This is a genomic window from Ruficoccus sp. ZRK36 (assembly GCF_019603315.1).
Lineage (GTDB): Bacteria > Verrucomicrobiota > Verrucomicrobiia > Opitutales > Cerasicoccaceae > Ruficoccus.
On record NZ_CP080649.1, the window covers coordinates 1,188,264 to 1,300,396 of the forward strand.

The window sequence follows — 112,133 nt, forward strand, 5'->3', positions numbered from 1 at the left end:
GGCGTGCCAGGGCAAGTTTGGCGTCGATCGAGTCGAGCTTGCTCTGGGCAATCACGAGCTGCTGCTCGAGTTTCTTGCCATTCTGCTGAGCCTGTACGAGCTGGGCCTTGAGCGAATCCACTTTGCTCTGGAAGGGTACCGGGTCGAGGCGGAAGATGACGTCGCCTTTTTTGACGTGCTGGTTGGGCTCGACGGGGACTTCCTTGACGACCCCTTCGACGCTCGGGATGAGGTCCACCATGCGGTGGAAGACGCGGAGCTCGGTGGAGGCGGGCTGGGAAAGATTCAGCAGGAGAATCTCTGTACAGATGAGAACGACCGGGATGGTGACGGAGACGACCAGTGTAATGGCGTTCCACGGTATCCACTTCAGCTTTTTAACCAGCAGGTAGAGTAAGCCTACATAGAGGGCGAGAAAGATCAGTTCCATGGCTTAGGCTTTTTTCGGTTGGTTCGGGCTGGAAGTGTCTCCGGAGGCTTTGGCCTGCAGATTGGCGAGGGCCGAGCGGGCTTCCTCGTACTCCTCCGCCACACGTCGCATGGACTCTAGGCGGAGGTTGAGGGCCTCGATTTCTTTGCGCCAGGCCAGGGGGATCTCGTCTTTTACCACAGCCTCGTCCTGCGGCTTGTCTTCGACAGTCGTTTCGGAAAGCTCGGTCATCGTCTCGGTGACGTGCCCTTCGGGGGCGTCGAGACGGATTTCATTCTGACTGATCTTCAGGCGCGGGGATTTCAGATAAGTCCATACCCAGGCGATAGGCCAGAGCATCCCGCCGAAGAGCAGCGACATGTAAACGAGTATCTTGATCGCCTCCTTTTGGGGGTGGTTTTTCTTGTGGGCGATCTTCTCGGGGAGGATATGCACCATCCAGAAAAGCGCGATGAACATGATCGGAGTCAGGACAAGAATGATCAGCGCGGCGATGTTCGCGATGTGCTCCAGGGATGTCATGGTTGAGTCATTTCCACAGGCGCAGTAGAGCCCCTGATGAGTCGAGAGAGTGCGGGATTATGAGAGTATGATGCAGGGTGATGCTGCTATGGCACACCTAAGGACAGGCAGGGATTTAACAAGCCAAAACCTGCAAGTGTTGTGCCAAACCCCCTCTTGATAAGCGATCTGGCGGGGATTTACCCTACATGTCGCAGTGACCCTTGTAGGGTGGATTTGTTGTTGTTCTCTGTGTCTCTCAGTAAAGCTTTTTAAAAATAAATCACAGCCGGAAGGCGCTACCTGCGCGCAGCCGGGCAGGGGAGCTTTCCGCCGGGAAAGCAGAGGAGCTGTATCCGTTTAGACAACTGTGTTTGTGGCTGGGATGTTGTTTGATTGTCGGGTTGAAGGGTACCCTATGGATACTGTGAGCTTCGCTGGGCACGGGCCATTGATTGATCAGGGAGTCTCGGCTCTTCCCTTGGCAGCCTGTGTCGTCTTGTGGTGACGAAACGGTCGCAGAGCTTTTAACATCGTATGCTTATGACGCCTACCCCCGGAAAGAACATTGTGCTTATCGTTACGGATGAGCAGAACCTGGCTGAATGTGCCGCCTATGGGGCAACGCCCTGCAAGACGCCTCACCTGGACCAACTGGCCGCCGAGAGTGTGTTGTTTGAAAATGCTTACACAAGCTGTCCCCTGTGCAGCCCGGCTCGAGGAACGGTTGTCACAGGTTTATATCCTCATGCACATGGCGTCACTTGTAATACGGAGGATACGGGTTGCTGCGTCCAGGAGTTGAACGATTCCCCGGATCTGCTCCCGCGTGTCCTCTCGGGGGGCGGCTACTCCTGCGGCTTCACCGGTAAGTGGCACCTGGGGACCACGAAGGGGAATCTTTATAACAACGGGCGTAACCCAGCGCTGCCGACTGACTTCGGCTACGAGGGCTACGATTATCCGGGGCATGGTGGGATTGGCATCGGCTACGATCAATTCAAGGAACACCTGAAGCAGCATGGGCTGCAGTACGAGGTCGATAGGCAGACGGATATGCAGCCGTTGATCTACGGGGCTTCAAATATTCCCGAGGCGCTCGATGTGCCTGCTTTTATCACCGATCAGGCGATAGAGATGGTCGATACCTTTTCCCGGCGTGATCAGCCCTTCTTTCTGCATGTCAACCATTGGGGCCCGCACCATCCGTTTTTCGTGCCAGAGGAGGCCCTCGAGTCTTATGAGGATACCGAAATTCCTCCATGGCCAAATTACGAGTGGGACCCGTACCTGCATAGCGGCCCCCACCAGTTAAGAGTGCTCCCGGACCAGAGGAATAAGTCCTGGGATGATTGGGCGAGGCTGCTCCGGTACAAGTATGCGTTTACGTCCTCCATCGACCGGCAGGTGGGCCGCCTCATGCGGCACCTGAGAGAGCAAGAGCTCCTGGATAACACGGTCGTCATTTTTACGAGCGACCATGGTGATCACAGTGGCTCACATGGTGGCTTGATCGACAAGGGTTTTACGCACTTCGAAGAGGCTCTGCATATCCCTCTGATGATACGGATGCCCGATGGGCAGGGTAAGCGCTGTCAGGACCTGGTCTCTCTGGCCGACATCTATGCGACTGTGATTGATGCTGCGGGCATGAGTAGCCCGGCCTCACATGGTCAGTCCTTGGTGAATCCCGCTCTACCGCCGAGAGAGCATGTCGTGACGGAGTTTCATGGACTCAATAGCATGACGCTGTCGATGCGTACGATTCGGGCAGCAGACCTAAAGTATGGCTGGAATTGTGTGGGCGAGGATGAGCTCTATGACCTTTCCGCTGATCCCCACGAGATGCGTAATTTGATCGGTGATCCTGCCTACGCGGCACGCCTGCGGGAAATGCGCCAGAGGCTTTACGACTGGATGGAAGAGACCCGTGACCCCGTACGGGAGCAGTACGCGCGCTATAACGTGTAGCGCCGAGCGCCTGCCGTGCGATCTATCCGTTAACGCAAGCCCGCCGAGGGCCGCGTATCCGCTACCCTCTATTCTGCTTGTTTGCTCAGGATTTCCAGGCCGAGTGCTTTTTGGTTGGCGTGGGTTTGGGTGGACGGTCTTTTCGTGATAGCTCCACTGGGGTCGCCCTTCAGGCCAGCACCCCCTTTACGCAGCTCAACCACAGACGCGACTGCTTGGGCATTTGCTTCCCAGGATGGCTCCATCGTGTCCGAGCCCGGGATGAACTCGCCGAAGGGCGTGCCGACAGCTTCCAGATGCGTGGTGAGGAGTGCCTTCATCTCGTCGAGCTTGGCCGCATACTCCGGGTCTGTGGCCAGGTTATGCGTTTCATGCGGGTCATCCTTCAGGTTATAGAGCTGATCGTGGTCGAAATAATTCGGATACCGGCAAATCATTGCCAGGCTGAGGCCACTGTTCGTCGTATAACCGATTCTGTAAACGGATGAAAGCGGATCATCGGGATCTGCCAGTGCGGCTTTCCAGGTCGGCATTCTGACGGCGATGTATTTCCAGCCATCTTTGACCACGGAGCGTGCCATACCGATCTCGGAGTATACGCCTTCCGGGTGGATTTCAGCCGTGGGGTTGTTGAAAGTTTCAACCAGGCTCTTGCCGTCTGTCCGGTAAGAGTCCGATACCGTCGCCTCCGCCATCTCAAGCAGGGTAGGTGCGATGTCCGCGCTCGAAACATCTGAAAGCACCACCGACGGCTTGATCGACTTGGGGTAGTAGATGAACATTGAGGCGCGCGTACCGCCTTCATAGAGCGTGGATTTTGCCGAGACTCCGTTGTCAGCGACGTAGACGAAAATCGTGTTATCCAGGAGCCCGTCCTGCTCAAGTTTGTCGATCATCACCCTGACGCTCGCATCGATCCAGGCCAGACCCTCATACTTTCTGCTCTTGATCACTTCCTCATCGTACTTGGAGCCGATGCGTTGCTGGATGGTCGAGAATGGCTCAAGCCCTTCGGCCTGAGGGACGGTATCGACGATTCCCTCTCCCGTGAAGTTCGCGTGCGCTGCGGAGTTTGCCCAGTCGGTTGGTCCGTGGACGAGGGTTGTTGCGTAGTAGAGGAAAAACGGCTCTTTATCATCCTTGTTTTCGTCGATGAACTCCAGAGCGGCATCCAGGGTCCAGGCCGGGTTGTGGGCCTTGGTGTTACCGTAGTAGACATGCTTCGCCCAGTCGAAGCCAATCCCCTCCACCACATAGCGTCTGAGGATTTTCTCCGTTCGATACATGGCCTCAGACTGCGCCGGGGTGATGTCGAGTGTTCTCGGCTCGTTGGGAATCTTGATCGCGGGCTTTTCGTTGTCAGGAGTCTCCGCGTATATCTCAGCGTAGCGCTGCCGGTCGGAGCAGTGGAGTTTGCCAACAAAACCTGTACGGTAGCCGCTCTTCGATAGGAGGGCGGCGAGGTTCTGCCCGTCGTCTTCGACGCCGAGGTTGAACTCGGGTGAGCCCTGACTGTTATTCTCCAAGACCTTTTTGTATTGGCTGCTGTAGGATGAGCCAGGGTAGCGTCCCGTCAGCATCGTGTATCTCGATGGCGTGCAGACTGAGGTCGTCAGGTAGGCGTTCTGAAAGGTTGCACCACTGCGGGACAGGCGGTCAATGGTCGGGGCGACGTCGGCCGGAATCGTCTCAAATGCGGCGGTCGGCATCAGGTCGAAATCGTGATCATCCGAAACGAAGAAAATAATATTGGGGCGGTCAGTGGCCTGCAGGCTGAGAGTAGCGAGGCAACATCCGATAAGGCAGAACTTGGAAAATAACGTCATGGCTAAGGCAGAATTGATTGCGCTCCATTGTCTTGAGATCGCTCCGGGAGCGAAAGCCATTTCCTATTCACACAGAACAGTTGCTGGATTTCTGGGGTGTCGGTGACTTCGCGGTACTCTCGATCACAGATGTTTTACGGATATGCGTGGGCTTCTGCTGGGGCGCAGGCGTTTCAGTCATTTTGCCTGACACAAAAAAGCCGCAGCACTCGGCTGCGGCTCAGAAAGGTATTCAGGGATTACCCAATGATCGGGTCAGGCCTTGAGCCGGCGGCGCAGGATCACAACACCGAGGACTGCCAGCCCGCCAAGCGCGGCATAGGTCGAAGGCTCGGGGATCGCGCCCGTCACACTTGCCCAGCTGTCTCCGAAGACCACGTCGTCAAACAACACATAGGTGTCATTGTCATCTGTCCCGATAAAGTGAGTGCGGGCTTTTAAGCCAATAATCTCGCTACTCCCCATGCCTGTGCCGAGGAAAGTCTCCTCAACCATGGTACCGCTACCCTCAGTCGTTGACGCGTTTAGCCATGTGGTCGCAGTCGTGTAGCGGCCGAGCGTTTCATCCCAGCCGCCGTAGCGGATGACGAGGAAGTACGTGGTGTAATAGTTCAGGATGCCGCTACTAGCTGCCCGGTTGGCGTCACCGACGCGCGCAATCGTGGTCGGGCCGTTCACGCCACCGAGTGTGAGGTTCGTGGTCGCAGTGCCATCCGAGTCGCTGGCACCCCAGCTGAAAAATGCCGACTCAGAAGCTGTACCAATAATGGGGCTTTGGCTCGTCGATGTGCCATTGTTGACCTGAAAGATCATGCTGGCGTAGTAGTCCTGGCCACCTGTCTGAGCTTCGGAGAAAACATTACGGCTCAGAGCGGTGTACCCGGCTGTTGTCACCTCCAGTGCGTTGCCGCCACCGCGGCTGATGCCGCCTGCGCTATAACTGATGCCAGAGTCGGTCACGTTTGCCGTGACCGTGCTGCCCCAGGCATTATTCCATCCGGAGCCACCGTTTTGGCCACCGATGGCGCTGTCAGCCGCATAGCTGTCAAAGGTGTCCCACGCCAGCTGGGCTTGGCAGGTGCCCATCAGGGCAAGAGCGCCGACGGAAAAGGCAAAAATAGAGCGAATACTTAAACGTTGGGGCAATCTCATAGTCGGGGTAGGGCTAATATTTGCAACTTTAGCCGGTCGTGCGTCGATTTGACCGGCACATGGGGTATATATGCTAGACGACGTTAACCTAATGATACTGCCTTTTTAAGACAAGCAGAATTCGCGTTATTGAGACGCTGGCATCTGGCTGGAGAGCCTACGGCTGCAACCACAGCCTCCGAGCGGACGTGCTGTGGGTATTGGGTTCAGGTCACGAGGCCGTGTCTGGCTCTCGTCCATGCCCTAAGCGGACGCTCCGAAGAGACTCATCGCCAGTGAGCGTCTGCCTTTGAGGGCGTCCGCATCTATGTGCTCCCGCGTCGATAGCGAGAGAGCTCGTGGGTAGGGTCTCCCTGTCCCCGGGAGGTTCTATGCCTCTATATTGAACGTGGTGTCGTCCAGATGAAGGTTCTTAACGTGCTGGAAGACCGGGTAGGGCGGCTCTTGCTGGCCGGTGACGGTGAAGCTGCAGTGGTTAAAAGAGATGTCCTGGATGATTGCATCCTCGCGCCCAACCACGATGGGAAAGAGCTCGCTGGTGGCAGATATGTTGGAAAAGTGGATATCCTGGATGGCGTCCACGAGGTTCTCCGGGTGGATGATGATCTGGACGGGGTTTTCAAAAATGCGGTCCAGGACCACGTTGCTAAAATTAATGTTACGGACGCGCGTTCGGTTCAGGCTGAAGTCGGTCGGGCTGGAGTGGTCGGGGAGCTCGATCGTCAGGCCCTGGCGAGAGTCGGTGATGACGAGATCCGAGAAGGTACAGTTCTGGACGGTGCCGTCGTTACGCCAGGCGATGCGGATCGCGTTGTGGATGGAGCTGAGGACACAGCCTTTCACGATGATGCGCTCGCAGACGCGAGGCTGCTTGAGGGTATTTGTGTTGGCCCGCACGATGATGCTGTCGTCGCCGGAGTGGATGACGCAGTTGCTCAGGGTGATGTCACTGGAGCAGTTGATGTGGATGCCGTCCGCATTCGGGTATTGAGGATTACAATACATTTTCACGGAGTCGGCGGACACGTACTGGCAGTTGTTAATCCAGCACCCCCAGCCGCCGGCCATCTCTTTCATGGTAAAGTCACACATGCGCACGTTGGTGCTGCTCATGACAAATATCATGCGTGCCGGCAGAATGTCGGTATTGCGAATGTAGCGTTTTTTGCCGTCGGGGTCCGTGATCTCGTCACAAAATGCGCTCCCTCTACAGTCGATCAGGCCCATGCCGGTGATCGAGACATTGCTGGCCCCACCGATGTAGATGAGGCAACGATTGGTCGCCCGCGGGGCTTTTTTCTCGTCGAGCTCCTCGCTGACAAAGTCCGGGTAGTCTTCCCCCTTTGTGCTGGCGGCCAGGACGCCGTTGGGCTCGAGGTGGAGCTCGATGTTCGAGTAGAGGTGAATCGTCCCGGTGACGTAGGTTCCGTCTGCCACACAGACCCGGCCACCGCCATGATCACGACAGGCATCGATAGCCTTCTGGATGGCTGCTGTATTGAGGGTTTCGCCGTCGCCGATGGCGCCGTATTCTGTGATGGGGAAATCTTTCATCGTGTGCGTATGGGGGTTGGTTCCTGAATTAGAGGCAGGAAATAAATGGGTTAGGTTTCTGTTTCTATGATCTATGAGCATCTTATTCTCATCAATAGGAAGGGCGTATTGTTCTTGTTTAAAAAGTTATGGAAATTGTGCGTTGGGTTCGCATGATGAGCCTTTGTGGAACGCGACCGCCTGACTTCCAGCCACTGCATTTGGACGCAGCTTGATGTGCTGCTGGTGCGTTACTATGTGGATGTGCCAAGCAGGGTGGGGCGTAAGGGCACTTTTAACGCCCGCTACCTGAGCGCCTGGTATATGAAGCGCGGCAGTGTGACTGTGCGAAAGGATGGGCATGCTCTACGCGCAAGGGCCGGGCAGTGGCTGATCATGGTTCCTGGGCAGCGCTATCAGGAGTTCACCAGTCATGCTGAGCTGATCTCCATCAACCTTAGCGTAAGCTGCGGAGCGGCCATCCTGTCATGGATGGGGAACTGGGCCTGCGTGCTAAAAGAGGACTCACGGCTGCTCGCGCAGGCGGAGGCTCTGGCGTCGGCGTTGCCACCGGTGTCTCCGGGGGAGGATCACGGGTTATCCATACCGGGTGTGAAGATGCCCCTCCGGCAGGCTGCCGATTGTCAGGCTCGTGTATTGGATTTTTTCAACAGCCTTCTCTTCGTGGCCAGCGAGTGGGGAGTTGGCGTAGACATCCAGTTTGGAGAGGATGAGCGTGTCCAACGGAGCCTCGCATATATGGCAAGCCGTCCGATGGGGAATAAGTTTTCGCGTGAAGAGGTGGCCGAGGATTGCGGGTTGAGTGCCAGCCGTCTGGATCGTCACTGGCGCAGGGAGATGGGCATCACGATCAGGCAGTATTGGGACAACCGCCGGATGAACTATGCCTGCCAGTGCCTGCGCGAGAAAACGAAATCCATCAAGGAAGTCTCAGCGGATCTGGGTTTTTCTCATGCGACCCAGTTCTCGATTTGGTTTTCCAGCCACCAGGGGGTCTCACCCCGCGCCTACCGTCGCTCGATCGTGTAGCCTGAAGCTCTCGTTTTCCACCCAGTTGCCTTCGAGCAGGAGGCTCGCGGGTTTGGCGGGGATGCCCATCTCACCGCGTCGGATCATGGAGACGACCTGGTCCACGGCGGAGGCCGCGATCTGCTCGGCGTCTTCGTCGATACCGGACCAGCCCTCGTTGCGATCGAGCAGGCTGACGACGGCTATCTTGCACGCGATTTGTGTATCGACTTTCATGGCCTTGAGAAACTCCGGCAGGCGGTAGGGGACGGTCAACAGCCCGTCGGGCTTCACCTTGTGAAACCACTTCGAGAAGCTGCTTTGGGAAAAGCTGTCGCCGTCAAAGACGGGCAAGGGAGTCAGCTCCGGGGCTTGAGCCAGGCAGGTCAGATAGCCGGCCAGATAATTATGATCAACGCGGCTGTCATGGAACTGGGGTACGGCAAAGCCGACGCGTTTGCAGCCGATGTCGATCAGCTTCTGCATGCAGAGCCGGGCGGCATGAAACTGGTGGGTGTTGACGACATGGAAGCGCGGGGATTTGAGCGTGTAGCCGAAGCTCACGCATGAAAAACCGCTGAAGTCGAAGTCGTCGATACGCTCGATCCCTCGTGGCTGCGGGCACAGCAGGATGCCCTTGATGCCCCGTGCGAGCATGATCTGCCGTAGCCGTGCTCCGGAGATCTTACTGCGGTTAAAGTCAAAAACCTGAAGCTGATAGCCGTACTCTTCCGCCTTCTTGATCGCGCCAGCCAGATACGATGGGTAGGGCTTGGGCTTGGGGTTTTCCTCGGTCAGGTTTCGGTTAATCAGAAAGGCCAGGGTGCCCCGGAAGACGCCGTCGCGTCCATGGTGCTTATAGTGGGCTAGCTGGGAGAGAAAGGGATCGGGCTGGTAGCCCATTTCCTGGGCGATCTTCTGGATGCGCTCTCGTGTCTTTGCGGCCAGAGCAGGGCTATTACTCATGGCCAGTGATACCGTAGAGGGGTGCACGTTGGCCGCCTTGGCTATGTCTTTTTGGGTATATTTACGGCCAACACTCATCAGCTACCTTGGTTTGTTGATCGGGGGATATTCAGGACGGCAACAAGCCATGAAAGGTGCGGCAATCATGGATGTATTCATGCGCATGAATTTCGTACCAATTGCCGTATCCACCTACAATGATAAAAACGAGGTATTGAACACCTCAACATACTCCCCCGTCCGGGCCGCGACTGACCGGCAAGCCCCCGTATTTGCATTTATCCCGAGCGAAGCCGAAGACTTTTACCCGCCACAGTTACGGGGAAAAGCTATGGCTAACTTTCAGCATGGGATCTGGACGAACCCCGAGGAGGCGCCGGATGGCCTGCTTGAGTCCGCGCAGGTACTCGTCGGGGCCTGGCGCCTGCGCGACATCCCGCTTGAGTTCCTGAAGAGCCGCGGGGGTAACCTGGAGTACCTCTGCCTGCTGGTGGGCTCTCCCAAGCGAGCGATCACCCGCAAGCACCTTGAGGAGGGGCTGTTGGTCTCGAACTGGGGAAATATCTGCAGCCCGGTTGTTGCAGAGGGGGCGCTGGCATTGATCCTTTCGCGCCTTCGTGATACCCACTGGCACCACGACGAGCTGGTGAAGCATGGCGTGTGGAACAACATGTCTCCGAGGTCGGTCACGTTGATTGGCAAGCGCGTTGCGATTCACGGCTTTGGTAATCTGGCCCGCGCCCTGATTGAGCTGATCAAGCCGTTTAAGGTTCAGCTCTCAGTCCATGCTCCCGGCGTTCCTGTGGAGCTGATCGAGGCCGTGGGGGCTCGCCCGGTGGACTCACTGGTGAGCCTTGCTGAGGATTGTGATGTCTTTGTCGAGATGGAGGCCCTGCGCCCCGATAACTATAAATGCATCAACCGCCAAGTGCTGTCGCATCTCCCGAAGGGGGCACTGTTTGTCAACGTGGGGCGCGGTGCACTGGTGGATGAAGAGGACCTGGTCGAGGTTGCCCGTGAGCGCGAGTTAAAGGTCGCTCTGGATGTATACCAGCAGGAGCCGTTGGAGCATGGTGCGCCCGTGCTGAGTATTCCGGATGGACTTTTTATGCCGCACACCTCCGGGCCGACAAAAGATTCGCGGCATATCTGCGGAGCACTAGGCTTACAGAATCTCAGCCGCTACTACAGTGGGCAAAAGCCTCTGTATGTAGTCGGTCCCGAGGATTTCGACCGTATGACCTAAGGCCTGTTCAGATAAACGCTCAAGGCGGCTGAAATGCTTTTACTGCCCATTTTACCTCGTCAGATTTTATACCCCATGCGCTTTCTATTATCCATCCCCCTGTTTGCTCTGTGCTGCTGTTTCACGTCCTGTGAAAAACCATCTCCTGAGCCGCACGCATCCGCTTCTGTTGTGGCATCCGCAGATACCGTATCTCAGTCTGCTGAGACTCTTTTGCCTCCCGCTGTCCTCGAAAAGGCGCTGACCTATTCGGCTCCCTATTGGGAGTTTCGCCCCAACAAGCGCTCGCATCACCTCAATCACACCTTTGGTTTTTACACGCTCTGCCTGGAGGCCTATCTGGAGCAGAAGCAGGGGAGTACCCCTGAGCCGTGGCTGGTCGAGGCGGTGACTTCGCGGTTGCGCTCCGTGCTCGCCGGTGGATCCGAGCCTGAGTGCCAGGGCGGGCTGGGAGGTTGGTCGCATGGCGCCTTTGCCTGGTCGCTGGGGTATATCCGTAACACACCTGCCGTGTGGGATGCTCTCAGTGCTGAGGAGCAGGGTAAGGCGAACCTGTTGATGCAGGCGCTGGCTGTCGCCGCTTCTTTCACGCTGGATGATGACAATGACTACCGTACGCTGCTGGACGGGTGCAGGAACTACGGCAAGAGGTGGAACCCCAACCACGTTGAGGGCTATGTGGCCGCGGGGATGGCGGCTGCCTGGTACTTCGGAGTGGATGATCTTAACGACCGTCTGGTGAATTTCGACTTCGACACCTTCGTAGAGCAGCTACGTGAAGCCGGTTTTACAAATATCGTTGGCAGCTGGACACATACTCCCGCTACCCGCCAGGCCCTCATGCATGGCGGAGTCTATAAAGGCGAGGATGCCGCGGCGAAGTATGGAAAAGGGGCCGGTGTGCACGGCAATACGTTTACCTATCTTGGGCTGAGCTTGGATCAGGATTGGGAGATCTATAAGAAGCTGGCCTCGCGCATGTACTCCCATACGGCGCGCACCGAGATCCCGGTGACTAACAAGGAAGGTCTCTACACGCATATTTTGACCAAGGGTGATGACGGCCATTTCCTGATCTCGCCCTATGATGGGCGCTACGGTATGTGCTACGAGTTCGAGACAACGAATGCGGTGAAGAACGACTCGCCGTTTCGGAGCTCACTCTCCTACGTGTACGAAGGCTGGATGAATAACATGGCGACGGCGGCAGCCGTTCGGGCCCGTGGTCATTGGAACCCCGAGGGTAAAGAGGGCAGGGAGCTGATGGGTGCCATCTATGTGGGGAGCGAGGACTTTCTCTATAAGGCCAAGTATGGATACTGGGGCTTTGCCAATGGTGAGGCAAAAATCGTCACCTTGGCCGACCTGACCGATAAACCCCGCGGTTGGCCCTTTGTGCTAGCTTGGTGGGAGTCGATGATTAAGCCGGTGGTGACTCCTGCAGGGAGTGCGTTGGAGGAGTAATGCCGAGCTTCGGCCTGTGCCGTAGGTCTTCATTATCCTTCGTATTATGATGCTATTGGGATGTTTTTTATCTTTTGTGTAGACGGGCGAGTCAGGTTGGTGGATGGTTTTATATTCGTTTGTTGTTTCTGCTTTTAAAGCTGACGCTGACCCCTCTTCACAACGGATTTCATCTGCATGAAATTTGGTGCCCTTGCAGTGTCGCTCCCCGAATGTAGGTTGTGCTCATGACATTCTACTACCCCGTGTCTACCTCATCTCGTCGTACTTCTGCCCCTCCGAAATATCGATGGCTCCCCGCAGGAGGGTTTTCGCTGGTAGAGCTATTATCCGTCATCGCGGTGTTGGCCGTATTGGTATGTCTGTTGGTTCCCGTTATATCGTCGATGCGGATCCGTGCCAGCTCGACGACTAGTGCTAGTAATTTGAGAGCTATTGGTGTGGCGATGCATATGTATATGCAGGAGCATCAGGGGTACCTGCCGGGCCCTATTATAAATGGCCAAAGACCCTTCTACGGGACGCATCCCAGCCTCGACCGCAATCTTCCTAATTTTCTTTATCCGTACATGGGCTTACCCGAGCCAAGAGAGAGAGTCATCCTGATGGAGGCTTTTACCTTCCCGGAGTATCTTACCCATGATCCAGACATGACCGGGCCTGTGTACTTTGCTACGAGTTCATTAACCTTCGGCGGGCGCAGGAAAAACCCGTGGGGCTACGCGAGCAGCGATCCTGCCAAGGTCGGGAGCCCCTCGATGCTCATGTACGAGACGGACGTCGATGCCTCCACGGCCATGCTGCTGACCGAAATCGACCAACAATCACCTTTAATCAATGGCTCGCAGGGCTGGTCTAGCGTGCTGCCTGAAAAGCCGTATCACGGCGATATCCGCAACCAACTCTATCTGGACGGCTCGGTCAGAGCTGTCGATGTCGAATAACGCAAACCCCAAGCACTCATAATATGAAAAAGATCGTACACGCATGCCTCATAACTTCTCTGCTTACAGCTTCTTCGGTGCTGTCAGCTCAGACTATTTTTTCGGATAACTTCAACTCAGGAGGCTTCAGCGGCTATGATGTGACCCCGACGGTCTCAGACGAGAATCGTGGAGTCGTAATCGTTGATGAAGAAAGTACGCCCGCCAATCCGTTCTCCGGTAATGCCGCCCGGGTCTACGACTTGTCGACAGCATCAGTCTTTCTCGAAAATGACTACACGAGTACGGCTTCCACTCAGCTCGTGCAGCTTTTCACCTTCGATGCGGCTTTGGCTGTTGGCTCCAGCACGACGGACGGCGTCTTAAGCTTCCGGCTGACGAATGAAGGGGGCAGCACAAGCAGTAAGGATAACTGTGTCTTTGATATCCAGCTGCGTCAGACTGGCGTGTTCTATGTCTACGGAGCCACGAGCAATGGGTTCAGTAACGTCATGGACACGAGCGGCGTGAACATCGCCGTGTACACCAACAGCAGTACATCATCCATCACCCTGACGGATATGGCCAGCAACGAGCTGACGCTGGGGGCCAGAGAGTTTGCCGTCTATATCGATGGTGAAAACAAGGGGATATGGGGATTCCGGACGGGCAGCACCTACGATCCCACCGAGGGTATCGGCCGTTTCGGATTCGTCAGTAGCTCAAGCGCGACAGGAAGCGACGTCATCATCGATAATATCGAGATTTCAGCCATTCCAGAGGCTTCGACCTCTGCGCTCATGATGGGGGCTGCTATCGCCATGTTCCTGATGGGCCGCAAGCGTTTCACGAAGAGCGCGCAGTAAGCGCGGTCTCAGATTCAGCGTTTAGATAGAAACAGTCAGATCTTTCTTCATATGCTCCCTACTCATCAGTTGCTTGGGGCTGTCGCCTCGGCTTGCCTTGTTGCGTGTCTTGGACAGGCCGGGGCGGCAGAAATTAGCGTGGATACGGCTGGGGCACTGCAGTCTGCAGTGTCTCAGGCGGCTCCCGGCGATGTCATTATTGTCGCACCGGGCGAATACAAGCAGACCTTGCGGCTGAAGGGGCGCGGAACCGAAGAGGCCAGAGTCACCGTGCGTGCGGAGAGTCCGGGGGAAGTGACGCTGAACGCGCCCGTACTGCTCACGGGCACATACCTCAGCCTGGAGGGGTTCGACTTCGGCGAAAAGAGTCGCCTGGAGTTCACCGAGGGGACAGGGCACCGCGTGTGGGGTTGCCGCTTCGATGCTCTTCAGGCGGGGCACTGGGTGCGGTTCAACGACGAGGCCACGCACTGCGAGATCGGGTATTGCTCATTCACCAACGACAACAACGCCGGGGAAAAGAGCAATCAGCAGATCGTGCAGATCAAGCGGAGCGATGCCACCGGGCCTGATTATCATCGTATCCACCACAACTACTTCGCGAATGTCTCCCCGGGTGAAACGAACAACGGCTTTGAGACCATCCAGGTTCATCAGGGGACGGTCGGGGCGCTGGGCAGCTCACATACCGTTATCGAGAAAAACGTGTTTGAGGCCTGCAATGGCGAGGCCGAGATGATCTCCATCAAGTGCTCGGATAATGTCATCCGCGATAACCTGATCATTGCCTGTCGTGGGAGCATCGTGCTGCGTAAGGGGACGGGAAACCTCGTCGAAGGTAATGTCTTCATCGGTGATCATGGCAAGGGCACGGGCGGTGTCCGTTTTCGCGGGGATGATCAGGTCGTGATCAATAACTTTTTCTACCAGCTCGCCTACAGTGCGATAGCTTTGCACAACGGTGATGCGGGCAACTACTATGAGCCTGTGACCCGGGCGACCGTGGCCTTTAACACGATCGTGGACTGCGGGCGTGTGCTCAATATCGGCATCCGTCACCCGAAGCATGACTCCAGCATTCTGCCGACGGGGGTCGTCTTCGCTAACAACATCATCGTGGGAGTGGGCGCACAGATTTATGATCCGGATGGCGCGATGTCTACCTGGACGCTTGAGGGAAACATCGCCTATGGCATGTCCCCCGAGCTTATCACCTTGCCTGGGTTTACGGTTGTTGATCCCGAGCTTGTTTTACTGTCATCGGGCATTCTCGCCCCAGCAGAGGGCAGCCCGGCGATTGGCCAGGCGCAGGGAGACTTTCCGCAGGTGACTATCGATATCTTTGGTAATCCGCGCCCCGAAACGGGCAAGACGATTGGCGCTGTCGAGCAGGCCGTACCCGAGCTGCCCGTGTCGCGCAGCATGGTTGGCCCCAACGCTCTCCCGTAAGATATCTAAGGATCGAGGCCCCACTATGTGCGATGCCGCGGTGGCGGGAGCTTTTCTCCTGCCGTATCATCATGTGCAGTTCAGGAGTCCGTGCGTTGTGTTGGCGTTGGCTCTGGTAGTTGCAGATTCATCAGCATGAGTTTCGGGCCGATTGTCTTTTATCAGATCCCGATACTAGAGTTCGTGCATGGTGAGAGATCGTTATCGTCTGTGCGCTGTAGCAAGCGCATCTCGTCGATAGTGGGAGGCTTACAGGGCTTTGTTTTCGGGTGTGGACTTGGGTGTTTGTTTTTCAATCAACCCCCAATCCAAGAATCATGATGAAGTTACTATGTTTGATTACCCTCGTTGCATCCGCCTTTGTTTCCACTGTCAGCCTGAGAGCCCACATCCTCTATGCGGATGATTTTTCTTCGGCTGATTTGAGCGGATATAATGCCTCTCCCAGCACAGGCACCGCGGATAACGGAGCGCAACTCGTCGATGTTCAGGCGCTTCTACCGAACTCATTATCGGCGAATGCCGTCCGGCTTTATGATCTCAGTTCCAGTGCTGCGACATCCTTTACGAAAGACTATTCAGTCATCGCCTCGACGCAGTTGGTCCAGTTGTTTCAGTTCAATGTCGCGCTGTCCGATGATACGTCGAGCGCGGGCGTGTTCAGTTTCCGTGTGGCGAACCCTGGAGGGAACATAAGCTCGAAGTACAACTGCCCCTTTGATGTGCAGCTGCGGATGTCCAACGGTACGATCTATGTCTACGGGGCGACCAGTGCTGGCTATATCAACAAGCTCAATGCTGATGGCACTTTGATCTCGGTCTATACCAACAGCAGCACCGACACCGTGGTGATCGAGAACACCGTGGTGATCGAGAACACTGTGGTGGGAGGCACACTGACGCTGGAGGCGAATCACTTCGCGGTCTATGCCGGCGGAGCTCTGCTGGGGATATTTGAATACCTCACCAACTCAAGCTTCGTGCCCGCCAATGGTATCGGTCTGTTCGGGTTCACCAGTGCCAGCACCAGCAATGGCGGCGATATCATGATCGATAACATCGAGGTCATCAGCATTCCGGAGACATACGCGCTTCCCGCAGGCATCATGGAGGAGGCGCTTCACCTGGAGGCTCCGTATTGGCAGTTCCAGCCTGCACAGCGCTCTCACAAACTTGGTGAGACCCATGCGCTCTACGCCCTCTGCCTGGAGGCGTACCTGGAGCAGGAGAATGGCCGCACACCGTACCCTCGGCTGGTGGAGATCATCCACGAGCGCTTCCGCTCCGTGATGGCCGGAGGTAATGAGCCGGAGTGTCAGGGCGGGCTGGGTGGTTGGTCGCATGGCCCCTTTGCCTGGTCGCTGGCATTCGCGCGCAGGACACCGCAGGTCTGGTCTGCCTTCAGCGCCAGTGATAAGGCCAAGGCGGACCTGCTGATGGAGGCGCTGGCTGTGGCCGCTTCTTTTACCCTGGAGGATGATAACGACTACCGCGTGACGGCGGAGGGCGACCGAAATACCCGCAAGACGTGGAACCCGAACCACGTCGAGGGCTATGTGGGAGTGGCGCTGGCTGCGGCCTGGTACTTTGGCGTCGATGAGCTGAATGCCCGGCTCGTGGGCTTTGACTTTGATCCCTTCGTGCAGGATCTGAGCGCGGCAGGCTTTACAAACATCGTCGATTGCTGGACCTATACTCCGGCCACAAAGGTGGCCTTTATGCAAGGAGGGCCCTTTATCGGTGAAGATCCAACTCTGGACTATGGAACGGGGCTTGGTGTGCGCGGCAACCATTTCACCTATAACGGCTATGAGCTTGATCAGGTCTGGGCCATTTATCTCGGGCTGGCTGAGCGGATGTTTGCACATACCGCGCAGACTGAGCATGCCGTCACGGGGATCAGCGGTCTCTATACGCACATTCTGGAGACGGATGCTATGGGAGATTTCCTGATCTCTCCCTACGAGGGCCAGGACGGCATGTGTATGGAGTTTAAAAGCAGTAACGAGGTACTGAATGGAAGCAGCTTTCGCAGCTCACTCCACTATGTCTTCAGCGGCTTGATGCTCAACATGACCAACGCGGTCGGCGTCTGGGCGAGCGGTGAATGGAACGCAAACGGAAGCGATATATCCGTGCTGGAGGCAAAGATGAATGTGGGGATGAACGACTTTTTCTATAAGGCTGAGCACGGCTATCTGAGCTTTGCGATGGGCGAGTCGCACGAGGAGGATTTTTTTACTGTGCAGGAGACCTTCAGCGTCTGGAACTTCGTGTCCTGCTGGTGGGCCTGCGTGAGTGGGTGAACCGTCCGCCTCGAGGTGAACTCAGGGTGTCGTGGTTGCTTTCGTTGGGGGCTGTGGCAAACACTAGAAGTCACTAGGATTTCTGTCCATTCGGGGCAATTTCAGGCAATCTGCATCTCCCTCGAAAAAGTCGAATTTTCGGTTCAACTGCCTATTTATCAGTAAATTAGGCTTGAAATATAATGGTGCGGGCGGAGGGAGTCGAACCCTCGTCTCAAGCTTGGGAAGCTCACATAATAGCCGTTATACGACGCCCGCATTTTACGGCTCAAAACGACAACATAGTGATCGCGGCCTATCTGTAAAGGGCGATTGCGGCCCGTGTGAAAGAAATGCAATGGCATGCGGCTGGGGGTGTCGTTGATGATTTGCGTAAAAAAAATGCTAAGCGGGGCTATTAAAAACCCTTGTTTGAGACGGCTTTAAGACTGGCCAAGGCGGGGGGCGATCGGTAGGCTAGCGGCTTGATTTTAGCTCCTGCGGAGCATGGATACAGACGCTTTATGAAGGTAAAGTTTTGGGGCACACAAGGATCATTACCGGCCAGCGTGAACGAGGAAACCGTTCGCGCAAAGGTGTTTATGGCCCTACAGGCGTCCCAGGGCTACACACTGGATTCTGCTGAGGCCATCGATGCCTTCATCGATAAAGAGCTGCCCTTCAGCGTGCGGGGCACCTACGGGACGAACACCTCCTGTGTGCAGTTGGAGAATCCGGACGGCGATATGGTCATCCTGGATGCGGGCTCAGGCCTACGGGATCTGGGGCTGTCTCTGGTGCGCAGTGGCCAGGCGCGAAAGCCCACGACCTACCACTTCGTGATGAGCCACCTGCACTGGGATCACCTTCAGGGATTCCCGTTTTTTGTCCCGGCTTTTGTACCTGGGAACCGGATCGTCATTCACAGTTATCACCCGCAGGCCGAGGAGTGCTTCCGGCGGCAGATGTCGGGACAGTTTTTCCCCATCGAGTTCGATCAGCTCTCGGCGGATATCAGCTTTGAGATCCGGGAGCCGTGTACGCCCTTTGAGCTGGCAGGGTTTCAGGTGAGCAGTGTGGTCCAGAATCACCCTGGTACCTCCTATGGCTATCGTTTTGAAAAGGATGGCAAGGTCCTGGTGTACTCGACGGATTCGGAGCACAAGCACGACGCCTACGAGGAGAATTATCCCTTTGTTGATTTCATCCGCGGGGCGGATTTGCTGATTTTTGACGCGCAGTACACGATGGCCGATGCCACCTTTACGAAAGCGAACTGGGGCCACTCCAGTAATGTGATCGGGGTGGAGCTGGCTGCACGCGCTCGTGTCCGCAACCTGGTGATTTTCCACCACGAGCCGACGAGTAGCGACGCGGAGTTGGAAGAATTTCTTTTCAACACGCGCATGTACTGCAATATTTACCATCAGGAAGCGGGCAGCAAACTCGGCCACGAGCGCTACCCCGAAAAGATTCTTCTCGCCTATGACGGGCTTGAGATGGACATATAGATGGTTGGAGAGGATATTGTAGCATTGGACAGCGAGACAGAGACCGAGGCGTTACCATACGCCACTAGCATTACGAAAGCAGAGATCAACGAGCTGCCGCTCTACCGGTACGAGGGCATGATTCATCTGATCAATACCGATGAAGACGCGCGCCGTGCGGTTAAGATACTGAAGAAAGAGCCCGTGCTGGGCTTCGACACCGAGTCGCGCCCGTCCTTCCGCAAGGGGGATCACTACCTGCCCTCGCTGGTGCAGTTCGCATCGGCGACCGAGGTATACCTTTTCCAGATTGGCCAGTTCGACGGGATGGAGGCAATCAAGCCGCTGCTCAGCAGCAAGTCGATCGCCAAGGTCGGGGTAGCCCTGCACGATGATGTGAAGCGCCTGCAGGAGATCACCCCGTACAAGGACCGCAACTTTGTCGAAATCGCCACGATGACCAAGCAGCTCGAGATCACCAACACCGGGTTGCGTTCGCTAGCGGCGATATTGCTCGGCTTCCGTATCTCAAAGGGGGCGCAGGTCTCCAATTGGGCGCGGCAGAATCTCAGCCGCAGTCAGCTGACGTATGCCGCAACGGATGCGTGGGTCAGCCGCCTGCTCTATGAGAAGGCCGCCGCACTGGTCGACGATTCACAATAAGCGTTCGCTGATTCTCCGTCCTGTCAGTTAAGGGCGGTTGTCGTTCATTTTCTTGCGCACACGCTTCTCCTGCTCTTCGACTTGTTTTTGAGTCAGGTCAGACTGCCAGTCTCCGGCCTGGTCGATGTGGTTGAGCTTGTGGGCCAACTCAATCGCAAAGGGGTAATAAGCCGTCTGCGCAGCGGGTGTGTCAGCGCTGATCTGGAGCAGGTTGCGCATGACGCTCAGGGATTGCTCGCTCTCACCGATGGACTCGAGAAAGTTGCCGACCTTATAGTACAGGCCCCACTGGCTTACGGGAAGACTGTCAGGATCCAGCCATGGCTCAAGGCTACTGAGCGCCTTGGCATGGCCACCGCGCATCTCGTACTGGCGTGCGAGGGAGAGAGCCAGTGCCAGACCGGTGTGGCTGCGGTTTTGCTCAACACCGAAGATGAAAGAGTCCTCGTATTGTTTTTCGGCGCGCAGGAGCTTCATCTTGCGCAGGACGACATACTGGTCGAGTTCGTCGCCGTCTTCCATCTGCTTGATCTGGGTATCCAGGTCGACCTTGAAAGGCTGGTAGAGTGGGTCGCCGATGTAGAGGCACATCCAGCTGAGAACGGGCAGGGAGTAGTAGGCAGCCTCGCCGGCACTCATACCCTTGACCAGTCCCTCCATCAGGAGGTTGGGGCGATGGGTGAGCTGGAGGTAGGGCTCGTACACATTACCGACGGTGAGGGCGGCACCTCGCTGCACGAGGGGGGCTGTCCAGCTGCTGTCCGGGGACCGGAGCTGGCTGGCTGAGTAGCTATGGATGTGGATGGCGATGGCGCCTGGCGCGAAGCGAAACGTCGGGTCCGCAAAGGTGCCATTGATGCTCTGGGTCCACCAGCCAAAGTAAAAGGCAGCAGCGTCGGAGCGGTCTTTCCACCCCAGGAAGCTCTTCTCCTTGTTCCAGGTGACGGGATAGCCTTCGTCTTCGACGCGTCGACCAGCCATTTCGATCCAGCGGTCTCCGTCCCCATGAGGTCCGCCCAGGTCGATGTAGCCACGGCCACGCAGCCCACTGCGCTCGGCTTCCAGTGCGGAGTCGATGCAGCCCTTTACGGCCTCGAAGCTCGGCCCGTCGAGCCGCGCTACACGCACGACACTGTCGCCGACCAGTGGGGGCAGCTTGAGCTTGCCAAAGAGGGGGTTGCCGACGAATCCGACGATCGGGGGGTTGTTGGCCATGAGCAGCGCCAGCTCCGCGTCAACAGAAGCCCGATTGACTTTGAACTCTCTCTTTTCGGGGAGCTCCCGCGCGTGGGCCATACGCGATGCGTCTTCTTTGATTTTGACCGGCAGGCGGCACAGTACGAGGAAGTCGATATTGTTCGCGACAAGGGCGGCCTGCACCCGGCCCTCGGGGTCGGTCTGGTCCATGACCGTGCCGCTGAGCCAGTCCTTTTCCACGAGCTCTCGCCGAAGCGGATTGTAAATGGTCGAGATGAACTCATCCCACTTCACGTCCGTGCCAGTCGTCGTTTCAATCTCGATCAGGTTCTTCTCGGGGATCGCCCGCTGCTGCATGTAATACTGCGCGATTTGCAGCGAGACTGGATCGGCTGAATTCGCGACAACGACGACGCGCTCGGGTGAGACTTCGGCCTGCGTCTCAGAAAAAAGCCCAGCCAGGCTCAGGATAAGAAGAAAGCCGCACGAGGCTGCGCGACCGAATCGATGATGACGGCGGATCGTAGGATACCTCATGGGTATCCTATAAAGGCTACACCCGAGCGGTAAGTCCAGCCAGTTTCAGGCCGGCTGCTACCGCCAGCAGGGTCAGCACGAGGTTGAGCGCGATATTGGCGAGGGCGCCCGCTATTTCACCTTTAGAGAACAGCGCCATCGTCTGGTAGCTGAACGTCGAGAATGTGGTCAGGGCTCCACAAAATCCGGTGGTCAACAACAGTCGCAGGTGCGGATTGATGTGGTGAAAGGCTTCCAGCCCGAAAATGAAGCCGATCAGCAGGGAGCCGAAGACATTGACCACGAGCGTGGCCCACGGGTACTCAGCGGGAATCCACAGGCTGACGACTGCGCGGCTGACGGCCCCCAGTGCGCCCCCGAGGGCGATGCAGATCAGATGCATGAAGTTCACGGCGAATATTTATCCCCTTCCGCGTAAAAGGTTAAGCTTCTTTTGGTACAGCAGGATTCCTTCCACCAGCGCATCAGCCAGCTTTTCCCGCCCCGCCGTAGTCTTTAAGCGGCGAGCTTCGGCGGAGTTGGAGAGGAAGCCGCCCTCGACGAGGATACCGGGGCAGTTCAGGTCTTTTAGTACGGCGAAGCGTGCGCGCTTGAGCCCGCGGTCGTCGGCGCCGAGTTCACGGACCATGGCGCTTTGGATAAAGTAGGCGGCCAGCGTGTTCCAGGGGTCGTTTTTGTTCCCGGGGTAGCTCTTGCGGGCCGAGGCCGTGAGCTTGGAGCTGCTGGTGGACGGCAGGTAGGGTGGGGTCATGGCGTAGGTTTCTACGCCGCTGACGCTGCTGTCGCCCACCGCGTTGAAATGAATGCTAACGAACAGATCGGCATCTACGCGGTTGGCGTAGGCAGGGCGGGAGCTCAGCGAGATAAATTTGTCCGTCTCGCGGGTGAGTTCCACCTTGTAGCCATAGGATTCGAGTTTGCGCTTGAGGCGCTTGGCCACGTCGAGGGTCAGGGTCTTTTCGTTGACGCCCAGGTGTGTGTTTTGCGCGCCGGGGTCTTTGCCGCCGTGTCCGGGGTCGATCACGATGCGGTAGAGCTTGGGGACGGGCTGGAACTGCGTAGGCGTGAGCAGTGGGCGGATCGTGGTATCATAATCGCGTTTGGAGATCATGAGCTGCCCCCGGTTAGAGGCGATCGACATGCCCAGGTAGATGCGCTCCCCGTTCAGCGTCAGCCAGCGTTTGTGCAGGCTGAAGTCCAGGGTCGTCCACTTGCTTTTGAGCTGGAGGCGCTCCCCGCTCTTGAGCCAGCTCGTGCCCATGCCCAGCTTTGCGGCGATGGTATCGAGCGAGATGTAGGTGGTGCCGTTAATCGTCGCCTGAGCAGCGACCGCTTGTTGGAGCGGGCACAGCGTCAGGAGACATAGCAGCAGAAAAAGGGAAGTCGGCTTCGGCTTACTCTTCGTCGTCCTCGTCGTCGTCTTCTTCGTCGAGGTCCACATTGTACTTGAGCTTGCGTTTGTTGGCGGGCAGCGGCGACATCGTGAGGGTGATGTTGCGCCCGACGAGCTTGGCCGGAGCATCGGCAGTAGCGATGTGTGCAAGGTCTTCCACGGCACGTTTGATGACGTCAAAGCCCAGGTCCTTGTGTTCCATTTCACGACCACGGAACATCAGCGTCATCTTGAGCTTGGAGCCCTTGGCCAGAAACTTTTCACCACGCTTGAGCTTGGTAATGTAGTCATGCTCCTCGATGCGGACGCGGAACTTGACCTCCTTGAGCTTGCTCGAAGCATTCTGTGCCTTGGCCTTGGTCTCCTTCTCCTTCTTGCTCTGCTCGTACATGTACTTGCCGTAGTCGAGGATACGGCACACGGGCGGGCGCGCAGTGGGGGAGATCTCGATCAGGTCGAGGCCGTTGTTCTTGGCCAGCGCAAGGGCTTCACGCGTCTGCATGACGCCGATTTGCTTACCGTCGGGTCCGATGACACGGATTTCCGGTACGCGGATGCGCTCGTTCTTACGAGGCCCCCGGTTGCGTTGATAGCGTTTGCGGTTACCGCCTGGACGGCGCCCGCCTCCTGAGAATGGCAAGTTTCCCATTACGAAGCGATTTGCCGCACGACGGCGGCATGCCCTTCACAGCGGGGCGTGGGGTTGGTGGTGATGAGTACCTCTTTAGTCAGCATAAAATGTGTATCGGGTATTTTGATAAAGCATCTACCCGGTGATTTTCAACTCTTTTTACCAGAGTCGTTAGTAACAAAATCGTATCAGTGCGCGGGTTCGAGCGTCATCGGGCGTATCGATGGGGCCTGAAATCAGGCGTCCATCGGCACGTCGGCCTCGACATCGGCCTCGTAGTCCACGCCGTCCAGGCCAAAGCCGAAGAGCTGGAGGAAGTCCTTCTGATAGCCGGCAAAGTCGGAGATTTCTTCGAGGTTTTCGGAGGTGACGGTCGGCCAGAGCGCCTTAACGGCTTCCTGAACCTCGGGCTTCATCTCCCAGTCGTCGAGGCGAATGCGCTTGGCTTCGTCGGTTTCGGGTTGGCCGTTGTTGTACTTCTCGGCGAAGAGCCGGTACATCTGCTCGATGCAGCCCTCGTGCAGGCCCTTTTCCTTCATGATCTTGAACAGAAGCGACACGTAGAGCGGGACCACGGGGATGGCCGAGCTGGCCTGCGTGACGACGGCCTTGTTAATGGCGACCCAGGCCGGGTGCCCCTTGGCGGTCAGGGTGGCGGCGGTGTTTTCGAGGTGTTCCTTGGCCTTGCCGATGGTACCGCTGCGGTAAATGGGGTGGGTGACTTCCGGCCCGATGTAGGAGTAGGCGAGGGTGGCCGCGCCTTCGGCGAGCACACCGGCTTCGCTCAGGGCGTCCATCCACATGACCCAGTCTTCGCCGCCCATGACTTTGACGGTGTCGGCGATTTCCTGCTCGTTGGCCGGTTCGATGGTCTGCTCGGAAATGATCTTCTTGTCGGTGTCGAGGGTCTTGGCCGCAAAGGAGGAGCCGACGGGCTTGAGCACGGACTTGTACGTTTCGCCGGATACCGGGTCGGTGCGGCGGGGGGAGGCGAGGCTGTAAATGACGAGGTCCACCTGACCGAGCTTTTCGCGGATGGTGGCAATCGTCTTGTCCTTGATCTCCTGGGAGAAAGCGTCGCCGTTGATGTTACCGGCGTAGAGGCCCTTGGCCTCGGCAGCAGCGGTGAAGGCTGCGGTGTTGTACCAGCCGGCGCTGGCGGGGCGGCCGTTGGAGCTGGGGCGCTCGAAAAACACACCCAGCGTGTCGGCCCCGAATCCGAAGGCCGTGACGATGCGCGAGGAGAGCCCGTACCCGGTGGAGGAGCCTACGACGAGCACGCGCTTGGGGCCGCCTTCGAGGGCTCCCTGCTTGGCGACGTAGTCGATTTCTTCCTGCACGTGCGCGGCGCACCCGGCGGGGTGAGAGGTGATGCAAACAAATCCGCGAATTTTCGGCTTAATGACCATGGCGCGCAGTAAACCACTATTCCGCGGAATTAATCACGCCTTTTTTTTCACATCGTCGCCTAAAAAAACCGTGCCCTGACCCGCAGACGATGCGATGATTCCACCTATGGCGAGTCTGCAAGGAGCACTTTTTGACTGGGATGGCGTCGTGATCGACTCCTCCTCGGCGCATGAATTAAGCTGGGATCTCCTGGCCGAGGAAGAGAAAATGCCGCTGCCCGAGGGGCACTTCAAGCGCGGTTTCGGGCGCAAAAACACAGTTATTATCCCCGAGATCCTTGAGTGGACGACTGATGCCAGGGAGATTGCCCGCCTGGATGCCCGTAAGGAAGAACTCTACCGTGAGATCATCCGTGAGCGCGGCATTGATCCGCTGCCCGGTGTGCGCGAGCTGCTGCAGGGGCTGATGGATGCGGGTATCCCGTGCTGCGTCGGCTCCTCCACCTCTCGCGAGAATATCGAGACGATCATGGATATCGCCGACCTGCGCAAATACTTCGCGGACATCACCAGTGCCGAGGACGTCTCAGCCGGTAAGCCCGACCCGGAAGTCTTTGTCAAAGCTGCCCAGAAAATCCACCGTCTGCCCGAGGACTGTGTGGTCTTCGAGGATGCGATCCATGGTATCAAGGCTGGACTGGCCGGGGGGATGAAGGTTGTTGCCGTCGCTACGACGCACCGGCTGGAGGATCTCGGTATGGCGGATCTGGCCGTGTACCGCTTGACGGATGTGGATGTCCCCCGCCTGCAGTCTCTATTTTAGAAGTGCTGATTTAAAAGAAGAGATCACCGATGGCGTGGAGAGCGTGGGGCCTTTAAACAGGTTTTTTACTGTTGCCAACGGAGTGCCCAACACCGTTAGTATGCCTGCGTAGATTCGCGCTTAAATCTATGTATGCTCGCCTTCTGCTCTCCCTTGCTTTGAGCCTGCCATGTGTGGTGGGAGCGGCACAACAGGAGATCGATCCGGCGACTGCGCAGCAGCTCCTGCAAAAGCTGGAGGCGATGGAGAAGCGCATCTCTCAGCTCGAGACTGAGGTCTCTGATCTGCGCGAAGAAAACCAGCGGCTTCAGACCACTGCGGATACCGCTGCTCCTCCCGCCCTTGCGGAGGCTTCGAAAGCCGCTCCCGCCAAAGCCGCTCAAACTGAGGCGGCACCTGCTGTTGTCCAGAAGAGCGCCACGGACGCATCCGTAGCGGCTTCTAAGGGCACGCCTGCCGCGGTGCAGGTCCAGGCTCCACCTGCGGCCCAGTTGTCGATCGAAAAACTTCCCTCCAATGTGCCCCAGGGCTTTATCCCGGTCTGGGGGACGGATGCGTATGTGAAGTTCTCGCTCACCATGCAGGCGGACGTCATCGGCGATACGAATAATGCCAACAGCCCCGGCGAATTTATAACCTCGGCGCTGCCGGTTTTCGGGCAGAACGACTACGGTGGCGGCCCGAATGCTACGATTAGCTTCAGGCAGTCCACGCTGGCATTTCAGGGGATTCTGGAGACCGGCCACGGCCCTCTCAATGTGCAGTACGCGAACAACTTTTTCGCAAACGCCAGCACATCCCAGTATGGCTACTACTTGCTGCGTTTCTACGGTGAGTGGGAGGGCCTGCGCATCGGCTACGGGTACAGTGCCATGACGGACGAGAATGCCATCCCGGCCACGCTCGACTACGAGGGGCCAAATTCACTGATCATCACGTATAACGCCCAGATTCGCTATACCCGCGCTTTGCTCGATCTGGGGGATGCCGAGCTGGTCGGGCTTGCCTCGCTGGAGGCGGCCAGCCCGAGCGTGACCAACGCCAACTCCACCGACCAGCGCGCTCCGGATATCATTGCCGGTGCAGCACTGCGCGGGGATAACTGGCATGTGCAGGCCACCGGTGTGTTGAGCAGTTTCTCCTCGCAGACCGCGGTGGGTACCTCGGATGCTCTGGGCTGGGGGTTGTCGTTGTCCGGTGCCTGGAACTTTACCGAGGACGACGAGTTGATGGCCTGGGCCAGTGGCGGCAGTGGTTATGCCAACTACTTGCAGGATGTTTCCGGGCTCGGGCTCGACGCCTATGTGGATGCCTCGGGCCAGCTGCAGACCATCGGGGCCTGGGGCTTTGGCGTGGGCTATGAGCACAGCTGGACTGATGCGGTCAGCTCGACCTTTACCATCGGTTACATCAATATCGATGACGAGAACACGGGGGGCGTCATCAATCCCTTTGTCATGCACGAGACCTACTACGCCTCTGGTAATGTGGTCTGGCAGATATTTCCGGAGCTCACCGTCGGTGCCGAGTTGATGTACGGGCGCAAGCGCGCCATCAACGGCAGCGATGGGGATGATTTCCGTTTGCAGATAACGACTCGTTACAGCTTCAACCCCTAACGAAGGCCCACAATGGGATTAGCCAAACACGCCGGCAAGGTCGGTGTCGTGCCCGCGACGCTGATGGTGGCTGGTAATATCATGGGCTCGGGTGTTTTTATGCTCCCGGCCAATCTCGCCGCTACCGGCGGCATCGCCATCTATGGGTGGCTGGTCACGATCACGGGGGCCGTGTGCCTGGCCCTGGTCTATGCGAAGATGTCCGCTATCGACGACAGCCCTGGTGGTTCCTACGCCTACGCGCGCCGTAGCTTTGGCCCCTTTGTCGGCTATCAGACGAACCTGCTCTACTGGCTCGGGAGCTGGATCGGTAACGTCGCGCTGGCGGTGGTCGGTGTGGGGTATCTGAGCTACTTCATCCCCGCGCTGAATGCGCCGTGGGTGCTGGCCATAGCTTGCCTGGCGATGATCTGGCTCTTCACCTTTATCAATATCCTCGGTCCTCGCCTGACCGCACACGTGCAGTCGGTGGCGACGATTCTCGCACTTGTCGCGATTGTGGGGGTGGCCATCCTCGGCTGGTTCAAGTTCAGCGGCGAAACCTATATGGCGGCCTGGAACGTGAGCGGCAAAGGCGACTTTGCGGCGATTCAGGGGGTGCTGAACGTTACGCTCTGGTCCTTCATCGGGGTGGAAACAGCCGCAGTCGCAGCCGGGGTGGTGGACAACCCGAAGAAGAACGTCCCCATCGCCACCATTGGCGGGGTCGTGTTGGCGGCGATTACCTATGTGCTTTCGTGTACCGCGATCATGGGCGCTATTCCGAATGAGCAGCTGGTCAAGTCGGCCGCGCCCTTCGCGGACTGCGCGAAACTGGTCTTCGGCGAAATCGGCGGAGCGGCGGTCAGCATCTGTGCGGCAGTCGGCTGCCTGGGGTCGCTCGGGGGCTGGATTCTGGCGACGGCGCAGACGGCCAAGGCTGCCGCTGACGATGGCCTGTTCCCGAAGATTTTTGGTCACCAGAATAAGCATGGCGTCCCCGTGAAGGGGTTGCTCATCGTCGCTGTGCTCATGACAGCCACGCAGCTGCTGACGGTTTCGCCCTCGGCCAGCAAGGAGTTTGGGGTCATCTCGTCCATCGCGGTTTTGATGACGGTGGTGGCTTACCTCTATGTGGCTTCGGCCCTCATTCGTTTTATCGGCAGTGAGCGCCGCAAGTGGCTGACCGGTACGATTATTTTTATCACGCTGGCCTACTGCTCATGGGCCATGATCGGCTCCAATGCCAAGCAGGTCGCCTGGCTCGCCGTGTGCATCATGATCTCCGCCGCCTGCTACAGCTTCAATCGCCTGCGTCGTGACGACGAGCCCCCGCACGAGCACGAGGGCAAGCCCGAGCACGCCTTGCCACCGGCTGCGGAGCCGCGCAGATAATCCTCCTCATCCTCTTAAAATATCCGATTTATAGTCTTATGATCGAACGCCGCTCAGATATTTTCCGTCCGCGAGTCCTGCTCGTCAGTCACCACCTCGAACGCGACAGCGCCGTGGGCCGAGCCGGTCGCATGCTCGTCGGCGAGCTTGAGGCCAATGGGGTCAAGGTGCTCCAGGCTCCCGGCCCGGATGACGCCTATGCGCTCTTTGGCTCGGACGCCGCCGTGCACGCCGTCCTGGTGGACTGGCTGCTGGGCGAGAACGCCCAGGACCCCCATGCCGAGGCGGAGGACTTTATCGAGTATGTGCGCCAGTGTAATGAACGGGTACCGCTCTTTCTGCTGACGTCACGCGAAACCACGACCGTCCTGCACGAGCACTTGCTGCGTCAGGTTTCGGAGCTGATCTGGCTCATGGAGGATAGTGCGCCGTTTATCGGAGGGCGTATTCTCGCCGCCGTGCGCAAGTACTCCCGTAACGTACTCGGGCCGGTAGCGCAGGCCTTGATCGACTTTGACCTCGTGCACGAGTATTCGTGGCACACGCCGGGGCATACGGGTGGCGTCGCCTTTCAGAAGCATCCGGCCGGGCGTATGTTCTACGACTATTTCGGGGAGTCGGTCTTCCGCTCCGACCTCTCGATCAGCGTGGGGGAGCTGGGCTCACTGCTTGACCACAGTGGCCCCATTGGTGAGGGCGAGAGATTCGCGGCCCGTGTCTTCGGGGCGGATCGCAGCTACACGGTGACCAACGGCACCTCCACCTCCAACCGTGTGATCTGGACGGCCTGCGTCGGCCGTGGCCAGTCGGTGCTGGTGGACCGTAATTGCCACAAATCCAATGAGCAGGGCCTGACCCTGACCGGGGCCGTGCCTACGTATCTCATGCCGACCCGCAACCGCTACGGCATCATCGGGCCTATCCCGCCCGCAGGGCTGTTCCCGGAGGGTGCGGAGGGAGCCGTTCACGCGGTTATCACCAACTCCACCTACGACGGCCTCACCTATAACGTGGATCGCGTGCTGGAGATCATCGGCGACAAGCTCGACCGCATCCACTTCGACGAGGCCTGGTATGGATACGCGCGTTTCCACCCGCTGTATGAGGGGCGCTTTACCATGCGCGGCGAGCCCGTTGACCAGCCCGAGGGTGGCCCGACGCTTTTCGCCACGCACTCCACGCACAAGCTGTTGGCGGCGTTCTCGCAGGCTTCCTTTATCCACATGCGTGAGGGCCGCAAAAATATTTCGCACGCGCGCTTCAATGAGTCGTTCATGATGCACGCCTCGACCTCGCCATTCTACCCGATCATCGCCTCCAACGACGTGAGTGCCTCGATGATGGACGGACGCGGCGGCACCATGCTGGTGGACCAGTCCATCCGTGAGGCCATCGCCTTCCGTCAGAGCGTGATGGGCCTGTGGCGTACCTACACGGAGCGTGACGACTGGTTCTTCCGCACCTGGAATCCGGATACGGTCAAGGAAGAGGGTGCCGAGGTGCCCTTCGACGAGGCTTCGCCTGACCTGCTCGCGACCGATCCGTCCTGCTGGGTGCTGCATCCCGGTGATGACTGGCACGGCTTCGATCTGGAGGAGGACTACTGCATGCTCGACCCGATCAAGGTCTCTGTGCTCACTCCCGGCCTCAATGACGACGGCACGCTCGACCCGAAGGGCTTCCCGGCCTCCCTCCTCACAGCCTACCTCGACGGACGCGGCATCGTGGTGGAGAAAACGACAGACTTCTCCGTGCTGTTCCTGTTCTCCCTCGGTATCACTAACGCCAAGTGGAGTACGCTCGTGCACGCCATGATCGCCTTTAAGGACGATCTCGATACCAACACGCCGCTGGCCGACTGCATCCCCCACGTGGCCGAGTTATATCCCGGTCTCGGGCTGAGGGATCTGGCCGAGAAAATGATGCAAACCCTGGCCGGGACCGGTCAGCTCAAGGCGCAGGACGAGGCCTTTTCGCAGTTGCCGGACCGCCGGATGATTCCCGCCGATGCCTATCAAAATCTGGTGGCGGGCGAGGTGGAGCGTATCCCGTTGGAGAAGGCCGCCGGGCGTGTCGCCGCGACCGGGATAGTGCCGTACCCGCCGGGCATTCCGCTGGTCATGCCGGGCGAGGAAATGGGCACTGCGGACGAGCCGTTCATGCGCTATCTGCTGGCCTTGCAGGAGTGGGACCGCGCCCTGCCGGGTTTTGGCCACGACACTCACGGCATCGAGGCCGAGGATGGCACCTACTACATGCTTGCCCTGAAGGAATAGGTGAAAAAGCACCGGTAATACCCGACCCTTGTCACCGTGAATACTTGGACTCGATCCCTCTGCATGGCAGCTATTCTGCTAACAACGAGGCCTGCATCATGAGTTCTGAACACCCGCATATGTCCAAATCCGGGCGCACCACGCTGCACCGCGACCCCTCGCACGGCAGCCACGATCGCGCTGTCATTCACCGCGTCATCGACCGCGCGCCGTACTGCCACATCTCCTTTGTCGAGGACGGCGAACCGCGCCTGATCCCTTCGCTGCATGCGCGCGACGGAGAGCGGCTCTTTTTCCACGGCTCACGCGCCAGCCGCCTGATGAAGGTGCTCGGCTCCGGGCAGACGGTCTGCTGCGCCTTTACGCTGCTGCACGGCTTTGTGTTGGCTCGCTCGGCCTTCGCGCACAACATGACCTACGCCTGCGCCATCGGGTTTGGTGAGGGACGCCTGCTGGAGGGAGAGGAGCACCTCGCCGCGCTCAAGGCCATCTCCGACCGGATGTTTCCGGGCCGCTGGGAGAGCCTGCGTCCCGTGACCGAGCAGGAGCTCAAGGCTACCGCCGTGGCCGAGGTTGTCCTGCGCGATGCCTCTGCGAAGTTTAACCAGGAGCTGCCTCCCACCCGCGACATTGACCAACCCTACACGCCGTGGACAGGTCTCTTTCCGATCCAGACGGTCCCTGCCGCGCCCATCCCGATGGCGGACGACGCCGGTAAGGAGCCCGCGCCCACGCCGGAGCAGGTCGCGCCCTTCCTTTGGAGTTGCGGCGAGGGGGACCTGGAGTCATTCTTTGGCCCATTCCGGGGGGAGCAGGGGGACGATAACTAAGCCCCGGCAGCTTCGTCCGACTCTCTCACTTATCGAGGACAAATCCGCCGCATGGTACCGAGTTCACCGAATCGCAAGATGGGGCTTTTTGCCGCGACGATGCTCGTCACGGTCAACATGGTCGGGACGGGTATTTTCCTGCTGCCGGTCAGTATGGCTTCGGTCGGGACGGCGTCGATTCTCGGGTGGATTGTGGCCTCGCTCGGAGCCGGATCGATCGGGCTGATGTTCGCGTTTCTGGGGGCGACGGACCCTGAGCCGGGTGGCCCCTATGCCTACGCGCGTAACACCTTCGGGCCGTACCTGGGCTTCCAGACCAACTACGTGTACTGGACGGCCAACCTCGTGGGCAATGTCGCTGTGGCCACGACCGTGATCGGCTACTGCACGGCTTTTGCTCCCGCGTTGAAGGCCCCCGCCTTGACTCTCGTCGGTGCGCTGATCGTTGTCTGGCTGGCGACGGTTTTCAACATCATGGGGCCACGTGTGGTCGGGCTGCTGACCGGCTGGTCCACCGTGGTGGCGATGGTGCCGCTGGTGCTGGTGGCGGTCTTCGGATGGATCTGGTTCGACGGAAAAGTCTTTATGGACGCCTGGCTGCCCAAGGGGGAGACGACGATTGGAGCGATTTCTACCAGTGCGACCTATGCTCTGTGGGCCTTTATGGGCGTGGAGAGTGCCTCGGTCTCGGCCGGGGTGATCGACAACCCGAAGCGAAATATCCCGCTCGCCACGCTGTTGGGGCTCATCATTGCCACGGTGCTGTACGTGAGCACCTGCACGGTGTTGATGGGGATCATCCCTGCGCCCGAGCTGGCCAAGTCTGACGACCCCTTCTCGGAGGCGGCGCTGCGCTCGGTCGGGCAGATCGGGGCATGGATCATCGCCGGGGCCGCCATCCTGAAGGCGGGTGGCTCGCTCATCGGCTGGACGCTCACGATCAGCCAGTCCGCCCGTGCGGCGGCAGCGGATGGGATGTTCCCGCGGCTGTACGCGCGCACGAACCGCATGGGTGTGCCAGTCTTCAACCTCGTCATTTCCGCCATCCTTATGTCGGTGATCCTCGTGGCTACGGCTTCGCCTTCGCTGACCGAGCAGTTTAATATCATCATCGACGTGGCGATCATCCTGAACCTGCTGCCGTATCTCTACTGTGCGGTGGCGTTTTTGTTCTCGGTACAGCGCCGGAAGATCACAGGACGCAAGCGTGTCGGCGCCATTACGGTGACTGTGCTGGCTATCGGCTACTGTCTGTGGGCCTTGATTGGCTCGGAGGTGCGGTTGGCCCGCGACGCCATGATCCTGCTTTTTCTGAGCATCCCGTTCTTCCTGATCTTTTACCGCGAGGCAACGGCCCCCACCCCTGCGGTGGAGGAAGTGCCCAACAAGGACGAATAGGCAGGCGTTTCCTCAGGCCGCCGGTTCCGGCGTGCTAAGAGGCTCGGTGGGCAGGTAGGGCGGCCGGGGTAGCGCCGGGGAGGTTCTGAGCCAGGCGAGGATGCCGAAGGTCAGCGCCATCATGCACAGGCCAAGTGTGAAGCCCCACCACACGCCGATGACTCCGTACCCGAGCGGATAAGCTAAAACCCATCCGCTGGGGATTGAGATGAACCAGCAGGCGATGAACGACAGCCAGGCCGGGCGACGGACCTCGCCCAGCCCCCGGAGGGCGCCGACCGAGATGATCTGCATCGCGTCGCTGAACTGGAAAAGCGCAGCCACGATGAGAAGCGAGGCAGCGAGTGCGAGGGCATCGGGGTCCTCAATAAACAAGCCAGCAATGGCGTGGTTAAGGAGCAGAAAGGCGGTCGCACTGAAGCATGTGAACAGGCCACCCATGGTCCAGCCACCGGCCAGAATGGGTCGCAAGCTCTGGAAGCGACCGGCCCCGTAGGACTCACCGATGCGCACCGTGATGGCCTGCGAGAGCCCAACAGGGACCATGTAGATCGTGGCCGCGCAGGTGATGGCGACCTGGTGTGCTGCCAGCGCATTGGCCCCCAGTGTACCGATGATCAATGTCGCCATGACAAAGGCGCTGACCTCGGCCAGTAGCTGCAGGCTGGTAGGCCACCCCAGGGACCAGAGCTTGCGGAGCTCGCGCCAGTCAGGCCGCTGTACCCAGCGTTCGGGTGTCCAGCTGCGCAGGCCTTCGTCTTGGCGGTACCATAGGGCGAGCCCGAGCAGTGTGAGGGCGCGCGCCAGCAGCGTGGCCACACCTGCACCTTCCAGCCCCCAGGCCGGGAAGCCCCAGTGCCCGTAGATGAGCAGCCAGTTAAAGAGCACGTTTGCCGCCACGCCACCCAGCAGGATGAACAAGGGTATCCAGGGGCGGTTCATGGCATCGGCGTGGTTTTTAAAAGCCATCGTGCCCATCGCCGGGATGAACGAAACCGCCACCAGCATGAAGTAGCCCGGTGCAGCCGCAGCCACTTCCGGAGGTTGTTGGAAAAACGGTAGCAGGGGGACGACGCAAGCGGCGCCCGCAACAGTGACTAAGCCGATGGCGGCTGCCAGCACGAGACCGTGCCGCAGGGCTGAGCGTGCCTGGGCAGGCTTGTTCGCACCTCGTGCCTGTGAGACCTGGATGGAAACAGCGACCGTGAGCCCGATGCAGAACATCAGCGGCAGGTACAGCAGGGAGTTGGCAAAGGTGGCGGCGGCCAGCGGTGTGACGCCGAGTCGGCCGATCATGATGGTGTCGGCCAGCGCGGTCAGCATGTAGCTGAGCTGCCCGGCGATCAGTGGCAGGGCCAGCAGGAGCGTGGGACGGGATTCCTGGAAGAGGCGTGAGCGGAAATTCATGGTGGGAAAAGTCAAAAGTAAGGAAGGCGAAATCCGCCGGCTTTTCCTGACATGAAAACGAAAAAACCCGCGGACGTGTCGCGGGCTTGGGTAGAGTGAAAACGATGAGGCGTACCTACCTGAGTCCCGCGGCTGTGGCTACTGCTGCCGAGATATGTTTTACGCGGGTCATCATTTTCAGAAAATAGGTTAAGGCATTACGCTGCCCGAATCTCTCCGACTGTCAATGCCGATTCGCATCAAAAGTCCGGGCGTAACGACATTGTCACTAGGTAGATGTTCAGCTGTTCGGCAGCTCGTCGCCGGTCGCACGGTAGGCCCAGTGCTCATCTCCGACGAAGGACACATCGAGAGCGAGGTAGGGGAACTCCTTGCGGAGCGTCTTGTCGAGCCGGGCGCGCAGGGCATCGAATTCACGGACATCACCGTGATTGATGATGAAGTAGATGTGCGCGGTTATCAGGCGACCATGCTGCTGGACCCGGACTTCACGCTGAGGCCACTTGTCTGTGGGGGCGGCCTCGGCGATGAGGGCGTTTATCTGCTCCACCAGCTCGTCCGCCGGTGCGCGGGCTACGATTTGCGCCCAGTTATCGCGGATGATGCGTGCGGGCACCGGCAGCACGACCAGTGATAGGAAAGCCACCACCAGCGGGTCGACGTAGTTCAGGTACTGTGTGTGCCCACTGAAGGTCAGCAGCCAGCTGAGCCCAAAGGCGAAGGCGACGGCTGCGCTCAGGACGGCGTCGATGACCCAGTTTTTCGCATCTGTTTCCACCAGGGTGGAGCGGGTCTTGCGAGCGACTCGCCGGAAATATACGGCCATCCCAATACAGCCGGCGGTAGCCCCCAGGGCATAGAAAAACGCTAACTCCGTATGGACAGACGTGCCGCCGCTGAGCAGGGTGGTGACCGCGCTGAACAGCGCGTAGACCGCTACGATAACCAGCAGCAGGCCTTTGAAAAGGTTGACCAGTGGCTCGTACACGACGTACCCGAAGGGATACTTGTCGCTGTCCGGCTGCATGACCAGGTCGGCTACGTGCCAGGTGACCACGGCGAACAGCAGCGTGACCAGTGAGTAGATCCCATCCAGCAGGATGGCCTCAGAGCGGGTGGTGAGGGCAAAGCCGAAGGCGCTGACGGCGAACAGGACGTCCGCAGCGATGTTGAGCCGGAGGGCTCGTTTTTCAGTTTGAAACATGGGGGTAGTCGGCGGTTTCGGGCCGTGTTTTATGCGTATTTAGAGCCTTTCTGAGTGCCTTGGCGAACGCATATTCGCGCTCTGCCTCGCCTTTCTTTGGGTAGGTCAGGTGCCGCCCCGACGTTGGCGGAACAGGGTGGGGGAAACGCCCACGTGTTGCTTGAACTGTTTGGAAAAGGCAAAGGCGTCGCTGTAGCCGAGCCGGTCGGCAATTTCCTTGATGCTAAGGGCCGTCGCCTCCAGCAGGGCGCAGGCTTGCTCGATACGTACCTGCACGCGGTATTCGCCGGGACTGATGCCGTACGCCTGGCGAAAGAGCCCCCGCAGCCGCGAATAGCTGAGGCCCGTTCCGGCCAGGACCGTTTCCAGCCCCTCGTGTTCACAGGCTCGCTGGCGGATGCGTTCGCGGGCGGTGCGGAGAAGTTCGCGCCGGGGCAGGTCGGCCTGAGAGTCTTCCCGCACGCGTGAGAGCGTCCACTGCATGAGTGCCGCGATGTCGAACTCCACTTGGGCATTTTCGCTCGGTGTATCGGTGCTGCGTAGTCGCTGTAGAAAGCTGGCCGTCATCTCGGGCAGGTAGGGGACCGGCCCGAGGGTGAAGCAGGACTGCCCGGTGGGGATCAGATCCATGGAGCGGAAGAGCTCGTGCCAGTGGCTGCGCACAGAGACGAAGCACTCGTGCCACGCGCTGTCGGGATCGACCTCAGTGGTATGCCGCCGGTCGGGACGCCGGAAAAAAACATCCCCCGCTCTCAGCGTTAGTCGGTGGCCGTGGCTGTCGCTGTATGTCCCGCTGCCGTTAAGCAGATAGATCATGGCAAAGCGGTCCGAGTACTGGTCTGTGACATCCTCAGTCCAGCCGCTTTTGCTCATGAATCCGCAGCTGAATGTATGCTCAAAGGGCTTCCCGAGGGATGTTCGGTAGATCGTATCGTTTAAAAACCAGCGGTTGAACGATTCCATGGGCAGTCAAATATGACATGAATGTAGGCATATCGACCATTTGTGCAAGCCGCCGCTTGCTGTATAATCCCCGGCATGCCTCACAGTTTTGTTGACCGCCAATTTGGTAAAACCTACGAGCAGCCCGAGCTGACCGAGATCAACCGCGTGCCCATGGGCGCCCCTCATCCTGCGTTCCCGCAGGCGGACCAGGCTCTGCGCCTGCCACGGGAAGAGTCGCCGTGGTGGAGCCCGCTTGACGGCTCCTGGCGCTTTCTGTTCCGCAAGTCCCCGGAAGACCTGCCCGAAGGTGTCGAGGGTGATGACACGACGGGTGAGGACTGGGCAGACATTCCGGTGCCCAGCTGCTGGGCCATGCATGGCTATGGTTTCCCGCACTATACGAATGTAAAGATGCCTTTCCCGGATGAGCCGCCCTTTGCTCCGGAGTATAACCCGACGGGTGTGTATAGCCGCACCTTTACCGTAGACTCATCCTGGCAGGGCCGCCGCATCGTGCTGCACTTCGGTGGGGCCGAAAGTGTGCTGCAGGTATACCTGAACGGCGAGTTCGTCGGCTTGGGTAAGGACTCGCGCCTGGCCTCGGAGTTCGACATCACCGAGCAGGTCAAGTTCGGAGAGGAAAACCGTCTCACGGCTGTGGTGATTCAATACAGTGACGCCAGCTTTGTTGAAGACCAGGACCACTGGCGCTTCGGCGGACTGCATCGTGAAGTCTTTCTCTACAGCACGGCTTCGGTTTACCTGGACGACTTTTTCGCGCGTACGGACTTCGACCCGACCACCGGTAAGGGGACCCTCGACCTGTCCGCCCGTGTTGAGCTGGGCCGCAAGCTCGAAGAGGGCTGGGCTATTTCCTGGCAACTGTTTGACCAGGACCTGAGCCCGGTCATGGCCGAGCCGACTGTGTTGCCGGTCCAGACCACACCCTCCTCCGATCAGCGCGACCAGCTCGCTCCGTGGCCCTGCCCCGGTGCGACGGATAGCCGCGAGTTTGAGGGTGTGAGCCCATGGTCAGCCGAGTTGCCTGTGCGCTACCGGCTGGTGCTGAGCTTGATTAACCCGGACGGAGAAACACTGGAGAGCATTGCGATCTGGACGGGGTTCCGCCGCATCGAGATCAAGGACCGCGAGTTCCTCGTGAATGGCAAGGCCGTGCTCTTCAAGGGCGTCAACCGTCACGAACACTCCGAGACCGGGGGCAAGGTCATCGACCTGGACCTGATGCGCAAGGACCTGGAGGTAATGAAGGCCTTTAACATCAACGCGGTGCGCACCTCGCACTATCCGGACGATCCACGCTTCTACGACCTGTGCGACGAGTACGGCTTCTACGTCATCGACGAGGCCAACGTCGAGACGCACGATTTTCACAATCGCATCTGTGACGACCCGCGCTATCTGGCCGCCTTTGTCTCGCGCGGTAAGCGCATGGTCCAGCGCGACAAGAACCACCCGTGCATCATTCAGTGGTCGCTCGGTAATGAGTCCGGTCACGGCGCTAACCACGACGCCATGGCGGGCTGGATTCGCCATCTGGACCCGTCGCGCCCGCTCCACTACGAGGGCGGTATCTCGCGTAACCAGAGCCACGCGGACTGGGACGACGGGCACGCGGTCACGGATGTTGTCTGCCCGATGTATCCGCAAATCCATGACATGATCGAGTGGGTGGAGACCAATGACGACCCGCGCCCGCTCATCTGCTGCGAGTACACCCACGCCATGGGTAACAGCAACGGCTGCTTGCGTGAATACTTTGAGGCCTTTGAAAAGTACCACGGCCTGCAGGGCGGGTACATCTGGGAGTGGCTCGACCACGGGCTGCGTGAAACGGCCGAGGACGGCACGCCCTACTGGACCTATGGTGGCGACTACGGTGACGAGCCCAATGCCGCTAACTTCATCGCCGACGGCGTTGTCTGGCCGGACCGCACTGCTCATCCCGGACTTTATGAGTTTAAGAAGCTGGCTCAGCCCTTCGCGGTCAAGCTGGTCTCTACCTCGCCACTCTCTATCGCGGTCCGCTCGAAGCAGGACTTCCGCACGCTCGATTATCTGGAGGCGGTCTGGACGTTGAAGGCCGATGGCGAAGAGCTGGCCACCGGTACGCTTTCGCTTGATGGCATTGAGCCGGGGGCAGAAAAGGTGTTCTCGCTGTCAGAGGCTGATGGGCACGCTGCCGGTTTCTCAGGTGAACTGCTCGCCGTGCATCTGTCCTTCCGCCTGAAGGAAGCCGAGGGCCTGCTGGCTGCCGGCCACGAAATCGGCTGGGAGCACCTGATGCTCGCAGAGGCTGCACTGCCTACGCTGGATATTCTGGAGTCTGCTCCGGCTGAATTGTCGGAGGCTGATGGTATGCGTTGGCTTGAAGGTGCCGGGCTGCGTGCCGGTTTCTGTGAAAAGGACGGCCAGCTCACACACCTCGGTCTGCCGGGAGGCGATAACCTGCTGGCTGCTCCGCTCGGTTTCACCTGGTGGCGTGCGGCCACGGATAACGACGGCATCAAGCTCTGGGAAGACCAGGCGAACAAGCCGCTGGGCCGCTGGAAAAAAGCCGGACTGCACGAGACCACTATGAACCTGACAGGTCAGAGCGTTGACGGCGATGGCGTGCGCGTGCAGTGGACACTCTCCACACCGGCGCATGAGCAGGCGGGTACCTTTGCCCAGGTCTTCCGCATGACGAAAAACGGGCTGCTGGTGGAGAACGCCTTGCAGGCGAGCACGGACCTTCCCGATTTGCCGCGCATCGGTACGCAGTTTGCGCTCGTTCCCGGCTTTGAGAATGTGTGCTACACGGGTCTCGGTCCGATCGAGAATTACCGTGACCGCTGCGCCGGGGCGTGGCTGGATCGCTTCGAGGCGAAGGTGGACGACTTCTACGTGCCGTACGTCATGCCGCAGGAAAATGGCAGCCGCTCGGGTGTGCGCAGCTTTGCCCTGTGTCATGAGAAAACGGATACGGTGGTGCGGGTCAGTGCCGTGGGTGATACGCTGGAGTGCAAGGCCAGCCACTTCACCGATGCGGATTTGTTTGCGGGTAAGCATACCTGCGACCTCAAGGCGCGGCCGGAAACGTGGGTCACCCTCGACCACCTGCAGCGCGGGCTCGGTACGATGAGCTGCGGGCCCGATACGCTGGAGGTCTACCGCATCCAGCCAGGTAGCTGGCGCTGGTCCTTCCTCCTCCAAACGCTCGGCGTTTGATCCGATTGATGGGGCTTTGCCCCATGAAAGCTGGTCCAGCCGGACCTCACTGCGTTTGCTATCCCACAGGTTGCAAACGCGGTGAGGAGCTGTATCGCTACGCGGCGACAAAGGCCGCTACCGAGGCAATACTCAGTTCGTTAAAATATTCCCGATCCCGTTTTGATGCTTTGCTCAGCGATTACCGGAATGAGCCACGCTCATTCCGGTAATCGCTGACACGATGCGCAGCATCGAAAGTGCAGCCCGCGGCTGCCGCGGGTGCGGGGCGCGTAGCCCTGCGAAACTCTTTCCCCATTAGGCCCTGCTGACGGCTTCGCCGAGGGAGCGCAGGGCGTCTGGGAGTGGATCCATCTCAGCGTGCCAGAGCTTTTCCCACTCCAGGCTGACCGGGCCGCTGAAGCCATCGGCTTCGAGGCGGTCGAGTAGTGCGCGCAGAGGGAACTCGCCCTGTCCGGGCTTGACGTACGTGTACGGGAGCTTGGCGGAGGGCTCGGGCAGGCTGTCCTTGACGTGGATGTGTGTGGTCCACGGGCGCAGGGTGTCCCAGCTCTCGAGCGGGTCGAGTCCCTTCTTGCGCCAGGTGTGGTGCGAGTCCCAGAGCAGGGTGACGTTCTCGTGGCCCTTACTCAGTAGGATGTCGACCTCCTCGGCGGTGAAAAGCGAGTCGTGCGTTTCGACCGAGAGGGAGAAATTCCAGCCGTTTTCGGCACGTGCCTTTTCCCAATTGTCGAGCCACTGCCAGGCTGTGTCGGGATCGTTGAAAAGGTCGAGCTTGCCGTCGAACACCCGCAGCGATCCTGCTCCGAAGTGTGCCATCAGGGGGGCGAAAGCCTTGATCTCGTTCAGCCCGTCTTCGAAGGGCTTGTGGAGCCAGACCGAGCTGTTAAAGGCGACGACCTCGGCCGGGGATCCTCCCAGTAGTTCGCTGGGTGAGCGGGCGAGCCAGTTATCCTCAGTAGCGAGCTCGGGGATGTTGATTTTTCCGCCGACGGCGCGCAGCTCAAGCAGGCCGATACCGGCAGAGTCAGCGAGGGCAGCGATTTGGGGGAGGGTGAGCTCCGCGCAGCCCATGCTGGAGAAGCACCAGCGCAGCGGGGAGGTGGCCTTGAGATTGGCAAGCGTGTCAGGCATCCGAATGAAGAATTAAGCGTTCGAGTCTGTGGGTTTTACCCATTCAGTCGGCAGGAGCGCTTAAGGTCAAGGATGGGGACGAATCTTTGAGCCTTTATCGGATAAAGCGGGAGTGGGCAACTGAGCTGAGACTTCTCAGGCCTTTGCGGCTTCGCGCTCGCGGATGCGGTCCCGCATGGCGTAGAGGGCGTGCAGCGAAAAGAAAGTGATGTGGTCGATGACTTCGTCGCGGTGGTGGCTTTTGGCGAGCTTGGGGTGCGCGTACTTGAGAACTTCCTGGTGGTAGGTGTGCAGGAAGCACTGACCGCCGATGCTCATGCTGGCGTAGGCGACTTCCTTGTCGGTTGCGCCCGACCCCAGAATGTCCCGCACGATAGCATTACTGCGCTCGATGCGAGGGCGGATGAGCTCGTCCATGATGGCCTTGAGGGCTTCGGTCGGCTGTGCCAGCTCGTGGGCGATCAGAGTCGTGTGCCAGGCGGGGCGGGTACGCGAGTACATGTCGTCGATCTGCACCGCGATGTGGTCGCGCATGCGCTCCTCCACGGTAGTGCCCTCCTTGAAGGCGATGTCCCCGCATGGGCTGCTGGCCACCGCGTAGCGAATGACTTCAGCGTACAGTTCGAACTTGTCGCTGAAGTGGTAGTTGATGGCAGCACAATTGACGCCCGCCCGCGTCGTGATGTCTTTGATGGTTGCCGCATGCAGGCCCCGCTCAGCGAAAATTTCGCCAGCGGCTTCGATCAGTTTGCGGCAGGTCTCCTGGGCGGAGGCGTTATTTTTTACGTTGGGCACCGTATTTAATGGGGTAGGTCGTCTTTCCTGTTACGGGAAACCGGGCAGATGTCTAAAGGATTTCTGTTTATTATTCAAATATTATTTAGATTAATCGCTTGACATGGCAAGTGATAAATGAAATCTATATTTGAATAATAGATGGTGCAGAAGCCGCTAAGGCGGCAAAACAATGCGCCCGCCGGGGTTACTCCCCGGTGGGCGTCCTTTCTATCAGCCCATTCCATTTGCTGAGTCATGAAGAACATTATTCCCGTTTCTCTTACCGTGGGTGCCCTTGGACTGGGCGTCCTGCTCGCTGGCTGTGACCGCGGCCCACAGGCACAGGCCGCTGCGCAGGCTCCTCTGGTCACGACTGTCACGCTGGAGTCCGAGCCTGTCGTGCTGAAGACCGAGCTGCCGGGCCGCACATCGAGCTACCGGGTGGCCGAGATCCGCCCTCAGGTCAGCGGCTTGCTGGAGGAAAGGCTCTTTACTGAAGGGGCAGAGGTTGAGGCCGGAGACGTACTTTACCAGATCGATCCGGCACCCTTCGAGGCTGAGGTCGCAAGTGCACAGGCAAATCTGGCCGCTGCGCAGAAGTCGGTCGAGCAGGCAGAGGCTTCCCTGTCACTGGCGAAAATCAACGAAGAGCGCTATGGCGCACTGTATGAGGAGAAGGCCGTGGCTGCCTCCGAGCGTGATCAGGCCTCGACGGACCTCGATGTGGCTCTGGCCACCCTCGCTGCCTCCCAAGCCGCTGTGCAGCAGGCTGAGGCCGCGCTGAAGACCGCCCAGATCAACCTCGACTACACAAAGATTCGCGCTCCTATTTCCGGTAAAATCGGACGCTCCAGTGTGACGGACGGGGCGATCCTCACCGCGTACCAGGCCCAGTCGTTGGCTACGATCCAGCAGCTGGACCCGATCTATGTGGACGTGCCGCAGTCGACCGCGCAGCTCATGGAGCTGAAGCGCCGTGTCGCGGCCGGGCACTTGAGCCGTGGTGGCGACAGTGTCGACGAGGTGGAGCTGATTTTCGAGGACGGCTCACGCTACGCGCACAAGGGTGAGCTGCAGTTCCAGGAGGTGACGGTGGACCCCTCGACGGGCTCGGTCATCGTGCGAATGGTTTTCCCGAATCCCGACGGCGACCTGCTTCCGGGGATGTTTGTCCGCGTAGAGGTTAAAGAGGGGCAGAACGACAGGGCGCTCCTCGTGATGCAGCAGGGCGTGACGCGTAACCGTAAGGGTGAAGCGACGTCGCTGGTCGTTGACGAGTCCGGGACGGTCATACAGCGGGTGCTGGATATTGACCGCTCGATCGGAAACCGCTGGCTGGTGTCCTCGGGGCTCAAGCCTGGTGACCGGGTGATCGTAGAGGGCTCGCAGCGCGTGCGCCCGGGCATGGAGGTCGAGGTTACTGACTTCGACCCGGAGGCTAACCCGGCAGGAAATCCGGCTGCGCAACAGAAGCAGCCCGCCGCAGAATGATTTGAACTGACTTTTAGACGTTATAGCCAGGCAGCGGTTTGAGCCGGTCAAGGATCGGCGCAGGCGCGGCCTCAACGAAGTGCTGACATGTTATCAAGATTCTTTCTAGTCCGACCCGTTTTTGCCTGGGTGGTGTCCATCATCATGATGGTCGCCGGCCTGCTGGCTATTTACACGCTGCCTGTTTCCCAGTATCCGCCGATCGCGCCGCCCTCGATCGCCATTACGGCCACCTATCCGGGGGCGTCGGCTGAGACGGTGGAGAACAGCGTCACCCAGATCATCGAGCAGAAGATGACGGGCTTTGACGATATGCTCTACATGAGCGCCACGAGTGACTCCTCGGGCAGCTCGCGTATCGAGCTGACCTTCGAGCCGGGGACGGACCCGGATATGGCCTGGTCGCAGGTGCAGAACAAGCTCCAGCTCGCCATGGCCAGCCTGCCGGATGTGGTGCAGCGCCAGGGGGTGAAGGTCGGGAAGTCGACCCGCAACTACCTGATGATTGTGGCCGTTGTCTCCGAGGACGGGAGCATGGACGAGTACGACCTGCATGACTTTGCCCAGTCGGACCTGGAGAAAATTCTCTCCCGCGTGCCCGGTGTGGGTGAGGTGGAAGTTTTTGGCACACAGTACGCGATGCGCGTGTGGCTGGACCCTGATCGGCTGACCGAGTACCAGATGACGGTGCAGGACGTGATCAACGGCCTGCAGTCCTATAACGTCGAAGTCTCAGCGGGCCAGTTTGGAGCCGCGCCGACGGTGGAGGGGCAGCGCCTGAATGCCGTGGTCACGGTGCAGACGATGCTGAAGACGCCCGAAGAGTTTGGTGAAGTGCCTCTGCGTATCAATCCGGATGGCTCCACGGTGCGTGTCAATGATGTGGCACGTGTCGAGCTGGGCTCGGAAAACTACGACACGTCGGCCTACTACAACAATAAGCCGACGGCGGCCCTGGCCATCCGCCAGGCTGCGGGTGCCAACGCCCTGCAGACCGCGAACAACATTCGCAATCGTATCGACGAGATGATGCCGTACTTCCCGGCAGGCCTCAAGGTGGTGTATCCGTATGACACTACGCCTTTCGTCGAGGTCGCTATTCACGAGGTGGTGAAGACGCTCTTTGAGGCGATCCTGCTGGTGTTCCTGGTTATGTACGTGTTCCTCGGGAATATCCGCGCCACGCTTATCCCGACCATCGCGGTGCCGGTGGTTATCCTGGGGACTTTTGCGATCCTGGGGCTGTTCGGATTTTCCATTAACATGCTGACGATGTTCGCCATGGTGCTGGCCATTGGCCTGCTGGTGGACGATGCCATCGTGGTGGTGGAAAACGTCGAGCGTATCATGCACGACGAGGGCTTGCCGCCTTTTGAGGCGACGCGCAAGTCGATGGACGAAATCACCCCGGCGCTGATCGGTATCGGTCTGGTGCTCTCGGCGGTGTTCGGGCCGATGGCGTTTTTCGCCGGTTCGACCGGTGTTATCTACCGTCAGTTCTCGGTCACGATTATCGCGGCCATGATGCTGTCCGTGCTGGTGGCGCTGGTGCTGACACCGGTGCTGTGCGCCTCGCTGCTCAAGCCCGTGAAGAAGGGGCACAACGCCTCCGAGAGCGGGCTGCGTATCCTGCGCCCGTTCTTTAGGTGGTTCGAGCGTACGTTTGAGAAGACGCGGGCTCATTACCTGAGCGTGGTTGGAAACAGCCTGCACAAGCAGCTGCGGTACATCGTGGTGTTTATCGTCATCGCGGTGGCGATGGGTTATCTCTTTAAGAAGATGCCGACGGCCTACCTGCCCAATGAGGACCAGGGCGTGCTGATGGTGCAGGCCACCCTGCCGGGTAACTCCACACTCGAGCAGACCGAGGAGATCATGAAGGAGGTCTCACGCTACTTCCTGGAAGAGGAGGGCGATGCGGTGGAGTCTGCGCTCTTTATCTCCGGTACGAATTTCGCAGGGCGTGGCCAGAACTCCGGGATGGCCTTTATTAAACTGAAGGACTGGGAGCTGCGCCAGCACGCGGGCATGGATGTGAACAGCATTGCTGGCCGCGCCTCTGCTCACTTCGCCCAAATCCGTAACGGCCTGGTCTTCGCCTTCCCGCCTCCGGCGGTGCTCGAGCTGGGCCACGCCAAGGGCTTTGACTTCGAGCTGCTGGACCTCGGCGGTCTGGGCCACGAGAAGCTGATGGAAGCCCGTAACCAGCTCTTGGGGATGGCTGCCCAGGACCCTGAACTGCAGAAGGTTCGTCCGAATGGTTTGGAAGACGTGGCGCAGTACGACGTCAACGTTGACTGGGAAAAGGCCGGTGCGCTGGGCGTGCCGATCGACTCGATCCACAACACGATCTCGGCCAGCTTTGGTAGCTCGTATGTGAACGACTTTATCCAGAATGGTCGCGTCAAGCGCGTCTACGTACAGTCGGATGCGCCTTTCCGCACAGCTCCAGAGGATCTGGAAAAGCTCTACGTGCGCAATGTTGAGGGCACGATGGTGCCGTTCCTGTCCTTTGCCAGTGGTGAGTGGACCTATGGCTCGCCGAAGCTGGAACGCTACAACGCCTTCCCGGCGATCAACATCTTGGGTGAGCCCGCAGAGGGCATCAGCTCCGGGCAGGCGATGGCGAAGATGGAAAGCTTCGTCGAGAAGCTGCCCGCCGGGATCGGCTTTGACTGGAACGGGCTCTCGTATCAGGAGCGGCAGGCGGGCTCGCAGTCCGGCGTGCTCTATGCGTTCTCGATTCTGGTGATCTTCCTCTGTCTGGCTGCGCTCTATGAAAGCTGGTCCATCCCGATTTCCGTGCTCCTGGCGCTGCCGCTGGGGGTGATCGGGGGCGTTATCGCCTCGTCGTTGCGCGGACTTCCCAATGACGTGTATTTCCAGATCGGCTTGCTGACGACGCTTGGCCTGACGACCAAGAACGCGATCCTGATCGTGCAGTTTGCCAAGCAGAGACTGGACGACGGTATGCGCGTGATCGATGCGACCCTGGAGGCTGCTAAGCTCCGCTTGCGCCCGATTCTGATGACCTCGCTGGCGTTCGGCTTTGGGGTGCTTCCTCTGGCCATGGCGACCGGTGCAGGTGCCGGTGCCCAGAAGGCGATTGGCACGAGTGTGCTGGGGGGCGTGGTCACCTCGACCTTCCTCGTCACGGTTTTCGCACCGTTGTTCTACGTGTTGGTCGAGCGGTTTGGGCGTGTCTTCAGCAAGAAGAAACGCGAGCAGGCCGCCCGCAATCAGGAGGCTGCCCGGCAGCAACACCCGGCTTCCTAGCCCGTTTTCAACTCAAGATTTCTGTTCCATGAACAAGCCTTTCTTATTTCTCCTGTCCTCGGTGGGCGTCGTGCTCGCCGGGTGTACGATGGCACCCGACTACGAGCGACCCGTGGCCCCCATCCCGGTGGATTTCCCCACCGGCGAAGCTTATGCTGCGGATGATGCGGTCAACGGCGCTCCAGCGGGTAGCCACATGCCGTGGCGTGAATTCTACACCGATGACAAGCTGAGAGACGTCGTCGTGCTGACGCTGGAGAATAACCGCGATCTGCGAGTGTCGGTGCTCAATATTGAGCGTACGCGCGCCCTGTATAATATCGAGCGTTCCGCCCTGCTGCCGACTATCGCAGCAGGTGGGAGCGTGGACCGCGCACGGACACCGGCTGACCTGTCGTACTCGGGTACTGCCAGCACGTCCTCGCAATACTCGGCGGACTTCGGGTTTGCCTCCTGGGAAATCGATTTGTTCGGCCGCATCCGCAGTATGTCGGAAGCCGCCCTGCAGGAGTACTTTGCCACCCAGCAGGCTGCTCTGAGTGTGCAGACCATGCTCATCTCGGAGGTCGCCAGCAGCTACCTGACGCTGGCCGCCGACCAGGCCCGGCTGGAGCTGGCCAAGACGACGCTCCAGACCCGCGAGCAGGCGCTCGATCTGGTCACGCGCCGCTACGAACGCGGTCTGAGCCCGCTGCTGGACGTCCACCGCGCGCAGGCGCAGGTGGATGCCGCTCAGGTTTCGCTCGTCACCTTCGTGCAGTTGATCGCTCTGGACAAGAATCAGCTTAACCTGCTGGCCGGGACAACGGTGCCGGACCATTTGCTGCCCGGTGATCTGGACTCGGTCGAAGAGCCTGCGCCGATCTCGGCGGGGATCTCTTCACTGGTCCTGCTGAACCGCCCGGACATCATGGAGGCCGAGCACACACTGATGGCCGCCAACGCCAACATCGGGGCCGCGCGTGCTGCCTTCTTCCCGCGGATTTCACTCACCGCCGCCGCTGGCACAGCCAGCAGTGACCTCTCCAGCCTGTTTACGTCAGGGCAGGGGATGTGGACCTACGGCGCGCAGATTGTGATGCCTATTTTTGACCCGCGGACCTGGGCTCAGGTGCGTGTAAGCCAGGCCGACAAGGACATCGCCATCGCTCAGTACGAGCAGGCGATTCAGGCGAGCTTCCGCGAAGTCGCCGATACGCTGGCTGTGCGGGGGACGATCCTCCAGCAGTTGAAGGCGCAGCGCGACTACGTGCAGTCGGAGTCCGAGGTTAACCGCCTCTCTAATGTCCGCTACGTGCGGGGGCTGGACGGTTACCTCAGCGTGCTCGACTCGGAGCGTGAGCTCTATGCCGCGCAGCTGGACCTCGTCGAGCTGGAGCTGACCCGCCTGACGAACAAGGTCCGGCTCTATGCCGTGCTCGGTGGTGGCTGGCAGCCCCTGGAAGAGCCTGACGGCGGAGAATCGGACGAGATCGTACAATAGCGCCGGCCTCGGCGTCGCATCGACTTAATGCGAGTGGCTGCCAGGGGAGCGGAGGATACAGGACTGACCCACCACGATACTGTGCTACGTGTCCGTAGCCTATAGACTGACCTTCCGCTCCCTCGGCGGCTGCTTGTGTGGCGTGTGACATTTTGGGCCGTTGTTATCAAAGCATTGACGGTACGTAGGCTTTGGCTCATAGTCCGGCTTACAGCTGACGTTGGTTATTTTTGACATGTGCGGATGGCTGTGTAAGGTGGTTTTACTAATTTCTCTTTGAGAATTCTAGGTCTACACACACATGGACAGTCTGCTGGTTAATAATTTTATACAAAAGTACCGCAAGGAGCTTGGCTGGACGCAGTCCGACCTCGCTCGTCAGGCCGGTCTGTCCAGACAGTTGATCCATGCCGTGGAGGGTGGCCGCTCCAAGCCTGGAATCGAGGTCGCCCTGCGGCTGGCCCGTGCGCTGAAGTGTACGGTGGAGGAGCTTTTCCCGCTGCCCGAGGAGTGGCAGCTCCAGTCCTGGCCGGGGCTGGAGGAGGGGCGCTGTCAGCTGGCCCGGGTACGTGACCAGTGGTACGCGATTCCCTGTGGGGATGCCGGAAGCTTTGACCTGGCAGATGCTGTGGTGGAAAAGACGGGCACGGAGCTGCATATCCAGCCCATGCAGCCGCTGGGGCACCTGCCCGACTCCGTCGTGATCTGTGGCTGCGATCCGGGGCTGGCGATTGCCGCCCGCATGGCTGAGCTGGAGAGCAAGGGCTCGGCGCGTCCGTTGTGGCGGAGTGTTTCCAGCTCGGAGAGCCTGCGTCGCCTGGCTGCCGGGCAGTGCCACCTGGCCGGTGTGCACTACTCTGGTCAGAGCGGCTCGCTGAATGTCGAAAAGGTACGGGCCTTCGGGCTTCCCTTTGAATACGATTTAATCCCCTTTGCCTCCTGGGAGCAGGGGATCATGGTTGCCGCCGGTAACCCCAGGGGCATCCGCGAGGTCGAGGACCTGCTGCGTGATGACATCCGCTTCGCCAATCGCGAGCCGGGATCGGCTCACTACAGTATGCTGGAGATGCTTCTCGCGGCCAAAGGCCGTGGGGTGCCCGCTGAGACGCCGCTCACGGTGCGCAGTCATGGTGCTGGCGCACAGCTGGTTGCCTCCGGCGTTGTTGATGCGGCACTGGGCTTACGGGCCGTTGCCCGGCCTTACGGGCTGGATTTTGTCCCGCTGCTGGAAGGACACTTTGACCTCGTACTGCCGCGTGACCTGCGCAGCCACAACCCGGTGGGAACATTTCTGGATACGCTCGCCTCGCTGCCCTGCCGACGTCAGATCGCCCAGCTACCCGGCTACGCTACGGCCTAGTCTGTGGCTTTTTTCTCGTCGGATTTGGTGATCTCGTAGAGCACGTATCCGGCGAGCCACGATGGCAGAAAAGTGCAGGGGGTGTGCCAGTCGCCGCGCAGGTAGGCCCGGCGTGTGATGACCAGCCCCTCGCGTGCGCAGAAGTCCTCGAAATCGCCGACGGTGACCGGATTGAGCGGGCGGCTTTCGCCCCAGCCCTCGGGGAAGACCTCGTTAACGACGCGGCGGCCATGGCGGAACATGTGCACGCGGTTGCGCCAGTAGCCATGGTTGACGAAGCCCACCGCGAAGCGTTTACCCACGCGCAGGGACTCGCGGATGATGTCCTGTGGTCGGGCCAGCTCCTGAAGTGTGCGCGAGCACAGCACCCAGTCGAAAAAGCCGTCGGAAAACTGGCGCAGCGAGGTTTCGATGTCGCCCTGGTACACGTTCACGCCGCGCTTGACGCAGCCGCCGACCTTTTCGATCTGGTTGTCGAGACCGACCCCGTAGATGTGCTTGGTCTGGCGGAGATATTCCAGAAAAATGCCGCGGCCGCAGCCCAGATCGAGCACGCGCGCACCCTCGCTGACCCAGTCTCCCAGGATCTGCAGGTCCACTTCGCGTTTGATGGCCGAGCGCTTCATAAAGTTGCTTATTTAAAATATTCATGCCGCCGGGTGCAACCCGGACTCACAGAAACTATGCTTTTACTCCGCTGGCGAGGAGGGTCTCGAAGTACGGCTCCTGCTCCTCGCGGGCAACGACAGAGACATCGACCTGCTCGAAGCCGAGCTCCTTGAGCCACTGGTAGAGGGTGTTCTCGGCGAAGCCCAGCCAGGCGTCGGCGTAGAGGTCGCGAGCTCTTTCAAAGGTGTGCTCCTTGAGATCGAGCACGATGATGCGGCCGCCGGGCTTGAGGATGCGGTGCGCCTCGCTGAGGGCGCGAAAGGGCTTGCGGGCGTGGTGAAGGGCCTGGCTGAGGTAAGCGAGGTCCACGCTGGCATCCTCCAGCGGCACGTCTTCGATGTCGCCGTGCTGGTAGTAAAGGTTATCGATGCCGTGGCGCTTGGCCAGGTCGGTGCCGACCTCGACCATCTTTTTCGAGTTATCGATGCAGTAAACGGATTCGGCACGCTGAGCCAGCAGCTGCGCGAGTACACCCTCGCCGGCGCCGAGGTCCGCGATCTTGATACGCGGGGTCAGGTGGAGCAGAAAGTGGCCGATGCCTTCCCATGAGCGGCCGGGGCAATAGTTTTTACCCAAACGCCCGGCGACCTGACTGAAGTACTGCTCGGCCTGGCGGCGACGCTTGTCGAGGATACGGGCGAGGTTGGCGGCGTCGGTTTCCAGCTCGGGCTGGTTGGCGGTGGCGCGGCAGGCGGCCTCGATGAGCTGGCGTTCTCCGGTGGGGAGGTTTCGCGCGAGCGAGTAAAAGCTGCGCTTGCCGTCGCGGCGGTCGGTGGTCAGCCCGCCCTTGCGCAGCAGCGACAGGTGCGAGGAGATGCGCGACTGGCCCATCCCGAGTATCTCCTGAAGCTCCGCCACGGACAGCTCCTCCTGCGCTAACAGTGCGACCACGCGCAGGCGCGTCGGGTCGGCCAGGAGCTTGAGCGTTTCGAGAGGATCGGACATCGCGGCCCATGTTCACGGCTCGTTAGCCCCGGGTCAATGCGAATGGTGGGCACAAAAAAAGACGGAGCCAGCAACGGCTCCGTCTTGAAGGGAAAGAAAACAAATGGCGGCTACTTACAGGGTGCGGCCCGAGTCGAGCCAGCGGGAGATGCTTTTGATCTTCCAGTTGTAGACGGTGTTGTCGATCTCGGTCTGGACGGTGTCGCCGACATGCTTGTTCATGAGGGCCTGTCCGAGCGGCGTCTTGTAGGACATGATGCTCTGCTCGGGGGCGGAGTCCCAGGCGCCGAGGAGGGCGTATTCCTGGACTTCGCCGGAGGCGGTATCCTCGACCACGACGATGGAGCCGATGCCGACGGTGTCGGCGGAGACTTCCTCGAAGGTGGTGACGCGAGCGCGGTTGAAATCTTTTTCCAGCAGGGCCTTGCGGGCCATGAGGGTTTCCTGGTCCTGACGGGCCATCTTGTACTCCGCGTTTTCGCGCAAGTCCCCGTGCTCGCGGGCGACCTCGATGGCCTCCTTGTTCTCGGGGATCTTCTTGTTGATGAGCTCTTCGTACTCGGCCTTGCGGTCGTCGAGGCTCTTCTGGGAGACGATGAGCTCGTCCACCTTCTGCTCGGCTTCGCCGGAGACGAGGTTTTGGATGCTCGGGAAACGCTTGATGAAGCGAGCCAGCAGGGACTTCTTGGTCAGGTCTTCAAAGCCCTGATTGAGGATGAGGCCCTGGGCGAGGTCGCGGGCGACTTCGTCGTTGGCGTCAGCCAGCATGTCCGGGATGAGTTCCTGGTCATCGCTGAGGACGTCGGCGAGCTGGATGCGGCGGTTACCGGTGCTCTGGAGTGCCTCGTAGTCGATGGCGTACAGGATGGCGTTGAGCATGCGGGTGCCGACCATGCCGTCAACGAGCTTGGCAAACTTGCGGGAGTTGCGGTTCTTGACGATCCAGTACAGCACGGGGCCCTTGAGGTTCTGCTCGTTGAGCCAGCGCTTGAAGTGCTCGTGGACCATCTCGCCGCAGTCGCGCTCGACCAGGAAGCTGATACACTCGCTGGTCATCTTGCCCTCGGAGTTCTTCAGGATGTCGATGAGGACGCTCTTCCAGTCTTCCGGGTAAACGCGGGTGAGCAGGTCGAGGAAGCGCTTGTGGTAGCCGTTGGGGATCTCGCTGGCGAGCTCGTTGAGGTCGTTGGCACCGAGGATGAGGGACTTGGAGGTCGGCTCGATCAGTTCGGGGTCTTCGTCGAGGTGGCGGGCCAGGTCATTGCGGACCCAGACGCCGTGCAGACGCTCGGCGTAGTTGAGGCCCATGGCGTCCTTCACGGCTTCGGTGAGGTGCTCAAAGATGTTGGGCAGGTCGCTGGCGATCTCTTCGACGTTTTCGGAGATCTGGTAAAGTTTTTCGGCCAGAGCGATCTTCTTCTTGGGCTGCTTGACCATGTAGAAGTCCTCAAGAATCTCCTGTTCGGGCTTGAGGGGCTCGTCACGCAGCAAGTACGGATCGGTCTTGCGGCTGGGGGTGGCGATGCGTGGGTCCTTGACGAGGGCCTTCTTTGTGGCGGTCCACCACTTCTTGAATTTGGTGGGGCCGAGCAGGCGGGTGAGGAGGTTCTCCAGCTCGGTCGGGCTGGCGCTCTGGTTCTCGTGATGGGCAAGGATGTCGGCGACGAGGTCGGTCGGGCGCTTCTTGATCATCTCGTTGATGACCTCGGGCTCGGTGCGCAGGCGCACCAGGACGCTGCTCGCGTCGAGCAGTTCGAGCTTGTCGGCGCAGAAGGCCGGGTCCATCGGGTGTCCCGGCTTGTCATCGAAGTCGATGATGAGCTTGTCCTGGGCTTCATCATAGGCCTTAATCTGGCCGAAGCCCCAGCTGCGGTGCATGCAATAGGTACCCGGCTGCATGGCTTCCAATTTGGAGCGCAGGCGTTTCATGCCGGGTTGCTTTGCAATGATCGTATCGATCACATCTTTGTCCATGAGTGGAATGTCTTGTCTTTATAATAGAAAATCAAGCCGATAACCTTTTGGCTATAAAAGGTCATGACTCAATTAAAACCAACAGTGCCGCCGTGGCAGCAAGCCGCAAGTCTATGTGAAGTTTATCAGGCTCAGCCCGCGAAGGCTGAGGCGCTGATAATGGATATCACCTTTCAATCCAGCGCGGATCGACGACGTTGTCAATTCCTGTTCTACGGGGTCCTAAGGCATCGTCGCCGGATCGATACGCTGCTGGCGCGGCTGATTTCTCGCCGTCCCAAGCCCAAGCTGGTAGCCATGCTCCAGGTGGCAGTCTTTGAGCTGCTCAGCGCTGGACCGGAGCGCCAGCCCAAGGTGGTGGACTACGCGGTGGGCCGGATACGGCGCCAGATGAGCCGCTCCGAGGCTGGGCTGGCCAACGCCGTGCTGCGGAAAATTCCTGCCGAGGATGAAAAACTTCAGCGCGAGGCCCCGGCGGCGGTCCGCTTCAGCCATCCCGATTGGCTCGCTGAGCGCTGGACGGAGAATTTTGGCCCCGAGGCGGCGGAAGAGCTCATGGCCTGGAATCTGGAGCCCCCGCCCATTACTTTTCGGGTGCGCGGCGAGACTCCCGCCATTGAGGCCCTCAAGCCCGCTTCATGGCCGGGCTTTGTTCAGCTCGATGGTGAATGGGCGCGCGTTGAGCCCTACCTGAAGGCGGGGATGCTCTACGCGCAGGACCCCTCCACGCGCCTGGCCCCCGAGGCCCTCACTGTGCGCCCCGGCGAGGCCGTGCTGGACCTGTGCGCGGCTCCCGGTGGTAAAGCCCTCGCCCTCGCAGATGCCCTCGGGCGCGATACGGCCGGGGTACTCGTGGCGGTGGACCTGCCCGGTCCGCGTCTGGCACCGCTGGATGAGAATTTATGCAAGCTCGACGACGGGGATGGCCCCCGCGTCTGCCTGCTCGCCGCCGATGTGCGGGAGCTGGGCGAGGAGACGCTCAAGGCTTCGCGCCTGCCTCGGCTCTTTGACGCCGTGCTGCTCGACGCCCCCTGCTCGAATACCGGGGTGCTGCGTCGCCGTCCGGACGCCAAGTGGCGGCTGGAGCCTGAAGATGTGGAGGCTAGCGCGGCTCTTCAGTCCGAGCTGCTCGCCGCCGCCGCCAAGTGGGTCAAGCCCGGCGGTCGCCTGGTGTACTCGACCTGCTCGATCGAGCCGGAGGAGAACGCCGGGGTGGTAAAGGCATTCCTCAAAAGCCCGGTCGGGAAGGACTTTACCTGCCAATCGCAGCAAATCTGGCTTCCCTGGGAGTGCGGTCATGATGGCGCAGGCGTTGCGGTGCTGGTGAAGGGGGAGTGAGGGGATCATTTTGGTTTGTGGGGGCTATGCGCTCCCACTCCCCGCCCCGGGTTGCACCCGGTGGCATTAATGGGGCTCCGTCCCATCGCTCCATCAATGACTAGTGCGGTCAGGCACCAGCCCGACCCAGGTCGCACCCCAGGAGCCGGCGGTTTCGTCGGCGAGGCGAAAGCTCTCCACGTAGTCGAGTTTACGGAGTTGGGCGTGGACGGTCTCGCGGAGAGTACCGGTGCCCTTGCCGTGGATGATACGCACGCGCAGCAGGCCCTTTTCGCGGCAGGCTTCGAGGTAGGCGGGCAGGAGTTCACCCACCTCCTGCGGTCGAAAGGTGTGCAGGTCGAGCTGGTCGGTGATCGGGACTTCTACCGGGTCGTCGTCCATAGTCTGAGAGAGAAAGGGGCGCTGATGCCTGTCGTGGCCGCCTCAGGCTTTGTCTTCGGAGGTGTCGGGAAGTTCTTGCGAGGGTGAGCGTAGCTCGTCGGCGGCGGGTTCACGCAGGATTTTCTCGACCGGCTGGGTTTCGGCGATCTCGGTGTCGGTAGAGACGTGCAGGTCCTTGAATTTGCGGGCGGTGACGAGGACGCGGCTTTCCATCGAGGCGACGGCCTTGTTGTAGCCGTCGTTGGCGCGCTCGAGGCCGCGGCGCATCTCATCAAAATATCCGGCCAGCGTGCCGAGGCGGCTGTAGAGGTCGCGGCCCAGCTCGCTGATGGCGCGGGCCTCGCGGGCGATCTCCTCCTGACGCCAGCCGTAGGCGACGGCCTTCAGCAGGGCGATGAGAGTGGTGGGGGTGGCGAGGATGACGCGCTGCTCGCTGCCGTACTCGATCAGGTCACTGTCCTGCTCCAGCGCGGCGCTGAAAAACGACTCGGTGGGCAGGAAAAGCACGACGAACTCCGGGGTCGGCTCGAACTGGCGCCAGTAGGCCTTTTCGCCCAGTTTCTTGAGCTGGTCGCGCACCTGGCGGGCGTGCTTTTTTAAAAGGTCGCGTTGGCGGTCGGGGTCCTCGGTCAGGATGGCTTCCCCGAAGGCGTCAAAGGTCATCTTGGCATCGACGACGATCTGGCGGCCATTGGGCAGGCGTACGATCATGTCCGGGCGCAGCATGCGGCCCTCGTCGGTGGTGGCGTTTTCCTGCTCGGTAAAGTCGCAGTGCGAGACCATCCCGGCGAACTCCACGCAGCGGCGCAGCTGCATCTCCCCCCAGCGGCCGCGGACCTGTGGGGCGCGCAGGGCACGCACGAGGTTCCCGGTCTCGGTGCCGAGGTGGCGCTGGGCATCGAGCAGCCCCTGCACCTGCTGGGTCAGGCCTTCGTAGGCGGCCACGCGCTTTTCTTCGAGCTGGCCGATCTGGGTGTTAAATTTCTCCAGCGACTCACGCACGGGGTTAACGAGCTGGTTGATGGCTGCCTGGCGCTTGTCCAGGTCACCCTGTGCGCCCTGCTGGAACTTCTCCAGCGACTCTTTGGCGAGTTTGAGGAAGCTCTCGTTGTTGCTGCGGAGGGCTTCGGAGGAAAGGGCCTGAAAGGCCTCACGCAGTTGCTTCTCGGCCTTGTCGAGGACGGCGAGCTTTTCGGCGGCAGCGGTAGCCTCGTCTTCGCGGCGGGTTTCGCTCTCGCGGTATTTCAGGGCAAGCTCGCTGGCTTCGGCGGCCTTGGCGGCGAGTTCAGCGCGTACCTGCTCCAGCTCGGCGGCCGTGCGCTCCAGCGACTGGTTGAGGAGGGCCTTTTCGGTCTCGCCAGCGGCGGTAGCGGTCTTTTTGAGGAAAAGCCAGATGAGGCCCGCTCCACCAAGCGCGCCAAAAAGAAACAACAAAACCGAAACAATGGGGTCCATAGAGTAAAAGTGTTGTTCATCCTGAGCAATCGCGCCTAGCCTGTCAAAGACCAGATGCATTTCCGCCGACATTCTGCCCTCTACTCCTTCCTCCCGGCCCTGCTCGGGCTGGTGTTGCTGCCGTTGACTCTGGCGGCCAAGCCCCGCGAGGTGTGGGAGCGCTATAAGATCGCCGTCATCTCCGCAGACGGTGAGGCCCCGGCTGCCAAGGCGATTGAGGCGGGAGCGCGGGCCAAGTCTCCAGCTCTGGAGGATGAGTACTACCTCGCGCTCAAGGTGGACAACCTCTCTCCGGTGGATAACACGCCGCGCTCGCGACAGGCAGCTCTCAATCGGGCTTTTCTCGAAGGGTACCACGGGGTTTTGTTGAGCGTGGGGGAGGGTGTCGATGTGGCCGACGAGGTGGATTTTCTCAGTCGGCACGGTATTCCTGTTGTGACCGTGGGGGCAAATGTCGACTCGACGCGCCTGGCGTCCATCGTGACCGACGAGGAAGCTGCCGGGCGCCTGGCGGCTGAGACTTTCCTTAAAAACATGCGCTACATGCGCGATAATGTGGCCCTGATGGCTGGGACACAAGGTGATCCTGTCGCCGAGCGTCGTCTCGCCGGTGCTAAAGCGGTCCTGGCTGAAGCAGAAGTGCTGAATGTGGATGGGCCCTATGCGACGGACGAAACCTTTGCCAGTACCTATCCGTTATTGCGCGAGGTGACAGAGGCGGACTATGGCCAAAATCTGCGCGGCTGGCTGATCCTTGGAAACTGGCCCCTGCTCGGCGGGCAGCCGCTGCCCTGGCAGCCGGGAAAAAAAGTCTGCGTGGTGATGGATGCCACGCCGCACATCATCCCCTTTCTGGCCAGTGGGCAGGTGCAGGCTGCGCTCGCAGAGGACAACTTCGCGATGGGTGAGCTCGGGATGCAGCTGTTGATCGAGAAGGTCCACAACGGCAAAGAGCCCGAGCAGTTGGTTTACGCAGTGCCGCCTGCCGTGATCACCCCCAAAGACCTGGCGAAGTTTCAGGCCGACTGGACACGTTGGCTTCAGTAGAGTCGTAAGTGTCGTGTGACACAGTTTTGATGAGCCTTGCTAAAACAAAGGGCCAAGATCTGCTATCATGCGACGAGGTTTTCTAGATAAGCCTTGTACGGGAAAGATAGGAAGGGGTATTGGTTGTGGATGCGTATGCTGAAAATTACCCTCTTTGTGCCCCTTTTGCTTCTTTTCGCGACCGCGCTGCGAGCAGAGACCGAGACGATCAAGGTACTCGGTATCGGCAATAGCTTTACCAACAACGCGCACCATTTCCTGAGCAAGGTTTGCGAATCCGTGGACGGTGTAAATGCGGAGATCGGCACGGCCTTTATCGGTGGCTGCTCGCTGGATCGCCACATGCGCCACGCGCAGGAGCACGAGGCCGATCCCGAGACCGGCAACGAATATGTGTTCCGGCTTAACTGGAAGTACATGGGCTCGCACAAGTCCCTGAAGGAAATCCTGCAATACACCGACTGGGACGTCATCTCCATCCAGCAGGTCAGCACCAAGAGCTACAAGGAAGAGACCTTTTATCCCTATGCCAAGCAGCTGATCGACTATGTGCGCCAGTACTGCCCGGATGCCGAGATCGTCGTGCACGAAACCTGGTCGCACAGCGTGAACAGCCCCCGCACGAAGAGGATGATCGATTCGGACGCCATGTATGAAAAGTTGCACGCGAACTATGCCAAAATCGCAGCCGAGAACGGCTTGCGCGTCATCCCGGTGGGGACGGCCTTTCAGAATGCCCGTGCCACGGAGATGTGGGACCTCAAGCCGAACGATTTTGACCCCGAAAACCACGGGCTCGTTTACCCGCAGGACAAGGACAACCTGCCTGATATGAGCAAATCGCTCAACAAAGACTATATGTGGAGAGAGACTGATGATGGCTGGGTTGTGAAGACGGATGGCTATCACGCCAACACCGCTGGGGAGTATCTTGGGGCGCTCGTATGGTTTCAATTCCTCACCGGAGTGGATGCCCGTAAGGTTACTTATCAGCCTGATGGTCTGAGCGATGAACAGGCGGCCTCCCTGCGTCAGATCGCCTATGAGACCGTCGAGGCCATTCAGCCGGCTGGCTGCTGCTCGGCGGCTGCCAAGGCGAAGTAGAAAAACGCCGTTGGCCGGTCTCTCGCTGATCGCGACAAGCGATGGGTAAGAGCACTTTGTCTGCACAAACATTTCTGCCCGTGCTTGCGGCGGGCTGGACTTGGCTGCACAGTAGTTCACGTGCGATTTGAACTGGCAGCCGAATACCAGCCGATGGGCGACCAGCCTGCGGCGATTGAGAAGCTCGTGAACTCGGTGCAGGCGGGTAACCCCTACCAGACCCTGCTCGGGGTCACTGGCTCGGGGAAGACCTTTACCGTGGCCAATGTGATCGAGCGCGTGCAGCGGCCTACGCTCATCATGTCGCATAACAAGACGCTGGCGGCGCAGCTGTACTCGGAGCTGAAGGCGTTTTTCCCGAACAATGCGGTCGAGTACTTCGTCAGCTACTACGACTACTACCAGCCCGAGGCCTATGTGCCCTCGTCCGACACGTACATCGAGAAAGACTCCTCCATCAACGACGAGATCGAGCGTCTGCGCATCGCGGCCACCAGCTCGCTGATCAGCCGCCGGGATGTGATCGTGGTGGCCAGTGTCTCGTGTATTTATGGGCTGGGCTCACCGGAAGACTTTGAGGAGATGATGATCCCGATCCGCGTGGGCGAGGAACTCGGGCGGGACCGCTTTCTGGAGCGGCTGGTGGAGAACCTCTACACGCGCAACGATGTGGTGCTCTCGCGGGGAAATTTCCGGGTGCGTGGTGAGGTGGTGGATGTCTTTCCCGCCTACATGGAGAGCGCGATTCGGATCGAGTTCTGGGGGGACGAGGTGGAGTCCATCCAGGCGCTTGACCCGCTCACCGGCGATACTGGCGAGCGCATGGAGCACTTTCAGCTCTATCCGGCCAACCAGTACATCACCCCGCGCCGGAAGCTCGAGACCGCCGTCAAGGCCATCCGTGAGGAGCTGGACGGGCGGATTGCCGAGCTGGAGAAGGACCAGCGACTGGTCGAGGCTCAGCGTCTGCGCATGCGTACCGAGTATGATATCGAGCTGTTACAGGAGATGGGCTTTTGCAGCGGCATCGAGAACTATTCGCGCCACCTGAGCGGTCGTAAGTCCGGCGAACGCCCCTGGTGCCTGATCGACTTTTTCCCGGACGACTTCCTGCTCGTGCTCGACGAGAGCCACGCCACCTGGCCGCAGATCGGGGCCATGTACAAGGGTGACCGTTCGCGAAAGGAGCGGCTGGTCGAGTACGGCTTTCGGCTGCCCTCGGCGCTGGATAACCGCCCGCTGCGCAGCGAGGAGTTTCAGGAGGTGACGGGGCAGACAATCTTTGTCTCGGCCACCCCGGCGGCCTATGAACTGGAGCACTCCAGCGTCATCGCTGAGCAGGTGATTCGGCCGACTGGCTTGCTGGACCCCATCATGGAGCTGCGCCCGATCAAGGGGCAGGTCGAGCACCTTATTGGCGAGGTCAAGTCCGCTGCCGAGCGTGGCGAGCGGGTGCTCGTGACGACGCTGACCAAGCGCATGTCCGAGGACCTCACGACCTACCTGCGCGAGTCTGGGGCGCGCGTCGAGTACCTGCACTCGGACATCGATGCGATCGAGCGGGTGGAGATCCTTCGTAATCTGCGCAGAGGAGACTTCGACGTGCTGGTTGGCGTGAACCTCCTGCGTGAAGGCCTTGACCTGCCCGAGGTTTCGCTGGTGGCGATCCTGGACGCGGACAAGGAGGGCTTTCTGCGGAGTGAGACCAGCCTGATTCAGACAGCTGGTCGCGCTGCCCGGCACGAGAAGGGCCGTGTGATCCTCTATGCTGACGTGATGACCGACTCGCTGCGTCGAACGCTGGAGGTGACCGATAAGCGTCGTCAGAAGCAGGCGGCCTATAATGCGGAGCACGGGATCACGCCGCGCTCAGTCAAGCGAGGCCTCCAGGCGAGCCTGCATGTGCCGGGGGCAAGCGATGAGGCAGATGCGGTCAATGTCGCCGAGGCCGGCGGCGACGAGGATGTCGCTATCGTACTGGCCGAGCTGGAAAGCGAGATGCTCGAAGCCGCCGCGAATCTGGAGTTCGAGCGCGCCGCCGTGCTGCGGGATCAGATCGATGCGCTCAAAAGCGGGGAGGCTAGGGGCGGCTTCTCAGGGAAGCGCCGCAAATCAGCCTCACGTAAAAAGAAAAGCGGCCGCCGACGATAGAGTTGTGTCCTTACTCTTAGGGGGTGGCTTATCGGGATGGCTTTCGGGGGATGTGATCAACGTTGGTGTTAGTTAATCCGTTAAAACAGTAACCTGCTAGTGGGTACATCACTATGTCCCGGTCGGAGGTTTTTTTAGGTCTATGTCTCTATCGTTAATTGAAAGTCATTAACTATAATAGTGCAAAGTGGTGGCATCTAGTAGCATCGTAGTACAAATGTTTGCATAAAATACTACGTTGAATGCAAAAAAGCAGGCGGACGAATTCGTCCGCCTGCCACCAGTAAAAACAGGGTTCCCAGGTAAGGTTAATACAGGCCTGAAATTGGCGCAGGTGGCCAGATTAACGCTTAGTCTCCAGTTTTTGGGGTGCCATCGCGCACGCAAACGATGGTCCCGATGAGCAGTGGCCTGAAGGTTCAGGCTTGGGTGAGCTTGGTCGACCTGCCCGGACCGACTGTCGCTATAAACCCGCCGGAGCGAGTGCTATTTCTTCTTTGCAGCCTTGAAGTCTGCAGCAGGTTCGCTGGCGACGATGCCGTCTGCGAGCCGCTCCAGGTGAGTCGCAATGAAGTTGGATCGATTGCGATTCTCCTCATCCGCCAACTTGTCGATACGCTCAACCAAGTTTTGCGGAAGGCTGATGGAGATTTGGGTTTTACCGGGCGCACGCCCGTGGTTTTGTTTTCTTTGTGCCATATGCAGTGTGCTTATTGATAAACCTTTATCTATTACACTTGCGGAAATGATTTTCAACAAAAATATCATTTTCGCAGTATCTAATCAGATACGGGCTATCTACGTGTATACTGATGTCCAATCAACTGGTGCTTACCGTGGTAAGCACCAGTACGGACACTGTATAACTAACCCTTGTAAATCTCAAGCAGGGTATCTGCAATTTCCGACGGAGTCGGAGAGACGGCAATGCCGGCATCTTTGAGGGCGGCAATCTTGGTATCGGCGGAGCCGCTGCTGCCCGAAACGATGGCACCAGCGTGGCCCATGCGGCGTCCGGGAGGCGCGGTTGTACCCGCGATAAAGGCGGCAACCGGCTTTTTGACATTGGCTTTGATGTAGGCGGCGGCTTCCTCTTCGGCGCTGCCACCGATTTCACCGATCAAAATAATGGCTTCGGTCTCGGGATCTTCGTTGAAGAGCTTGACCGCGTCGGTGTGGCTGGTGCCGTTGACGGGGTCGCCACCGATACCGATGCAGGTGGTCTGGCCGTGGCCGCGTACGGTCAGCTGGTACATGGCCTCGTAGGTGAGGGTACCGGAGCGGCTGACGACGCCGACCTTACCGGGCTGGGCAATGTAACCGGGCATGATGCCGATATTGCAGACGCCGGGGGTCATGATGCCGGGGCAGTTCGGCCCGATGAGGCGGGCTTTGCTCTTCTTGAGGGCGTCCTTGACGATCGTCATGTCGCGGACCGGGATGCCCTCGGTGATGCAGATAATGGTCTCGATACCGGCGTCGATGGCCTCGAGGATGCCGTCCGCAGCGAAGGGCGGCGGGACGAAGATCACCGAGGTGTTGGCGCCTTCCTTTTCGACGGCGTCGTGCACCGTGTTAAAGATCGGGAGCTTGTCTTCCCATTTGGTTCCGCCCTTACCCGGCGTGACCGCAGCCACGTAGTTGGTGCCGTAGGCGATGTTATTGAGTGCGTGCAGGGTTCCGGCTTTGCCAGTAATGCCCTGGCCAACCACCCGCGTATCTTTTCCGACGAGAACGCTCATTGTACGAAATAGACTTAAATAGTTTAAAGTGGGTTAGGTGCCGGGCTTACTTCTTGATCTGCTCGACAATTTTCTTGGCGGCGTCGGCGAGCGAGTCACCCGAGGTCAGCTTGAGGCCGCTTTCTTCGAGCAGCTTCTTGCCTTCGGCGACTTCGTTGCCTTCGAGGCGGACGACCAGGGGCACGTTCAGATCGACGTTCTTGGCCGCGCCGATGATGCCCAGGGCAATGGTCTTGCAGCTCATGATGCCGCCGAAGATGTTGACCAGGATGCCTTCGACATTCGGGTCGCTGAGGATGATCCGGAAGGCTTCGGTGACCTGCTCTTCGTTAGCACCACCGCCTACGTCGAGGAAGTTGGCAGGGTTGCCGCCAAAGTGCTTGATGATGTCCATGGTGGCCATGGCCAGGCCGGCACCGTTCACGAGGCAGGCGATGTTCCCGTCCAGAGCGATGTAGTTGAGTCCGAACTTGGAAGCTTCGACTTCCTTGGGGTCTTCTTCTCCGAGGTCGCGCATGGCGACGACGTCGGGATGGCGGTAAAGGGCGTTGCTGTCAAAGTTGACCTTGGCGTCGAGGGCTTCGACGTCACCGTCAACCGTGGTGATCAGCGGGTTGATCTCGACCAGCGAGCAGTCCTTTTCCCAGAACATGTTGTACAGGCCGGTGAGGATCTTATCCATCTGCTTGAGCTGCTCCTTTGTGTTGAGCCCAAGGCCAAAGGCGATCTGGCGCTTATGGAAGGGATGGAGTCCACCGGCGGGATCGACGTGAACCTTCGTGATCTTCTCAGGCGTTTCAGCTGCGACCTTCTCGATGTCCATGCCGCCCTCGGTGGAGGCGATGAAGACCGGTTGCGAGGTTTCGCGGTCGAGCAGGATGGCGAGGTAGAACTCCTTGCCGATCTTGCTGGCTTCAGTGAAGTAGACGGTCTTGACCTCGCGGCCCTTGGGGCCGGTCTGGTGGGTGACCAGGGTGTTGCCGAGCATGGCCTTACCGGCCGCCATGGCTTCTTCCTTGGTGTCGAGGACTTTTACCCCGCCCTTGTACCCGTCGGTAAAGGTACCTTTGCCGCGTCCGCCGGCGTGGATCTGTGACTTCACGACGATCTTCTCGCCCGTGATGCTGTCAATCGCTGCCTCGAATTCATCTACGCTCTGAACCGCTTTACCAGCGGGCACCGGAATGCCGTACTGGGTGAACAGTTCCTTGGCCTGATATTCATGAATGTTCATGTCGTGTGTGCTGTGCTGTTTACACATGACGGGGGATTGACCCGGCATGGCAACCAATTTTTTTGCAATTGCAGGTATTAGAAGCACTCTTAACCGAGCACTTCAGCTTGTCTGGCGGTAATCTGCGCGATGCCGTGCTTACCCAGCTCCAGCAGACGTGCCAGTTGGTCGGCCGAGAACGTAGCTTCCTCGCCCGTGCCCTGCACTTCTACGTACTGGCCAGCGCCGGTCATGACAATATTAAAGTCCACCGAGGCCTCCCGGTCTTCTGGATAGTTCAGGTCGAGGATCTCCAACTCGTGGAAAATGCCGACGCTGACCGCGGCCACGGAGTCACGGAAAGGGCTCTCTGTGAGCACGCCGTCATCGATCAGACGCTTGACGGCCAACTGCGCGGCGACGTAGGAGCCAGAAATGGAGGCGGTGCGGGTGCCACCGTCGGCCTGGAGCACGTCGCAGTCGATCCACAGCGTGTAGCCGGGGATTTTTGAGAGGTCCACCACAGCGCGCAGGGAGCGGCCGATCAGGCGCTGGATTTCAACCGAGCGGCCATCGAGCTTGCCCTTGGCGATATCGCGCTTTTTGCGATCATGGGTGGAGTAGGGGAGCATCGAGTACTCCGCGGTGATCCAGCCACTCTCGACGCCCTGCTCGCGCATCCAGCCGGGGACGCGCTTCTCCAGCGTGGCCGCGCAGATGACGCGGGTGTTGCCGTAGCAAGCCAGGACCGAGCCGGTAGCGTGGGGCGCGAACCCCGGTTCGAAAGACAGGGGACGCAGCTGGTCAGGCAGCCGGCCATCGAGTCGCTTTTCAGTGGACATACCCGGCCCAGCATTAAGGGCTGTCGGCATTTGGGCAACGGGAAACTCCGGCTGGGTGTGTGATCAGTAGGACGATCTTTTTTAACCGTAGAGACGCAAAGGCTCAAAGTCCTGATCCTTCATTGAAATATATTATGATGTCGGTAACTCGTTGCGTCGAGCGAATTGCGACATACTGGTGCGAAGGGGGGCATAAGTCTTCTGCTGCTTTCTGCTCTTTGGCAGTGGAAAGCACACAATGACCAATCTCAGCTGCGTTTGCCGGGGCAGCGAACGTAGTGAGCGATGGGGCGCAGCCCCATCAATGCCAGCGGGTGCAACCCGCTTAGGCTTCGACTTCTTCGGGGGCGGGTTCGACCCACTTGCCATGTTCCTTGATCAGGTCCACGAGGCGGTCGAGGGCTTCGGCCTCGGGGATGTTGACCTTCACGCACTCCTTGCCGACGTAGAGGTTGATCTTGGCCGGGGCGCCGCCCACGTATCCGAAGTCTGCGTCAGCCATTTCACCGGGGCCATTGACGATGCAGCCCATGACGGCGATGGTCACTCCCTTGAGGTGCCCGGTGCGGGCCTTGATGCGGCCGGTGACCTCCTGCAGGTCGAAGAGCGTGCGTCCGCAGCTCGGGCAGGCCACGTACTCGGTCTTGACGGTGCGCATGCGCGCGCCTTGCAGGATGTTGTAGGACAGAGCGGTGCAGCGGGCCAGGTCGTCGATGGTGTCCACGCTGATGAGGTCCCCGAAGCCATCCGCGAAGGACGGGCCGGTGAACATGGCGGCTTCCAGCAACTGGCGGCCAAAGCCTTCTTCTTTAAGAATCTCGAAGTCCGCGCGCATGCGCAGCCACAGCGGACCGCGCAGGTCCTTTTTCAGGAGGATGTCGCCGAGAGCGCGGTAGGCACCGACGGCGTGAATGTCCGTGTGGCTGGAAAGGGTGTGGACGACGTTGGGCTGTCCGGCGAGCTGGGTGCTCAGGGCGGAGACGGCAGCGGCGTCGGCATCGACGGCGAGCAACAGGCCGTGCTTCTGCGTGAGGGTGAGGTACTCAGCGAGCGCATCGGCATCGCCTGCCCCAAAGCGTTTGACGAGCATCCAGCCGCAGCGGTCGTTCCAGTCAAAGGCATCGAGAGCAGCGGTGGAAACGCCGTCGCCCAGCTCGGCTACGAGCACCTTAATGGCGGGGGCGAGGGTCTTTTGCAGACTCAGCAGGTGAATCAGGTCGAGATCGCTCTCAACCTTTACGAGCAGACCCTCGATGCGGGCGTCCTTGAGGACCTTATGGGCAGCGAGCACATCCTTGGTGATCTGAGTATGCTCGGAAAGCGGACGGAAGCTGGGCGAGATGACGCGCGGCGGCTCCAGCGTGTTGATCGGGCACTCGGCCCCGAAGTTGATCTCGGTGATGTCGCGGCGCTTGTAATGGTAGGGATCGACGGCTTCCGGTTCGCGCTCGGTTGCCGGATGGGCTGCGGATTGCTCCCAGAGAGCGTGGGCGCGGTCGGCCAGGTCGCGGGCGACGGGGACTTCGTACCAAGGGTCCTCGGTCAGGGAGACGCGGATGGTGTCGCCGAGGCCGTCGTAAAGCAGGGCGCCGATACCGATGGCGCTCTTGATACGGGCGTCTTCACCGTCCCCGGCCTCGGTCACACCGAGGTGGAGCGGGTAATTAAAACCGGCCTCATCCATGCGGGCGACAGCGAGGCGGTAGGCCTCGATCATGACCTTGGTGTTGCTGGCCTTCATGGAGACGACGATATCGCGGAATCCATGATCGTCGGCGATGCGCATGAACTCCAGGGCGCTCTCGACCATGCCCAGCGGGGAGTCCCCGTAGCGGTTCATGATGCGGTCGGAGAGGGAGCCGTGGTTGGTGCCGATGCGCAGGACGCGGCCCAGCTCCTTGGAGCGCTTGACCAGCGGGGTAAAGGCTTCGTGCAGGCGCTGAAGTTCGTTGTCGTATTCGGCGTCGGTGTACTCCTTGACGGCGAACTTCTTCTTGTCGGCGTAGTTGCCGGGGTTGACGCGGACCTTCTCCACGTGCTCGATGGCGACCATCGCGGCGGAGGGCAGGAAGTGGATGTCGGCGACCAGCGGGATGTCGGCGAAGCCCGCGGCGCTGAACTGCGCGCGAATGTCCTTGAGGGCTTCGGCGGCGGCCTTGTTGGGGGCGGTCAGGCGCACGATCTCGCACCCGGCCTCGGCCAGCTTGATGCATTGCTTGACGGAGGCGTCTACGTCCTGGGTCAGGCTGGTCGTCATCGACTGGACCCGGATCGGGTTATTTCCGCCGATGCCGACGGCACCGATCTTAACCTCGGTGGTCGGACGGCGCAGGGCCTGAAAACGCGACTGGCAGTAAAGTCTCATGGTGGTCTCAATTAGATTTCCTCAGCCCGGAAAACAAGCGAAAAGGCGTGTCAGCCCCATGCTGCGGGGTGATTCTCCCGGTCTGTTGCAAAGTTGTAACGGGCAGGCTACTCGGTCTTTTCGGGGAAGGCAACCGGGATGTAGTAGGCCTGATTGCGGATGGCCTGGCGTTTGGATTCGGCGTCGCCGACCCAGTCGAGCGAGTCAAAGAGCGTGATGTAGGCCATGAGCCCGAAGAGCAGCACGACGAAGACCCCGGTCGCAGCCTCGATCAGGCTGCGCGGCATGGGGCGGCCAAGCAGCTTCGAGACGGTGGCGATAGTCATGTGCCCGCCGTCGAGGACGGGGATGGGCAGCAGGTTGAGCAGGGCGAGGTTGACGTTCAGGATAACGGCAAAGGCCAGAGCGGCGCGGAAGCCGTCCCACTTGGTCTCGAAAATGTCCGGGCTGGAAAAGCTGTGCACGAGTCGGCCGATGCCGATGGCGCCGTTGAGGTCCTTGAAGCCGATGTCCGAGCGCGGGCTGACCAGGCTGCCGAGTACGCGGCCGATCATACGGAGGCTGGCTACGAACTGCTCGGGGGGCGTGGGGTGGGCGATGATGAGGTCGTCCTGCAGGGAAAAGCCGATCATGGCCATGGTGATCGGGTCGACGAGGGACGCCTGCCAGTCATCAATGCCCTGAAATACGTAGTCTTTGCCCTCCTGGCTAAATGTAAGTGCGGGGCCGGGCTCGTCAGCATTGGCGGCAGCGATGAGGGATGAGAGGCTGTTGACGGGCGTGCTGCCGATGCTCAGCAACGTATCGCCGGGATGGAACTGATCGGCCAGCGGGCTGTTTTCGGCTACATCGAAAAGGATGACACGCGCCTCTGTGTTGGGGGAGGCGGGGTTACCGCTTTCGCCCGGTTCATACATGGGCATGAACTCGGCGTAGGCCTCGGGCTGGTCGATGGGGGCAAGACGGGCCAGGGGTTTGGTCCAGGGGACGCTGGCAGGGGAGACCTCAAGGGTGATCGGTTTGCCGTCGCGGATGAGGGCGAGGGTGACGGTTTCGCCGACATGGCCGTCGATATAATCGTTGAGGCTCCGGAGGTTATAAAGTTTTTCGCCATCCACGGCCTTGATCATGTCGCCGGGCTGGAGGCCCGCCCGCTCGGCGGGAGAGTTGGGCATGATCGCGCCTACGCGCAGGTTCTGGGCCGGAGCGATACCGATGCGGCGGATGTCGCGCCCGGAGCGCTCATTGTAGGTCGAGAGCACGGGAAAGGCCTCGATGGGAAGGATGTCACCGTCGCGGTCGATGAGGAGCTTGACGCGGGGGTTCCCGGCGGCATCGCGCCCGGAGCCGGTCGCGATCAGCATGGAAATATCCTGAAAGTCGGTGACGGGCTCACCGTCGATCTGGAGGATGCGGTCACCGGGCTGCAGTCCGGCCTTGGCGGCGGGGGAGGGCACGGAGGTTTCGGCGTCGATGCTCAGCTCAGGAGTCACGTAGCCGATGACATTGGTCTCAACGGAGCTGCGGGTCGGGGTGCCTGCGACCCACACGGCGGTGGCTAACAGTACGGCCAGCACGAGATTGAAGAACGGACCGGCGAAGGCCACGATCATCTTGTCGGCGTAGCTGATTGAGGGCAGGGTGTCGGCGTCATCGCTGTCGCCTTCGAGGGCTTTCATGTCCGCCAGCTGCGGGAGCGCGACGAAGGCCCCAAAGGGGATCCAGCAGAAGCAGTACTCGACGCCGTCTTTGCCGCGCCAGCCGAAGATTTTCGGCCCCAGCCCGAAGATCGAGAAGCGCTCGACCTTGAGGCCGCGCCATTTGGCGGCCAGAAAGTGCCCGAGCTCGTGGATGATGATGGCTCCGTTGAAAAACAGGATAATCAGCACCCAGCCCCACGCGTTGGTGAAGAGGTTTTGCAGGAGATTGCCGTCGCCACTCATGGTTTAATCTATCGTTGTCCGCAAAGGTACGGAATGATGGAACGGTAAAAAGTCAAAGCGCAGGGTAATATCATGAGCGGGTGGCGTGTGGATGGATGGCGTGGGCAGTCTGGGGCGGCTGACAGCGAGGTGGATACGCTTAGAACCGCTCCGGGGCGAAAATGTTCGCTGCTTATTGGGCAAGGCTGGTGGTCAGCGTGGCGACCTTGTCGGCGGCGATACGGCGGGCCTCGGCATCGGCGGCCAGCAGGTCGTCGAGGTTGTCCGGGTCGTGGTTAGAGATAGCGGAAAGGGTCTGCTCAATGACGCGCGGGATGTCCAGATAGCCGATGCGGTCGGCCACGAAGGCCTCGACGGCGACCTCATTCGAGGCATTAAAGGCGCCGGTGGCGATCCCGCCAGCCAGGGCGGCTTCACGGGCCAGACGCAGGCAGGGGAACTGTACCTCGTCCGGCGGGCGGAATTCGAGGCTCATCAGCTGCGAAAAGTCGAGGGTGGCGTCCACGCCCACCGCCCGCTCAGGGTAGAGGAGGGTGTGCTGGATGGCAAAGGTCATGACCGGCGGGCAGAGCTGGGCCAGAATCGAGCCGTCCACGTACTGCACCATCGAGTGGACGATGCTCTGAGGGTGGATGGTGACGTCGATGCGGTCGGCGGGCAGGTCAAAGAGCCAGCGGGCTTCGATCAGCTCCAGGCCCTTGTTGGCCATGGTGGAGGAGTCGATGGTGATCTTCGGGCCCATATCCCAGTTGGGGTGCTTGAGGGCCATTTCCTTGGTCACCGTGGTCATTTGCTCGCGGGTGAAGTCCCGGAAGGGACCGCCCGAAGCGGTTAAAATGAGGCGGTCCACGTCCACCTTGCGTTCGCCCTGCAGGCACTGGAAGATGGCGTTGTGCTCGCTGTCGAGCGGGAGCATGCGGGAGCCGGACTTTTTCGCCGTCTCCATGACAAACTTGCCCGCGAGCACGAGGATCTCTTTGCTGGCCAGCGCGATGTCCTTGCCTTTTTCGAGGGCGGCCAGGGTGGGCTTGAGCGAAAGTGTGCCAACCACGGCGGGGACGACCAGCTCGGCCTCTTCCAGTACGGAAACGGCGATCAGCCCCTCCAGCCCGCAGTAAAGCTTCGTTTCGGCTGGGAACTCGCCCGAGGCCTTGGCCTCGGTGCAGGCGGCTTCGTCGTAGATGGCAACGTGGGGGACGTTAAACTCTTTGGCGATGCGGGCCAGATCGCGCCAGCGGCGGCGACCTGCGATGGCGAGCAGTTCGAGCTTGTCCGGGTGCTTGGCGACGACGCGCAGCGTATTTTCACCAATGGAGCCGGTGGCCCCGAGCAGGACGATCTTTTTGGGACTGGACATGGAACGGTAAAGTCAATCAGGACCGGTGGGCCGTGCAGCGGCTACACCAGATACTTGAATAAGAGGTACCCGGCGGGTGCGGTCAAGATCAGGCTGTCCGTCAGGTCAAAGATGCCCCCGATGCCCGGAATGGCGCTGCCGGAGTCCTTGACGCCAGCCCGGCGCTTGAGGATGGATTCGATCAGGTCCGAGACCAGAGCCAGGTCCCCGAGGATGGCTGCGATGAGGGCGGCCTTGAGCCAGGTCAGCCCGTCGGGCAGTTGGTCGGGGAAACCGGCCAGCAGGAGCACGCCAACCAGAGCGGAAACAGCGACCCCTCCCAGGGCTCCCTCGATGGTCTTCTTCGGGCTGATGTGGGGGCAGAGCTTGTGCTTGCCGAATTTCATACCCACGAGCAGCCCGCCCACGTCGGAGAACTTCGACACCGCGACGATCCAGATCGGCACCATTACTGTGCCGTAGTCATGCATGATCAGGGTGTAGAACTGGAGCATGAAGGGCACGTAGATGAGCCCGAACAGGGTGGGGAGAAAGACTTGGCGTATGTTGGGCCAGACCAGCAGCGTAAAGGCGAGCACGATCATGGCCAGGGCCAGCAGGTCCAGTGGGCGGCCGTCAAGGTAGTAGCTGCCGAGCACCAGCACGAGCCCGAGCCCGGCGCCGAGCGCCTTGAGCGGGCGGTAGCCCATTTTCTCCAGTAGCTGGTAAAACTCAATCTGCGTGAGCGCCGTCAGCGCAGCGAGCAGGAGTACGCCCCCGTCTGCGCCGAAGAGCACAAGCACGGCGATAATCACGGCCCACAGGCCTAGGGTGCTGGCGATGCGCTTCCTCACCGATTGATGGCAGGTTCGCTCGCCGGGGCGGCCTTGATCTGCTCGCCGGTCTTGCCGAAGCGGCGCTGGCGCTGGCGGAAGTTCTCCACCGCCTCTATAAAGTGCTTGCGGTCAAAGTCGGGCCAGTAGACCGGCGTGAAGACCATCTCAGAGTAGGCGCACTGCAGGAGCAGAAAGTTACTGATGCGGGTCTCACCCGAGGTGCGGATCAGCAGGTCCGGGTCGGGGATGTCCGCCGTGTACAGGTAGCGGGAAAACTGTGGCCAATCCAGGTGGGCCGGGTCGACTTTGCCCTTGGCGGCGTCTTCGGAGATGGCACGGACGGCGTCCAAGACCTCGGTGCGCGAGCCGTAGTTGAGGGCGACTTGCAGGACATAGTCCTGAAAGTCTTTAGTCGCTTCGAGGGCCTGGTCGAGTTTCTTGCGGACACCCTCGGGCAGGTCGTCCGGGCGGCCAATCACACGCAGGCGCACCTTGTTTTTCACCAGTTCGCGGGTGTTGCGCTCCAGGAAGAACTCCAGCAGGCCCATCAATGAGGAGATTTCCTCCGCCGGGCGTTGCCAGTTTTCCACGGAAAAGGCGAACAATGTGACGTACTTGATATTGAGCTCGCGGGCGACCTTGAGCACGGCGCGAACATTGCTCACACCCCGCCGGTGCCCCTCGATCCGTGGCAGGCCCCGCTGGCGCGCCCAGCGCCCGTTACCATCCATGATGATGGCGACGTGGTTCAGGCCGTGGGCAGCGGGTTGGCTGGGAGAGTCTTGCACGTGTGGAGAATAGGACCGATGGTGACCGTTCGGATTGGAATTAGCGCACACCATATAGGGGGTGGAGTCCGGAATGCAAATCCCAATCGCATTCCCTTGGGCGGCATTCTGGGCTCAGGTGGCCGGGGCGATATTTGACAGGCAAGGCTTACGGCGGTACCTTACCCTATGTCAGAACCGCTCAGCATCACCGCCGTCGCCGACGCCCTGGCGGGCCTGCCCGGCTGGACCCACGCCGACGACAAGCTGCAAAAGACCTTTACGTTCGAGGATTTCTCCGCGGCCTTGGGGTTCGTGGTCCGGATGGGCCTGGAGGCCGAAAAACAGGGGCACCATCCCGAGCTTTTCAATGTCTATAACCGGGTCGAGGTGGCACTGTGTACCCATGACGCGGACGATAAGGTCACCGACAAGGACGTGAGCCTGGCTTCTGCCATCGAGGCCCTCCGGTCGGCCTGATATCTGCTGCACCCCTTGATTCACAAGCATTTAACCGTCGAACGCCGGTCGCCCAAAAATCATATTCCGCTGTTGCACGCGGGTATGATGTAAGGTATAACTGCCTGTTTCGACATATAAGCCGATGAACGAAGAAGTTACATCCAGCCTCAAAGGCGCTTCTGCGGTGCGCCCCAAAGCGCACTACGACAAGGATTTCCAGGTGACGGACGCCTACCGCCAGACGCTGCCCGATATGCAGAACGGTGACCCCTCGGAGATTCAGGGGGCGAACGTGCCTATCATGCAGGTGGGGATCTCCAATTTCCGCTTGCCGCTGACCTATGTCACCAAGAGCTGCCAGAAGCGTGAGCTTGAGACCTCGGTGACCGGGACGGTCTCGCTCGGCGCCGATGCCAAGGGGATCAATATGTCCCGCATCATGCGCGAGTTCTACGATTTTAAGGACCGCGTCTTCTCGCTTGAGCTGCTGGAGGAGATCCTCCTGCGCTATAAGAATGAGATCAACAGCAGCCGTGCGCGCCTGAAGCTGAACTTCAACTACCCGATCGTGCAGAAGAGCCTGCGCAGCGGTTTGGAGGGCTATCAGTACTATCAGGTGGCTTACGAAGGCTTCATCGACGACCTCGACCGCTACCGCCGCTTCATCCATTTCGACTTCGTGTACTCCTCGGCCTGCCCGTGCTCCTCGGAGCTCTCCGAGCATGCGCGTGAAGCCCGCGATATCTACGCGATCCCGCACTCCCAGCGCAGTAAGGCCCGGGTCAGTGTGGAAGTGCGTGAAGGTCAGGACCTGCCGATCGAAGACATCCAGCAGCTCTGCCTCGAAGCCCTCAAGACCGAGACCCAGGTCATGGTCAAGCGTGAGGACGAGCAGGCCTTTGCTGAGCTGAACGGTGCCTACGTGAAGTTCGTCGAGGACGCCGCCCGGCTCCTCTACGAGCAGCTCGACGCCGAGCCGCGCATCAAGGACTTTCAGGTCACCTGTGCCCACCTTGAGTCGCTGCATTCGCACGACGCGGTGGCTGTGATCAATAAGGGCCTGCCCGGTGGCTTCACGGCCGATACCCGGGACTTCCACGACCTGATCTGTTAGGCTGGCAGGGCGGATTTTCACCGCTGAAGCCTGTCGCGGCGCTATAAGCAGATAGATTGTACTTGTGCGACAGTCTAAGTTGGCTTAGGACAAGTTTATGTCTCGTTATACAGCCCTCTGTCTTCTGTTTGTTTTCACGTTCGGTTTCGCCGGTGCCTTGCATGCTGGTGACGACCTCTTGCGCAACGGCGACTTCTCCCGTGGCCTCAGCGGCTGGAAGGGGGATCGCAAGATCGCCGAGGATGGCGACAACAAATACGTCGTGGTCCGGCTGAACTCCAAGGATACGCAGAAATTTGAGCAGGATGACCTGGATGTCAAAAACGTGCGCGCCGTCGAGGTGAAACTCCGCTTCCGGGTGAGCGATGACTACAGTGGTCGCGGCTTTATCCTGCGCTTCAGCTATGCAGGCGGCTCAACGTATACGAATGTTGATAAGGGCCTGTCTACGGAGTGGAAGAGCATCGGCTGGACCTTTGAAAACTCACGTGGCTTGGATGAGATCACCTTCTCGGTCGAAGTTCTGCCGGGCGACGGCAGCATCGAGTTTGACGATTTCTCGGTCACGCCGCAGTAAGCCTGTCTGCGCTACCCGTAAAAAGGACTGGCCCGGCGGCGTAGGTGTGGCATGGTGGGGGATATGGATTTTACCGGACCCAGCGTCAGCATCAACGACCAGTTCGCGCCTATCGATTATGCCCGTGAGTTGAACCCGCAGCAATTGGCTGCTGTGCAGGCGACAGATGGCCCGGCGCTTGTACTGGCCGGGGCAGGTTCTGGCAAGACGCGTACACTGACCTACCGGGTGGCCTGGCTGCTGGAGCAGGGCGTGTGGCCCGGTGAGATCTTGCTGCTGACCTTTACCAATAAGGCCGCCCGCGAGATGCTGGGCCGGGTCGAGGACTTGACCGGCGTGCCTCGCTGGAAGTTCTGGGGCGGCACCTTCCACTCGATCGGTCAGCGGAGCCTGCGCATGCACGGCGAGGTGGTCGGGATCGAGAAGGGTTTTACCATCCTTGACCAGGGAGATGCCGAGTCGCTACTGGGAGACGTCATCCGCGAGCGGGACCGTACCTTTCTCAAGAACAAGGACCACCCCAAGGCTCGCGTGGTGGCCGAGATGATCAGCTATGCCCGTAATACGCGGCAACCGCTGGAGAATGTCGTCCTCACTCGCTACCCGTGGCTGGAGGATATTCTCGATACGCTGTTGGGCTTTGCGCGTGGCTATGCCGAGCGCAAACTGCGCCAGCAGACGCTCGATTACGATGACTTGCTGGAGTACTGGCTGAAAATGCTGGAGACCAGTGAGGAGGCCCGTAACCACTATCAGGAGCGCTTCCGGCACATCCTGGTGGACGAGTTTCAGGATACGAACAAGTTGCAGGGGAGTATCGTGAACCTGCTCGCAGCCAAGCGCCGCAATGTAATGGCGGTGGGTGACAACTGGCAGTGCATCTACACCTGGCGCGGGGCTGAGTTTGGGAACATGGAGGACTTCGCCGAAGTCTTTCCCGAGCGCACGATTTACAAGATCGAGACGAACTACCGCTCCAGCCCGCAAATCCTCTCCTTTGCCAACCATATGATGGGCGGCCATCCGTCCATCCCCGGCTATCCGCTGGAGCTACAGGCTCACCAGCCCTCCAAGGATCGGCCCTATGTGCTGCCCTGCATGGATACGCGGCAGCAGGCGGACCTCGTTATCCGCCGTCTGGAGGGGCTGCGCGAGGAGGGGCGTTCGCTCAAGGATGTGGCCGTACTCTACCGCGCGCACTATCAGGCGATGGACCTGCAGATGGAGCTCTCCCGACGCGGCGTACCCTACACGATCACCAGTGGCGTGCGTTTCTTCGAGCAGGCGCACATCCGCGACCTTGTAGCGCACCTGCGCGTTGTATCCAATCCTCGTGACAGCGCGGCCTTTGAGAGGATGGCTATGCTTCTGCCGAAGGTCGGCACCGTGACGGCGAAAAAACTTTTCAAGCTCTCGCACGAGATCGCGGAAAAAGAGCGTACCTCGCTCGTTTGGGCGATGCTCGGTGATCCGGTTTTAAAGAAAGTCCCCGAGGCTGCCCGCGAGGAGTGGAAGGACCTGGCGCAAACCCTGATCGACATGGAGCGAGCGATGGGTGGGCCCTCCGTCGCCCCGCCCGAGAAGGACGAGCCGGACCTCTTCGACCATGCGGAGAAGCAGCAGCCGGCGGAGACGCGTGTAGCCGCCACTCCGCAGGAGATCGTGCGCCTCGCTATCGAGGGGTGGTACGGGGACTATCTGCGCAACCTGTACGACAACTGGCAGAGCCGTAAGGATGACCTAGACAGTCTGGTCGGCTTTGCGGCCCGGTACGAGGATATGACCGAGCTGCTGGCGCAACTCGTACTGCTCAATTCCGAAACGAGCGACCGCCGGATCGACCCCGATGAGGAAACGGTCAAGCTGACCACGATCCACCAATCGAAGGGGCTGGAGTTTCCGGTGGTCTTTGTGCTCGGGCTCTCCGAGGGGCTGCTGCCGCTCAAGCGCGCGATCGAGGAGGGCGATGTGGAGGAAGAGCGCCGTCTGCTCTATGTGGCGGTCACGCGCGCCATGGAGGAGCTGTACTTGTGCTTCCCGCGGGTGACGTCCTCCGGTGGTCCGCCACAGATTCTTGAGCCCTCGCGCTTCCTGACCGCAGTGTCCGAGGAGTACTACGAGGTGCTGCGCACCGGCGGTGGTCGCTGACACAAAAAACACCCGAAGCATGAGCCTCGGGTGTTTGTAATGGAAATTTACTACGCGAGTTAGTTGGACTCGGTGGCTTCCTGCACCTTTTCCTTGGTGTCTTCGTAGCCTTGCTTGATAGCGTCACCGGTCTTGTCAGCCGTCTCGGAGATGGCGTCACCGGTCTTGTCAGCGGCAGCGGAGATGTGGTCGCCGGCGTCCTTCATGTCGTCCTTGGCTTCCTTGCTGCAACCAGCGGCAAAGGTGAGAAGCGCGGCGGCGAAGAGAGCCAGGAGAATGCGATTGAGAGATTTCATTGTGAGTGGATGATTGTGGGTTGTATGATATTCGTGTTGCGGCAGTAGCGCCGTAACGAGGGAAAGTATGGGGCGATTTTACCGGAATGCAAAGGCAAACGCAGTATTCGTGGTGTGCGTTATCATCCCGTTAAAGTGGGATGCGCCTTAGATATAAAAAGCGCCGGGCACGACTCGTACCCGGCGCGCTAAAGGAGGTGTTCTATGGCTTAGTTGGCCTTGTCGGCAGCGTCTTCCACGCTGTCACCGGCGTCTTCCACGGCATCACCGACCGAGTCAGTGGCCTTGTCGGCGGCGTCCGAGATGCTTTCACCAGCGTCTTCGAGGTGGTCGCCTGTGGATTTCTCGCAGCCGGCAGCAAACGTGAGCATGGCGGCGGCGAATAGAACTGTCATTAAACGATAGAGAGCTTTCATGATGATGGTGAGTTTGTAGTTATACCTCTGTGATGTCTTTTCGTAGTGTCGTTAGAAACTATAGGCCATTTTATCACGAATGCAAAAGATCGGGACAATTTTTTCGGCGTAAGCTCTTGCCAAGGTGGTGAGGTGAAGGGCCTAGCTGGCTTCCTTCGCAAGCTCCCATACGAGATGAAAACTGGGTGCGTAGTCGTCGTGGTGCGCGCTCATATCCGCCTCCAGATCCTGTGGGGTAAACCAGCGCCCTTCGCTGATCTCCTCCGGGTCGAATGTGATCTCCCCATCCCAGACGAGCCGGTAGACATGGATGAACTCGTAGCCGGTGGCGCGGCAGGGGCTGTGGGTGAATACGTCATCGAGTGTATCCGCGCTGTCGATACAGATGCCGAGCTCTTCGGATATTTCGCGCACGGCTGCGGTGTCGTAGGTCTCGCCTGCGTCGACATGGCCGGAGCAGGAGGTCGTCCAGCGGTTCGGGTAGGTGTCCTTGGTCGGGGAGCGGCGCTGCATGTAGATGTCGCCCTTGCTGTTGTAGACCAGGATGTGGACCGCGCGGTGAAACAGGCGGCGTCGGTGGACCTCGTGCCGGGGCAGTTGCATGATGACGTCGTCATGCTGGTTGACGACATCGAAGGGTTCGTCGGGATTGGAAGGCATCTTTCTTTGGGTAGGGGGGTGTTTAACGAGATAATGGGTAGTGTGAAATGAATACGCTCTTGGTTGCGGGGTGGCTAAATGTCTCCACCCAGTGGCTGCAGCCAGATTTCATCGACCACGGTTTTGGCCGGGAGTTCCCACGCATTGACGACGGCCTGTGCCACATCGGAGGCCGGCATCAGGCGCTCGCGCAGGGTGGCATCATCCAGTCCGGAGTCGTCCCAGGCGTTGGTCAGGGTAGGGCCAGGCAGGACGCAGAGCACGCGCACGCCATCCATCAGCAGCTCCTGGCGCATCACTCGGGTCATGCCGAGCAGCCCGTACTTGGCGGCGCTATAGGCCGCCATGCCGGGGAAGATTTTCCGTGAGGCGGAGGAGGCGATGTTGATGATGGTGCCGCTCTTGCGGGCCGCCATGGCCGGGGTAAAGGACTGGGAGACGAGGAACGCGCTGCGCAGGTTGGCGGCGAGCACGGTGTCGAACTCCTCGGTCGAGAGCTTCAGGAACGGCTTGGCCAGAAAGTAACCGGCGTTGTTGATCACGGTGTCGGGCTCGCCCTGGGCGGTGCGGACGGCTTCGGCCATCGCTTTGACAGCCTCCGGGTCGGAAACATCGCAAGGGTAGCCGCGTGCCTCCACGCCGTGCTTTTCACAGGCGTGAGCGGTGGCGGTGAGTTGGTCGGCTGAGCGAGCGGTCAGGGCCAGACGGCAACCACCGCGCTTGGCAAACGCCTCCGCGATGGCGGCTCCGATGCCGCGTCCGCCGCCAGTGATCAGGATGAGGGGAGATTCCATGCTGGCAGGTTAAGCTGGTCCTGCCCTCCCGCCAAGCCGCTAAGAGGATTATTTTTCAGTAGGCCCGAAGGGCGCTCGTCTACAGCTGCTCCTGATGATGGTAGCCACTGCCGTGCAGGATGCTAAAGGCGCGGTAAAGCTGCTCCAGGAGGATGACGCGGGCCATCTCGTGGGTGAAGGTCATGGGGGACAGGGAAAGGAGGGTGTCGGCACGGGCTTTGATCTCGGCACTCAGGCCGTAGGGACCACCGACGATGAAGACAGCGTCCTGGCTGTTCGTTCGCAGCTCGTCGAGAGCGTCCGCGAGGGCACTGGAGGGGCGGCACTTGCCCTCCTCGGCCAGTGCGAAGACCCTGCCACGCTCTTTTTCCAAGGCCTTGAGCAGGCGTTCGCCCTCGCGCTCGGGATCGGTGTCGCGGATTTCAGTGATCTCCAGAGTGGCGTAGGGGCGCAGGCGTTTGGCGTACTCCTCCGCGCGTTCGCGCCAGGAGGGCTCCTTCATCTTTCCAACGACCAGCAGGCGGATACGCATGGAACCGGCCTAGTGGTGGCGTTGCTGAGCTTCTTCGGCGGTAAGGAAGCCGCTGACCAGCTCGTAGAGCTCGGGGGCACGTATCAGGAACGAATCGTGCCCGAGGTCCATATTGAGTTCGGCGTAGCTGGCGTTTTTACCGCTGCGGAGCATGGCGTGCGCGATGTCGCGGTTTTGCCCCGGGGGGAAGAGCCAGTCCGAGGTGAACCCGACTACGAGGGCCCGCGCCTGCAGATTTTCAAAGGCTTTCTCTAGCGGTCCACCCTTGCCGAGGTCGAAGCGGTCGAGAGCCTTGGTGAAATACAGGTAGGTGTTCGCGTCGAAGCGGTTGACGAAGCTCTTGCCCTGATAGCGCAGGTAGCTCTCCACCTCGAACTCCACGTCGAAGAAACCGCCCTGACTGCCGGACTCGGCCTCGCGCTTGCGGACGCGGCCGAACTTGCGCGACAGCCCCTCGTCGGAAAGATAGGTGATGTGGGCCATCATGCGGGCAACCGCCAGGCCGACGTTTGGGCCCTTTCCGGGCTCATAGTCGCCCTCGTGCCAGCCGGGGTCCTGCACGATAGCACTGCGGCCGACTTCATTGAAAGCAATAGCCTGGGCGCTCTGGCGCGAGGTGGTGGCCATGGCCAGGAGGGAGTTCACGCGATCGGGATACTCGATCGCCCACTGCAGGGCCTGCATGCCGCCCATGGAGCCGCCGATGACGCAGTGCAGCTTTTCGATGCCCAGATGGTCGAGCAGGCGCCGCTGGGCGCGGACCATGTCGCGGATGCTGACCTGCGGGAAGGATAGGCCGTAGCGTTTGCCGGTGGCGGGATTGATGGAGGAGGGGCCGGTTGATCCCTGGCAGCCGCCGAGGCAGTTGCTGCCGACGACGAAATACTTGAGGGTGTCGATGGGCTTACCGGGGCCGATCATGTTATTCCACCAGCCGGGCTTGGCGTCCTGCAGAGAGTAGACACCGGCGCAGTGGTGGTCACCGCTCAGGGCATGAAAGATGAAGATGGCGTTATCGCGGGCCGCATTAAGCTTGCCGTAGGTCTCATAGCGCAGCGTGAAGCCCGGGAGCTGCCCACCCTCCTCGAAGGTGAACGGCTCCTTGCAGACAAAGTCGTGGTACTCGACCAGCCCGACTTCGCCCTCGTCGAGCACGGGCGCTGCTTCGGCATCATTCATGTTGAGAGTTAATTAACTGCTGATCGCGCGGATGGCACGGATTTTTTTGGCCGGGGTCCGGCTGGACCAGCAGTATTTAGGGGGCAGCGAATACAGTGACGATGGGGCAAGGGCGAAGCGTGAATACCCTCGTCAATGCCAGCGGAGTCACTCCGCCTAGCTCAGCAGGGACTCGTCGATGTCGAAGTTGCTGTGGACGGCTTTGACGTCTTCGAGGTCTTCGAGCATGTCGACGAGGCGGAGGATCTGCTTGGCTACGTCCTTGTCGGTGATGCTGATCTCGTTGTTGGGCAGGTAGGCGATTTCGGAGGATTCGCAGGCGATGCCCTTGTCCTCAAGTGCCTTGGAAATCGTGTGGTACTCGCCGATCTCGCAAGTAACCTCGAAGTGGTCCTCAGCGTTTTCGACGTCCTCAGCCCCGGCTTCGAGAGCGACCTCCATGAGGGTGTCTTCGTCGGTGGCGTCGGCGGCGATGATAAACTGGCCCTTCTTCTGGAAGTTGAAGGCCAGCGCACCGGCTCCGGCCAGGTTGCCGTTGCACTTGGTGAAGGTGCTGCGCACTTCGGAGGCGCTGCGGTTTTTGTTGTCGGTGGTGACTTCAACGATGATGCCGACGCCGCCGGGGGCGTAGCCCTCGTAGACGAGTTCGTCATAGCTGACGCCCGGCAGCTCACCGGTGCCCTTTTTGATCGCCTTTTCGATGTTGTCGGCGGGCATGTTCGACCCCTTGGCTTTTTGGATGCAGGTGCGCAGGCGGGGGTTAAACTCGGGGTCGCCGCCGCCTTCACGTGCGGCGATGGTCAGCTCCTTGGAGATGACGCTGAAGATTTTACCGCGCTTGGCGTCTGTGGCTGCCTTGGCGCGTTTGATGGTGGCCCATTTGCTGTGTCCGGACATGGCGAAAATCTCAATGAAAGGGGTTGATTGTCGTCAAGATTGAAGAATCTGTCGAAAGGATGATTTTTGGGGACCATGAGCCTGTGTCGATAGTAAACTTTTTCTCTTGAGGTGCGTCCATGGTGCGCTGGTCAGGGCTTACCGCTTGACAGGAGGAGGGGTGTTTGGCCCACTCTATGAGAGTGCCCTGGCACCATCCACCTCTCTACCGGCTATGATCAGAAACCATCTCGCTCGCCATGTGAGGTCCTTCTATAGCAGGCATATCGCGCCAGCGCTGTACCGCCCTGGCGGTATTCTCGCCTCGATTGCCGACGCTTCTCCGGGGGAGGTTATTGATTATCGTCAGGTGCATCCAGCCTATCAGGATAAGCTGAAGCTTGAGGAAGCGGGTGTGAGTGTGCTCCTGGATGAGCCGTTTCCGGAAGACGACGGACACCAGCCAGAAACTTTTACGGCCACTCTGCCTGGAGGGAGTGTCTGCACGACCTCTGAGGGCGATTTTGGTGTAGTTACCCGCAAGGGGAAACTGCTGGGCGATATCTCCTGGTCAGTTAATTACACCGGCCATCTGAGTATGAAGCTGAACGACCTGCGTGAGCATCCCTTGCTCAAGGCGGCTTCGCTCCCCCGGCGTAAAAGGGTAAGCGGGGCATTGGTTGTCGCTTATAACCAGAGGCCTGTGGACAACTACTATCACTGGTTTTTCGACAGCTTCCCGCACTTCTACCTTTTGAGAAAGAACGGCTACTGCTCGGCTAAATACCGATATTACATGATGCCGTTGCGGCGACCCTATGAGGTCGAGTCTTTGCGCCGTTTGGGGATTCAGCCGTCCCAAATACTGGAAATGCCCTCCAATCCCTTCGTGAAGGCTGATGAGCTGACGGTGACGCAGCATCCCCGTCGGGGACGGTATTTTTTCAAAACCTGGGCCATGGACTTCATGAAGGAGTTGTTCCTGCCAGATCGCTGCCCCTCCAAGCGTGTTGAAGGCAAGCCCCTGGTATACATCACCAGAAATGATGGGAGTGTCCGCACCATTCAGAATGAAAATGCTCTTCTGCCCCGGCTCAAGGAGTGGGGCTTCGTGACTTTGAGCATGAGTGGGATGTCTCTGGATGAGCAGGCGTGGCTCTTTAATCATGCGCAGGTTATACTGGCTCCGCACGGGGCTGCCCTGGCGAGTCTGGCCTACTGCGAGCCAGGGACGAGGGTGATCGAGCTGTTTGCCGATAGCTACCTCAAGCCCTACTATGCGGAGATAGCCCTGCGGCGTGAGCTGAAGTACCGCTTTATGCTCTGCCCTCACTGCCCGGACAGCAAGAATCCACGCCAGGGAGACAGCATGGTCGTTGACCTTGATGAGTTGGAGGCCTTGGTGAGGTCCTGCCTCTAGGTCGTGTCTTCAAATTATCTCATGTCGCCCACTTGGCTGGATTTTGGCCCATATTTCGTGTCCTCGGCTCGACGAATCTTGATTCGCCTCGCCTCGAAAGCCGAAAAATGGCCACAAAACCAGCCTTCGCGGACTCGTTCCGTAATTTGAAGACACTCCCTAGCACGTTTTTCCGGATAAGCTTACAAAAAAAGCCGGAGGTGAGTACCTCCGGCTTTTTGTTAATGAAAGTTAGCGGCGTTTCTTTTTCTGCTGGGGCAGGCCCTTGCCCTTGAGGCTGCGCTTGACGGCGAGCTGCTCATCGCGGGCGGCCTTCACGCGGTCGGAGAAGGAGGGCTTCTTCGGGCCGCCTTTACCGTCAGGGCCGATGGCGGTGAGGGCTTCCTCTTCGGGGCTGTCCTTGTGGCGGTTGGTGAGCCACTGCTGCCCGATGGTGAAGAGGTTCTGGCAGGTCCAGTAGAGGACGAGCCCGGCCGGGAAGTTGTAGCAGAAAAACAGGAAGACCAGCGGCATGAACTTGAAGATTGTGCGCTGCATGCTGTCCGTGGTCGGCGTCGGCGTCATCTGCATCTGGAAGAACATGGTGATACCCATGAGCAGCGGCAGAGGATTGATCGGGAAGCCGGCGATGTGGCCCACCGTGTCCGGGATGGACAGGTCAGGAATCCACAGGAACGGGGAGAAGCGCAGCTCCGAGGCTGTGCGCAGCATGTAGTAGAAGGAGAAGAAGATCGGGATCTGCACCAGCATGGGCAGACAGCCGGCAGCCGGGTTCACGCGGTGTTCCTTGAACAGCTCAAGGGTCTTCTTCTGCTGCTCCTGCGGGTTGTCCTTGTACTTCTCCTTGATCTCGGCCATCAGCGGCTGGATCTTGGCCATGCGCTTGGCTGAGCGCACCTGGATTTGGGTGAGGGGGAAGAAAAGGCTCTTAATGATGATCGTCACGATGATGATCGTGAAGCCCCAGCCCCAGGTCGGTGCGACGTGGACGATGACGCCGTGGATGGCGATCATGGCGCTCAGGAGGATCTTACTGATGGCGCCGAAAAATCCAAACTGCATGACCAGGTCCTGACGGTCTCCGAGGTCGGCCAGGCGAGTGTACTCCTTCGGGCCGACATAGTACTGCATGTGGAAAAGCTGCTGCTCGCCGGGCTGAAGAGGGTTGAGCTGGAAGCGGATGGCACCCGTCATGCCGTCTTCGGCCTCCGGGTCGTCGAGGCTCATCGAGACGGCCTGGGCGTAAATGCCGTTACCGGGCTCGGTGGGGCTGAGCACACCGGTGAAAAACTGGTTTTTGATGGCCACCCATTCGACGTTGTTGACGGGTTCCTTGACCGCATCAACCGGGCTCTTGGAGCCGATCCCGAGGAAGCCCTTGCTGCCCTTGAAGGTCTTCATCTGGATAAACTCGGCATCGTCACCGTTGTAGTAGCCGAAGTTCAGGTAGGTGCCCCAGACGTCACCTTCGGTCGGGGGGGCGGTGCCGGCGTTAACGAAGATGCTGTTCTGCTTCAGGCTGGCTTCAGACTCATTGACGAAGGCGATGGTGTGCTGGATGACGTACGGGTCCTTGTCGGTACCGGCTCCCTGGAGCTGGTAGCCGCGCTTGATGCGCAGACCATTGGAGGAGACGTACTCGAAGTTGACGCGGTCGTCCTCGTCAGAAAGGTAGGTGATCTTGTAGTGCGGGGCGAACTCGTCGGGGGTCCCGTCGCCGTTTTTGTCAGCGCTGATGGCCAGAGCGGGCAAAACGCCGCCAGCATTGAAGACGTAGGGCTGGTCGGAGTCGATGGTGGCGGGGTACTTGAGCTTGCCGTCGTGGCCCTGCGCGACGAACTCGACGTTCTTGATGGCGCCGCCCCAGGTGGTAAAGGTGACGCGGATGGCCTCGTTTTCCAAGGTGGTCAGCTCTTCGGGGTCGCTGGTGTCTTCCTGCTGGAGGGCGACTTGCTCGTTGGCTTCAGCCTGGGGGAAAAAGTCCTGGCTGGGCTTACCCGAGGTGGTTTGCGCGGAGGGGGTGCTTGTCTTGGCTACCGTGTCGGCTCCGGCCGGAGCGGCCTCAGCGGTTGCTGCCGGTGTGGCCGGGGCTTGCTGTGCCTGCTGGAGAGCTTGCTCCTGCGCCTGGCGTTGCTGCCAGAAAATCGTGAAAAATGCGCCGCCGAGGAAGAGCAGCCCCAGGAAAAGGTTTTTTTTGTCCATGCTAGCGTTTCATAGCACCACTGCGCATCAGCAGGGTGGAGCGGCCGGGGTTTTCCGGCACGGGATCGTAACCGCCGGGGTGAAAGGGGTGGCAGCGCAGAATGCGCCGCAGTGCCAGCCATCCACCACGCCATAGTCCGAAGCGCAGCAGGCTCAGGCGCGCATACTCCGAGCAGGTCGGGTGGAAGCGGCAGCCTGCATTAGGCCCCAGCAGGAGGCGCTTCAACGGGGAGAGCACCACCTGGTACGCTACCACTAGGGCGGCAGCGGCTCGGGCGGACAGGCTGGGAGGGTTCACGGGAGGCGGTATTTTTTAGCCGCGTGCAGGTATTTATCCTGCAGCTGGGCGAATGTCAGTTGGTCGAATTGGGATCGGACGATAATGAGCACATCGCACTCCGGCGGCAGGCAGTCCTGGTTGAGCCGGAATATCTCGCGGAACTGGCGCTTGGCCCGGTTGCGCATGACGGCGTTACCGACTTTACGCGAGGCGATGACGCCCAGACGGCGCAGCCCCGGTGGGGCTCCCTCGCGTGTCGGATAGATGCGCATAATAAAAGCACCGCAGTCAGCCCGGAAGCCTGTACGGCGCGGCCGGTCAAAGTCAGCCCGCGTACGCAGGTGCTGAGCAGCCCGGAAGCGCATCGCAGCCGGGGTTAGATGACGGTCAGGCGCTTGCGGCCCTTGGCGCGGCGTGCGGCGAGGACTTTGCGGCCCCCACGGGTCTTCATGCGGGCGCGAAACCCGAATTTGCGGACGCGCTTTACGCGGTGCGGACGATAGGTAGGTTGCATGGTATGTCTCCGTTAAAGGTTGGAAATTGCGAAACCGCCTGAGAAAAGCGTTTTTTTGGCTTGAGTCAAGCTTTGCTGCTCCTGAATCCGCACTCTGCTTTTTTATGATATAGGTTCACTTTGTTAAATGAGTGGCAAGAAAGGTGCTCCAATCCTGCTTAAGCCAATGCGGCTTATCGGCTTAAATAGCCCTACTGATTTTTGATTTACATCTTTTTCATGCGATGATACAAAAAAATGTATAAAAAGCATTAAAGTGCTGGGAATTTTCGTCGATAACTACGACTCGCAACACCTGTAACCATGCATCTCTCTAAACTTACACTACTTTTGGGCGGCTTTTCCATGCTATTGGCCGCCCCCTACGCATCCGGTGTCACGTACGCCGCAGATGATTTTGAGTCTTACTCCCTCGGTTCCATTGACGGCTATAACGACGGTACCGGCTGGAATGGAGCCTGGTCAGCCGCTGCCGGGCAGTCTGTTGTAGACGTGTCGGGAAATCAGCTGACCTACACCGTCAACGGCGGCAATACACTGTCGGGCGGTAATCAGTCCCTCCAGCTTTCGGGCACGTCGGAGTATGCGGCCTATCGCTCCCTGGCTGATACGCAGGCTGGTACGATCTATATCAGCTACCTGATGCGTGTGGACGGTACGACGATCGAAAACAACGACTTTGCCAGCATGTGGCTGAACGAGCCGGGTACTCAGGGCGGCATGTCCACCGGTTTCAAGGCCAACAATGGTGACGGTGGCGGCACCGAAGACTTCTTTATTCGCCCGTATCTGGACGGGACGAACGCCGGTTATGCCGGTGATGTGAACCTGGGTGAGACCTATCTGGTCGTGGCCAAGTTCGACAAGAGCGCCGGTAGCAGTGTCTACGATACCTTTAGTCTGTGGATCAATCCGGATGCGTGGGATGAAAATAATCCCGACGCCATCTATGAAATGGATAGCAATACCTCGATTGTCGACATGATCGGCTACCGCTCGGCTAATCTCGACAACGGGACCACCGTGCTGATCGACAACCTCACCTCGACGAGTTCCTTTGAGGAATCCATTGGCGGTGGTGTGACTCCGACGGCGGTTCCCTTTGATCCGGGCTCCAGCCTCGGTCTGGCCTTTGTTGGCTGGTTCGCCTGGCGTCGTTTCAAGCGTCGTCTGAGCGAAAAGCAGGCTGCCTAGGCCTGCTCGCCACGATACAAGCGCATTTCTCTCTCCTCCGCCTTTAAGTAATCCTCTCTCTGCTTTTATCGCATGGCGAATACTACGTTGTCATTGCCTTCTGACGATAAGATGACCAGCCGCAGCTTCTTGCGGGTTGTTGGTTGGGCCCTGCTTTTATTGGGTTTTATCGACGCGGTCTATATCCTGATCGGTACCGATTGGCTCAATTCCATATCCGAGCTGCGGACGGGGGGGCGTCTGGCCGAGCATGCCTTGGCTCCTATCCTGGGGATGCTGCTGCTCCTGCTTCCTGCCGGTGATAAATTCACGCCCAAGGAAGTTCGCACTCTCTCGCGCACTTCCAAGCTGAGCCTTGTGCTGGCGGTTTTCAGCCTGGCGCTGGTTCCGTTCATCCTTGTCAGTGCTATCCGCATCCAGCGCGCCTATGACCGACAGGTTACGGCGTGGGTGGACCAGCAGAAGGAGCGGACAGAGGCTGCCATCAAGCAGCTCAATGACAAGCGGACGAAAGAGGATGTACAGGCCTTTGTGCAGCCGCTGCCTCTGGATGAAAAAATCTTTTTTGAGCCGGATGTTGAAGTGCTCAAGACGAATATTTCCGAGCGCTTCCATGAGCTGAATGATGGAAATATCGAGCAGGCCGAGGCTCGCTTGAGTGCTCGTCTTAGAAGTGTCTGGACCGATTCCATCAAGTGGTCCCTGGCTGCACTGATCAACACAGCAGTTTTTGCCTTATTATGGCACCGCAGCCGGCGCTATGGCCGCCTCGCCTCTTCGGCCAAGGGTAAAAAATAACGGAAGACTTTCACCACTACTTGGGGTGGAGCCGTATTGGACTAGGTGATCAAGCCGTGGGAGTGCGTGCCTACCCCACGGGTTTTAACCGTCTTGCAGTGTGCGGCTCCACCTGCTGCTTTTTGCAGGTGCTTTAGGTAGGCCTAGCTTTCAGCCCCCGCAATGAAGGCGAGAGCAGCACTGTAGCCGGCGAATCCCAGCCCGGAGATGACGGCCTCGCAGACGGGCGCTGTCAGGCTCTTATGGCGAAACTCTTCGCGGCGGTAGATGTTTGAGATGTGGACCTCGACGCACCGCAGTCCGGTCCCGGCTATAGCATCCCTCAGGGCCACGCTGGTGTGCGTGAAGGCGCCGGGGTTGATGACTGCACCCGCGAATCCCGCATCGGCCCAGGCGGCGAGCTGGTCGATCAGTTCGCCTTCGTGGTTGGACTGGAAGCATTCGATCTGCGCCCCGGCCGCGGTCGCTTCTTTTTCGAGCTGAGCGGTGAGGTCGTCGAGGGTGGCATGCCCGTAGATATCGGGTTCACGCTTACCGAGACGGTTCAGGTTGGGGCCGTTAAGGATGCCGATCTGCTTCATGGGACGGTGTTTTAGCGAAAAAAACCGCGAATGGGGAGCCTGAAGTTGTGCCCGAAAAACGAAGTGGAATGTCAGCCCCTAGAATAAAACAAAGCCCTGGGGCTGCCCGACACCGAACAGCTTGCCGCTCAGGTCGTCGAGGGCGCCAAGTGTTTCATCCGAGAGCAGTTTCAGGATTTCGTCGATGACTTGCCCCGAAAGCATGTAGGGCATGCCGCTGAAGACGATATCCTTGTCGATGAAAAAGCCGTAGATTTGGTGCTCCTCACACTGGGAGATTGTCCTGCCCGAGATCATGCAGCGATTCAGCCAGGACTGGGTGCGACGCCCATATTTTTTAGCCATCTGGTCGCGTCGTTGTTCGATGTCCACATGCTCGTCAAAGAAGTGGTTGATCAGCTTGCGGCTGTTAATGGACAGATTTTGCTGCTCCCGCTCGACGCAGTCCAGACACATCGCATACTCGAAGATGGTTTCCTTCTTCCGAAAAGCTTTTTCGATGATATAGCGCGTGTGCGTGGCGAAAAGATCCCGCTCGCACAGGGCACACGACCGGAACGCCTCTCCGGTTTCAAAGCTGTAGAAAACCTTGGGGACCGGGTAAAAGTCAAAATAGCTCATAGCGGGCAGTTGGTGGGGAGGAATTCCCACTCCAGTCCGAATTTTTGGGCGGCCTCTTCCGCCAGGGCCATCACGCCGAAGACTTCGGTGCAGTAGTGCCCGCCGAGGTAGAGGTTGAGCCCCTCCTCCTGAGCGATGTTGAAATGCTCCTGCTTGAGCTCGCCGGTGAGGAAGGTGTCGATCCCTGCGGATTTCAGAGCGGAGATAGCGGACTGGCCGCTGCCGGAGAGGATGCCCATGCGCTGAGGCTGCTCGGGACCGGCTTCGATCGCGGTAAAGGTGGCTGGGAACAGCTCCTGGATGCGCTGCCGCAGGATGGTGCGCAGCGGCACCTGCTCGACGATGGCTCCGATGTTATTACCCTCGTAGGGCAGGAACCAGTCGGTGATGCTCAGCCCGAGGCGACGGGCGATCCCGGCGTTGTTGCCGATCTCAGGGTGAAGGTCCAGCGGCAGGTGGCTGCTGTAAAGAGCGATGTCCGCGTCGAAAAGCTGCCGGACCTTGCGGTAGTTGGCCCCGGTTAGCGGCATGGGGGATTTCCAGTTCATCCCGTGATGGACGATGAGGAAGTCCACTCCGGCGGCGGCGGCCATTTCAAAGGGGATGAGGCCGGCGTCCACGGCGGCTCCGATTTTTGTCACCTTGCCAGAGTTGGCGGCCTGCAGGCCGTTCATGGCAGGCGGAAAGTCCGTGATTTGCGAGCGGTTGGTACGTTCGTCGCAAAAGGCTACCAGGTCTTGCAGTCGAGGCATGCCCTGACTTCTAGAGGCATTTACCCGGTTTCGGCCATGAAAAAACCGCTTATAATGGAATTTCCTGAGGCTTTCTCGGGGGCAAAAGGGATTGCGCATTCGCTCTGGATGGAGGATAATGAGCTTTCTTTCTCATGGCTGACTTCAAGCACATTCGAGGCGTAATCTTTGACATGGACGGGCTCATGCTTGATACCGAGCGGCTCTTCCGCCAGGCCTATCAGCAGGCAGCGATGGAGGTCGGTGTGGACTTCCCGGACGCGCTATATGCCAGTATGGTCGGGCGCCGCGCTGATACCAGTCAGCGTATTCTGCGTGAGGGCCTGGGGCCCAATGCGCCTCATGAGGATATCATTGAGGGCGCACGTCGTCATTACTACACGCTGCTGGAAAAAGGCGGGGTCCCCATCCGCCCGGGGCTTCTGATCACGCTTGATTATCTCGATGAGGTTGAAATGCCGCGCGCCGTCGCGACATCGACCCATAGCGGCCTGACGGCCAGCAAGCTGACCGGCTCGGGCCTGATAAAATACTTTACGGTCGTCGTCAGTGGCGATCAGGTCGAGCACGGTAAGCCCGCGCCCGATATCTATCTGCGGGCTGCCGAGCTGATGGGCGTAGAGCCAGAGCACTGCGTGGTGCTGGAGGACTCCGCCGCAGGGCTGGAGGGCGCCCACAATGCAGGGATGATGCCCGTGCTCATCCCGGACCTGCTGGAGCCGACCGCTGCGATGCAGGAGCATGCCGCACACATTTTTCCTTCGTTGACTGAGTTTGCCGCCGCCTTCCGCCGGGAGCGAGAGGCCTGATCCCGTTCGCCATGAGGGATGCGTCCTGGCCTGTTGAAACGAAATGAAGTCCATCAACAACATACCCCGCCTGATGATTCATACTCTATTTCGCAGCAGTTGGCTTGTGCTGCTGGTGTCATTGATCATGATGGCCAGCCCGCTGGAGGCCGCTCGTACGATCGGCAAGCTTGAGGCGGGCGATGACGTTTTTTATAATGTGCGCGTCCAGCAGGTCCTGCCGGACGCGATTATCATACGCCATAGCGAGGGTATCGCAAAGGTGCCGATGGAGATGCTGCCCGAGACCCTGCAGAGACAGTTTCGCTACAACCCGGCGCGCGCTGCTGCCTACCGCGAGGCCCTCGCGAAAAAGCAGGCTGCCCAGCAGCAGGCAAAGGAGAAAGCGGAAGCTGAGCAGAAGGAGGAGGCCGCCCGCAGTCAGTCAGAGCCGGCCCAGCCGTCTCAGTCGATTGCTCCCTTTTTGACTCAAACACCCGAGATAAAAAAGCGCGTCGATCTGCGTCCGGCTTTTCGGGAGATGAACCTGTATGCGAAAAATCAGGGGCGTCGTCCGAGCTGTGCGGTTTTCTCGGTGATCAGCGCGCTGGAGTATCAGCAGGGGCGCGAGACCGGTAAGCCGAATCGCCTCTCCGAGGAGTACCTGATCTGGGCGACGCGCCAGTCGCTGGGGATGCCGCAGGTGGCGATCGCCGAGGGTGACGAAATGAGCGGCGATGAAGACCTTGGGTTTTCCTTGTCGCAGGTGGTGCAGGGGCTGCGGGACTACGGGGTCGCGAATGCCGAGGACTTGCCGAATACCTTTGGTACGTCGATGGCTGAGATTGCAGCCCCTCCTGAGTCCACGATCGAAAAGGCCCGCGAGCGGAGCACGGTCGGCACTTATTGGATTCGAGGAGAGAAAAACGAGGAGCGACTGAACGTCATCTTCAATTTACTTAATAACGGGGTCCCGGTCGTGATTGGTCTGGGCTGGCCAAACTATGCCGTTGTGTCTCGTTCGCCCTTGATCGACAGCCAGACCCCGCGCGAGGAGGGTGGCCACGCCATCACGCTCGTCGGCTACAAGTGTGAGACGGGGAAGCCTGAGGACGCGCGCTTCCTGTTTAAAAACTCATGGGGGCCGCGCTGGGGGAATGCCGGCTACGGCTGGATCAGCTGGAGCTACCTGCGCGAGAATATGGACGCAGCACTTTTTCTGGACTAGACCGCTTGCGGTTAAGTCGGACGGATGGCCTAGGGGAGGCGGCCGATGATGTCGTCGCGGTTAGCGTAGAAAATCGCGTTGTCGCGGGAGATGGCGCCATCTTCGTGCAGTTGAAGGAGGCGGCGCTCCATGGTGATCATACCGTACTCTCCGCCGGTCTCCATGGCGGAATAAATCTGGTGCAGCTTGCGGGAGCGCAGGAAGTTGCCCATTTGCGGTGTATTGCGGAGCACTTCCATCGCCACGGTGCGGCCTTTGCCGTCAGCCCGCGGGATGAGCTTCTGGCTCAGCACGTAGGCGAGGCTGAAGCTCAGCTGGGTGGAGAGCTCGCGTTCGCGCTCAGCCGGAAACATATCGATCAGGCGGGTGAGTGCGCCGATCGCATCGCGCGTGTGCAGGGGGGCAAAAACCAGGTGCCCGGTTTCGGCAGCAGCCAGGGCGAGCGAAGCCGTTTCCAGGTCGCGAATTTCCCCCACGAAGATGATGTCCGGGTCTTCACGCAGTGCGCTGCGCAGCCCCTGAGCGAAGTTTGATACGTGGCGCCCGAGCTCTCGTTGAGAGATGAGAGAGCGCTTGCTCTTAAACAGATACTCCACCGGGTCTTCCAGCGTGATGATGCGTCGGGCGCTGCTCTGGTTGATGGTGTCCAGGAGGCTGGCGATGGTGGTAGACTTACCACTGCCGGTGACGCCGGAGACGATGACCAGCCCCTGATGAATGCCGCAAATGTGCTTCCAGACCTGGTCATTGGGAAAGCCGCACTCCTGCAGATCAGGGATCTTCGGCGGAAGCAGGCGGATGACGGCCGCGAGGCCATCGTTCTCGTGAAAGGCGTTTATGCGGAAGTTGTAGGCTTGGTCCTCGATGGTGAGAGGAAAGCTGCTGTCCACGTCAGCCATGGGGTCGTCTCTCATTTGCTTCCAGTCGACCTCGGAGAGCATGGGGTAGATGAGGGCTTCGGCCAGTTCGGGGCTCAGCAGTTCACCGCCGGGTACACTGTACAGCTCCTGGTCCATGCGGAAGCGGACAGGCTCCCCGACCTTGAAGTGAAAGTCGGAAATGCGCGGCATGCCGTTGCGCATGTAGTCCGGGTCAAAGGCGCTGCTCAGCAAATCCACGATGCTGTACTGCGAGTCTCCCGTGCTGTAGACTTTACGGTGCGGATCGTAGATGGGTGAGGATGACATCGTCGTGGGGGAGGCTTTAATTAGGATATATCACATGCAGCACGCTTCCGAACCTCTTCAGGGATGCCATGCTTACGGCAACAGGCTGCGCTGGCGCTTGCGACGCAAGGTATTGTCCAAGACCTGGCGAATATGTTCCGGCTTATCCTTAAAGCCGGGCATGGCGGCCAGCCAGGCGTAGACGGCCTCGGCCTGGTCCGGAGTCATCGCAGAGGGCGTCTCCAGCACGCGGTCAAAGGCGTCCACCACGGCCTGTGCGATGACGCGCACGAGGGTCTTGGCTACGTCCGAGCTGCGGCGCTCGATCAGCATGTCGGAGGCCTCGGTCAGCGGGAACTCCTTAAAAATGTTCTGGTAGATGCTCATGGCATCAATGACCTCGACCTCCGTGCGGGGGTAGAAGCATGCCATCAGATTCCAGGGGAACTCCTTGGCGTCGCCGACGCCGGTGCGGAAGTCACTGCGCACGATCACGGCGGGGATGTCCGCGAACTTCGCCATCATGTACTCGACCACGGTGCCCGAATCCAGCTCGGCCCCGTCGAAGCAGAACAGTGCCAGATCGGACTCCAGCAGGTTGAGCAGATTGTGGTCACGCAGTTGCTGAGGAGTGCTGCCCGGACGTGCGAGGTTCTGGGGCAGGACGCTGCAGTAGCGTCGGTCAGACAGGTCGGAGATAGCTTCAGCCAGCAGGGCATTACCGGCGAGGTCCTTGTGAGTGAACAGCTCTCCGGCAAAGTAGATATTGAGGGAGGGTACGTCGGCCATAGGCCCCTACCGATGGCAGGAGAACCGCGCCTTCACAATCAAAAAAGCGACATGTGGCCATGAGCGATTGCGCTTTGCAAGAAAGCGCAGTGGCCTTATCATAAGCCCATGAAACCGCTCGTGCTTGTCATAGGAAGTTATAATCAGGATCTGTATTGGCAAACGCCGGATTTTCCCCAGCCCGGCCAGACGTGTGTGGGGCGCTTTTCCACGCTCCCTGGTGGCAAAGGCTCAAATCAGGCTGTCGCCTGTGCGCGTCTGGGTGTGCCTACGGCTTTCTGTGGTGCCGTCGGTGAGGACACGTTCGGGCGGGCTCTCCCTGCGTTTTACCGGAGCGAGGGGATCGAGGAGCATCTTGTCTTCAAACGTGACCAGCCCACGGGTAATGCCGCTATCTGGGTGAACTCAGAGGGTGAAAATGAAATCGTTATCTCCGCCGGTGCCAATGGATTGCTTGATCCGGCTGATATTCCACAGTCAGTGCTGTGCCAGGCCCGTCTGCTGGTCTGCCAAAACGAAAGCTGCCCGGCGACGATGTCATGGGTCTTCGAGCAGGCGCGCGCCAACGGCGTGACGACGCTTTTAAATCCGGCTCCCATGCGCGCGGACTTTCCTCTGGAGATGCTGCGGCACACGGACATCCTCGTTCCCAACCAGAGTGAGTTTGTTGAGCTTGTTACTCGTCTAGGGGTTGCGCCTGAGCCGAGCTTTGGGCTTCAGGAGTTGGCGGCGCTCAGCCATGGCGAGCTGCACCGGCTATGCCGACAGTTAGGTGTGCCGACGGTTATCATCACACTCGGCAAGGACGGGTGCTTCGTTGATCAGGAAAACGAATACGAGCACGTGAATGCCTGTGGTTGTATCGAAGTTGTGGATACAACCGGAGCGGGTGACGCCTTCATCGGTGGACTGAGCGCGCATCTGGTGGAGAAGGGAGAGGGGGCAGTGGCGGCGGCACGATTCGCCAGTGCGGTGGCCGCCCTGTGTGTAACGAAAAAAGGCGCAACCCCGGCCATGCCTACCCGCGACGAGGTGGAGACTTTTCTGGCCGATGTGGGTGCTGGCTGAGCTCTTTACTCTGCTTCGCTCACACGCAGTTGGTAGAAGACGGCTTCGCCTGAGGCGGGTGCGGTCGTATCGCTCCACAGGTACTGTGTGCGTGCATTCTGCGTGTCGAGTGTCTGCACGCCTCCGCTCCAGTTATCGGTGCCGAATTTGGTTGCGACCGGGGCCCAGTCGGCGGCGATCAGGTCTGTGGTACGCCAGATTTGATAAGTGATGTCCGGCCGGGCCGGCTCGGGAATCTCAAGGATGAATCCCGGTACTCCTACTGTGCTCGTAGCCTGAGGGAGTGCGGCTGATCCCGTTTGGTTTAGCCCGAGCGCATAGCGCACGCCGTTGGCAAGAGCGGAGGGAGTAGCTTGATCGGTAAAGCCTTCTGCCCCACTATCGGTGAGTCCGGCTGACCAGAGCCAGTTGTCGTAGTTTTCTACTACAACGGTGGTGATGCGAAACGTGACCGCGTACACCCCTGCCTGGGTGAAGCTCCAGTTCAGGTGTGAGTGGCCACCTGCCTCCAGGTAGTAGCAGTCGTTCTCGTCGATACCATCGGAGGTGGCCATGTAGACGATGGGCGAATTTGCGCCATAGTCGAAGACGGCGAACTCGCCCCCGGCCGGGCCGTTTACATTGACCAGGTCGAGCCGGAGGAACTTAGCCGAGGAGTCGGCGTAGTGGCTTGGGTCTTGTGGGTTCCAGGGGACGAGCTTGCTATCCGTATCCTCTTCGGACGAGAGGCCGAGGTAGATCGAGCCGGGGACGACATAGGACTCCATTAACCAGAATGTATCTCCATCCGCTGCTCCGATGAAGCCATAACCCATGTCGATCGAGGTCTGTCCCATCGTGCGGCGTGTACCACTGTTCGCGTAGAGGTGGGCCTCGCCGGGAGTGTAGGTGGTTTCATCGCCAGCGGCATTGTCGCTGTTGTTGAGGTTGGCTGTGGCGAGGTAGGGAGAGCCGACTCCGCCAAAGTAGGAGATGCGCATGTCCACGTGCAGGCCGTCCAGACGCGTGGAGCCAGCACGATCTGTTTCCACACCGAAGTAAAACGTATGCAGGGCACTGCTTACGCTGAGGCCCTCAGCCTTCAGAGAAGTGTGCGCGCTGAGAACGAGAACGGCCGCGGCGAGGGCACCAAATTTAACGATAGTACGTGAGCAGAGACTTTTCATGTGCCGGGTGGTTTTGCGGGGTTGATGCCGCGGGCGAAGGTGGCCCTCAGCTCACTGGCGAGCATGAAGTCCACGTGTCCGTCGGCGTAGAGATAGTTGGCCCCGCCCCGGTGTCGGTCGGGCTGGATATCCATTTTCGCACTGGCGTAGCCGGTGGAGCCGATCCAGGTGCGCGAGTGGGTGTGGTCGTAGCTGATGTTGACCGAGAGATCATCGGCGCCGGTGAACACCGTGATCGTGTCGCCCGGCTGAGGCAGGCTCATGATGTTTGTGTAGTTTTCGTTTACGACAAACTGGCCGGTGGCGAAGTTAAAGCTCCTCGCGGTGACCGCGATGTATTCATTCATGACGTAGCTGGACAGACCCGCTTCCAGCCGGTCATCCGCGCGTGGATCGCCAGGGCAGATGCGGACTTCGTCCACGTTCTGGATATACGGAGCCAAGGTGTAGACCCACGATTCGCTCGACTTCCCGTCGTGTGTGGTTTTGGGAAACTGCCCGGCGTTTGATTGGCAGAACAGCATCATCCCCGTGCCGATCTGACGCAAGTTGGAGGCGCACTTGGCCTGACGCGCAGTAGCCCGCGCGCCGGTGAGGGTGGCGTGCAGGATACAGGCGAGGATGGCCACGACGGCTATGACGGCCAGCAGCTCAATCAGGCTGAACCCTGGCCGTCTTTTCTGAAAGCCCAGATGCATAAGCTCAGGCGCTCTGACCACGTGCCCGGCGGCGCAGCAGGATCAGGCCGAGAGCGGCGCTGCCACCCAGTAGTGCCCAGGTGGAGGGCTCGGGGACGACGTTAAAGGTGTAGGTGGCAGTTGAGAACTGCGGGTCACCCGAGATGGCCTCGGTCGCGGCTACGCTAAAAGTCAGCTCGTAGGTGCCCGCTTCAGAGAAGCCCCAGTTGACGTGCATGTGGTCGGCGTCGTCGAGGTCGAGTGTGATGAGATCAGACGAGCTGATGCCATCCGCTGTGGTCATCAGAAACGTCGGCACGCCGAGAGATTCTGTCCATACCGAGAAGGTCGCGCCATCCGGCATCACGGCAGATTCGAGCGTGAGTGAGAAAAGGTTGTCCGTGAAAAAACCGAGCTCGATCTCTTCACCGCCGATCCCGAGAAAGGGGGTCACCAGCGAGTCCGCCAGACTGTGGCTGGCTGGCAGATACCAGTAGCTTTCACCCGCGCTAACTCCTAGCCCGTCCCAGGCTGCTCCAGAGGCGCGGCCACCTTCACCCGTCGTGTAGGCATAGGTGCTGTACGGGACCTCAATGATCGCTGCGTCCGGCTCCATCTCGCCAACGCTCTCCAGGTGTAGGTGGAGCTCCAGCTCCTGACCTTCGCCCAGACCCATGTCTCCGTGGCCGGAGCTATAGGTATATAGATCTGCATGAGCGCTGTTGGCGACAGCCGCCACCCCGAGTCCGAAAAACAAGTGTGTGAACTTCATAGCCCACTAATGCAATATGTTTGCGTTAGTGGTCAAGGGATTAATTGCAACAAGATTGCGTTAATTAAAATCGGGCCAAGCCAAATGAGAGCAATGCGGGGCATGTGTCCCGAGTGAAAAGAGGGCGTTGCCGTATGCTTAGACGGCGGGGTGCAGGCTAGGGCTGTGCGCGTGCGGTGGCGCTGCCGAGACGTGCTTCTAGCTCTTGCTTGGCCTCCTGCAGGGAGGGGCGCTGGACGGTGGCGAGCACTTCACGAGCCTCACGGGTCCGCCCCATTTCAGTCAGCACGCGTGCTTTCTGGAGCTGGACGAGCTCAAGCTGCAGGGGGTCGTCGATGCCTTTGGAGAGGATCGTCCACTGGTTGAGGGCGTCCTGCCAGTCAGGATTATCCACCTCGAAGAACGCCTCTGCGAAGCGGATGTGGTAGTCGCGGTTAGCGGGGTCGAGGTCGGAGGCATCGCGAAAAGTCTTGAGCATGCTTCGGTCGAGCGTGTCTGGGTCGAAGGTGCCGGACTCGATAAACTGCGTGCGGTAGTGCGAGAGCAGAATGCCGAGATCGTAATGATAGAGCGGCTCGTCGGGCTCCAGCTCGATGGCGGAAAGATAGTAGGCCAGGGCCAGCGTGTACTCGCCTTCTTCTGCCAGGTAGTTGCCGATCTGCTGCTTGGCCACGGCGATGTTGGGGTCGAGCATGTTGGCCTTCATAAAGGCGTTGTTGGCGAGGTCGCTTTGCCCGGTGCGGCGGAGAAATTTACCATAGAGCAGGTAGCCGTAGACGTAGTCGGGGTTATCGAGCAGAAAGGAATCGTACTGCGTGGCGATGGCGCGCAGGCGCCGCTGGTATTCGAGGTCGTTGCGGCGCTCGGGCTTGTTCTCGATCTCGGCGAAGAGCTCCTCCTGCTTCTCTACGATGTCTGTCAGGCGCGCATCGGAGAGTGTTTGCCGGAAGGGTTCGGGCTCGCTGTCCTCGCTCGTGGCGGTGGTGGCTGCTCCTTCTGCGGTGGGGACTTGCTTCTGCTCATCTTCCCCGAAGATGCCCTCGTAGATGTCGTTGAAAAAATCGGCGCGCGCAGTCGTGCCCAGTCCGAGCAGGGCGAGCAGGAGGAGAGTTCGCGCAGTGCTGCGAACGGAGAAGTGGGAAGCGATGTGCATGAACGTGTTGATCTGGGTGAAGACAGCCCGGCTCAGGCCAGGCGGCAAGCGTAAAGACCGGCGACGGGCCGGGGCGTTCCCTCCGAGGGCGCTATGGATTGGGTTCTCGGGGCGAGTGGGTGGTGGCTGACGCAGGGACTCAGTCGTTTTGGGTCGGGGAATGGGTGTTTGGCGAAGGGGGTGAGGTAGGACCAGCTGGCGCGGGGGCTTCATCGTAGCGTAGACGCGGGAGCACTCCCTGCATCTCGATGCGCAGGCCCCGGTAGCGGACCATGTAGCGTAGACCGACCAGCACGGCGGCCAGCGCCGAGGCGGCCCCGACCAGAAGCGCCCAGCGTGCTCCGTAGCGGTCCGCCACCCAACCCACGATGGGACCGCCGATGGGCGAACCTCCCAGAAAGATCGCCATCAGGATCGCGATGACCCGCCCGCGCATGGCCGGGTCGGTGGAGAGCTGGACGGCGCTGTTGGTCGTCGTGGTAAACATCTGGGCGCTCAGGCCGATGAGCACGAGCATGAGCCCGAACATCCAGAAGCCCGGCATCAGGGCGGCCAGCACAAAGGCCAGCCCGAAAACTCCTGCCGCGATGAGGATGGCGCCGAGGCGGGGCCGTGCGGTACTGGCCGACAGCAGCGCTCCGGCCACCGAGCCGACGGCCGCGAGAGAAGTCAGCAGCCCGTAGTGGTCGGCGTCGGCATGAAAGACCGTCACCGTCATGGTGGAGATGTAGATGGGGAACTTTAATCCAAAGGTGCCGATGAGGAAAAGCATCAGCAGCAGCGTGCGCAGGCCGGGCCTTTTCCACACGTAGCGGAAGCCATCGGTGAGCCGCCCACGGTTGCGCATGGCACGGTCCACCGGGGTGAGTTGGTCTCGCTTGAGCAGGTACAGCGAGGCGATGACGGCGATGTAGGAAACCCCGTTGATGAGGAAAACCCAGCCGCAGCCAACCGCCGCGATCAGCACCCCGGCGATGGCAGGCCCGATGGTGCGCCCGAGGTTAAAGGAGGTTGAGTTGAGGGCGACGGCGTTGGAGAGGTCGTTTTCCCCGACCAGGTCCGCGACGAAGGTCTGCCGCGCGGGCGCGTCGAACGCCGTGACGCAGCCGAGCAAGAGGGCAAAGAGGTAGACGTGCCAGAGCTGCACCCATCCGCCCACTGTCAGAATACCCAGACCGAGTGCGAGCAGCCCCATGGCGGCCTGTGTGGCGATCAGGAGCTTGCGACGGTCAAGGTGATCCGCGGCAAAGCCTGTGACCGGGAGCAGCAGGACCTGCGGTCCAAACTGCAGCCCGATGACGATCCCGATGGCGGTGGCGTTTTTGTCCGTGAGCTGGGTCAGGACGATCCAGTCCTGCGCCGTGCGCTGCATCCAGGTGCCGACATTGGAGACGATGGCTCCGCCTGCCCACATCCGGTAGTTGGTGTGCTTGAGGGAGCGAAAGGTGCTCTTTAAACTCATCGGGTGGGGGAGCGCACGGGCTCAGAATAGCTCACCCTGCTGCGGTGGGGCCGGGGGCAGCTCGGCCTCGGCAAGCAGCTCGGGGCCGTCGTTACGGGCGCTGTTGACCGTCTCGGAGACAGGATGGCGGACGAGGGCATCCTCGGGTGGGGGCCTGAGCAGGTCCTCCACATCGGAGGCGCGCTCCAGTGAGGTATCGAGCCAGCGCGCGAAATCCTTCTCCTGGATGAGGACGGGCATGCGGTGGTGCAGGGGCTGCATCCAGTCGTTAGCGTTGGTGGTCAGGATCGAGCAGGACTCGATCTCGGAGCCGTCGGGGCTGCCCCAGTGGTCCCAGAGTCCGGCCAGCGCGAGCAGGCCGCCGTCGGCCGGGCTCACATACCAGGGTTGCTTGCGGCCACTGCCGAGGTCCTTCCACTCGTAGAAGCCATCCGCCGGGATCAGGCAACGCTTGTGGCGCATGGGGCCGCGAAAGGCGGGCTTACCGGCGGCGGTTTCTGAGCGGGCATTGATGAGCTGAAAAGCGATGCCGGGGTCCTTGGCCCAGAAGGGGACAAGCCCCCAGGTCAGCACGGCGCATTCACGCCCGCCGAGGTTGCGGTCCTCGCGTACGGCGGCTACGGGCTGGCCCGGGGCGATGTTGTAGCGGGGCTTGAAGGGCGGGGCCTCGCGCAGACCAAACTTTTTGATCATCTGCTGCATCTTCGCCTTCAGTACAAACCGCCCGCACATACCGGAGATTTTTCCCGTCCCGCTCCCCCAAAGCAACGAAAACCTTCGGGCAGGGCTAAGTCATGCGCCTTTGCTGCTCCAGTCGGGGTGAGCCTCATGGATAACATCGGGTGCAATCCGCTCCTGCATTCGGGTTTGCCAGCGGAGGGGAAATGTCCGAATGCTGGAGGGATGTTTGATTTTGACCAGGTGATCGACCGCACAAACACGGGCAGCCTCAAGTGGGGTAAGTATGCGGGGCAGGACGTGCTCCCGCTGTGGGTGGCGGACATGGACTTCGCCTCGCCTCCGCCGGTGCTGGAGGCCCTGCGTGCGCGGGTGGACCACGAGATTTTTGGCTACACGCTCGCCCCCACCTCGACGCAGGATGCCGTGCTGGCCTACTTGAAGCGCGTTCACGGCTACGAGGCCAAGCGCGAGTGGCTGGTTTGGCTGCCGGGGCTGGTCCCCGCCCTGAACGTCGTGGCGCGTGCCTTTGGTGAGACGGGGGACGCCAGTGTGCTGACCTGCACGCCCGTTTACCCGCCCTTTCTCTCGGCCCCCGGCTGGCAGGGTAAGGCGCTGATCACCAGTCCGCTCAAGCTCGAAGATGACCGCTGGACGATCGACTTTGACGACCTGGAGGCAAAGGTTACCCCAAATACCCGCATCTTTATCCTCTGCAATCCGCACAATCCAGTCGGGCGCGTCTACGCACGCGCCGAGCTGGAGCAGGTGGTCGCCTTCTGTGAGAAGCACGATCTGGTGCTGTGCTCGGACGAAATTCACTGCGACCTGCTCTTTGACGGCAACAAGCACACGGTCACGGCCACGCTTTCACCCGAGGCCGAGAAGCGTACGATCACGCTTATGGCCCCGAGCAAGACCTACAATCTGCCCGGCCTGTGCTGCTCCTTCGCCGTGATTGCCGATCCGCGTGTGCGCGTGCAGTTCCAGCAGGCAGCGCGCGGGATGATCACCGAAGTCAACTGCCTGGGCTACGCCGGTTGCGAGGCCGCCTACAACGAAGGCGAACCCTGGCGGCAGACGCTCATCGAGTACCTGACCACTAATCGCGATTTTCTCTATAGCTTTGTCAGCGAGCGCCTGCCAGAGATTGGCTTGCGGCCGATGGAGGCCACCTACCTGGCATGGCTCGATATCACCAAGTTGCGGGAAATGGGCTGCGAGAATCCGCACAAGCTCTTTGAGGAGCACGGGGTCGGGTTGTCGCCCGGTGCGGATTTCCGGGATGCCGACTACGTGCGGCTGAACTTCGGATGCACCCGCGCCATGCTGGAGGCTGCCCTCCTGCGTATGGAAAAGGCCGTGGCGACGCTGCGCGACAGGACTTAGTCCTGCATCTGGTCCATACCGCCGCCTCAAGCGGAGGTATCAGTGCCTGCGGGTGCAATCCGCCGCACCGCTCGGGCGTCGGCGAAGAGAAACTGCTGGGCGACACCGGCAAGGGGGCCGAAGTGCGTGCGCCCGAAAGTGGCGACCTGCTCGGGCTTCCAGCCATCGAGCCGGTAACGCTGGGCCATGACTTTGAGAATCCACGTATCCACCGGAAAGCTTTCTAAGCGTCCCGCCCCAAAGAGCAGGACGCAGTCGGCGATTTTTGCGCCGACGCCGGGGAGCGTGATTAGGCGTGCGCGGGCTTCGGCGTAGGGGAGCGCTTCTGTCTCCTCCAGCCAGCCGGGGTGCTCGGCCAGAAAGGCAGCGGTCTGCTTGATGAAACGTGCGCGGTAGCCCAGGCGGCAGGCACGCAGGTCATCCTCATCGGCCGCATGGAGGGCCTCCCAATCCGGGAGGCGATGGCGTCCGCCGGGCAGAGATTTGCCGAGTGTGGCGGCCATTTGCGCACAACCTTGCTTGATCTGGACGATCTGCTTGGTCGATGAGCATAGAAAGGTCAGGAGGGTCTCGGCGAAAGGCTGGCGCAGGATGCGCAGGCCGGGCCAGTTTCCCATGGCGCTGGCCAGCACGGCATCGCTGCGCCAGGGCAGGGCGTCGATCGTCTTTTCCCACTCGGGGTCGAGCGCCAGATAGTGCCGTAGGGCATCGCTCGCATCCGGGCATGTGGTGGGGGCCGACCACTCCAACTGGCCGTTGTCGCTCAGGCGCAGGCGGGCGATATGCTCGCCCCAGGTGCCTTCCCAGACGGAGTCCGTTTCATACCAGCAAAAAGCCTGCCCGCCGTCCAGCAGCTCGCGTAAGACGGTGGGTGATAACGGTGTGTGCGGCGCTAGAGAGCGCCACGGCGTCCAGGTCATGGGCGTGAAGCCAGCTTAGTCAGCTGCCTTTTTTCTCCTCGTCCTTGGGCTTTTCCCACAGGTAGCTCTTGTAGGCCGTATAGACTTTGCCCTCAGGGCTGTAGATGATGACCATCCAGGCGACGGGGGGCTTGCCGTTGGGGGGCTCTTCGTTACCGGTGAGGCCGATCCAGATCTCGCTGGCGTCCGGGATGGGCGTCGGCAGGGTGGTGGCCTTGACGACTTCATCCTTCTGCCCGGCGATGTGCATCTTCAGGCCGATACGGGTGCCCTCGGGGTACTTGTCAGCATCCCCGTCGAGCATCAGGACCAGGTACCAGCCCTCGCGGACGGAGGGGTCGGTGCGCAGGACGATCTTATCCCCCTGGTTTTCCTCGCCGTCGAAGTACTCGGAAATACGCTTAAAGGTGTTTTCCTCGACGTGGCGGCTCTTGACGTACTCGATCTGCGGGTACGACTTAGCCGAGGCGACGGATGCCGTCAGTAGGACGGCCAGGACGATGGAGAGCAGGGGCTTCACGCTTTGGCCTTGGCGGCAGGGGCTTTATTCGGGTTGGCGGCTTTTTTGCGGGCCTTGTAGGCCAGACGACGTTTACGCTTTATAACTTTGTTGGATTGTTTTCCCATAATGACGTGGCATCTTGCGCCATGGAGGCCGTGCTGACAAGACCAATGCCGGGTTTTGTCGCCGACCCTTTTTTATTCAATGGAATTGGTAAGTCTGGAACAGTGGAGCACGGCCGCCGGAGCCTATAACCGGCTGCCCTACGTGCGGCGTCGCGCCGGGGCGCGCCCGCCTGTGAGCTGGGAGCCGTATCTGGCCGGGACCGGAGCTGTCCTGCTGGAGAGTGCGCGTGCTGGGCGCTACACGTATTTCATCCCTCGTCCAAGGAAGCTGGACTGGCCCGCGCTCCAGAGTTTCCCGACGGAGCCGGTCCTGCCCGCCCTGAGGGCTTATCTGGCTGAGCGCCGAGCACCTTGCCTGCCGGGACTTCCGCCTTTTTGTGGCGGGTTGGTCGGCGGGCTCTCCTACGAGGTCGCCCGTGAGATCGAAAAGCTCCCAGTGCGGGCGGCCGATGATCTGGGCCTGCCTCCGGCTGTCTTTTACGAGGCTGACGCGCTGCTGGCCTTTGACCATGAGGCCGACTGTATGGATGTGGTGGTGCTGATGGAGTATGCGCCCGATGGCCCTGCTCTGGATGTGTTATACGCCCAGGCCCGCGAACGCGCTGAGGCGCTTTTGAATGATTTTTATAAGCTCGGGGAGCTGGCCGAAAAAATGGAGCCCTCAGCTACGCCACGCGCTGTAGCCGCCGGGCAAGGCGAACTCTCGCTCGACCGTGCGGCCTATGTCGATGCTGTCCGTCGTGTCCAGGCGTACATCAGTGCGGGTGACAGCTATCAGGTAAATCTTTCTCTGCGCGAGAGCCGACCGCTGGAGGTCCACCCGGCCACCGTCTATGAAGTCCTGCGCCGGATTAACCCCTCGCCGTATATGGCCTACCTGCCGGTGGGGGAGTGGACGCTCGTGTGTGGCTCGCCGGAGCTGCTGGTGAAATCCGTGGGTGGCCACGTCGAGGCTCGTCCTATCGCGGGGACGCGCCCGCGCGGTGACTGTGGCGAGAGCGATGCCGCCCTGCGTGGCGAGCTGCTGGCTCACCCTAAGGAGCGCGCCGAGCATCTCATGCTGGTGGACCTGATCCGCAATGATCTGGGCCGGGCATGTCGCTATGGCAGCGTGCGCGTGCGCGACTACATGGTGGGCGAAGGCTACTCCCATGTGCAGCACATCGTTTCCCACGTGGTGGGGGAGTTAACGGCTGAGCACGATATTATTGATCTGGTGCGGTCGGCGTTCCCGGGAGGGACGATTACCGGTGCGCCAAAGGTGCGCACGATGGAGATCATTGAAGAATTGGAGCCGGTGCGCCGCGGGTTCTACACGGGCTCGATCGGCTGGTTTAGTTGCGCGGGAGACTTCGAGCTGAATATCATCATCCGCACCCTGCTGGCCGGGCGGGGGCGTGCCTGGGTGCAGGCTGGGGCAGGGATTGTCGCCGACTCCGTGCCGGAGCGGGAGTTTGAAGAGTCGCTGAACAAGGCGCGTGCCCTGTGGGCGGCTTTGGAGGCGGCGCAAAATAAAACGGGAGGCGCGAGATGATTATTTTTTGTGGAAAGCTTATGGAGCCTTCAGCGGTGCGCATCGCGCCGGACGATCACGGCCTGCTCTACGGCGCAGGCGGATTTGAAACCTTTCGCACCTTTGGGGGGAAGTGCTTTTTGTTGGATAAACATCGGGAACGCCTGATGCGTACGCTTGCTCCTTTGTGTATCGAAAAAATCAATACGTTGATGTTTGCGGAGCCGGGAGGGATTGAGTCTGCGGTGAAGGAATTGCTCGCCGCCGAGGGGTTCGATGATGCGGTGTTCCGCTACACAGTCTCGGCGGGATCGGGAGGCTTTGGGCTGCCGCGCGCGGCTTATGGTGAGCCCTGGGATATGCTTAGTGTGCGCAGGCTTCCGGCTCCACCTCCCGAGGGTGGAGTGCCGCTGCGGGTTTTGGAGACGCGGCGTGATAGCGGCGAGCAGCCGGTGCGCGGGAAAAGCCTGGCCTATCTGAACAGCCTGCTGGGGTGGCGTGAGCTTCAGGGCAGCGGTATGGAGCCCGGTGGGCAGGGCCTGATGCTCAACGCGCGCGGGGAAGTCTGCGAAGCGGTGACCAGTAATATTTTCTGGGTGAAAGACGGCGTGCTCTTTACTCCCTCTGTGGAGACGGGTTTGCTGCCGGGCGTCCACCGTGCGCATCTCTTGGAGCTGGCTCCTCCGGTAGGCATCGAGGTGCGCGAGAGCTGCTGGCCACTGCAAACGCTGTGCGAGGCGGATGCGATTGGCCTGATAAACGCTGCAACCGGACCTGTCGCAGTATCAAACCTGAGCGATGAGAGCGGCCAAGTCCTGTGGCGTCGTAATGCCATTGAACCGGACGCTTTTTCACGCATGGTAAACGCTTACCGCGCATCTCTGCCGACATGACAGCTTTAACGACAACCTGGCGCAGCCCGCACGGGCGTGCCCTGCCTCCCGTTGGCGGCAGGACGCTCATGATGGGCATCCTGAATGTGACGCCCGATTCGTTTTCGGACGGGGGGAAATTTCAGGGCGCTGACGAAGCCCTGAGGCAGGCCGAGCGTCTGGTCGCTGAGGGCGCCGATGTGATCGACATTGGCGGTGAGTCGACCCGCCCCGGCCATGCCCCGGTTACGGCCGCCGAGGAGGCTGCGCGGGTGTTGCCGGTTGTCCGGCTCGTTCGCGAGGCTTTTCCCGATCTGGCGCTCTCCGTCGATACCTATAAGGCCGAGGTGGCCGAGGCAGCGGTAGAGGCCGGAGCGGACATGATCAATGATGTGTGGGGCTTTCGCTATGGGCTCGACCCGAAGGAGTGGGCACGGTGGACCGCCGCGCTAAGGGCCGGAGCGGGCACGGAGGGGTTTCCCCTCCCGCCGATGGCTATCGCTGCGGCGAGGCTGGAGTGCCCGGTCATCCTCATGCACAACCGCCCTGAGCCGGTGTACGCCGATTTTTGGGCCGATCTGCTGGATGATCTGCGGGTGAGTCTCGCCATGGCAGAGGCGGCAGGCGTCCAGCCGCACCAGCGCTGGCTCGACCCGGGATTCGGGTTTGGTAAGGGCCCTGCTCATAATCTGGAGACGCTGCGTGGACTGGATCGTGTCTGCGGGCTGGGCTGCCCGGTGCTGTTGGGGACATCCCGTAAGTCCACTATCGGTCTGGTGCTGGGGCGTGAGGTGGATGCCCGCGAGGAAGGTACGCAGGTGACGCTCGTCTGGGGAGTGGCCAAAGGCTGCCATATGGTGCGTGTGCATGATGTCGCCCGGGCCCGGCATACACTGCAGATGGCGGATGCTATTGCCGAGGGGTTGCATTTTGATATTGAAAAGGCTCGCCAGTCGGCCTCAGGGAATTCATAAATTTTTTACACATGGACAGCATTCGCATAGAAAGCATCCGTGCTTACGGCTACCACGGCATATACCAGAAAGAGCGCGAGTCTGGGCAGCATTTCGCTGCCGACGTAACGCTGTGCCTGCCCTTGGATAAAGCCGGTGCCAGCGATGCGCTGGAGGATACTGTAGACTATGCGGCTGTGATCAGCACGGTGCGCGAGGTGCTCACTGGCCCGGCCCGCCAGACGATCGAGGCGGTGGCCGAGAGTATCGCCGCTGCGGTTCTGGAGGGCTTCCCGCCTGTCTGTGAAATCAGTCTGACGGTTTTTAAGCCGGAGGCCCCGATCAAGGATTTCGACGGGCGTGTGTCTGTCAGCATCCACCGGAGGCGTGCCTCATGAAGCCCTACCGCCAGGCCATCCTGGGGCTCGGATCAAATCTCGGTGATCGTGCAACCATGCTCGCCTCGGCCCGCTCGACGCTGAGCGAATTACCGGGTACGCGCCTACTGGCAGCCTCGCCTATCTACGAGACCGAGCCGGTTGGACTCAGGGAGCAGCCGATGTTCCTGAATCAGGTTGTGGCGCTGGAGACGTTGCTTTCACCTCAGGGGTTGCTGCGAGCATGCCTGGAGCTGGAGCACGAGCATGGACGGGTGCGCGATGTGCTGAATGGGCCGCGTACACTCGATATCGATCAGTTATTTTACGAGAACACGATTCTCGATACGCCCGAGTTGATCCTGCCGCATCCGCGTTGGCAGGAGAGGGCCTTTGTGGTGGTGCCGTTGATGGAGCTGCTGGATCTTCCCGTCCTGAAGTCTGAGCGTTGCTGGGACGCCCTGCGTCGTGAGGCATCCGATTTACCCGTTTGCGAGGGTGTTGCCTGCTGGGGAACTCACTGATCGAGGAGCCCCCCTTCATACGCATGCGGGACGGTAACTTTTTACTCGGTGCGTGTCGCTGAGTCATGCCAGCGGTGCAGCAGCAGCCAGCTGACCCAGTGGATGGCGGCTGCGAAAAGAAAACCCAGCAGCGCGGAGAGCAGGGCGACGGCGAAGACAGCGTCGGGGCGAAACTCTGAGCGGTACTTGTAGAGCAGGAAGCCCAACCCGCTGGTGCCCTCAGAGGTGCCGGCCAGCATGTCACCGGTGATGACGCCGACCGGGGCAAGCACGGCGGCGATGCGCACGCCGGTCAAAAAGTACGGGAGCGCAAAGGGGATGCGCAGGTGCAGAAACTCCTGCCAGTGGCGCGCATGCCAGGAGCTGAAAAGCTCGCGCAGCCGCCGGTCCGTCGAGACGAGGCCCATCGTGGTGTTGGCCACAATCGGGAAAAAGCTGATCATGAACGTCATGCAGATGATGGTCTTGACCGCGTCGTAGGAAAACCAGATCTGGAAAATCGGGATCATGATGACCACAGGCACCATCTGCAGGGCCAGTACCCACGGGTAGAGTGAGAGGCGAATCGGCTTTGCGGAGGCCAGGGCCAGGGACAGGATGGCTCCCCCGGCGACAGCCGAGGCGAACCCCGCCAGTGCCATCCAGAGAGTTTTGCCGGTGGCTGGCAGCAGCTCCGCACGCTCAGTCCAGACGGCTTTTACCACTGCGAGCGGATTGGGGAAATAGATGAGCTGCTCGGCCCAGATGATCGTGATCAGCCACCAGGCCCCGAGGATGATAACTCCGGCGGCCAGCGGCAGGGTCCAGTGTAGGGAGCGCTTCATCGCTTGGGGGAGGCGTCGGCCAGCGCGCGCATGACGTCGGCGCACAGGTGGTGAAACTCGGGGTCCTCGCGCAGGCTCGCTTCACGCGGATAGGCAAAGGGCACCTCAATGCTGTGGGCCAGGCGACCGGGATTGGCGGAGAGTACGAGGATACGGTTGGAGAGAAAGACGGCCTCGTTCACCGAGTGGGTGACGAAGAGCGCGGTAAAGGGGGATTGGCGGCGCAGGCCCAGCAGCTCGGCGTTGAGCTGGTTACGGGTAATTGCATCGAGAGCGCCAAAGGGCTCATCGAGCAGTAGGAGACTAGGCTGGCGTACGAGTCCACGTGCCAGTGATACGCGCATTTTCATCCCGCCGGAGAGCTGCCGCGGATAGTGCCCGCCCACGGCGTTGAGCCCCACCATGCGCAGGACGTCATCGACAGCCTGTGTGCGCTCGGCCCGCGGGTGTCCCTCCAGCTTGAGGGGCAGCTCGACATTGCGGCGGACGTTCAGCCACGGCAGCAGGGTCGGGTCCTGAAAAATAAAACCGAGGTTGCGGCGGGCTGGTTCACCGTCGCGGAACACCATTTCCCCGTAGGAGAGTGGGCTGAGCCCGGCGACCAGCCGCAAGAGCGTGGACTTGCCACAGCCGCTGGGGCCGATGATCGAGACGAAGTCACCCTCGGCGACATCCAGGTCGAAGTCATCGAGCACGGGTTTTCCCCGCTCGTAGCGTTTGGTCACGCTACGCAGGCTCAGGATCGGATCAGCTATGGCGGTCGCGGTCAAAGCCGCTGAACTAAGACCCTTGGGGGCGTCGGGGCAAGGCCTCAGAGTAAGTTTTTTCAGCTTTTCATTTGCTTCTGGCTCAAAAAACGCTTCTGTGGGCCGTTTTTGTCGAAGCCAGAATCATGAACAAACCATCCACAGACACGCTCTCCAGCGAGCGGAGCCTCCTGCATCGGCGGCCCCGGAGCCTGCCTGTGCGTTTGCTCTGGCGGGTCGCCTTGCTCGGCAAGGCCCTCTTTGTTGCTGCCGTCAATGTCGGCGGTGCGGAGTAAGTGTTGTCTGTGTTAGCTCTGGCTGAGGGCAAAGAATGCCAGAAAGAGTACCGCGATGCCGTAGGTGAGCCAGGAGAGCTGTTTTCCGCGCCCGGCCAGTAGCATGGCTGCGCAGTACAGGAGCAGGCCGAGGGCAATCCCTCCGGTGATGCTGAAGCACAGCGGGATTAAAATAGCGGTCAGCACGGCGGGAGCGGTTTCGAGCATGTTGTCGTAATTCAGCTCGCCCAGTCCCTTGGCCATGAGCAGCCCGACGAAGATCAGAGCGGGTGCGGTAGCCGCTGCGGGGATGATGGTGATGATGGGGGTGAAAAAGAGCGCCACCAGAAAGCACAATCCCGTCACGATGGCGGTCAGGCCCGTGCGCCCTCCTGCCTGCATGCCGGTGGCAGATTCCAGATAGGCAGTGGTGGTAGATGTGCCCAGAAGGGCTCCGACCACTGTTGCGGCAGCGTCGGCGCTGAGGGCGCGTCCGAGTTTGGGCATGCGTCCCTGCTTATCCATCAGGCCGGACTGGCGAGCCAGACCGATGAGTGTGCCGATCGAATCGAAGAGATCCAGTAGCAGCAGGGTGAAAATCACCGGCAGGGCCGACTCAAAGTGCCGGAAGGGGTACAGCCAATCCAGCGCCAGGAACGTCTGGCCGATGCCAGCGGGCATGGAAAAGATTCCCTCGGGCTGGGCGGTCAGTGTACCACCGGTGGCGGGTATGATGAGTCCCGCTCCGGTGATCAGCAGGATGACAAGGATGATCGCACCCGGCACCCGAAAGCGCGTCAGCACCACGATCAGGACCAGTCCGACGAGGGCGGCCATCGGCCCGGCGGAGAGCATGTGCCCCTCGGTGACGAGTGTTTGGGCCGAGCCGACGACGAGCCCCGCATTTTGAAAGCCGATAAACGCGATGAAGAAACCGATCCCGCTTTGAATCCCCAGATGGATCGGGTGGGGCAGGGCGTGCACGATCCTCGTGCGCAGACCGGTGACCGACAGGGCAAAAAAGAGCACACCGTTCCAGAAGACCATGGCCAGCGCCCCTTCCCAGGGCACGCCCATCTGCGTCACGATGATGATGGCGAAGTAGCTGTTGATCCCCATACCGGGCGCCTGGGCGATGGGGTAGTTAGTCAGCACAGCCATGAGCAGGCAGCCGATTGCTGCGGCCAGCGCGGTCACAGTGATGAGCCCGGAGAGGTTCATGCCCGTGCTTCCTCCGGCGGAGAGGATGGCGGGGTTCAGGGCCAGGATGTAGGCCATGGCCGCAAAGGTGGTCAGGCCCGCGATCAATTCGCGGCGGACATTGGTGCCGTTTTGGCTCAGGCGAAAAACACGCTCCAGCATGCGCTCTGTCTTATGAAAGGCAGCCGCGCTGGCAAACGTGAAAGCGCTCTATGGATGCATCACTCGTCAGTGGCCCTGGGTGGGGTTGACTTGGTCAAGGGGATGCGGCACGGTTGCAGGGTATGCCTGCGACGAAGTTACCCCTGCTGCTTGGCCCCGGATGGGAGGCGGTTACGCCCCACGATGTCGGGCCTAAGCTCCTCTGGCAGGCGGGCAGCTCCCTGATGGTCTCGGGCACGGATTTTTCGGAGCCTCAGGAGCTGGGCGAGGTTGGTCTCGTGGACTGCCCGATCGCCTATGATCCGAGTCGCGGTCTGGCCTACGGCTATGCGTCTCCCCGTGGACGCCAACGGGAAGACTTTAGTGAATTTCGAGCCTGGCACCCCGAACAGGGGACCGTTAGCCGCCTGTTTCGACTGGGGCTCAACCAGTGGGCACTCTGGATGTTGCGCCACTTGCCCCGGCACGATGCGCTACTTTCGCTCGTGGCGACGGCCATGCCGGGAGAGGGGGTCAATATCCAGCATCAGCTCGGTATCTACGATCTGGGTAAAATGAGATCCCTGCTGGTTTCGTTGCCCCGGGATGCTTTTTTACCGCTGGATGTCCACCCGACGCGCCGCGAAGTTCTTTTCTACGGCGTCGAGGGCTATCAGGTGATCGAGTTCACCGGTAAGCGTCTGCGGAGGTTGGGGGGACCCGGCCTGCCCGAGGGGCGTGGTGGCTGCTACCACCCCGACGGTGACAAAGCTCTGCTCGGAGGCTCCGGGATCGTCCAGTGGGACCTGGCCAATGACCGGCTGGACCCGCTGCATCCGCGGGGGCACTATCCGCTGTGGGCTCCCGGCGGCGAGGGGTTCTGGTTCAGTGAGAGCAGTGGTGACCTGTTTTACTATTCGCTGGCCGAAGGCCGTGCTGAGCGGGTGCTCGCTCTGGCTGCCAACGCACATCCGGACATCCGCCACGCGCGTGCTCCTGTGCCGACGCGGGACGGGCGTTACCTGGCGCTATGCCTGACACGGCGGGTCAAGCGCTCTGCCGGGAGCGCTCCAGATGCGCCGCTGTACCGGCATGATCACTGCCTGTGTGTGGTCGATACGCTCAAGCGCCAGGTCTGGCAATATCCCGGCCCCTGCCGGAATGCCGTCTGGGCGGAGGCGGCGGATAAGGACAGCCCGCCGTTTCGCCGCTAAAAAGCGCGATTCACTGGCCTTCGTTAAGCTTTTGCTCAACGGCAGTCATGGCGCGCTCGTGCTCGAAGCGTACCAGCTCGGGGACGACCTCAAAATGCTCGAAAACGCCTTCGTCGACCTGGGCCTCGATGCGCCGGCAGAGCTCGGAGAGCCGTAGCAGGCCGGTATTTGCGGCGCTACCAGCCATGAAGTGGATGGCCTTGCGCAGCTCATCGGCATCCCGTGTCGCAGCGCAGGTCTCTATTTCTTTCAGCTTGGGGACAGCCTCGGTATTAAAGGTGTCCACGATATCACGCAGGAAATCCATGTCCCCGTCGGCCGCCTCCACCAACAGCTCAACCTGCTCCTGATCCAGGATGGGGAGGGATGGGTCGAGGTTGAAGAAAGATGCTTCCTGGGACGTGTATTGTTCCGACATTGGCTGACAGGCTGAGGGTATAACAGTCTTATCGGCTAGACTCTGGGGTGAACCCCTTAATCGGTCAAAGCATTAACTGCTTAAGAGTTCGCTGATGCGATTGATGAGAATCGTGGGGCTGAAGGGCTTGGTAAAGACGGTGT

Annotated in this window: 102 protein-coding genes and 1 tRNA gene (2 of these 103 cut by a window edge); 43 read left to right on the plus strand and 60 right to left on the minus strand. The window is 60.1% G+C overall.

The genetic code is table 11. From position 1 onward, the window contains the following. Together K0V07_RS05240 and K0V07_RS05245 are read right to left on the minus strand one after the other, a co-directional pair. Window positions 1–430, minus strand: partial view of an HlyD family secretion protein gene (locus K0V07_RS05240; protein WP_220623485.1) — the 5' end (the start) only. The gene continues 707 nt to the left of window position 1, outside the view; 430 of the gene's 1,137 nt are visible here — the first part of the coding sequence; the start codon lies at window positions 428–430; its stop codon lies beyond the left edge, outside the window. A 3-nt stretch (window positions 431–433) separates the two neighbouring features. Further along, on the minus strand, window positions 434–952 hold the full coding sequence (locus K0V07_RS05245; protein WP_220623486.1) for a DUF3302 domain-containing protein: 519 nt from the start codon (window positions 950–952) through the stop codon (window positions 434–436). 522 nt (window positions 953–1,474) lie between these two features. Between K0V07_RS05245 and K0V07_RS05250 the strand changes: the two genes are divergently transcribed. Next, the gene (locus tag K0V07_RS05250; RefSeq protein ID WP_220623487.1) at window positions 1,475–2,902 is read left to right on the plus strand and encodes a sulfatase-like hydrolase/transferase; all 1,428 of its coding nucleotides are present in this window, start codon (window positions 1,475–1,477) and stop codon (window positions 2,900–2,902) included. Window positions 2,903–2,970: 68 nt separating this feature from the next. Here K0V07_RS05250 and K0V07_RS05255 read toward each other — a convergent pair whose 3' ends face one another. The 3 genes from K0V07_RS05255 to K0V07_RS05265 all read right to left on the minus strand — a co-directional run bounded on the left by K0V07_RS05255 (window position 2,971) and on the right by K0V07_RS05265 (window position 7,434). Beyond that, complete coding sequence (locus tag K0V07_RS05255; RefSeq protein WP_220623488.1) at window positions 2,971–4,728, minus strand: sulfatase-like hydrolase/transferase; 1,758 nt, start codon at window positions 4,726–4,728, stop codon at window positions 2,971–2,973. A gap of 255 nt (window positions 4,729–4,983) precedes the next feature. Beyond that, window positions 4,984–5,880: a PEP-CTERM sorting domain-containing protein gene (locus K0V07_RS05260; RefSeq protein ID WP_220623489.1), complete on the minus strand. Its 897-nt coding sequence runs from the start codon at window positions 5,878–5,880 to the stop codon at window positions 4,984–4,986. 369 nt (window positions 5,881–6,249) lie between these two features. Further along, the gene (locus tag K0V07_RS05265) at window positions 6,250–7,434 is read right to left on the minus strand and encodes a glycosyl hydrolase family 28 protein (RefSeq protein WP_220623490.1); all 1,185 of its coding nucleotides are present in this window, start codon (window positions 7,432–7,434) and stop codon (window positions 6,250–6,252) included. A gap of 165 nt (window positions 7,435–7,599) precedes the next feature. Here K0V07_RS05265 and K0V07_RS05270 point away from each other — a divergent pair, with 165 nt between their 5' ends. Further along, window positions 7,600–8,463 (plus strand): AraC family transcriptional regulator, encoded by an 864-nt coding sequence (locus K0V07_RS05270; protein ID WP_220623491.1) that lies wholly within the window; start codon window positions 7,600–7,602, stop codon window positions 8,461–8,463. Here the strand turns inward: K0V07_RS05270 and K0V07_RS05275 are convergent. Beyond that, complete coding sequence (locus K0V07_RS05275) at window positions 8,431–9,408, minus strand: LacI family DNA-binding transcriptional regulator (protein WP_255568160.1); 978 nt, start codon at window positions 9,406–9,408, stop codon at window positions 8,431–8,433. The genes K0V07_RS05270 and K0V07_RS05275 overlap by 33 nt on opposite strands. Before the next feature lie 127 nt (window positions 9,409–9,535). Between K0V07_RS05275 and K0V07_RS05280 the strand changes: the two genes are divergently transcribed. The 6 genes from K0V07_RS05280 (at window position 9,536) to K0V07_RS05305 (ending at window position 17,662) form a co-directional block, all read left to right on the plus strand. After that, window positions 9,536–10,654 (plus strand): NAD(P)-dependent oxidoreductase, encoded by a 1,119-nt coding sequence (locus tag K0V07_RS05280; protein WP_220623493.1) that lies wholly within the window; start codon window positions 9,536–9,538, stop codon window positions 10,652–10,654. A 213-nt stretch (window positions 10,655–10,867) separates the two neighbouring features. Next, window positions 10,868–12,118, plus strand: coding sequence for a hypothetical protein (locus K0V07_RS05285; protein WP_220623494.1), 1,251 nt, complete (start codon window positions 10,868–10,870; stop codon window positions 12,116–12,118). Window positions 12,119–12,345: 227 nt separating this feature from the next. Then, window positions 12,346–13,062, plus strand: coding sequence for a prepilin-type N-terminal cleavage/methylation domain-containing protein (locus tag K0V07_RS05290; protein WP_220623495.1), 717 nt, complete (start codon window positions 12,346–12,348; stop codon window positions 13,060–13,062). Window positions 13,063–13,085: 23 nt separating this feature from the next. Further along, window positions 13,086–13,907: a hypothetical protein gene (locus K0V07_RS05295; RefSeq protein ID WP_220623496.1), complete on the plus strand. Its 822-nt coding sequence runs from the start codon at window positions 13,086–13,088 to the stop codon at window positions 13,905–13,907. A gap of 51 nt (window positions 13,908–13,958) precedes the next feature. Then, a complete protein-coding gene (locus K0V07_RS05300; RefSeq protein ID WP_220623497.1) occupies window positions 13,959–15,356 on the plus strand; it encodes a polysaccharide lyase 6 family protein in 1,398 nt (465 codons plus the stop codon). Between the two features lie 317 nt (window positions 15,357–15,673). Beyond that, window positions 15,674–17,662 carry a hypothetical protein gene (locus K0V07_RS05305; protein WP_220623498.1) on the plus strand — a complete coding sequence of 663 codons (1,989 nt, stop codon included), beginning with the start codon at window positions 15,674–15,676 and terminating at the stop codon, window positions 17,660–17,662. Window positions 17,663–17,845: 183 nt separating this feature from the next. Here the strand turns inward: K0V07_RS05305 and K0V07_RS05310 are convergent. Next, a tRNA-Gly gene (locus K0V07_RS05310) sits at window positions 17,846–17,920 on the minus strand. Between the two features lie 245 nt (window positions 17,921–18,165). Here K0V07_RS05310 and K0V07_RS05315 point away from each other — a divergent pair. Both K0V07_RS05315 and K0V07_RS05320 read left to right on the plus strand, forming a co-directional pair. Continuing rightward, complete coding sequence (locus K0V07_RS05315; protein ID WP_220623499.1) at window positions 18,166–19,152, plus strand: MBL fold metallo-hydrolase; 987 nt, start codon at window positions 18,166–18,168, stop codon at window positions 19,150–19,152. Continuing rightward, complete coding sequence (locus tag K0V07_RS05320; RefSeq protein ID WP_220623500.1) at window positions 19,153–19,794, plus strand: 3'-5' exonuclease; 642 nt, start codon at window positions 19,153–19,155, stop codon at window positions 19,792–19,794. Between the two features lie 27 nt (window positions 19,795–19,821). Here K0V07_RS05320 and K0V07_RS05325 read toward each other — a convergent pair whose 3' ends face one another. The 5 genes from K0V07_RS05325 to fabV form a co-directional block, all read right to left on the minus strand. Further along, complete coding sequence (locus K0V07_RS05325) at window positions 19,822–21,528, minus strand: TIGR03790 family protein (protein ID WP_220623501.1); 1,707 nt, start codon at window positions 21,526–21,528, stop codon at window positions 19,822–19,824. Window positions 21,529–21,544: 16 nt separating this feature from the next. Continuing rightward, window positions 21,545–21,910, minus strand: a complete 366-nt coding sequence (gene crcB / locus K0V07_RS05330; protein WP_255568184.1) for a fluoride efflux transporter CrcB — start codon at window positions 21,908–21,910, stop codon at window positions 21,545–21,547. Between the two features lie 18 nt (window positions 21,911–21,928). Then, entirely contained in the window at window positions 21,929–22,969 is a 1,041-nt protein-coding gene (locus tag K0V07_RS05335) for an N-acetylmuramoyl-L-alanine amidase (protein WP_220623503.1), read from the minus strand. Further along, complete coding sequence (gene infC / locus K0V07_RS05340; RefSeq protein ID WP_220623504.1) at window positions 22,923–23,570, minus strand: translation initiation factor IF-3; 648 nt, start codon at window positions 23,568–23,570, stop codon at window positions 22,923–22,925. Before infC ends, K0V07_RS05335 begins: the two co-directional genes overlap by 47 nt. A gap of 218 nt (window positions 23,571–23,788) precedes the next feature. Then, window positions 23,789–24,961 carry an enoyl-ACP reductase FabV gene (fabV, locus tag K0V07_RS05345; protein ID WP_220623505.1) on the minus strand — a complete coding sequence of 391 codons (1,173 nt, stop codon included), beginning with the start codon at window positions 24,959–24,961 and terminating at the stop codon, window positions 23,789–23,791. Window positions 24,962–25,067: 106 nt separating this feature from the next. Between fabV and K0V07_RS05350 the strand changes: the two genes are divergently transcribed. The 6 genes from K0V07_RS05350 (at window position 25,068) to K0V07_RS05375 (ending at window position 33,221) form a co-directional block, all read left to right on the plus strand. Beyond that, window positions 25,068–25,724, plus strand: coding sequence for an HAD family phosphatase (locus K0V07_RS05350; protein ID WP_220623506.1), 657 nt, complete (start codon window positions 25,068–25,070; stop codon window positions 25,722–25,724). Between the two features lie 158 nt (window positions 25,725–25,882). Beyond that, entirely contained in the window at window positions 25,883–27,343 is a 1,461-nt protein-coding gene (locus K0V07_RS05355; protein WP_220623507.1) for a DcaP family trimeric outer membrane transporter, read from the plus strand. Window positions 27,344–27,355: 12 nt separating this feature from the next. Continuing rightward, window positions 27,356–28,717 carry an arginine/agmatine antiporter gene (gene adiC, locus K0V07_RS05360; protein WP_220623508.1) on the plus strand — a complete coding sequence of 454 codons (1,362 nt, stop codon included), beginning with the start codon at window positions 27,356–27,358 and terminating at the stop codon, window positions 28,715–28,717. A 38-nt stretch (window positions 28,718–28,755) separates the two neighbouring features. After that, entirely contained in the window at window positions 28,756–30,993 is a 2,238-nt protein-coding gene (locus K0V07_RS05365) for an Orn/Lys/Arg decarboxylase N-terminal domain-containing protein (protein ID WP_220623509.1), read from the plus strand. Between the two features lie 98 nt (window positions 30,994–31,091). Next, window positions 31,092–31,823 carry a pyridoxamine 5'-phosphate oxidase family protein gene (locus K0V07_RS05370; RefSeq protein ID WP_220623510.1) on the plus strand — a complete coding sequence of 244 codons (732 nt, stop codon included), beginning with the start codon at window positions 31,092–31,094 and terminating at the stop codon, window positions 31,821–31,823. A 51-nt stretch (window positions 31,824–31,874) separates the two neighbouring features. Beyond that, window positions 31,875–33,221, plus strand: a complete 1,347-nt coding sequence (locus K0V07_RS05375; protein WP_220623511.1) for an amino acid permease — start codon at window positions 31,875–31,877, stop codon at window positions 33,219–33,221. A 12-nt stretch (window positions 33,222–33,233) separates the two neighbouring features. Here K0V07_RS05375 and K0V07_RS05380 read toward each other — a convergent pair whose 3' ends face one another. The 3 genes from K0V07_RS05380 to K0V07_RS05390 all read right to left on the minus strand — a co-directional run bounded on the left by K0V07_RS05380 (window position 33,234) and on the right by K0V07_RS05390 (window position 36,795). Then, window positions 33,234–34,628 carry an MATE family efflux transporter gene (locus K0V07_RS05380; protein WP_220623512.1) on the minus strand — a complete coding sequence of 465 codons (1,395 nt, stop codon included), beginning with the start codon at window positions 34,626–34,628 and terminating at the stop codon, window positions 33,234–33,236. 280 nt (window positions 34,629–34,908) lie between these two features. After that, the gene (locus K0V07_RS05385) at window positions 34,909–35,832 is read right to left on the minus strand and encodes a cation diffusion facilitator family transporter (RefSeq protein WP_220623513.1); all 924 of its coding nucleotides are present in this window, start codon (window positions 35,830–35,832) and stop codon (window positions 34,909–34,911) included. Between the two features lie 105 nt (window positions 35,833–35,937). After that, on the minus strand, window positions 35,938–36,795 hold the full coding sequence (locus K0V07_RS05390) for an AraC family transcriptional regulator (protein WP_220623514.1): 858 nt from the start codon (window positions 36,793–36,795) through the stop codon (window positions 35,938–35,940). Between the two features lie 75 nt (window positions 36,796–36,870). Between K0V07_RS05390 and K0V07_RS05395 the strand changes: the two genes are divergently transcribed. Further along, window positions 36,871–40,005, plus strand: a complete 3,135-nt coding sequence (locus K0V07_RS05395) for a glycoside hydrolase family 2 TIM barrel-domain containing protein (protein WP_220623515.1) — start codon at window positions 36,871–36,873, stop codon at window positions 40,003–40,005. Window positions 40,006–40,302: 297 nt separating this feature from the next. On the opposite strand, the gene K0V07_RS05400 is transcribed toward K0V07_RS05395, so the two are convergent. Next, the gene (locus K0V07_RS05400) at window positions 40,303–41,139 is read right to left on the minus strand and encodes a TIM barrel protein (protein WP_220623516.1); all 837 of its coding nucleotides are present in this window, start codon (window positions 41,137–41,139) and stop codon (window positions 40,303–40,305) included. Between the two features lie 135 nt (window positions 41,140–41,274). Beyond that, complete coding sequence (locus tag K0V07_RS05405; RefSeq protein WP_220623517.1) at window positions 41,275–41,934, minus strand: CerR family C-terminal domain-containing protein; 660 nt, start codon at window positions 41,932–41,934, stop codon at window positions 41,275–41,277. Between the two features lie 237 nt (window positions 41,935–42,171). Here K0V07_RS05405 and K0V07_RS05410 point away from each other — a divergent pair, with 237 nt between their 5' ends. From K0V07_RS05410 to K0V07_RS05425, 4 genes are all read left to right on the plus strand, one after another. Then, complete coding sequence (locus K0V07_RS05410; protein ID WP_220623518.1) at window positions 42,172–43,407, plus strand: efflux RND transporter periplasmic adaptor subunit; 1,236 nt, start codon at window positions 42,172–42,174, stop codon at window positions 43,405–43,407. A gap of 87 nt (window positions 43,408–43,494) precedes the next feature. Then, the gene (locus K0V07_RS05415) at window positions 43,495–46,683 is read left to right on the plus strand and encodes an efflux RND transporter permease subunit (protein WP_220623519.1); all 3,189 of its coding nucleotides are present in this window, start codon (window positions 43,495–43,497) and stop codon (window positions 46,681–46,683) included. Window positions 46,684–46,711: 28 nt separating this feature from the next. Continuing rightward, a complete protein-coding gene (locus tag K0V07_RS05420) occupies window positions 46,712–48,166 on the plus strand; it encodes an efflux transporter outer membrane subunit (protein ID WP_220623520.1) in 1,455 nt (484 codons plus the stop codon). 301 nt (window positions 48,167–48,467) lie between these two features. Then, a complete protein-coding gene (locus K0V07_RS05425; protein ID WP_220623521.1) occupies window positions 48,468–49,526 on the plus strand; it encodes a substrate-binding domain-containing protein in 1,059 nt (352 codons plus the stop codon). Here the strand turns inward: K0V07_RS05425 and K0V07_RS05430 are convergent. From K0V07_RS05430 to K0V07_RS05440, 3 genes are all read right to left on the minus strand, one after another. After that, complete coding sequence (locus tag K0V07_RS05430; protein WP_220623522.1) at window positions 49,523–50,152, minus strand: methionine biosynthesis protein MetW; 630 nt, start codon at window positions 50,150–50,152, stop codon at window positions 49,523–49,525. The two genes, K0V07_RS05425 and K0V07_RS05430, sit on opposite strands and share 4 nt — an antisense overlap. Window positions 50,153–50,207: 55 nt before the next feature. Then, a complete protein-coding gene (locus K0V07_RS05435; protein WP_220623523.1) occupies window positions 50,208–51,140 on the minus strand; it encodes a metalloregulator ArsR/SmtB family transcription factor in 933 nt (310 codons plus the stop codon). A 114-nt stretch (window positions 51,141–51,254) separates the two neighbouring features. Continuing rightward, entirely contained in the window at window positions 51,255–53,114 is a 1,860-nt protein-coding gene (locus tag K0V07_RS05440; protein WP_220623524.1) for a GreA/GreB family elongation factor, read from the minus strand. 159 nt (window positions 53,115–53,273) lie between these two features. Here K0V07_RS05440 and K0V07_RS05445 point away from each other — a divergent pair, with 159 nt between their 5' ends. Then, window positions 53,274–54,452 carry a transcription antitermination factor NusB gene (locus K0V07_RS05445; protein WP_220623525.1) on the plus strand — a complete coding sequence of 393 codons (1,179 nt, stop codon included), beginning with the start codon at window positions 53,274–53,276 and terminating at the stop codon, window positions 54,450–54,452. A gap of 93 nt (window positions 54,453–54,545) precedes the next feature. On the opposite strand, the gene K0V07_RS05450 is transcribed toward K0V07_RS05445, so the two are convergent. Together K0V07_RS05450 and rmuC are read right to left on the minus strand one after the other, a co-directional pair. Next, window positions 54,546–54,833 carry a Smr/MutS family protein gene (locus K0V07_RS05450; RefSeq protein ID WP_220623526.1) on the minus strand — a complete coding sequence of 96 codons (288 nt, stop codon included), beginning with the start codon at window positions 54,831–54,833 and terminating at the stop codon, window positions 54,546–54,548. A gap of 42 nt (window positions 54,834–54,875) precedes the next feature. Beyond that, the gene (gene rmuC / locus K0V07_RS05455; RefSeq protein ID WP_220623527.1) at window positions 54,876–56,288 is read right to left on the minus strand and encodes a DNA recombination protein RmuC; all 1,413 of its coding nucleotides are present in this window, start codon (window positions 56,286–56,288) and stop codon (window positions 54,876–54,878) included. Between the two features lie 54 nt (window positions 56,289–56,342). Between rmuC and K0V07_RS05460 the strand changes: the two genes are divergently transcribed. The 3 genes from K0V07_RS05460 (at window position 56,343) to uvrB (ending at window position 60,590) form a co-directional block, all read left to right on the plus strand. Beyond that, window positions 56,343–57,335, plus strand: a complete 993-nt coding sequence (locus tag K0V07_RS05460) for a substrate-binding domain-containing protein (RefSeq protein ID WP_220623528.1) — start codon at window positions 56,343–56,345, stop codon at window positions 57,333–57,335. Between the two features lie 135 nt (window positions 57,336–57,470). Next, complete coding sequence (locus K0V07_RS05465; protein WP_220623529.1) at window positions 57,471–58,439, plus strand: DUF4886 domain-containing protein; 969 nt, start codon at window positions 57,471–57,473, stop codon at window positions 58,437–58,439. Between the two features lie 153 nt (window positions 58,440–58,592). Further along, the gene (gene uvrB / locus K0V07_RS05470) at window positions 58,593–60,590 is read left to right on the plus strand and encodes an excinuclease ABC subunit UvrB (RefSeq protein ID WP_220624066.1); all 1,998 of its coding nucleotides are present in this window, start codon (window positions 58,593–58,595) and stop codon (window positions 60,588–60,590) included. Window positions 60,591–61,076: 486 nt separating this feature from the next. Here the strand turns inward: uvrB and K0V07_RS05475 are convergent, their stop codons facing one another. The 9 genes from K0V07_RS05475 to K0V07_RS05515 all read right to left on the minus strand — a co-directional run bounded on the left by K0V07_RS05475 (window position 61,077) and on the right by K0V07_RS05515 (window position 71,655). Beyond that, window positions 61,077–61,346 (minus strand): ribbon-helix-helix domain-containing protein, encoded by a 270-nt coding sequence (locus K0V07_RS05475; RefSeq protein WP_220623530.1) that lies wholly within the window; start codon window positions 61,344–61,346, stop codon window positions 61,077–61,079. A 110-nt stretch (window positions 61,347–61,456) separates the two neighbouring features. Then, on the minus strand, window positions 61,457–62,332 hold the full coding sequence (gene sucD / locus K0V07_RS05480) for a succinate--CoA ligase subunit alpha (protein ID WP_220623531.1): 876 nt from the start codon (window positions 62,330–62,332) through the stop codon (window positions 61,457–61,459). Between the two features lie 46 nt (window positions 62,333–62,378). Next, the gene (gene sucC / locus K0V07_RS05485) at window positions 62,379–63,566 is read right to left on the minus strand and encodes an ADP-forming succinate--CoA ligase subunit beta (protein WP_220623532.1); all 1,188 of its coding nucleotides are present in this window, start codon (window positions 63,564–63,566) and stop codon (window positions 62,379–62,381) included. An 89-nt stretch (window positions 63,567–63,655) separates the two neighbouring features. After that, entirely contained in the window at window positions 63,656–64,387 is a 732-nt protein-coding gene (rph, locus tag K0V07_RS05490; RefSeq protein ID WP_220623533.1) for a ribonuclease PH, read from the minus strand. A 325-nt stretch (window positions 64,388–64,712) separates the two neighbouring features. After that, window positions 64,713–66,752, minus strand: a complete 2,040-nt coding sequence (gene ispG / locus K0V07_RS05495) for a (E)-4-hydroxy-3-methylbut-2-enyl-diphosphate synthase (RefSeq protein WP_220623534.1) — start codon at window positions 66,750–66,752, stop codon at window positions 64,713–64,715. 107 nt (window positions 66,753–66,859) lie between these two features. After that, entirely contained in the window at window positions 66,860–68,695 is a 1,836-nt protein-coding gene (locus K0V07_RS05500; RefSeq protein ID WP_220623535.1) for a site-2 protease family protein, read from the minus strand. 172 nt (window positions 68,696–68,867) lie between these two features. Next, a complete protein-coding gene (dxr, locus tag K0V07_RS05505) occupies window positions 68,868–70,052 on the minus strand; it encodes a 1-deoxy-D-xylulose-5-phosphate reductoisomerase (protein ID WP_220623536.1) in 1,185 nt (394 codons plus the stop codon). Window positions 70,053–70,093: 41 nt separating this feature from the next. Further along, window positions 70,094–70,885, minus strand: coding sequence for a phosphatidate cytidylyltransferase (locus K0V07_RS05510; RefSeq protein WP_220623537.1), 792 nt, complete (start codon window positions 70,883–70,885; stop codon window positions 70,094–70,096). Then, the gene (locus tag K0V07_RS05515) at window positions 70,882–71,655 is read right to left on the minus strand and encodes an isoprenyl transferase (protein ID WP_255568161.1); all 774 of its coding nucleotides are present in this window, start codon (window positions 71,653–71,655) and stop codon (window positions 70,882–70,884) included. Before K0V07_RS05515 ends, K0V07_RS05510 begins: the two co-directional genes overlap by 4 nt. 168 nt (window positions 71,656–71,823) lie before the next feature. On the opposite strand from K0V07_RS05515, the gene K0V07_RS05520 reads away from it, so the two are divergent. From K0V07_RS05520 to K0V07_RS05535, 4 genes are all read left to right on the plus strand, one after another. Beyond that, window positions 71,824–72,114, plus strand: a complete 291-nt coding sequence (locus K0V07_RS05520) for a 4a-hydroxytetrahydrobiopterin dehydratase (RefSeq protein ID WP_220623539.1) — start codon at window positions 71,824–71,826, stop codon at window positions 72,112–72,114. Between the two features lie 124 nt (window positions 72,115–72,238). Continuing rightward, a complete protein-coding gene (folE2, locus tag K0V07_RS05525; RefSeq protein ID WP_220623540.1) occupies window positions 72,239–73,210 on the plus strand; it encodes a GTP cyclohydrolase FolE2 in 972 nt (323 codons plus the stop codon). Between the two features lie 97 nt (window positions 73,211–73,307). Beyond that, complete coding sequence (locus K0V07_RS05530; RefSeq protein ID WP_220623541.1) at window positions 73,308–73,787, plus strand: hypothetical protein; 480 nt, start codon at window positions 73,308–73,310, stop codon at window positions 73,785–73,787. Window positions 73,788–73,850: 63 nt separating this feature from the next. Beyond that, window positions 73,851–75,935 carry an ATP-dependent helicase gene (locus tag K0V07_RS05535; protein WP_220623542.1) on the plus strand — a complete coding sequence of 695 codons (2,085 nt, stop codon included), beginning with the start codon at window positions 73,851–73,853 and terminating at the stop codon, window positions 75,933–75,935. Window positions 75,936–75,994: 59 nt separating this feature from the next. Here K0V07_RS05535 and K0V07_RS05540 read toward each other — a convergent pair whose 3' ends face one another. The 7 genes from K0V07_RS05540 to K0V07_RS05570 all read right to left on the minus strand — a co-directional run bounded on the left by K0V07_RS05540 (window position 75,995) and on the right by K0V07_RS05570 (window position 80,709). Beyond that, window positions 75,995–76,231, minus strand: coding sequence for a hypothetical protein (locus K0V07_RS05540; RefSeq protein ID WP_220623543.1), 237 nt, complete (start codon window positions 76,229–76,231; stop codon window positions 75,995–75,997). Window positions 76,232–76,440: 209 nt separating this feature from the next. Further along, a complete protein-coding gene (locus tag K0V07_RS05545) occupies window positions 76,441–76,626 on the minus strand; it encodes a hypothetical protein (RefSeq protein WP_220623544.1) in 186 nt (61 codons plus the stop codon). Window positions 76,627–76,788: 162 nt separating this feature from the next. Then, a complete protein-coding gene (locus K0V07_RS05550) occupies window positions 76,789–77,307 on the minus strand; it encodes an NUDIX domain-containing protein (protein WP_220623545.1) in 519 nt (172 codons plus the stop codon). 74 nt (window positions 77,308–77,381) lie between these two features. Then, window positions 77,382–78,101 (minus strand): SDR family oxidoreductase, encoded by a 720-nt coding sequence (locus K0V07_RS05555; RefSeq protein ID WP_220623546.1) that lies wholly within the window; start codon window positions 78,099–78,101, stop codon window positions 77,382–77,384. 79 nt (window positions 78,102–78,180) lie between these two features. Next, the gene (locus tag K0V07_RS05560) at window positions 78,181–78,633 is read right to left on the minus strand and encodes a 23S rRNA (pseudouridine(1915)-N(3))-methyltransferase RlmH (protein ID WP_220623547.1); all 453 of its coding nucleotides are present in this window, start codon (window positions 78,631–78,633) and stop codon (window positions 78,181–78,183) included. Window positions 78,634–78,642: 9 nt separating this feature from the next. Beyond that, window positions 78,643–79,812 carry a homoserine O-acetyltransferase gene (locus K0V07_RS05565; RefSeq protein WP_220623548.1) on the minus strand — a complete coding sequence of 390 codons (1,170 nt, stop codon included), beginning with the start codon at window positions 79,810–79,812 and terminating at the stop codon, window positions 78,643–78,645. A gap of 156 nt (window positions 79,813–79,968) precedes the next feature. Further along, the gene (locus tag K0V07_RS05570; RefSeq protein ID WP_220623549.1) at window positions 79,969–80,709 is read right to left on the minus strand and encodes a YebC/PmpR family DNA-binding transcriptional regulator; all 741 of its coding nucleotides are present in this window, start codon (window positions 80,707–80,709) and stop codon (window positions 79,969–79,971) included. A 214-nt stretch (window positions 80,710–80,923) separates the two neighbouring features. Between K0V07_RS05570 and K0V07_RS05575 the strand changes: the two genes are divergently transcribed. Then, on the plus strand, window positions 80,924–82,108 hold the full coding sequence (locus tag K0V07_RS05575) for a glycosyltransferase family 61 protein (RefSeq protein ID WP_220623550.1): 1,185 nt from the start codon (window positions 80,924–80,926) through the stop codon (window positions 82,106–82,108). Between the two features lie 231 nt (window positions 82,109–82,339). On the opposite strand, the gene yidC is transcribed toward K0V07_RS05575, so the two are convergent. From yidC to rpmH, 4 genes are read right to left on the minus strand one after another with little or no spacing between them, the layout of a single operon-like run. After that, on the minus strand, window positions 82,340–84,310 hold the full coding sequence (gene yidC, locus K0V07_RS05580; protein ID WP_220623551.1) for a membrane protein insertase YidC: 1,971 nt from the start codon (window positions 84,308–84,310) through the stop codon (window positions 82,340–82,342). A gap of 1 nt (window position 84,311) precedes the next feature. Then, a complete protein-coding gene (gene yidD, locus K0V07_RS05585; protein ID WP_345778171.1) occupies window positions 84,312–84,551 on the minus strand; it encodes a membrane protein insertion efficiency factor YidD in 240 nt (79 codons plus the stop codon). A gap of 53 nt (window positions 84,552–84,604) precedes the next feature. Then, window positions 84,605–84,955 carry a ribonuclease P protein component gene (rnpA, locus tag K0V07_RS05590; protein ID WP_220623553.1) on the minus strand — a complete coding sequence of 117 codons (351 nt, stop codon included), beginning with the start codon at window positions 84,953–84,955 and terminating at the stop codon, window positions 84,605–84,607. Between the two features lie 11 nt (window positions 84,956–84,966). Further along, entirely contained in the window at window positions 84,967–85,104 is a 138-nt protein-coding gene (rpmH, locus tag K0V07_RS05595; RefSeq protein ID WP_220623554.1) for a 50S ribosomal protein L34, read from the minus strand. Between the two features lie 303 nt (window positions 85,105–85,407). On the opposite strand from rpmH, the gene K0V07_RS05600 reads away from it, so the two are divergent. Together K0V07_RS05600 and K0V07_RS05605 are read left to right on the plus strand one after the other, a co-directional pair. Next, a complete protein-coding gene (locus K0V07_RS05600) occupies window positions 85,408–86,298 on the plus strand; it encodes a hypothetical protein (protein ID WP_220623555.1) in 891 nt (296 codons plus the stop codon). Between the two features lie 111 nt (window positions 86,299–86,409). Beyond that, complete coding sequence (locus tag K0V07_RS05605; RefSeq protein ID WP_220623556.1) at window positions 86,410–87,096, plus strand: HpsJ family protein; 687 nt, start codon at window positions 86,410–86,412, stop codon at window positions 87,094–87,096. Between the two features lie 143 nt (window positions 87,097–87,239). On the opposite strand, the gene aroQ is transcribed toward K0V07_RS05605, so the two are convergent. The 3 genes from aroQ to K0V07_RS05620 all read right to left on the minus strand — a co-directional run bounded on the left by aroQ (window position 87,240) and on the right by K0V07_RS05620 (window position 89,050). Continuing rightward, window positions 87,240–87,677 (minus strand): type II 3-dehydroquinate dehydratase, encoded by a 438-nt coding sequence (gene aroQ / locus K0V07_RS05610; protein ID WP_220623557.1) that lies wholly within the window; start codon window positions 87,675–87,677, stop codon window positions 87,240–87,242. A gap of 78 nt (window positions 87,678–87,755) precedes the next feature. After that, window positions 87,756–88,298 carry a hypothetical protein gene (locus K0V07_RS05615; RefSeq protein ID WP_220623558.1) on the minus strand — a complete coding sequence of 181 codons (543 nt, stop codon included), beginning with the start codon at window positions 88,296–88,298 and terminating at the stop codon, window positions 87,756–87,758. Continuing rightward, window positions 88,295–89,050, minus strand: a complete 756-nt coding sequence (locus tag K0V07_RS05620; protein WP_220623559.1) for a Nif3-like dinuclear metal center hexameric protein — start codon at window positions 89,048–89,050, stop codon at window positions 88,295–88,297. The genes K0V07_RS05615 and K0V07_RS05620 overlap by 4 nt, the downstream gene beginning before the upstream one ends. A 134-nt stretch (window positions 89,051–89,184) precedes the next feature. Here K0V07_RS05620 and K0V07_RS05625 point away from each other — a divergent pair, with 134 nt between their 5' ends. Beyond that, entirely contained in the window at window positions 89,185–89,859 is a 675-nt protein-coding gene (locus K0V07_RS05625; RefSeq protein ID WP_220623560.1) for an HAD family phosphatase, read from the plus strand. A 73-nt stretch (window positions 89,860–89,932) separates the two neighbouring features. Beyond that, on the plus strand, window positions 89,933–91,066 hold the full coding sequence (locus K0V07_RS05630) for a C1 family peptidase (protein ID WP_220623561.1): 1,134 nt from the start codon (window positions 89,933–89,935) through the stop codon (window positions 91,064–91,066). Between the two features lie 29 nt (window positions 91,067–91,095). Here the strand turns inward: K0V07_RS05630 and K0V07_RS05635 are convergent, their stop codons facing one another. Beyond that, on the minus strand, window positions 91,096–92,253 hold the full coding sequence (locus tag K0V07_RS05635; protein WP_220623562.1) for a PilT/PilU family type 4a pilus ATPase: 1,158 nt from the start codon (window positions 92,251–92,253) through the stop codon (window positions 91,096–91,098). 72 nt (window positions 92,254–92,325) lie between these two features. Then, on the minus strand, window positions 92,326–93,021 hold the full coding sequence (locus K0V07_RS05640; protein WP_220623563.1) for a nucleoside 2-deoxyribosyltransferase: 696 nt from the start codon (window positions 93,019–93,021) through the stop codon (window positions 92,326–92,328). 108 nt (window positions 93,022–93,129) lie between these two features. Here K0V07_RS05640 and K0V07_RS05645 point away from each other — a divergent pair, with 108 nt between their 5' ends. Next, entirely contained in the window at window positions 93,130–94,089 is a 960-nt protein-coding gene (locus tag K0V07_RS05645; RefSeq protein ID WP_220623564.1) for a ribokinase, read from the plus strand. Between the two features lie 5 nt (window positions 94,090–94,094). Here K0V07_RS05645 and K0V07_RS05650 read toward each other — a convergent pair whose 3' ends face one another. The 6 genes from K0V07_RS05650 to K0V07_RS05675 form a co-directional block, all read right to left on the minus strand. Beyond that, complete coding sequence (locus K0V07_RS05650) at window positions 94,095–95,255, minus strand: choice-of-anchor M domain-containing protein (protein ID WP_220623565.1); 1,161 nt, start codon at window positions 95,253–95,255, stop codon at window positions 94,095–94,097. Continuing rightward, window positions 95,252–95,953, minus strand: a complete 702-nt coding sequence (locus K0V07_RS05655) for a prepilin-type N-terminal cleavage/methylation domain-containing protein (protein WP_220623566.1) — start codon at window positions 95,951–95,953, stop codon at window positions 95,252–95,254. Before K0V07_RS05655 ends, K0V07_RS05650 begins: the two co-directional genes overlap by 4 nt. 4 nt (window positions 95,954–95,957) lie before the next feature. Next, window positions 95,958–96,704, minus strand: a complete 747-nt coding sequence (locus K0V07_RS05660) for a choice-of-anchor M domain-containing protein (protein ID WP_220623567.1) — start codon at window positions 96,702–96,704, stop codon at window positions 95,958–95,960. Between the two features lie 157 nt (window positions 96,705–96,861). Continuing rightward, a complete protein-coding gene (locus tag K0V07_RS05665; protein WP_220623568.1) occupies window positions 96,862–97,857 on the minus strand; it encodes a tetratricopeptide repeat protein in 996 nt (331 codons plus the stop codon). A 139-nt stretch (window positions 97,858–97,996) separates the two neighbouring features. Beyond that, window positions 97,997–99,319: an MFS transporter gene (locus K0V07_RS05670; RefSeq protein ID WP_220623569.1), complete on the minus strand. Its 1,323-nt coding sequence runs from the start codon at window positions 99,317–99,319 to the stop codon at window positions 97,997–97,999. A gap of 21 nt (window positions 99,320–99,340) precedes the next feature. Continuing rightward, window positions 99,341–100,012, minus strand: a complete 672-nt coding sequence (locus K0V07_RS05675; RefSeq protein WP_220623570.1) for an SOS response-associated peptidase — start codon at window positions 100,010–100,012, stop codon at window positions 99,341–99,343. A 210-nt stretch (window positions 100,013–100,222) separates the two neighbouring features. Here K0V07_RS05675 and K0V07_RS05680 point away from each other — a divergent pair, with 210 nt between their 5' ends. Further along, on the plus strand, window positions 100,223–101,386 hold the full coding sequence (locus K0V07_RS05680; protein WP_220623571.1) for a PatB family C-S lyase: 1,164 nt from the start codon (window positions 100,223–100,225) through the stop codon (window positions 101,384–101,386). 26 nt (window positions 101,387–101,412) lie between these two features. Here the strand turns inward: K0V07_RS05680 and K0V07_RS05685 are convergent, their stop codons facing one another. Both K0V07_RS05685 and K0V07_RS05690 read right to left on the minus strand, forming a co-directional pair. Further along, window positions 101,413–102,306 (minus strand): DNA glycosylase, encoded by an 894-nt coding sequence (locus K0V07_RS05685; RefSeq protein WP_220623572.1) that lies wholly within the window; start codon window positions 102,304–102,306, stop codon window positions 101,413–101,415. A gap of 19 nt (window positions 102,307–102,325) precedes the next feature. Then, window positions 102,326–102,826 carry a hypothetical protein gene (locus K0V07_RS05690; protein ID WP_220623573.1) on the minus strand — a complete coding sequence of 167 codons (501 nt, stop codon included), beginning with the start codon at window positions 102,824–102,826 and terminating at the stop codon, window positions 102,326–102,328. A 186-nt stretch (window positions 102,827–103,012) separates the two neighbouring features. On the opposite strand from K0V07_RS05690, the gene K0V07_RS05695 reads away from it, so the two are divergent. Genes K0V07_RS05695 through folK form a run of 5 tightly spaced genes read left to right on the plus strand, consistent with a single transcriptional unit; the run spans window position 103,013 to window position 107,172 of the window. Further along, a complete protein-coding gene (locus K0V07_RS05695) occupies window positions 103,013–104,467 on the plus strand; it encodes an anthranilate synthase component I family protein (protein WP_220623574.1) in 1,455 nt (484 codons plus the stop codon). Window positions 104,468–104,487: 20 nt separating this feature from the next. Next, window positions 104,488–105,339, plus strand: a complete 852-nt coding sequence (locus K0V07_RS05700) for an aminotransferase class IV (protein ID WP_220623575.1) — start codon at window positions 104,488–104,490, stop codon at window positions 105,337–105,339. Continuing rightward, the gene (locus tag K0V07_RS05705; protein WP_220623576.1) at window positions 105,336–106,292 is read left to right on the plus strand and encodes a dihydropteroate synthase; all 957 of its coding nucleotides are present in this window, start codon (window positions 105,336–105,338) and stop codon (window positions 106,290–106,292) included. Before K0V07_RS05700 ends, K0V07_RS05705 begins: the two co-directional genes overlap by 4 nt. A gap of 11 nt (window positions 106,293–106,303) precedes the next feature. Continuing rightward, window positions 106,304–106,669 carry a dihydroneopterin aldolase gene (gene folB, locus K0V07_RS05710; RefSeq protein WP_220623577.1) on the plus strand — a complete coding sequence of 122 codons (366 nt, stop codon included), beginning with the start codon at window positions 106,304–106,306 and terminating at the stop codon, window positions 106,667–106,669. Beyond that, the gene (gene folK, locus K0V07_RS05715) at window positions 106,666–107,172 is read left to right on the plus strand and encodes a 2-amino-4-hydroxy-6-hydroxymethyldihydropteridine diphosphokinase (RefSeq protein WP_220623578.1); all 507 of its coding nucleotides are present in this window, start codon (window positions 106,666–106,668) and stop codon (window positions 107,170–107,172) included. Before folB ends, folK begins: the two co-directional genes overlap by 4 nt. Before the next feature lie 41 nt (window positions 107,173–107,213). On the opposite strand, the gene K0V07_RS05720 is transcribed toward folK, so the two are convergent. Both K0V07_RS05720 and K0V07_RS05725 read right to left on the minus strand, forming a co-directional pair. Next, window positions 107,214–107,996, minus strand: a complete 783-nt coding sequence (locus K0V07_RS05720) for an ABC transporter permease (RefSeq protein WP_220623579.1) — start codon at window positions 107,994–107,996, stop codon at window positions 107,214–107,216. Continuing rightward, the gene (locus tag K0V07_RS05725; RefSeq protein WP_220623580.1) at window positions 107,993–108,766 is read right to left on the minus strand and encodes an ABC transporter ATP-binding protein; all 774 of its coding nucleotides are present in this window, start codon (window positions 108,764–108,766) and stop codon (window positions 107,993–107,995) included. Before K0V07_RS05725 ends, K0V07_RS05720 begins: the two co-directional genes overlap by 4 nt. Window positions 108,767–108,888: 122 nt before the next feature. Here K0V07_RS05725 and K0V07_RS05730 point away from each other — a divergent pair, with 122 nt between their 5' ends. Further along, entirely contained in the window at window positions 108,889–109,038 is a 150-nt protein-coding gene (locus tag K0V07_RS05730; RefSeq protein WP_220623581.1) for a hypothetical protein, read from the plus strand. A gap of 12 nt (window positions 109,039–109,050) precedes the next feature. On the opposite strand, the gene K0V07_RS05735 is transcribed toward K0V07_RS05730, so the two are convergent. Next, window positions 109,051–110,379, minus strand: coding sequence for an NCS2 family permease (locus K0V07_RS05735; protein WP_220623582.1), 1,329 nt, complete (start codon window positions 110,377–110,379; stop codon window positions 109,051–109,053). Between the two features lie 122 nt (window positions 110,380–110,501). Between K0V07_RS05735 and K0V07_RS05740 the strand changes: the two genes are divergently transcribed. Beyond that, window positions 110,502–111,572: a hypothetical protein gene (locus tag K0V07_RS05740; protein WP_220623583.1), complete on the plus strand. Its 1,071-nt coding sequence runs from the start codon at window positions 110,502–110,504 to the stop codon at window positions 111,570–111,572. A gap of 10 nt (window positions 111,573–111,582) precedes the next feature. On the opposite strand, the gene K0V07_RS05745 is transcribed toward K0V07_RS05740, so the two are convergent. Together K0V07_RS05745 and K0V07_RS05750 are read right to left on the minus strand one after the other, a co-directional pair. Then, on the minus strand, window positions 111,583–111,990 hold the full coding sequence (locus K0V07_RS05745; protein WP_220623584.1) for an Hpt domain-containing protein: 408 nt from the start codon (window positions 111,988–111,990) through the stop codon (window positions 111,583–111,585). Window positions 111,991–112,062: 72 nt separating this feature from the next. Continuing rightward, window positions 112,063–112,133: the 3' end of a response regulator gene (locus K0V07_RS05750; protein WP_220623585.1), read on the minus strand. It continues 295 nt past the right edge of the window; the window shows 71 of its 366 coding nt (coding positions 296–366); the start codon falls outside the window, past its right edge; the stop codon is at window positions 112,063–112,065.

What these genes read in the sequence shown, in the direction of transcription:
- K0V07_RS05245 (WP_220623486.1), bottom strand. Translation starts at nt 952, where the DNA reads ATGACATCCCTGGAGCACATCGCGAACATCGCCGCGCTGATCATTCTT.
- K0V07_RS05250 (WP_220623487.1), top strand. Translation starts at nt 1,475, where the DNA reads ATGACGCCTACCCCCGGAAAGAACATTGTGCTTATCGTTACGGATGAG.
- K0V07_RS05255 (WP_220623488.1), bottom strand. Translation starts at nt 4,728, where the DNA reads ATGACGTTATTTTCCAAGTTCTGCCTTATCGGATGTTGCCTCGCTACT.
- K0V07_RS05260 (WP_220623489.1), bottom strand. Translation starts at nt 5,880, where the DNA reads ATGAGATTGCCCCAACGTTTAAGTATTCGCTCTATTTTTGCCTTTTCC.
- K0V07_RS05265 (WP_220623490.1), bottom strand. Translation starts at nt 7,434, where the DNA reads ATGAAAGATTTCCCCATCACAGAATACGGCGCCATCGGCGACGGCGAA.
- K0V07_RS05275 (WP_255568160.1), bottom strand. Translation starts at nt 9,408, where the DNA reads ATGAGTAATAGCCCTGCTCTGGCCGCAAAGACACGAGAGCGCATCCAG.
- K0V07_RS05280 (WP_220623493.1), top strand. Translation starts at nt 9,536, where the DNA reads ATGAAAGGTGCGGCAATCATGGATGTATTCATGCGCATGAATTTCGTA.
- K0V07_RS05290 (WP_220623495.1), top strand. Translation starts at nt 12,346, where the DNA reads ATGACATTCTACTACCCCGTGTCTACCTCATCTCGTCGTACTTCTGCC.
- K0V07_RS05295 (WP_220623496.1), top strand. Translation starts at nt 13,086, where the DNA reads ATGAAAAAGATCGTACACGCATGCCTCATAACTTCTCTGCTTACAGCT.
- K0V07_RS05300 (WP_220623497.1), top strand. Translation starts at nt 13,959, where the DNA reads ATGCTCCCTACTCATCAGTTGCTTGGGGCTGTCGCCTCGGCTTGCCTT.
- K0V07_RS05305 (WP_220623498.1), top strand. Translation starts at nt 15,674, where the DNA reads ATGATGAAGTTACTATGTTTGATTACCCTCGTTGCATCCGCCTTTGTT.
- K0V07_RS05315 (WP_220623499.1), top strand. Translation starts at nt 18,166, where the DNA reads ATGAAGGTAAAGTTTTGGGGCACACAAGGATCATTACCGGCCAGCGTG.
- K0V07_RS05320 (WP_220623500.1), top strand. Translation starts at nt 19,153, where the DNA reads ATGGTTGGAGAGGATATTGTAGCATTGGACAGCGAGACAGAGACCGAG.
- K0V07_RS05325 (WP_220623501.1), bottom strand. Translation starts at nt 21,528, where the DNA reads ATGAGGTATCCTACGATCCGCCGTCATCATCGATTCGGTCGCGCAGCC.
- crcB (WP_255568184.1), bottom strand. Translation starts at nt 21,910, where the DNA reads ATGCATCTGATCTGCATCGCCCTCGGGGGCGCACTGGGGGCCGTCAGC.
- K0V07_RS05335 (WP_220623503.1), bottom strand. Translation starts at nt 22,969, where the DNA reads ATGTGGACCTCGACGAAGAAGACGACGACGAGGACGACGAAGAGTAAG.
- infC (WP_220623504.1), bottom strand. Translation starts at nt 23,570, where the DNA reads ATGGGAAACTTGCCATTCTCAGGAGGCGGGCGCCGTCCAGGCGGTAAC.
- fabV (WP_220623505.1), bottom strand. Translation starts at nt 24,961, where the DNA reads ATGGTCATTAAGCCGAAAATTCGCGGATTTGTTTGCATCACCTCTCAC.
- K0V07_RS05350 (WP_220623506.1), top strand. Translation starts at nt 25,068, where the DNA reads ATGGCGAGTCTGCAAGGAGCACTTTTTGACTGGGATGGCGTCGTGATC.
- adiC (WP_220623508.1), top strand. Translation starts at nt 27,356, where the DNA reads ATGGGATTAGCCAAACACGCCGGCAAGGTCGGTGTCGTGCCCGCGACG.
- K0V07_RS05365 (WP_220623509.1), top strand. Translation starts at nt 28,756, where the DNA reads ATGATCGAACGCCGCTCAGATATTTTCCGTCCGCGAGTCCTGCTCGTC.
- K0V07_RS05370 (WP_220623510.1), top strand. Translation starts at nt 31,092, where the DNA reads ATGAGTTCTGAACACCCGCATATGTCCAAATCCGGGCGCACCACGCTG.
- K0V07_RS05375 (WP_220623511.1), top strand. Translation starts at nt 31,875, where the DNA reads ATGGTACCGAGTTCACCGAATCGCAAGATGGGGCTTTTTGCCGCGACG.
- K0V07_RS05380 (WP_220623512.1), bottom strand. Translation starts at nt 34,628, where the DNA reads ATGAATTTCCGCTCACGCCTCTTCCAGGAATCCCGTCCCACGCTCCTG.
- K0V07_RS05385 (WP_220623513.1), bottom strand. Translation starts at nt 35,832, where the DNA reads ATGTTTCAAACTGAAAAACGAGCCCTCCGGCTCAACATCGCTGCGGAC.
- K0V07_RS05390 (WP_220623514.1), bottom strand. Translation starts at nt 36,795, where the DNA reads ATGGAATCGTTCAACCGCTGGTTTTTAAACGATACGATCTACCGAACA.
- K0V07_RS05395 (WP_220623515.1), top strand. Translation starts at nt 36,871, where the DNA reads ATGCCTCACAGTTTTGTTGACCGCCAATTTGGTAAAACCTACGAGCAG.
- K0V07_RS05400 (WP_220623516.1), bottom strand. Translation starts at nt 41,139, where the DNA reads ATGCCTGACACGCTTGCCAATCTCAAGGCCACCTCCCCGCTGCGCTGG.
- K0V07_RS05410 (WP_220623518.1), top strand. Translation starts at nt 42,172, where the DNA reads ATGAAGAACATTATTCCCGTTTCTCTTACCGTGGGTGCCCTTGGACTG.
- K0V07_RS05415 (WP_220623519.1), top strand. Translation starts at nt 43,495, where the DNA reads ATGTTATCAAGATTCTTTCTAGTCCGACCCGTTTTTGCCTGGGTGGTG.
- K0V07_RS05420 (WP_220623520.1), top strand. Translation starts at nt 46,712, where the DNA reads ATGAACAAGCCTTTCTTATTTCTCCTGTCCTCGGTGGGCGTCGTGCTC.
- K0V07_RS05425 (WP_220623521.1), top strand. Translation starts at nt 48,468, where the DNA reads ATGGACAGTCTGCTGGTTAATAATTTTATACAAAAGTACCGCAAGGAG.
- K0V07_RS05430 (WP_220623522.1), bottom strand. Translation starts at nt 50,152, where the DNA reads ATGAAGCGCTCGGCCATCAAACGCGAAGTGGACCTGCAGATCCTGGGA.
- K0V07_RS05435 (WP_220623523.1), bottom strand. Translation starts at nt 51,140, where the DNA reads ATGTCCGATCCTCTCGAAACGCTCAAGCTCCTGGCCGACCCGACGCGC.
- K0V07_RS05440 (WP_220623524.1), bottom strand. Translation starts at nt 53,114, where the DNA reads ATGGACAAAGATGTGATCGATACGATCATTGCAAAGCAACCCGGCATG.
- K0V07_RS05445 (WP_220623525.1), top strand. Translation starts at nt 53,274, where the DNA reads ATGGATATCACCTTTCAATCCAGCGCGGATCGACGACGTTGTCAATTC.
- K0V07_RS05450 (WP_220623526.1), bottom strand. Translation starts at nt 54,833, where the DNA reads ATGGACGACGACCCGGTAGAAGTCCCGATCACCGACCAGCTCGACCTG.
- rmuC (WP_220623527.1), bottom strand. Translation starts at nt 56,288, where the DNA reads ATGGACCCCATTGTTTCGGTTTTGTTGTTTCTTTTTGGCGCGCTTGGT.
- K0V07_RS05460 (WP_220623528.1), top strand. Translation starts at nt 56,343, where the DNA reads ATGCATTTCCGCCGACATTCTGCCCTCTACTCCTTCCTCCCGGCCCTG.
- K0V07_RS05465 (WP_220623529.1), top strand. Translation starts at nt 57,471, where the DNA reads ATGCTGAAAATTACCCTCTTTGTGCCCCTTTTGCTTCTTTTCGCGACC.
- uvrB (WP_220624066.1), top strand. Translation starts at nt 58,593, where the DNA reads ATGGGCGACCAGCCTGCGGCGATTGAGAAGCTCGTGAACTCGGTGCAG.
- sucD (WP_220623531.1), bottom strand. Translation starts at nt 62,332, where the DNA reads ATGAGCGTTCTCGTCGGAAAAGATACGCGGGTGGTTGGCCAGGGCATT.
- sucC (WP_220623532.1), bottom strand. Translation starts at nt 63,566, where the DNA reads ATGAACATTCATGAATATCAGGCCAAGGAACTGTTCACCCAGTACGGC.
- rph (WP_220623533.1), bottom strand. Translation starts at nt 64,387, where the DNA reads ATGTCCACTGAAAAGCGACTCGATGGCCGGCTGCCTGACCAGCTGCGT.
- ispG (WP_220623534.1), bottom strand. Translation starts at nt 66,752, where the DNA reads ATGAGACTTTACTGCCAGTCGCGTTTTCAGGCCCTGCGCCGTCCGACC.
- K0V07_RS05500 (WP_220623535.1), bottom strand. Translation starts at nt 68,695, where the DNA reads ATGAGTGGCGACGGCAATCTCCTGCAAAACCTCTTCACCAACGCGTGG.
- dxr (WP_220623536.1), bottom strand. Translation starts at nt 70,052, where the DNA reads ATGTCCAGTCCCAAAAAGATCGTCCTGCTCGGGGCCACCGGCTCCATT.
- K0V07_RS05520 (WP_220623539.1), top strand. Translation starts at nt 71,824, where the DNA reads ATGTCAGAACCGCTCAGCATCACCGCCGTCGCCGACGCCCTGGCGGGC.
- folE2 (WP_220623540.1), top strand. Translation starts at nt 72,239, where the DNA reads ATGAACGAAGAAGTTACATCCAGCCTCAAAGGCGCTTCTGCGGTGCGC.
- K0V07_RS05530 (WP_220623541.1), top strand. Translation starts at nt 73,308, where the DNA reads ATGTCTCGTTATACAGCCCTCTGTCTTCTGTTTGTTTTCACGTTCGGT.
- K0V07_RS05535 (WP_220623542.1), top strand. Translation starts at nt 73,851, where the DNA reads ATGGATTTTACCGGACCCAGCGTCAGCATCAACGACCAGTTCGCGCCT.
- K0V07_RS05540 (WP_220623543.1), bottom strand. Translation starts at nt 76,231, where the DNA reads ATGAAATCTCTCAATCGCATTCTCCTGGCTCTCTTCGCCGCCGCGCTT.
- K0V07_RS05545 (WP_220623544.1), bottom strand. Translation starts at nt 76,626, where the DNA reads ATGACAGTTCTATTCGCCGCCGCCATGCTCACGTTTGCTGCCGGCTGC.
- K0V07_RS05550 (WP_220623545.1), bottom strand. Translation starts at nt 77,307, where the DNA reads ATGCCTTCCAATCCCGACGAACCCTTCGATGTCGTCAACCAGCATGAC.
- K0V07_RS05555 (WP_220623546.1), bottom strand. Translation starts at nt 78,101, where the DNA reads ATGGAATCTCCCCTCATCCTGATCACTGGCGGCGGACGCGGCATCGGA.
- K0V07_RS05560 (WP_220623547.1), bottom strand. Translation starts at nt 78,633, where the DNA reads ATGCGTATCCGCCTGCTGGTCGTTGGAAAGATGAAGGAGCCCTCCTGG.
- K0V07_RS05565 (WP_220623548.1), bottom strand. Translation starts at nt 79,812, where the DNA reads ATGAATGATGCCGAAGCAGCGCCCGTGCTCGACGAGGGCGAAGTCGGG.
- K0V07_RS05570 (WP_220623549.1), bottom strand. Translation starts at nt 80,709, where the DNA reads ATGTCCGGACACAGCAAATGGGCCACCATCAAACGCGCCAAGGCAGCC.
- K0V07_RS05575 (WP_220623550.1), top strand. Translation starts at nt 80,924, where the DNA reads ATGATCAGAAACCATCTCGCTCGCCATGTGAGGTCCTTCTATAGCAGG.
- yidC (WP_220623551.1), bottom strand. Translation starts at nt 84,310, where the DNA reads ATGGACAAAAAAAACCTTTTCCTGGGGCTGCTCTTCCTCGGCGGCGCA.
- rnpA (WP_220623553.1), bottom strand. Translation starts at nt 84,955, where the DNA reads ATGCGCTTCCGGGCTGCTCAGCACCTGCGTACGCGGGCTGACTTTGAC.
- rpmH (WP_220623554.1), bottom strand. Translation starts at nt 85,104, where the DNA reads ATGCAACCTACCTATCGTCCGCACCGCGTAAAGCGCGTCCGCAAATTC.
- K0V07_RS05600 (WP_220623555.1), top strand. Translation starts at nt 85,408, where the DNA reads ATGCATCTCTCTAAACTTACACTACTTTTGGGCGGCTTTTCCATGCTA.
- K0V07_RS05605 (WP_220623556.1), top strand. Translation starts at nt 86,410, where the DNA reads ATGACCAGCCGCAGCTTCTTGCGGGTTGTTGGTTGGGCCCTGCTTTTA.
- aroQ (WP_220623557.1), bottom strand. Translation starts at nt 87,677, where the DNA reads ATGAAGCAGATCGGCATCCTTAACGGCCCCAACCTGAACCGTCTCGGT.
- K0V07_RS05615 (WP_220623558.1), bottom strand. Translation starts at nt 88,298, where the DNA reads ATGAGCTATTTTGACTTTTACCCGGTCCCCAAGGTTTTCTACAGCTTT.
- K0V07_RS05620 (WP_220623559.1), bottom strand. Translation starts at nt 89,050, where the DNA reads ATGCCTCGACTGCAAGACCTGGTAGCCTTTTGCGACGAACGTACCAAC.
- K0V07_RS05625 (WP_220623560.1), top strand. Translation starts at nt 89,185, where the DNA reads ATGGCTGACTTCAAGCACATTCGAGGCGTAATCTTTGACATGGACGGG.
- K0V07_RS05630 (WP_220623561.1), top strand. Translation starts at nt 89,933, where the DNA reads ATGATTCATACTCTATTTCGCAGCAGTTGGCTTGTGCTGCTGGTGTCA.
- K0V07_RS05635 (WP_220623562.1), bottom strand. Translation starts at nt 92,253, where the DNA reads ATGTCATCCTCACCCATCTACGATCCGCACCGTAAAGTCTACAGCACG.
- K0V07_RS05640 (WP_220623563.1), bottom strand. Translation starts at nt 93,021, where the DNA reads ATGGCCGACGTACCCTCCCTCAATATCTACTTTGCCGGAGAGCTGTTC.
- K0V07_RS05645 (WP_220623564.1), top strand. Translation starts at nt 93,130, where the DNA reads ATGAAACCGCTCGTGCTTGTCATAGGAAGTTATAATCAGGATCTGTAT.
- K0V07_RS05650 (WP_220623565.1), bottom strand. Translation starts at nt 95,255, where the DNA reads ATGAAAAGTCTCTGCTCACGTACTATCGTTAAATTTGGTGCCCTCGCC.
- K0V07_RS05655 (WP_220623566.1), bottom strand. Translation starts at nt 95,953, where the DNA reads ATGCATCTGGGCTTTCAGAAAAGACGGCCAGGGTTCAGCCTGATTGAG.
- K0V07_RS05660 (WP_220623567.1), bottom strand. Translation starts at nt 96,704, where the DNA reads ATGAAGTTCACACACTTGTTTTTCGGACTCGGGGTGGCGGCTGTCGCC.
- K0V07_RS05665 (WP_220623568.1), bottom strand. Translation starts at nt 97,857, where the DNA reads ATGCACATCGCTTCCCACTTCTCCGTTCGCAGCACTGCGCGAACTCTC.
- K0V07_RS05670 (WP_220623569.1), bottom strand. Translation starts at nt 99,319, where the DNA reads ATGAGTTTAAAGAGCACCTTTCGCTCCCTCAAGCACACCAACTACCGG.
- K0V07_RS05675 (WP_220623570.1), bottom strand. Translation starts at nt 100,012, where the DNA reads ATGATCAAAAAGTTTGGTCTGCGCGAGGCCCCGCCCTTCAAGCCCCGC.
- K0V07_RS05680 (WP_220623571.1), top strand. Translation starts at nt 100,223, where the DNA reads ATGTTTGATTTTGACCAGGTGATCGACCGCACAAACACGGGCAGCCTC.
- K0V07_RS05685 (WP_220623572.1), bottom strand. Translation starts at nt 102,306, where the DNA reads ATGACCTGGACGCCGTGGCGCTCTCTAGCGCCGCACACACCGTTATCA.
- K0V07_RS05695 (WP_220623574.1), top strand. Translation starts at nt 103,013, where the DNA reads ATGGAATTGGTAAGTCTGGAACAGTGGAGCACGGCCGCCGGAGCCTAT.
- K0V07_RS05700 (WP_220623575.1), top strand. Translation starts at nt 104,488, where the DNA reads ATGGAGCCTTCAGCGGTGCGCATCGCGCCGGACGATCACGGCCTGCTC.
- K0V07_RS05705 (WP_220623576.1), top strand. Translation starts at nt 105,336, where the DNA reads ATGACAGCTTTAACGACAACCTGGCGCAGCCCGCACGGGCGTGCCCTG.
- folB (WP_220623577.1), top strand. Translation starts at nt 106,304, where the DNA reads ATGGACAGCATTCGCATAGAAAGCATCCGTGCTTACGGCTACCACGGC.
- folK (WP_220623578.1), top strand. Translation starts at nt 106,666, where the DNA reads ATGAAGCCCTACCGCCAGGCCATCCTGGGGCTCGGATCAAATCTCGGT.
- K0V07_RS05720 (WP_220623579.1), bottom strand. Translation starts at nt 107,996, where the DNA reads ATGAAGCGCTCCCTACACTGGACCCTGCCGCTGGCCGCCGGAGTTATC.
- K0V07_RS05730 (WP_220623581.1), top strand. Translation starts at nt 108,889, where the DNA reads ATGAACAAACCATCCACAGACACGCTCTCCAGCGAGCGGAGCCTCCTG.
- K0V07_RS05735 (WP_220623582.1), bottom strand. Translation starts at nt 110,379, where the DNA reads ATGCTGGAGCGTGTTTTTCGCCTGAGCCAAAACGGCACCAATGTCCGC.
- K0V07_RS05740 (WP_220623583.1), top strand. Translation starts at nt 110,502, where the DNA reads ATGCCTGCGACGAAGTTACCCCTGCTGCTTGGCCCCGGATGGGAGGCG.
- K0V07_RS05745 (WP_220623584.1), bottom strand. Translation starts at nt 111,990, where the DNA reads ATGTCGGAACAATACACGTCCCAGGAAGCATCTTTCTTCAACCTCGAC.